141 protein-coding genes and 4 tRNA genes (2 of these 145 cut by a window edge) are annotated in these 114,505 nt (G+C 33.0%); 97 read left to right on the top strand and 48 right to left on the bottom strand.

What is annotated here, in order from left to right:
• Positions 1-276, bottom strand: partial view of a 5,6-dimethylbenzimidazole synthase gene (gene bluB, locus C5F50_RS12620; RefSeq protein ID WP_179371641.1) — the 5' portion only. It extends 435 nt beyond the left edge of the window; the window shows 276 of its 711 coding nt (coding positions 1-276); the start codon lies at positions 274-276; its stop codon lies off the left edge, out of view.
• A gap of 67 nt (positions 277-343) precedes the next feature.
• Between bluB and C5F50_RS12615 the strand changes: the two genes are divergently transcribed.
• A tRNA-Val gene (locus tag C5F50_RS12615) sits at positions 344-417 on the top strand.
• A 3-nt stretch (positions 418-420) separates the two neighbouring features.
• Here the strand turns inward: C5F50_RS12615 and C5F50_RS12610 are convergent.
• Positions 421-915: a hypothetical protein gene (locus C5F50_RS12610; RefSeq protein WP_246282075.1), complete on the bottom strand. Its 495-nt coding sequence runs from the start codon at positions 913-915 to the stop codon at positions 421-423.
• 81 nt (positions 916-996) lie between these two features.
• Between C5F50_RS12610 and C5F50_RS12605 the strand changes: the two genes are divergently transcribed.
• The gene (locus C5F50_RS12605) at positions 997-1,494 is read left to right on the top strand and encodes a CopD family protein (RefSeq protein ID WP_179371640.1); all 498 of its coding nucleotides are present in this window, start codon (positions 997-999) and stop codon (positions 1,492-1,494) included.
• Here C5F50_RS12605 and rtcA read toward each other — a convergent pair.
• Positions 1,474-2,499 carry an RNA 3'-terminal phosphate cyclase gene (gene rtcA, locus C5F50_RS12600; RefSeq protein WP_179371639.1) on the bottom strand — a complete coding sequence of 342 codons (1,026 nt, stop codon included), beginning with the start codon at positions 2,497-2,499 and terminating at the stop codon, positions 1,474-1,476. The two genes, C5F50_RS12605 and rtcA, sit on opposite strands and share 21 nt — an antisense overlap.
• A gap of 63 nt (positions 2,500-2,562) precedes the next feature.
• Here rtcA and C5F50_RS12595 point away from each other — a divergent pair, with 63 nt between their 5' ends.
• Genes C5F50_RS12595 through C5F50_RS12585 form a run of 3 tightly spaced genes read left to right on the top strand, consistent with a single transcriptional unit; the run spans position 2,563 to position 5,032 of the window.
• The gene (locus C5F50_RS12595; protein ID WP_179371638.1) at positions 2,563-3,057 is read left to right on the top strand and encodes a nicotinamide-nucleotide adenylyltransferase; all 495 of its coding nucleotides are present in this window, start codon (positions 2,563-2,565) and stop codon (positions 3,055-3,057) included.
• 41 nt (positions 3,058-3,098) lie between these two features.
• Positions 3,099-4,244, top strand: a complete 1,146-nt coding sequence (locus tag C5F50_RS12590) for a pyridoxal-phosphate-dependent aminotransferase family protein (protein ID WP_179371637.1) — start codon at positions 3,099-3,101, stop codon at positions 4,242-4,244.
• A gap of 41 nt (positions 4,245-4,285) precedes the next feature.
• Entirely contained in the window at positions 4,286-5,032 is a 747-nt protein-coding gene (locus C5F50_RS12585) for a peptidylprolyl isomerase (protein WP_179371636.1), read from the top strand.
• On the opposite strand, the gene C5F50_RS12580 is transcribed toward C5F50_RS12585, so the two are convergent.
• Entirely contained in the window at positions 5,029-6,093 is a 1,065-nt protein-coding gene (locus C5F50_RS12580; protein WP_179371635.1) for an NAD(P)-dependent glycerol-1-phosphate dehydrogenase, read from the bottom strand. The two genes, C5F50_RS12585 and C5F50_RS12580, sit on opposite strands and share 4 nt — an antisense overlap.
• Positions 6,094-6,169: 76 nt before the next feature.
• Here C5F50_RS12580 and psmB point away from each other — a divergent pair, with 76 nt between their 5' ends.
• Both psmB and C5F50_RS12570 read left to right on the top strand, forming a co-directional pair.
• Positions 6,170-6,802 carry an archaeal proteasome endopeptidase complex subunit beta gene (gene psmB, locus C5F50_RS12575; RefSeq protein ID WP_179371634.1) on the top strand — a complete coding sequence of 211 codons (633 nt, stop codon included), beginning with the start codon at positions 6,170-6,172 and terminating at the stop codon, positions 6,800-6,802.
• Positions 6,803-6,809: 7 nt separating this feature from the next.
• Positions 6,810-8,750, top strand: a complete 1,941-nt coding sequence (locus C5F50_RS12570) for a beta-CASP ribonuclease aCPSF1 (RefSeq protein ID WP_179371633.1) — start codon at positions 6,810-6,812, stop codon at positions 8,748-8,750.
• Here C5F50_RS12570 and sepF read toward each other — a convergent pair.
• Together sepF and C5F50_RS12560 are read right to left on the bottom strand one after the other, a co-directional pair.
• Positions 8,742-9,020, bottom strand: a complete 279-nt coding sequence (gene sepF / locus C5F50_RS12565; RefSeq protein WP_179371632.1) for a cell division protein SepF — start codon at positions 9,018-9,020, stop codon at positions 8,742-8,744. The two genes, C5F50_RS12570 and sepF, sit on opposite strands and share 9 nt — an antisense overlap.
• A 73-nt stretch (positions 9,021-9,093) precedes the next feature.
• Positions 9,094-10,107, bottom strand: coding sequence for a tRNA (5-methylaminomethyl-2-thiouridylate)-methyltransferase (locus tag C5F50_RS12560; protein ID WP_218843334.1), 1,014 nt, complete (start codon positions 10,105-10,107; stop codon positions 9,094-9,096).
• A 73-nt stretch (positions 10,108-10,180) separates the two neighbouring features.
• On the opposite strand from C5F50_RS12560, the gene C5F50_RS12555 reads away from it, so the two are divergent.
• Complete coding sequence (locus C5F50_RS12555; RefSeq protein ID WP_179371630.1) at positions 10,181-11,245, top strand: M24 family metallopeptidase; 1,065 nt, start codon at positions 10,181-10,183, stop codon at positions 11,243-11,245.
• Between the two features lie 2 nt (positions 11,246-11,247).
• Here the strand turns inward: C5F50_RS12555 and C5F50_RS12550 are convergent, their stop codons facing one another.
• From C5F50_RS12550 to C5F50_RS12520, 7 genes are read right to left on the bottom strand one after another with little or no spacing between them, the layout of a single operon-like run.
• On the bottom strand, positions 11,248-11,730 hold the full coding sequence (locus tag C5F50_RS12550; RefSeq protein WP_179371629.1) for a hypothetical protein: 483 nt from the start codon (positions 11,728-11,730) through the stop codon (positions 11,248-11,250).
• A gap of 16 nt (positions 11,731-11,746) precedes the next feature.
• Positions 11,747-12,592, bottom strand: a complete 846-nt coding sequence (locus C5F50_RS12545) for a methyltransferase domain-containing protein (RefSeq protein ID WP_246282074.1) — start codon at positions 12,590-12,592, stop codon at positions 11,747-11,749.
• Positions 12,593-12,594: 2 nt separating this feature from the next.
• Complete coding sequence (locus tag C5F50_RS12540; protein ID WP_179371628.1) at positions 12,595-12,762, bottom strand: hypothetical protein; 168 nt, start codon at positions 12,760-12,762, stop codon at positions 12,595-12,597.
• A complete protein-coding gene (gene coaBC / locus C5F50_RS12535; protein WP_179373032.1) occupies positions 12,759-13,997 on the bottom strand; it encodes a bifunctional phosphopantothenoylcysteine decarboxylase/phosphopantothenate--cysteine ligase CoaBC in 1,239 nt (412 codons plus the stop codon). The genes C5F50_RS12540 and coaBC overlap by 4 nt, the downstream gene beginning before the upstream one ends.
• Positions 13,987-14,826: a 3-methyl-2-oxobutanoate hydroxymethyltransferase gene (gene panB / locus C5F50_RS12530; protein ID WP_179371627.1), complete on the bottom strand. Its 840-nt coding sequence runs from the start codon at positions 14,824-14,826 to the stop codon at positions 13,987-13,989. The genes coaBC and panB overlap by 11 nt, the downstream gene beginning before the upstream one ends.
• Positions 14,819-15,583 (bottom strand): 4-phosphopantoate--beta-alanine ligase, encoded by a 765-nt coding sequence (locus C5F50_RS12525; protein WP_179371626.1) that lies wholly within the window; start codon positions 15,581-15,583, stop codon positions 14,819-14,821. The genes panB and C5F50_RS12525 overlap by 8 nt, the downstream gene beginning before the upstream one ends.
• A gap of 10 nt (positions 15,584-15,593) precedes the next feature.
• A complete protein-coding gene (locus C5F50_RS12520; protein ID WP_179371625.1) occupies positions 15,594-16,505 on the bottom strand; it encodes a pantoate kinase in 912 nt (303 codons plus the stop codon).
• Positions 16,506-16,570: 65 nt separating this feature from the next.
• Between C5F50_RS12520 and C5F50_RS12515 the strand changes: the two genes are divergently transcribed.
• Positions 16,571-17,551 (top strand): AbrB/MazE/SpoVT family DNA-binding domain-containing protein, encoded by a 981-nt coding sequence (locus C5F50_RS12515; RefSeq protein ID WP_179371624.1) that lies wholly within the window; start codon positions 16,571-16,573, stop codon positions 17,549-17,551.
• Positions 17,552-17,555: 4 nt separating this feature from the next.
• Here the strand turns inward: C5F50_RS12515 and C5F50_RS12510 are convergent, their stop codons facing one another.
• Together C5F50_RS12510 and C5F50_RS12505 are read right to left on the bottom strand one after the other, a co-directional pair.
• Positions 17,556-18,071, bottom strand: coding sequence for an NUDIX hydrolase (locus C5F50_RS12510; RefSeq protein ID WP_179371623.1), 516 nt, complete (start codon positions 18,069-18,071; stop codon positions 17,556-17,558).
• A 25-nt stretch (positions 18,072-18,096) separates the two neighbouring features.
• Positions 18,097-18,999 carry an AsnC family transcriptional regulator gene (locus C5F50_RS12505; protein ID WP_179371622.1) on the bottom strand — a complete coding sequence of 301 codons (903 nt, stop codon included), beginning with the start codon at positions 18,997-18,999 and terminating at the stop codon, positions 18,097-18,099.
• Positions 19,000-19,145: 146 nt separating this feature from the next.
• Between C5F50_RS12505 and C5F50_RS12500 the strand changes: the two genes are divergently transcribed.
• The 7 genes from C5F50_RS12500 (at position 19,146) to C5F50_RS12470 (ending at position 25,231) form a co-directional block, all read left to right on the top strand.
• The gene (locus tag C5F50_RS12500) at positions 19,146-20,303 is read left to right on the top strand and encodes an ABC transporter permease (RefSeq protein ID WP_179373031.1); all 1,158 of its coding nucleotides are present in this window, start codon (positions 19,146-19,148) and stop codon (positions 20,301-20,303) included.
• A gap of 106 nt (positions 20,304-20,409) precedes the next feature.
• A complete protein-coding gene (locus C5F50_RS12495; RefSeq protein WP_246282228.1) occupies positions 20,410-21,000 on the top strand; it encodes an ABC transporter ATP-binding protein in 591 nt (196 codons plus the stop codon).
• A complete protein-coding gene (locus C5F50_RS12490) occupies positions 21,000-22,304 on the top strand; it encodes a COG1361 S-layer family protein (protein WP_179373029.1) in 1,305 nt (434 codons plus the stop codon). The genes C5F50_RS12495 and C5F50_RS12490 overlap by 1 nt, the downstream gene beginning before the upstream one ends.
• Positions 22,305-22,348: 44 nt before the next feature.
• Positions 22,349-22,681 (top strand): hypothetical protein, encoded by a 333-nt coding sequence (locus C5F50_RS12485; RefSeq protein ID WP_179371621.1) that lies wholly within the window; start codon positions 22,349-22,351, stop codon positions 22,679-22,681.
• A 187-nt stretch (positions 22,682-22,868) separates the two neighbouring features.
• Positions 22,869-23,057: a hypothetical protein gene (locus tag C5F50_RS12480; protein ID WP_179371620.1), complete on the top strand. Its 189-nt coding sequence runs from the start codon at positions 22,869-22,871 to the stop codon at positions 23,055-23,057.
• 237 nt (positions 23,058-23,294) lie between these two features.
• On the top strand, positions 23,295-23,678 hold the full coding sequence (locus C5F50_RS12475) for a hypothetical protein (protein WP_179371619.1): 384 nt from the start codon (positions 23,295-23,297) through the stop codon (positions 23,676-23,678).
• Positions 23,678-25,231, top strand: a complete 1,554-nt coding sequence (locus tag C5F50_RS12470; RefSeq protein WP_179371618.1) for an ABC1 kinase family protein — start codon at positions 23,678-23,680, stop codon at positions 25,229-25,231. Before C5F50_RS12475 ends, C5F50_RS12470 begins: the two co-directional genes overlap by 1 nt.
• Here the strand turns inward: C5F50_RS12470 and hsp14 are convergent, their stop codons facing one another.
• Positions 25,232-25,624 (bottom strand): archaeal heat shock protein Hsp14, encoded by a 393-nt coding sequence (gene hsp14, locus C5F50_RS12465; RefSeq protein WP_179371617.1) that lies wholly within the window; start codon positions 25,622-25,624, stop codon positions 25,232-25,234. It abuts the gene before it with no gap.
• 77 nt (positions 25,625-25,701) lie between these two features.
• Between hsp14 and tmk the strand changes: the two genes are divergently transcribed.
• The 3 genes from tmk to pyrH are packed head-to-tail and all read left to right on the top strand — an operon-like array spanning position 25,702 to position 28,195.
• On the top strand, positions 25,702-26,283 hold the full coding sequence (tmk, locus tag C5F50_RS12460; RefSeq protein ID WP_179371616.1) for a dTMP kinase: 582 nt from the start codon (positions 25,702-25,704) through the stop codon (positions 26,281-26,283).
• Positions 26,280-27,515, top strand: a complete 1,236-nt coding sequence (locus C5F50_RS12455) for an HD domain-containing protein (protein ID WP_179371615.1) — start codon at positions 26,280-26,282, stop codon at positions 27,513-27,515. Before tmk ends, C5F50_RS12455 begins: the two co-directional genes overlap by 4 nt.
• Entirely contained in the window at positions 27,512-28,195 is a 684-nt protein-coding gene (gene pyrH / locus C5F50_RS12450) for a UMP kinase (RefSeq protein WP_179371614.1), read from the top strand. Before C5F50_RS12455 ends, pyrH begins: the two co-directional genes overlap by 4 nt.
• Here the strand turns inward: pyrH and C5F50_RS12445 are convergent, their stop codons facing one another.
• Positions 28,196-28,552 (bottom strand): hypothetical protein, encoded by a 357-nt coding sequence (locus tag C5F50_RS12445; RefSeq protein WP_179371613.1) that lies wholly within the window; start codon positions 28,550-28,552, stop codon positions 28,196-28,198.
• Positions 28,553-28,623: 71 nt separating this feature from the next.
• Between C5F50_RS12445 and C5F50_RS12440 the strand changes: the two genes are divergently transcribed.
• Positions 28,624-29,181: a hypothetical protein gene (locus tag C5F50_RS12440; RefSeq protein WP_179371612.1), complete on the top strand. Its 558-nt coding sequence runs from the start codon at positions 28,624-28,626 to the stop codon at positions 29,179-29,181.
• A 252-nt stretch (positions 29,182-29,433) separates the two neighbouring features.
• Here the strand turns inward: C5F50_RS12440 and C5F50_RS12435 are convergent, their stop codons facing one another.
• The 4 genes from C5F50_RS12435 to C5F50_RS12420 form a co-directional block, all read right to left on the bottom strand.
• Complete coding sequence (locus tag C5F50_RS12435; protein WP_179371611.1) at positions 29,434-30,081, bottom strand: Dna2/Cas4 domain-containing protein; 648 nt, start codon at positions 30,079-30,081, stop codon at positions 29,434-29,436.
• Between the two features lie 33 nt (positions 30,082-30,114).
• Entirely contained in the window at positions 30,115-30,351 is a 237-nt protein-coding gene (locus C5F50_RS12430; protein WP_179371610.1) for a hypothetical protein, read from the bottom strand.
• 10 nt (positions 30,352-30,361) lie between these two features.
• Positions 30,362-31,399 carry a V0D/AC39 family V-type ATPase subunit gene (locus C5F50_RS12425; RefSeq protein ID WP_179371609.1) on the bottom strand — a complete coding sequence of 346 codons (1,038 nt, stop codon included), beginning with the start codon at positions 31,397-31,399 and terminating at the stop codon, positions 30,362-30,364.
• 62 nt (positions 31,400-31,461) lie between these two features.
• The gene (locus tag C5F50_RS12420; protein ID WP_179371608.1) at positions 31,462-32,130 is read right to left on the bottom strand and encodes a hypothetical protein; all 669 of its coding nucleotides are present in this window, start codon (positions 32,128-32,130) and stop codon (positions 31,462-31,464) included.
• A 127-nt stretch (positions 32,131-32,257) separates the two neighbouring features.
• Here C5F50_RS12420 and C5F50_RS12415 point away from each other — a divergent pair, with 127 nt between their 5' ends.
• From C5F50_RS12415 to C5F50_RS12385, 7 genes are all read left to right on the top strand, one after another.
• Positions 32,258-33,820 carry an ammonium transporter gene (locus C5F50_RS12415; protein WP_179371607.1) on the top strand — a complete coding sequence of 521 codons (1,563 nt, stop codon included), beginning with the start codon at positions 32,258-32,260 and terminating at the stop codon, positions 33,818-33,820.
• Positions 33,821-33,893: 73 nt separating this feature from the next.
• Positions 33,894-34,670 (top strand): sulfurtransferase, encoded by a 777-nt coding sequence (locus C5F50_RS12410; RefSeq protein WP_179371606.1) that lies wholly within the window; start codon positions 33,894-33,896, stop codon positions 34,668-34,670.
• 616 nt (positions 34,671-35,286) lie between these two features.
• Complete coding sequence (locus tag C5F50_RS12405; protein ID WP_179371605.1) at positions 35,287-35,457, top strand: hypothetical protein; 171 nt, start codon at positions 35,287-35,289, stop codon at positions 35,455-35,457.
• Between the two features lie 92 nt (positions 35,458-35,549).
• Positions 35,550-36,854 (top strand): hypothetical protein, encoded by a 1,305-nt coding sequence (locus C5F50_RS12400; protein WP_246282072.1) that lies wholly within the window; start codon positions 35,550-35,552, stop codon positions 36,852-36,854.
• A gap of 117 nt (positions 36,855-36,971) precedes the next feature.
• On the top strand, positions 36,972-37,118 hold the full coding sequence (locus C5F50_RS12395; protein ID WP_179371604.1) for a hypothetical protein: 147 nt from the start codon (positions 36,972-36,974) through the stop codon (positions 37,116-37,118).
• Positions 37,119-37,302: 184 nt separating this feature from the next.
• A complete protein-coding gene (locus C5F50_RS12390) occupies positions 37,303-38,337 on the top strand; it encodes a hypothetical protein (protein ID WP_179371603.1) in 1,035 nt (344 codons plus the stop codon).
• A 49-nt stretch (positions 38,338-38,386) separates the two neighbouring features.
• The gene (locus tag C5F50_RS12385) at positions 38,387-39,112 is read left to right on the top strand and encodes a plastocyanin (RefSeq protein ID WP_246282071.1); all 726 of its coding nucleotides are present in this window, start codon (positions 38,387-38,389) and stop codon (positions 39,110-39,112) included.
• 40 nt (positions 39,113-39,152) lie between these two features.
• Here C5F50_RS12385 and C5F50_RS12380 read toward each other — a convergent pair whose 3' ends face one another.
• A complete protein-coding gene (locus tag C5F50_RS12380; RefSeq protein WP_179371602.1) occupies positions 39,153-41,252 on the bottom strand; it encodes a V-type ATP synthase subunit I in 2,100 nt (699 codons plus the stop codon).
• Positions 41,253-41,324: 72 nt separating this feature from the next.
• On the opposite strand from C5F50_RS12380, the gene C5F50_RS12375 reads away from it, so the two are divergent.
• The 6 genes from C5F50_RS12375 (at position 41,325) to C5F50_RS12355 (ending at position 46,229) form a co-directional block, all read left to right on the top strand.
• Positions 41,325-41,942, top strand: a complete 618-nt coding sequence (locus C5F50_RS12375; RefSeq protein ID WP_179371601.1) for a V-type ATP synthase subunit E — start codon at positions 41,325-41,327, stop codon at positions 41,940-41,942.
• Positions 41,943-43,721 (top strand): V-type ATP synthase subunit A, encoded by a 1,779-nt coding sequence (locus tag C5F50_RS12370; protein WP_179371600.1) that lies wholly within the window; start codon positions 41,943-41,945, stop codon positions 43,719-43,721.
• Entirely contained in the window at positions 43,718-45,103 is a 1,386-nt protein-coding gene (locus C5F50_RS12365) for a V-type ATP synthase subunit B (RefSeq protein WP_179371599.1), read from the top strand. Before C5F50_RS12370 ends, C5F50_RS12365 begins: the two co-directional genes overlap by 4 nt.
• 4 nt (positions 45,104-45,107) lie before the next feature.
• Complete coding sequence (locus C5F50_RS12360; protein WP_179371598.1) at positions 45,108-45,740, top strand: V-type ATP synthase subunit D; 633 nt, start codon at positions 45,108-45,110, stop codon at positions 45,738-45,740.
• Complete coding sequence (locus C5F50_RS13345) at positions 45,740-45,871, top strand: hypothetical protein (protein ID WP_280924460.1); 132 nt, start codon at positions 45,740-45,742, stop codon at positions 45,869-45,871. Before C5F50_RS12360 ends, C5F50_RS13345 begins: the two co-directional genes overlap by 1 nt.
• A 67-nt stretch (positions 45,872-45,938) precedes the next feature.
• Positions 45,939-46,229 (top strand): ATP synthase subunit C, encoded by a 291-nt coding sequence (locus tag C5F50_RS12355; protein ID WP_179373023.1) that lies wholly within the window; start codon positions 45,939-45,941, stop codon positions 46,227-46,229.
• A gap of 29 nt (positions 46,230-46,258) precedes the next feature.
• On the opposite strand, the gene pyrI is transcribed toward C5F50_RS12355, so the two are convergent.
• Complete coding sequence (gene pyrI, locus C5F50_RS12350) at positions 46,259-46,720, bottom strand: aspartate carbamoyltransferase regulatory subunit (protein ID WP_179371597.1); 462 nt, start codon at positions 46,718-46,720, stop codon at positions 46,259-46,261.
• A gap of 41 nt (positions 46,721-46,761) precedes the next feature.
• Between pyrI and pyrB the strand changes: the two genes are divergently transcribed.
• Genes pyrB through C5F50_RS12335 form a run of 3 tightly spaced genes read left to right on the top strand, consistent with a single transcriptional unit; the run spans position 46,762 to position 49,828 of the window.
• Entirely contained in the window at positions 46,762-47,691 is a 930-nt protein-coding gene (gene pyrB, locus C5F50_RS12345; protein ID WP_179371596.1) for an aspartate carbamoyltransferase, read from the top strand.
• Positions 47,692-47,742: 51 nt separating this feature from the next.
• Complete coding sequence (locus C5F50_RS12340) at positions 47,743-48,450, top strand: LON peptidase substrate-binding domain-containing protein (protein WP_179371595.1); 708 nt, start codon at positions 47,743-47,745, stop codon at positions 48,448-48,450.
• Positions 48,451-48,466: 16 nt separating this feature from the next.
• Positions 48,467-49,828, top strand: a complete 1,362-nt coding sequence (locus C5F50_RS12335; RefSeq protein WP_179371594.1) for a PEFG-CTERM sorting domain-containing protein — start codon at positions 48,467-48,469, stop codon at positions 49,826-49,828.
• Here C5F50_RS12335 and C5F50_RS12330 read toward each other — a convergent pair.
• Positions 49,825-50,208: a CopG family ribbon-helix-helix protein gene (locus C5F50_RS12330; protein WP_179371593.1), complete on the bottom strand. Its 384-nt coding sequence runs from the start codon at positions 50,206-50,208 to the stop codon at positions 49,825-49,827. The genes C5F50_RS12335 and C5F50_RS12330 overlap by 4 nt on opposite strands.
• Before the next feature lie 90 nt (positions 50,209-50,298).
• Here C5F50_RS12330 and C5F50_RS12325 point away from each other — a divergent pair, with 90 nt between their 5' ends.
• Genes C5F50_RS12325 through C5F50_RS12315 form a run of 3 tightly spaced genes read left to right on the top strand, consistent with a single transcriptional unit; the run spans position 50,299 to position 52,740 of the window.
• A complete protein-coding gene (locus C5F50_RS12325; RefSeq protein WP_179371592.1) occupies positions 50,299-51,204 on the top strand; it encodes a metal ABC transporter substrate-binding protein in 906 nt (301 codons plus the stop codon).
• Complete coding sequence (locus C5F50_RS12320) at positions 51,198-51,920, top strand: metal ABC transporter ATP-binding protein (RefSeq protein ID WP_179371591.1); 723 nt, start codon at positions 51,198-51,200, stop codon at positions 51,918-51,920. Before C5F50_RS12325 ends, C5F50_RS12320 begins: the two co-directional genes overlap by 7 nt.
• A gap of 31 nt (positions 51,921-51,951) precedes the next feature.
• On the top strand, positions 51,952-52,740 hold the full coding sequence (locus tag C5F50_RS12315; protein WP_179373026.1) for a metal ABC transporter permease: 789 nt from the start codon (positions 51,952-51,954) through the stop codon (positions 52,738-52,740).
• Here C5F50_RS12315 and C5F50_RS12310 read toward each other — a convergent pair.
• A complete protein-coding gene (locus C5F50_RS12310; RefSeq protein WP_179371590.1) occupies positions 52,730-55,510 on the bottom strand; it encodes a copper resistance CopC/CopD family protein in 2,781 nt (926 codons plus the stop codon). The genes C5F50_RS12315 and C5F50_RS12310 overlap by 11 nt on opposite strands.
• 93 nt (positions 55,511-55,603) lie before the next feature.
• Here C5F50_RS12310 and C5F50_RS12305 point away from each other — a divergent pair, with 93 nt between their 5' ends.
• On the top strand, positions 55,604-56,242 hold the full coding sequence (locus tag C5F50_RS12305) for a hypothetical protein (protein ID WP_179371589.1): 639 nt from the start codon (positions 55,604-55,606) through the stop codon (positions 56,240-56,242).
• 13 nt (positions 56,243-56,255) lie between these two features.
• On the opposite strand, the gene C5F50_RS12300 is transcribed toward C5F50_RS12305, so the two are convergent.
• Both C5F50_RS12300 and C5F50_RS12295 read right to left on the bottom strand, forming a co-directional pair.
• On the bottom strand, positions 56,256-57,128 hold the full coding sequence (locus tag C5F50_RS12300; RefSeq protein ID WP_179371588.1) for a PEFG-CTERM sorting domain-containing protein: 873 nt from the start codon (positions 57,126-57,128) through the stop codon (positions 56,256-56,258).
• Positions 57,129-57,185: 57 nt separating this feature from the next.
• Positions 57,186-58,010: a CFI-box-CTERM domain-containing protein gene (locus C5F50_RS12295; protein WP_179371587.1), complete on the bottom strand. Its 825-nt coding sequence runs from the start codon at positions 58,008-58,010 to the stop codon at positions 57,186-57,188.
• Between the two features lie 111 nt (positions 58,011-58,121).
• Here C5F50_RS12295 and C5F50_RS12290 point away from each other — a divergent pair, with 111 nt between their 5' ends.
• From C5F50_RS12290 to C5F50_RS12265, 6 genes are all read left to right on the top strand, one after another.
• On the top strand, positions 58,122-59,831 hold the full coding sequence (locus tag C5F50_RS12290) for a peptidase (protein ID WP_246282069.1): 1,710 nt from the start codon (positions 58,122-58,124) through the stop codon (positions 59,829-59,831).
• A gap of 33 nt (positions 59,832-59,864) precedes the next feature.
• A complete protein-coding gene (locus C5F50_RS12285; RefSeq protein ID WP_179371586.1) occupies positions 59,865-60,071 on the top strand; it encodes a hypothetical protein in 207 nt (68 codons plus the stop codon).
• Positions 60,072-60,102: 31 nt separating this feature from the next.
• The gene (locus C5F50_RS12280; RefSeq protein WP_246282068.1) at positions 60,103-61,635 is read left to right on the top strand and encodes a peptidase; all 1,533 of its coding nucleotides are present in this window, start codon (positions 60,103-60,105) and stop codon (positions 61,633-61,635) included.
• A 40-nt stretch (positions 61,636-61,675) separates the two neighbouring features.
• Positions 61,676-62,452, top strand: a complete 777-nt coding sequence (locus C5F50_RS12275; protein ID WP_179371584.1) for a rhomboid family intramembrane serine protease — start codon at positions 61,676-61,678, stop codon at positions 62,450-62,452.
• A 33-nt stretch (positions 62,453-62,485) separates the two neighbouring features.
• Positions 62,486-62,662, top strand: a complete 177-nt coding sequence (locus C5F50_RS12270) for a tautomerase family protein (RefSeq protein WP_008300807.1) — start codon at positions 62,486-62,488, stop codon at positions 62,660-62,662.
• A 166-nt stretch (positions 62,663-62,828) separates the two neighbouring features.
• Complete coding sequence (locus tag C5F50_RS12265; protein ID WP_179371583.1) at positions 62,829-63,635, top strand: carbon-nitrogen hydrolase family protein; 807 nt, start codon at positions 62,829-62,831, stop codon at positions 63,633-63,635.
• Here the strand turns inward: C5F50_RS12265 and C5F50_RS12260 are convergent.
• Positions 63,619-64,140, bottom strand: coding sequence for a topoisomerase DNA-binding C4 zinc finger domain-containing protein (locus C5F50_RS12260; protein WP_179371582.1), 522 nt, complete (start codon positions 64,138-64,140; stop codon positions 63,619-63,621). The two genes, C5F50_RS12265 and C5F50_RS12260, sit on opposite strands and share 17 nt — an antisense overlap.
• Here C5F50_RS12260 and C5F50_RS12255 point away from each other — a divergent pair.
• From C5F50_RS12255 to C5F50_RS12215, 9 genes are all read left to right on the top strand, one after another.
• Entirely contained in the window at positions 64,134-65,297 is a 1,164-nt protein-coding gene (locus tag C5F50_RS12255; protein ID WP_179371581.1) for a thiolase domain-containing protein, read from the top strand. The two genes, C5F50_RS12260 and C5F50_RS12255, sit on opposite strands and share 7 nt — an antisense overlap.
• Before the next feature lies 1 nt (position 65,298).
• Positions 65,299-65,667, top strand: a complete 369-nt coding sequence (locus C5F50_RS12250) for a Zn-ribbon domain-containing OB-fold protein (protein ID WP_179371580.1) — start codon at positions 65,299-65,301, stop codon at positions 65,665-65,667.
• A 70-nt stretch (positions 65,668-65,737) separates the two neighbouring features.
• A complete protein-coding gene (locus C5F50_RS12245) occupies positions 65,738-65,899 on the top strand; it encodes a hypothetical protein (RefSeq protein WP_008300812.1) in 162 nt (53 codons plus the stop codon).
• Between the two features lie 157 nt (positions 65,900-66,056).
• Positions 66,057-68,219: an anaerobic ribonucleoside-triphosphate reductase gene (gene nrdD, locus C5F50_RS12240; protein ID WP_179371579.1), complete on the top strand. Its 2,163-nt coding sequence runs from the start codon at positions 66,057-66,059 to the stop codon at positions 68,217-68,219.
• A 213-nt stretch (positions 68,220-68,432) separates the two neighbouring features.
• Positions 68,433-72,173, top strand: a complete 3,741-nt coding sequence (locus C5F50_RS12235; protein WP_179371578.1) for an adenosylcobalamin-dependent ribonucleoside-diphosphate reductase — start codon at positions 68,433-68,435, stop codon at positions 72,171-72,173.
• A gap of 46 nt (positions 72,174-72,219) precedes the next feature.
• Positions 72,220-73,335: a hypothetical protein gene (locus tag C5F50_RS12230; RefSeq protein ID WP_179371577.1), complete on the top strand. Its 1,116-nt coding sequence runs from the start codon at positions 72,220-72,222 to the stop codon at positions 73,333-73,335.
• 1 nt (position 73,336) lies between these two features.
• Entirely contained in the window at positions 73,337-74,005 is a 669-nt protein-coding gene (locus C5F50_RS12225; RefSeq protein ID WP_179371576.1) for a ribosome biogenesis protein, read from the top strand.
• 22 nt (positions 74,006-74,027) lie between these two features.
• A tRNA-Gly gene (locus C5F50_RS12220) sits at positions 74,028-74,101 on the top strand.
• 87 nt (positions 74,102-74,188) lie between these two features.
• Positions 74,189-74,455: a ribonuclease P protein component 4 gene (locus C5F50_RS12215; protein WP_218843347.1), complete on the top strand. Its 267-nt coding sequence runs from the start codon at positions 74,189-74,191 to the stop codon at positions 74,453-74,455.
• Positions 74,456-74,642: 187 nt separating this feature from the next.
• Here C5F50_RS12215 and C5F50_RS13130 read toward each other — a convergent pair whose 3' ends face one another.
• Both C5F50_RS13130 and C5F50_RS12205 read right to left on the bottom strand, forming a co-directional pair.
• Positions 74,643-74,801 (bottom strand): hypothetical protein, encoded by a 159-nt coding sequence (locus tag C5F50_RS13130; RefSeq protein ID WP_246282065.1) that lies wholly within the window; start codon positions 74,799-74,801, stop codon positions 74,643-74,645.
• Positions 74,802-74,894: 93 nt separating this feature from the next.
• On the bottom strand, positions 74,895-75,116 hold the full coding sequence (locus tag C5F50_RS12205; RefSeq protein ID WP_179371574.1) for a hypothetical protein: 222 nt from the start codon (positions 75,114-75,116) through the stop codon (positions 74,895-74,897).
• Positions 75,117-75,196: 80 nt separating this feature from the next.
• Between C5F50_RS12205 and urtA the strand changes: the two genes are divergently transcribed.
• From urtA to C5F50_RS12170, 7 genes are all read left to right on the top strand, one after another.
• Positions 75,197-76,534 carry an urea ABC transporter substrate-binding protein gene (gene urtA / locus C5F50_RS12200; protein ID WP_179371573.1) on the top strand — a complete coding sequence of 446 codons (1,338 nt, stop codon included), beginning with the start codon at positions 75,197-75,199 and terminating at the stop codon, positions 76,532-76,534.
• Positions 76,531-78,771 (top strand): ATP-binding protein, encoded by a 2,241-nt coding sequence (locus tag C5F50_RS12195; protein ID WP_179371572.1) that lies wholly within the window; start codon positions 76,531-76,533, stop codon positions 78,769-78,771. The genes urtA and C5F50_RS12195 overlap by 4 nt, the downstream gene beginning before the upstream one ends.
• Positions 78,749-79,096, top strand: coding sequence for a response regulator (locus C5F50_RS12190; RefSeq protein WP_179371571.1), 348 nt, complete (start codon positions 78,749-78,751; stop codon positions 79,094-79,096). The genes C5F50_RS12195 and C5F50_RS12190 overlap by 23 nt, the downstream gene beginning before the upstream one ends.
• An 81-nt stretch (positions 79,097-79,177) precedes the next feature.
• Entirely contained in the window at positions 79,178-79,630 is a 453-nt protein-coding gene (locus C5F50_RS12185) for a 30S ribosomal protein S19e (RefSeq protein ID WP_179371570.1), read from the top strand.
• A 7-nt stretch (positions 79,631-79,637) separates the two neighbouring features.
• The gene (locus C5F50_RS12180) at positions 79,638-79,919 is read left to right on the top strand and encodes a DNA-binding protein (RefSeq protein ID WP_179371569.1); all 282 of its coding nucleotides are present in this window, start codon (positions 79,638-79,640) and stop codon (positions 79,917-79,919) included.
• Positions 79,920-79,960: 41 nt separating this feature from the next.
• Positions 79,961-81,040, top strand: a complete 1,080-nt coding sequence (locus C5F50_RS12175) for a zinc-binding dehydrogenase (RefSeq protein ID WP_179371568.1) — start codon at positions 79,961-79,963, stop codon at positions 81,038-81,040.
• A 7-nt stretch (positions 81,041-81,047) separates the two neighbouring features.
• Complete coding sequence (locus tag C5F50_RS12170; protein WP_179371567.1) at positions 81,048-81,902, top strand: HpcH/HpaI aldolase/citrate lyase family protein; 855 nt, start codon at positions 81,048-81,050, stop codon at positions 81,900-81,902.
• Positions 81,903-81,913: 11 nt separating this feature from the next.
• On the opposite strand, the gene C5F50_RS12165 is transcribed toward C5F50_RS12170, so the two are convergent.
• Entirely contained in the window at positions 81,914-82,525 is a 612-nt protein-coding gene (locus tag C5F50_RS12165) for a transcriptional regulator (RefSeq protein WP_179371566.1), read from the bottom strand.
• Between the two features lie 55 nt (positions 82,526-82,580).
• Here C5F50_RS12165 and C5F50_RS12160 point away from each other — a divergent pair, with 55 nt between their 5' ends.
• The 7 genes from C5F50_RS12160 to C5F50_RS12130 all read left to right on the top strand — a co-directional run bounded on the left by C5F50_RS12160 (position 82,581) and on the right by C5F50_RS12130 (position 86,971).
• Entirely contained in the window at positions 82,581-82,931 is a 351-nt protein-coding gene (locus C5F50_RS12160; RefSeq protein WP_179371565.1) for a response regulator, read from the top strand.
• A 64-nt stretch (positions 82,932-82,995) separates the two neighbouring features.
• Positions 82,996-83,139 (top strand): hypothetical protein, encoded by a 144-nt coding sequence (locus tag C5F50_RS12155; protein ID WP_179360687.1) that lies wholly within the window; start codon positions 82,996-82,998, stop codon positions 83,137-83,139.
• An 80-nt stretch (positions 83,140-83,219) separates the two neighbouring features.
• Positions 83,220-83,924 carry a tetratricopeptide repeat protein gene (locus C5F50_RS12150; protein ID WP_179371564.1) on the top strand — a complete coding sequence of 235 codons (705 nt, stop codon included), beginning with the start codon at positions 83,220-83,222 and terminating at the stop codon, positions 83,922-83,924.
• Positions 83,925-84,017: 93 nt separating this feature from the next.
• Positions 84,018-85,130 (top strand): tyrosine-type recombinase/integrase, encoded by a 1,113-nt coding sequence (locus C5F50_RS12145; RefSeq protein WP_179371563.1) that lies wholly within the window; start codon positions 84,018-84,020, stop codon positions 85,128-85,130.
• 79 nt (positions 85,131-85,209) lie between these two features.
• Positions 85,210-85,665: a hypothetical protein gene (locus C5F50_RS12140; RefSeq protein WP_179371562.1), complete on the top strand. Its 456-nt coding sequence runs from the start codon at positions 85,210-85,212 to the stop codon at positions 85,663-85,665.
• Entirely contained in the window at positions 85,652-85,969 is a 318-nt protein-coding gene (locus tag C5F50_RS12135) for a hypothetical protein (RefSeq protein ID WP_179371561.1), read from the top strand. The genes C5F50_RS12140 and C5F50_RS12135 overlap by 14 nt, the downstream gene beginning before the upstream one ends.
• Before the next feature lie 237 nt (positions 85,970-86,206).
• Positions 86,207-86,971 (top strand): hypothetical protein, encoded by a 765-nt coding sequence (locus C5F50_RS12130; RefSeq protein WP_179371560.1) that lies wholly within the window; start codon positions 86,207-86,209, stop codon positions 86,969-86,971.
• A gap of 2 nt (positions 86,972-86,973) precedes the next feature.
• Here the strand turns inward: C5F50_RS12130 and C5F50_RS12125 are convergent.
• Positions 86,974-87,048: transfer RNA gene (locus C5F50_RS12125), tRNA-Arg, on the bottom strand.
• A 53-nt stretch (positions 87,049-87,101) separates the two neighbouring features.
• Positions 87,102-87,175, bottom strand: a tRNA-Val gene (locus tag C5F50_RS12120).
• Between the two features lie 110 nt (positions 87,176-87,285).
• On the opposite strand from C5F50_RS12120, the gene C5F50_RS12115 reads away from it, so the two are divergent.
• Positions 87,286-88,308, top strand: coding sequence for a DNA cytosine methyltransferase (locus C5F50_RS12115; protein WP_218843333.1), 1,023 nt, complete (start codon positions 87,286-87,288; stop codon positions 88,306-88,308).
• Here the strand turns inward: C5F50_RS12115 and C5F50_RS12110 are convergent.
• The 3 genes from C5F50_RS12110 to C5F50_RS12105 form a co-directional block, all read right to left on the bottom strand.
• Positions 88,305-88,976: an Eco47II family restriction endonuclease gene (locus tag C5F50_RS12110; protein ID WP_179371559.1), complete on the bottom strand. Its 672-nt coding sequence runs from the start codon at positions 88,974-88,976 to the stop codon at positions 88,305-88,307. The genes C5F50_RS12115 and C5F50_RS12110 overlap by 4 nt on opposite strands.
• 62 nt (positions 88,977-89,038) lie before the next feature.
• Positions 89,039-89,173 carry a hypothetical protein gene (locus tag C5F50_RS13340; protein ID WP_280924459.1) on the bottom strand — a complete coding sequence of 45 codons (135 nt, stop codon included), beginning with the start codon at positions 89,171-89,173 and terminating at the stop codon, positions 89,039-89,041.
• A 118-nt stretch (positions 89,174-89,291) separates the two neighbouring features.
• The gene (locus C5F50_RS12105; protein ID WP_179373023.1) at positions 89,292-89,582 is read right to left on the bottom strand and encodes an ATP synthase subunit C; all 291 of its coding nucleotides are present in this window, start codon (positions 89,580-89,582) and stop codon (positions 89,292-89,294) included.
• A gap of 65 nt (positions 89,583-89,647) precedes the next feature.
• Here C5F50_RS12105 and C5F50_RS12100 point away from each other — a divergent pair, with 65 nt between their 5' ends.
• The gene (locus C5F50_RS12100; RefSeq protein WP_179371558.1) at positions 89,648-90,052 is read left to right on the top strand and encodes a very short patch repair endonuclease; all 405 of its coding nucleotides are present in this window, start codon (positions 89,648-89,650) and stop codon (positions 90,050-90,052) included.
• A gap of 70 nt (positions 90,053-90,122) precedes the next feature.
• On the opposite strand, the gene C5F50_RS12095 is transcribed toward C5F50_RS12100, so the two are convergent.
• The 6 genes from C5F50_RS12095 to C5F50_RS12070 all read right to left on the bottom strand — a co-directional run bounded on the left by C5F50_RS12095 (position 90,123) and on the right by C5F50_RS12070 (position 93,255).
• A complete protein-coding gene (locus C5F50_RS12095; protein ID WP_179371557.1) occupies positions 90,123-91,364 on the bottom strand; it encodes a hypothetical protein in 1,242 nt (413 codons plus the stop codon).
• A complete protein-coding gene (locus C5F50_RS12090; protein WP_179371556.1) occupies positions 91,361-91,537 on the bottom strand; it encodes a hypothetical protein in 177 nt (58 codons plus the stop codon). Before C5F50_RS12090 ends, C5F50_RS12095 begins: the two co-directional genes overlap by 4 nt.
• The gene (locus C5F50_RS12085) at positions 91,516-91,662 is read right to left on the bottom strand and encodes a hypothetical protein (RefSeq protein ID WP_179371555.1); all 147 of its coding nucleotides are present in this window, start codon (positions 91,660-91,662) and stop codon (positions 91,516-91,518) included. The genes C5F50_RS12090 and C5F50_RS12085 overlap by 22 nt, the downstream gene beginning before the upstream one ends.
• Before the next feature lie 36 nt (positions 91,663-91,698).
• Positions 91,699-92,025 carry a hypothetical protein gene (locus tag C5F50_RS12080; RefSeq protein ID WP_179371554.1) on the bottom strand — a complete coding sequence of 109 codons (327 nt, stop codon included), beginning with the start codon at positions 92,023-92,025 and terminating at the stop codon, positions 91,699-91,701.
• 108 nt (positions 92,026-92,133) lie between these two features.
• Positions 92,134-92,280 carry a hypothetical protein gene (locus C5F50_RS12075; protein WP_179371553.1) on the bottom strand — a complete coding sequence of 49 codons (147 nt, stop codon included), beginning with the start codon at positions 92,278-92,280 and terminating at the stop codon, positions 92,134-92,136.
• A gap of 324 nt (positions 92,281-92,604) precedes the next feature.
• A complete protein-coding gene (locus C5F50_RS12070; RefSeq protein WP_179371552.1) occupies positions 92,605-93,255 on the bottom strand; it encodes a bZIP transcription factor in 651 nt (216 codons plus the stop codon).
• A gap of 78 nt (positions 93,256-93,333) precedes the next feature.
• Here C5F50_RS12070 and C5F50_RS12065 point away from each other — a divergent pair, with 78 nt between their 5' ends.
• From C5F50_RS12065 to C5F50_RS11985, 17 genes are all read left to right on the top strand, one after another.
• Positions 93,334-93,591, top strand: coding sequence for a winged helix-turn-helix domain-containing protein (locus C5F50_RS12065; RefSeq protein WP_179371551.1), 258 nt, complete (start codon positions 93,334-93,336; stop codon positions 93,589-93,591).
• 38 nt (positions 93,592-93,629) lie between these two features.
• Complete coding sequence (locus C5F50_RS12060) at positions 93,630-94,208, top strand: hypothetical protein (RefSeq protein ID WP_179371550.1); 579 nt, start codon at positions 93,630-93,632, stop codon at positions 94,206-94,208.
• Between the two features lie 132 nt (positions 94,209-94,340).
• Complete coding sequence (locus tag C5F50_RS12055; protein ID WP_179371549.1) at positions 94,341-94,520, top strand: hypothetical protein; 180 nt, start codon at positions 94,341-94,343, stop codon at positions 94,518-94,520.
• Positions 94,521-94,646: 126 nt separating this feature from the next.
• Entirely contained in the window at positions 94,647-96,140 is a 1,494-nt protein-coding gene (locus C5F50_RS12050; protein WP_179371548.1) for a Shedu anti-phage system protein SduA domain-containing protein, read from the top strand.
• A gap of 53 nt (positions 96,141-96,193) precedes the next feature.
• Positions 96,194-96,511 (top strand): hypothetical protein, encoded by a 318-nt coding sequence (locus C5F50_RS12045; protein ID WP_179371547.1) that lies wholly within the window; start codon positions 96,194-96,196, stop codon positions 96,509-96,511.
• A complete protein-coding gene (locus tag C5F50_RS12040; protein WP_179371546.1) occupies positions 96,504-96,716 on the top strand; it encodes a hypothetical protein in 213 nt (70 codons plus the stop codon). The genes C5F50_RS12045 and C5F50_RS12040 overlap by 8 nt, the downstream gene beginning before the upstream one ends.
• Positions 96,717-96,718: 2 nt before the next feature.
• Entirely contained in the window at positions 96,719-96,961 is a 243-nt protein-coding gene (locus C5F50_RS12035; RefSeq protein WP_179371545.1) for a hypothetical protein, read from the top strand.
• A 1-nt stretch (position 96,962) separates the two neighbouring features.
• Positions 96,963-97,451, top strand: a complete 489-nt coding sequence (locus C5F50_RS12030) for a hypothetical protein (RefSeq protein WP_179371544.1) — start codon at positions 96,963-96,965, stop codon at positions 97,449-97,451.
• 182 nt (positions 97,452-97,633) lie between these two features.
• A complete protein-coding gene (locus C5F50_RS12025) occupies positions 97,634-98,218 on the top strand; it encodes a riboflavin synthase (protein ID WP_179371543.1) in 585 nt (194 codons plus the stop codon).
• 78 nt (positions 98,219-98,296) lie between these two features.
• A complete protein-coding gene (gene ribB, locus C5F50_RS12020) occupies positions 98,297-98,962 on the top strand; it encodes a 3,4-dihydroxy-2-butanone-4-phosphate synthase (protein ID WP_179371542.1) in 666 nt (221 codons plus the stop codon).
• A 2-nt stretch (positions 98,963-98,964) separates the two neighbouring features.
• Positions 98,965-99,381, top strand: coding sequence for a 6,7-dimethyl-8-ribityllumazine synthase (ribH, locus tag C5F50_RS12015; RefSeq protein WP_179371541.1), 417 nt, complete (start codon positions 98,965-98,967; stop codon positions 99,379-99,381).
• Positions 99,378-100,130 (top strand): GTP cyclohydrolase IIa, encoded by a 753-nt coding sequence (locus tag C5F50_RS12010; protein WP_179371540.1) that lies wholly within the window; start codon positions 99,378-99,380, stop codon positions 100,128-100,130. Before ribH ends, C5F50_RS12010 begins: the two co-directional genes overlap by 4 nt.
• Positions 100,124-101,314 carry an amidohydrolase family protein gene (locus C5F50_RS12005; RefSeq protein ID WP_179371539.1) on the top strand — a complete coding sequence of 397 codons (1,191 nt, stop codon included), beginning with the start codon at positions 100,124-100,126 and terminating at the stop codon, positions 101,312-101,314. Before C5F50_RS12010 ends, C5F50_RS12005 begins: the two co-directional genes overlap by 7 nt.
• Positions 101,301-101,957, top strand: coding sequence for a 2,5-diamino-6-(ribosylamino)-4(3H)-pyrimidinone 5'-phosphate reductase (locus C5F50_RS12000; RefSeq protein ID WP_179371538.1), 657 nt, complete (start codon positions 101,301-101,303; stop codon positions 101,955-101,957). The genes C5F50_RS12005 and C5F50_RS12000 overlap by 14 nt, the downstream gene beginning before the upstream one ends.
• 36 nt (positions 101,958-101,993) lie before the next feature.
• Positions 101,994-102,248, top strand: a complete 255-nt coding sequence (locus tag C5F50_RS11995) for a hypothetical protein (protein WP_179371537.1) — start codon at positions 101,994-101,996, stop codon at positions 102,246-102,248.
• A 98-nt stretch (positions 102,249-102,346) separates the two neighbouring features.
• Positions 102,347-102,904, top strand: coding sequence for a hemerythrin domain-containing protein (locus C5F50_RS11990; protein WP_179371536.1), 558 nt, complete (start codon positions 102,347-102,349; stop codon positions 102,902-102,904).
• A gap of 2 nt (positions 102,905-102,906) precedes the next feature.
• Complete coding sequence (locus C5F50_RS11985) at positions 102,907-103,197, top strand: hypothetical protein (protein ID WP_179371535.1); 291 nt, start codon at positions 102,907-102,909, stop codon at positions 103,195-103,197.
• A gap of 9 nt (positions 103,198-103,206) precedes the next feature.
• Here C5F50_RS11985 and C5F50_RS11980 read toward each other — a convergent pair whose 3' ends face one another.
• The 6 genes from C5F50_RS11980 to C5F50_RS11955 are packed head-to-tail and all read right to left on the bottom strand — an operon-like array spanning position 103,207 to position 108,345.
• On the bottom strand, positions 103,207-104,598 hold the full coding sequence (locus C5F50_RS11980; protein ID WP_179373022.1) for an NAD-dependent succinate-semialdehyde dehydrogenase: 1,392 nt from the start codon (positions 104,596-104,598) through the stop codon (positions 103,207-103,209).
• 37 nt (positions 104,599-104,635) lie between these two features.
• Positions 104,636-105,040 carry a hypothetical protein gene (locus tag C5F50_RS11975; RefSeq protein WP_179371534.1) on the bottom strand — a complete coding sequence of 135 codons (405 nt, stop codon included), beginning with the start codon at positions 105,038-105,040 and terminating at the stop codon, positions 104,636-104,638.
• A gap of 40 nt (positions 105,041-105,080) precedes the next feature.
• Positions 105,081-105,596: a transcription factor gene (locus tag C5F50_RS11970; protein ID WP_179371533.1), complete on the bottom strand. Its 516-nt coding sequence runs from the start codon at positions 105,594-105,596 to the stop codon at positions 105,081-105,083.
• 26 nt (positions 105,597-105,622) lie between these two features.
• On the bottom strand, positions 105,623-106,156 hold the full coding sequence (locus C5F50_RS11965) for a tRNA (cytidine(56)-2'-O)-methyltransferase (protein WP_179371532.1): 534 nt from the start codon (positions 106,154-106,156) through the stop codon (positions 105,623-105,625).
• The gene (gene hflX, locus C5F50_RS11960; protein WP_179371531.1) at positions 106,146-107,267 is read right to left on the bottom strand and encodes a GTPase HflX; all 1,122 of its coding nucleotides are present in this window, start codon (positions 107,265-107,267) and stop codon (positions 106,146-106,148) included. The genes C5F50_RS11965 and hflX overlap by 11 nt, the downstream gene beginning before the upstream one ends.
• 31 nt (positions 107,268-107,298) lie before the next feature.
• The gene (locus C5F50_RS11955; protein WP_179371530.1) at positions 107,299-108,345 is read right to left on the bottom strand and encodes a phosphate signaling complex PhoU family protein; all 1,047 of its coding nucleotides are present in this window, start codon (positions 108,343-108,345) and stop codon (positions 107,299-107,301) included.
• 91 nt (positions 108,346-108,436) lie between these two features.
• Between C5F50_RS11955 and C5F50_RS11950 the strand changes: the two genes are divergently transcribed.
• The 9 genes from C5F50_RS11950 to C5F50_RS11910 form a co-directional block, all read left to right on the top strand.
• A complete protein-coding gene (locus C5F50_RS11950; protein ID WP_179371529.1) occupies positions 108,437-108,910 on the top strand; it encodes a PUA domain-containing protein in 474 nt (157 codons plus the stop codon).
• Positions 108,907-109,248, top strand: a complete 342-nt coding sequence (locus C5F50_RS11945; RefSeq protein WP_179371528.1) for a nascent polypeptide-associated complex protein — start codon at positions 108,907-108,909, stop codon at positions 109,246-109,248. The genes C5F50_RS11950 and C5F50_RS11945 overlap by 4 nt, the downstream gene beginning before the upstream one ends.
• A gap of 91 nt (positions 109,249-109,339) precedes the next feature.
• Positions 109,340-109,666: a hypothetical protein gene (locus tag C5F50_RS11940; protein WP_179371527.1), complete on the top strand. Its 327-nt coding sequence runs from the start codon at positions 109,340-109,342 to the stop codon at positions 109,664-109,666.
• A gap of 60 nt (positions 109,667-109,726) precedes the next feature.
• Entirely contained in the window at positions 109,727-110,350 is a 624-nt protein-coding gene (locus tag C5F50_RS11935; protein WP_218843346.1) for a hypothetical protein, read from the top strand.
• A gap of 121 nt (positions 110,351-110,471) precedes the next feature.
• Positions 110,472-111,521 carry a transposase gene (locus tag C5F50_RS11930; RefSeq protein ID WP_179371526.1) on the top strand — a complete coding sequence of 350 codons (1,050 nt, stop codon included), beginning with the start codon at positions 110,472-110,474 and terminating at the stop codon, positions 111,519-111,521.
• Between the two features lie 332 nt (positions 111,522-111,853).
• A complete protein-coding gene (locus C5F50_RS11925) occupies positions 111,854-112,324 on the top strand; it encodes a hypothetical protein (protein WP_179371525.1) in 471 nt (156 codons plus the stop codon).
• 17 nt (positions 112,325-112,341) lie between these two features.
• A complete protein-coding gene (locus C5F50_RS11920; protein ID WP_179371524.1) occupies positions 112,342-112,683 on the top strand; it encodes a hypothetical protein in 342 nt (113 codons plus the stop codon).
• Entirely contained in the window at positions 112,676-114,007 is a 1,332-nt protein-coding gene (locus tag C5F50_RS11915) for a UbiD family decarboxylase (protein ID WP_179371523.1), read from the top strand. Before C5F50_RS11920 ends, C5F50_RS11915 begins: the two co-directional genes overlap by 8 nt.
• 57 nt (positions 114,008-114,064) lie before the next feature.
• Positions 114,065-114,505 carry the 5' portion of an acyl-CoA thioesterase gene (locus tag C5F50_RS11910; RefSeq protein WP_179371522.1) on the top strand. It continues 48 nt past the right edge of the window, so only the first 441 of its 489 coding nucleotides appear in the window; its start codon is at positions 114,065-114,067; its stop codon lies beyond the right edge, outside the window.

Genomic DNA, 114,505 nt, shown 5'->3' with positions numbered 1-114,505 from the left:
CTTTGATCTTTTTGGCTCTTCAATTAGTTGTGATGAACGTTTCTTTTCTTCCTGAAAAGATTCTTTTATCTTCTTTTTTGTTTGATCATCTTTAATTAAAATAAAATTCCACGGTTGTGAAAATCCTACGGATGGAGCATGATGTGCAGCATGAAGAATTTTTGACAAAATCTCATCCTCTATGGATCTTGAGGTAAAATGAGATCTAACGTCTCTTCTTGAATAAATTGCCTTATAGAAGCCTCGTTTTTCGTCATCAGTAAAATCATCTGTCAATACATTTCTCCCTCATTCTTCTTTTGTTAAACGTTAATAATGTCAATCTTTAGTTTTGTACTTCAATGGGCCGGTAGTCTAGCTGGTTAGGATACCGCCTCGACACGGCGGTGATCGTGAGTTCGAATCTCACTCGGCCCACTTTTAATAACCAGTTTTGAATTCTTTTTGTGTTTCACTCCATGAAGATTGGGTAGTGATGCTTCCTTCAACACTAAAACTAGTGATTCTATTATCTATCATTGCTTCATAAATTTCTGAATTAACATCTCCCTTACTTAGAACAAATGTATTTTTTAAAGGAATTTCAGCACCTGCACTAAACAAAGCCCTTCCCGGTAATGCAATATCTGCTGTTGAATAGATTCCTGAACCTAATAATGTCCCATCTCCATAAATCTTGTATTCTATTACTGAAACTGTGAATGTTTTATCAGTTGGATTTTTTACAAGAAAAGTCACATCAAATTTTGCTTGATTGTTTATTGTACTTACATCTCTCAATTCTACATTTGTTAATTCTATCTCAACTTGATTAAGATCTACATTATCAAGACTAGCGTAGTAAACAATTCCTCCCATTAATGCTAAAACACCAGCTACTGCTGCATAAACTGTCATTTTGCTTTGAAGAGCCATTCCATTGTATCAGATTATGTACAACTAAAAAACGTTGTCAAGATCCAAATACATAATATTTAATCTGAAATATCATTATCTATGTCTGCACTAGAACAAGCAATTCTAACATGGATTCATCTTGTTTCAGCTGCAATATGGGTGGGTGGTTCACTTTTCATTGGAATTGTATTTTCTCCACTTCTAAAAACCATGACTAATTCAATCGAAGAAAGAATGCAAATTATGATTCGTGTTGGAAGACGATTTAACAAAATTGCTGTTCCATCATTAATTATTTTGATGGCTACAGGATTATACAGTTCACATATGTTACTTGGTAAACCTGAACTACTTGTCGCAACAAGCTATGGAACATTTCTTATTATCAAAATCATTCTTGTTATTGCATTAATTATTATATATGCAATACACGTAAGGGTAATTCGTAAAGACATTGAAGAAAAAATAATGTCAAACCAAATGCCAGAACCTCAAATTCAAAAATTAAGAAAAAAAATTATCATTCTTGGAGAAATTACAGTAATGTTGTCTGTAGCAATTTTATTTTTTGCATCTTTACTTGACGCTGGAGTTTGAAATTCCCTCAATTATTACTTCAAACCCATCAGCTAACTTTCCAATTCCATACTTACAACCTGTAATTTTTGATGTCACAAACAAATTTGTCTCTAAATGTTTTGTGATATCTTTTATCAAAAATGTTGTTTTTTCGGGACCTAAACTTGCAGGAACTACAATCATGTCTGCTAAATTCTCATCTATTCCTTGTGAATTTTTAATAAATTTCTCAAAATTCAAATCAAAACTTTGTGTTTTTCTGTCAAATAAAGAATCTACTCCAATAATAGAATTTTCATCAATGCTGTAAATTAATAACGATGCGCCAGAATCTAATGCCTCTTGATTTTCAATTTCTATTTCAACATTAAAACTCTCATCAGTTAATTTCTTTTTAATTCGTTCAATTTCTTTTTCAATTATTTCAACTGAAATCTTTGAAAATGTACAAATTAATTTTACATTATTTGTTTTTCTTTTTGAAAATGATATTGATTTTAAATGAGAAGGATAAACTTGTAATTTTACTTCTCCACCACCCTTTGGATAATAACCTCGTTTAATTAATTCAAGGGAAAATTCTATTCCCATTCTAGAGTATGCTTCTTTTAGCACATATTGTGTATAATCAATACTAGGACTCCAAAGAACATCTGTTCCACCCTTTATAGTTAAACTCAGTTTTTTTTGAGAAATTGCAACTACGGGAATTAAAACTTGTAAAATTAAAGCAATACTTCCAGCAGTTCCAACATCCTCACTTAATTCTAAACTTTCAGTATTACCTGGAATGAATTTCAAATCAGTTGAGCCTATTTCTGCCCCAATGACTTTGGCATTTGAAATTTTTTGAAGAATTGTAATAGCTGTTAGATGCTGTGGTCTTAATCCAGGAACTTTCCTATTCTTTCTTATATTTTCTAAATGGATTGATTGTTTTGTAATACATGCAAGTGCGACTGCTGATCGAATTATTTGTCCACCTCCTTCACCATATCCTCCATTAATTTTTAAAAATTCCACAATTTTTTCTCAGTAGTGTTCTTTATGATACTTTTTTTACAAAGAAATTTTCTATATTTCTATATGAATGGACTATTAATAGGAAGATTCCAACCTTTTCACTTGGGTCATCTTGAGGCATTACGCTTTGCATTATCTAAAGTGGATAAATTATGGATTGGTTTAGGCAGCTCCAACAAACCTCCAGAAAAAAATAATCCTTTTTCTGCTGAAGAACGTAAAGAAATGATTCTATCTTCAATTGATGATGCAATGAAAAATAGAATTTCAATTTATTTTATTCCTGATTTGGATAATCATGTAAAATGGATTGAAAAGATCGATACAATTGTACCAAAATTTGATATAGTTTTCTCAAATGATGAATTAACAAAACATCTGTATTCAAAAAGGACTGTTCAAGTTATTTCAATTCCATTTTTAAAAAGAGATGAATTATCTGGAACCAATATACGAGATCTGATTATTAGCGATCAAAAATGGGATCATCTTGTTCCTAAAGGCACAAAAAATTTTTTGATTAACACTAGCGCTAATGATCGTTTGAAAAATCTCTAATTATAAATAAACCCCATATTACACTGACAGATAGATAACATATGGAATATCTTTCAATGCTTCCAGGTCCTACAAATGTACCTAATAGAGTAATGAGGGCAATGCTTGCACCCATTATTAATCACAGAAGCGATGATTTTGTTGAACTATACACTGACGTAGTAGAAAAAACTCAACAAGTATTTGAAACAAAAAATGATATTGTAGCTTTATCTGCATCTGGAACTGGTGCTGTTGAAGCAGGAGTTGTAAATTTAGTTAAAAAAGGTGATAAAATCATCATTCCTGTCAATGGAGAATTTAGTAATAGATTGGCCCAACTTATTGAAGGACAAGGAGCTAATGTTGTTAAACTTCAAACCCCACCGGGAGAAAATGCAACGTTTGATCAAGTTAAAGAGGCATTTGATAACAATAAAGATGTAAAAGCATTTTATGTTGTCCACAATGAAACTTCTACTGGAACTATGGTGAATTATCTCGATAAAGTATCTGACTTGACATCTAGAAACGATGCATTCTATGTTGTAGATTCTGTTTCATTACTTGGTGGCGCTCAACTACCAGTCGATAAATGGAATATTGATGTATGTATGACTGGTGCACAAAAAGCAATAGCTGCTCCACCTGGTATTTCACCAATCTCTGTTAGTCCTAAAGCCAAAAAATACATGATAGAAAATCCACCATCTACAATGTATTTCAATTTAGCAAGATATTTCAAATATTATGATGAGGAAAAACACACTCCTTTCACACCTGCACTTCCATTACTTTATGCATACAGAGAAGCATTATCAATAATGCTGGAAGAAGGATTACAAAATGTCTTTAAACGTCATAAAGTTTGTTCAGATGCATTATACTCTGGACTAAGTGCAATGGGTCTTACTCCATTTGCAAAAGAAGAAGATCGTTCAATCTCAATTGTTGCATTAAATTACTTGGATGGACTTGAAGACAAAACATTCAGAAATACACTTGCTGACAAATTCAAAGTTTTAGTTGCTGGTGGCTTTGGTAATCTTAAAGGTAAAGTATTCAGAGTTGGATGTATGGGAGAAGTCAGTTCATATCATGTAATGAGAACTATTTCTGCAATTTCATCTACATTAGCAATGATGGGATATGATATCGATGCTCAAGCAGGACTAAAAACTGCAGAAGAAAAACTAAAAGCTCTCTAAACCCTGTTAACTTAATATAAGGAAATTCGAGACCGATCACATTGACTTTCAATAAAGGATCATTAATTCTAGTGGATTATACTGCAAAGGTAAAAGACACTGATGAAATTTTTGATACCACTATTGAAGAAGATGCAAAAAAACATTCTATCCATGAACAAAATGTAAAATATCAACCAAAATTAGTTTCAATTGGAGAAGTAAGTTATCCTGTTCTAAAAGGATTGGATGAAGCACTTGCAAAAACATCAGCTGGAGATAAACTCACAGTAGAAGTTACACCCGACAAAGGTTTCGGTGAAAGAGATTCTGGTAAAGTCAGAATGATTCCACTTAGAAAACTAGGTGAGGATGCAGAGAAAGTTTCTGTAGGTGATACAATTGAAGTTGATAATAAAAGAGGAATTATTCGTTTTATCGGTTCTGGTAGAGTGCAAATAGACTACAACCACCGATATGCTGGAAAAACTATTCTATTTGATGTAAATGTAATTAAATCTCTTGATTCTCCAAGTGACAAAATTGATGGAATTCTAAAGAATAGACTACCAGTAGAAGATACAAAAATTTCATTTGATTTGAAGGATAAAGAAGTAAGTATCACAATTCCTGAAGAAATTTTACGTGCTGATGGCTTACAAATTATGAAACATTTTATTCAATTAGATATTTTCAAGTTTGTTCCAACATTGGAAAAAGTGAATTTCATTGAAACACATGTAAATAAACAAATTCAAGAAAAGAAAGATGAAAAAATAGAAAAAACCCCTGAACAAAAAACCACTTAAATTACTTTAGTGCTCTTTGCAAGATTCATTGCTTTGTTTTCTGTCATTTCGATCTCTTTTAGAATTGTATACCTTTCAGGCCTCAACTCTTGTGCAATTACTAGTGCATCAATAATTTGTTCATTTTTCAAGCCAATTTGTTTTGCAGTTGTTGGTGCACCAAGATCTTTGAGAGTCTTGACAATTTTTTTCCAATCTTGACCTTGAAGTTTTGCAATCATAATAGAGCCTAATCCACATTTTTCACCATGTAATCCTTTTCCAGGTGCAATCTTATCTAATGCATGAGAAAAAAGATGTTCTGCACCCGAACATGGTCTACTACTACCTGCTATACATGATGCAACTCCTGCACTAATGAGAGCTTCTACAATCACTCTTGCATCAAGTCCTTTTTTGGCATATTTGCTTGAATTTTCCATTACTATATTTGCACTCATTAGTGCCAAATTTGCTGAATATCTACCATAATACTCCCCAGTTTTTTCATGACCTAATTGCCAATCCTTTACTGCGATAATGTTTGCAATTAGATCACCACATCCACTTGAAAGCAATCTAGTAGGTGCTTTTTTTATAATATCAATATCTACAAAAACTCCTAATGGGGCACTTGCAACAATAGAATGAGGCTTGTCTGTTTTTACTGAAACAAATGGACTTGCCATTCCATCATGCGATGCTGCAGTTGGTACACTGACAAATGGTATATCTAAATTAAAAGAAACCATTTTGGCAGTATCTACAGAACGACCTCCTCCAATTCCTGCTACAATATCACTATGATCTTTTTTGACGTCTTTTTCAATTTTATTTAGATTAGCAATCTGATTGTCTTTTGATAAATGCCAAACAAACTGAATTTTTTTTGATTTTAGTGATTTTTCAATTTTTTCTTTAAGAATTTTTTTTACATGAATTCCTGATATGAGGGATACTTTTTTTGATTTAGTTAGATTATAGAGAAAATCACCAAATTCAGAGATATTTTTTTCACCCACAACAATCTGTCTTGGCAATTCCATAGTATGTGATTGCATGCGATCCTGATTTTTTGTCATTATTTATGATTTCAAGTGATCAAAAAGTTATTTAAAAGGGTGAGATGCCATTCACTTTATCTTAAAAGGTGTATTTTTGTCAAACAATGTTGAAGAAAAAATTCTGCACGGGACTACCACTGTAGGTATCAAGGCTAAAGATGGTGTTGTATTATGTGCTGATATGAGAGCCAGTGCAGGCTATTTTATCGCAAATAACAACACAATGAAAATCCAGAAAATTGATTTACATGCAGGATTGACTCTGGCTGGTGGTGTTGCAGATGCCCAAAACATTGTTGATATTTTACGTTACCATGCAAATCTTCATAGAGTTGAAAAACAAGGTCCAATTTCTATTCACTCACTTTCAAGACTTTGCTCATTGATATTCCATCAAAATAGAGGTTATCCATTTATGGCTGATATCCTAGTTGGAGGTTATGATGCAAATGGTCCTGCTTTATTTAATATTGATATGTTTGGTTCAGTTGAAGAAAAATCATATGTTACAACAGGTAGCGGTTCACCAGTAGCTTATGGTTTACTTGAAGAAGAATATAGAGAAGATCTTACAGTTGAGGAAGCAAAGAAAATAGCTCTACGAGCTGTTAAAGCCGCAATTGTTAGAAACATTGGAACAGGCGATGGGATTAACATCGCAATAATGGATAAAGATGGATTCCGTCTTTTGACAGATGAGAAAAAGAAAGCAGTTATCGAACTTTAGTGATTTAATGCAAAGAAAACAACAACAAAAAGAATTACCTCCTAGTAGCCAGAATATAATGGCAACCATACTGCAAAGTATACCAAAAGAGGCAAGTGTTACAAAAATAGAATACGAAGGACCAAGAATTGCTCTTTATACAAACTCTCCTCGATATCTTATGGAAAACAATGAAACAATTTCAAATCTAGTAAATATTATCAAAAAAAGAATTGTTGTAAGAACTGACGAATCAATTAGAAAACCTGAAGATGAAGCAAGACGAATAATTGCAGAATGTGTTCCAGAAGAAGCAAAACTACAGGGAACAATATTTGATACTGCTACTGGCGAAGTCTCAGTTGAAGCAAAAAGACCTTGGTTACTACAAAGAAATGCAAAAGAATTCAATCATGCTGAAGTTACAGAAAAAATGGGCTGGAAATTACGCATTAGAAAAGCTACTACTATACCTTCACGAACAATTCAAACAATCAATGCAACTCTCAAACAATCCTCTGCTGAGAGAAGTAAACAACTCAAACAGGTAGGCGATGAAATTTTTCGTCCCCGATTATCCCAAAGAACTGAAGTTTCTCTTTATACCCTTGGTGGCTTTGGTCAAGTTGGAAGATCTTCTTTATTATTATCTACTCCTGAAAGCAAGATCTTAATTGACTGTGGAATAAATCCTGGTGCTCGCTCTCCAATGGATGCATATCCTAGGTTAGATTCTCTAAATATCACACTTGATGAACTTGATGCAATAGTTATTGGACATGCACACTTGGATCATACTGGATTTTTACCAGCTTTGTGCAAATATGGCTATAAAGGCCCAATCTATTGTACTGAACCAACTCTGCCTATGATGAATCTGATTCAATTAGATGCAATCAAAGTAGCTGCTGCTCAAGGTAGAACTCCAATTTATTCTGAAAGAGATGTAAAACAAATCATGAGACAGACTATCACATTACCTTATGGAACTGTAACTGATATTTCTCCGGATATCAAATTGGTCCTTGCAAATGCAGGTCACATACTTGGTTCTGCATTATGTCATTTTCATATTGGAAATGGTGATCATAACTTTGTTTATTCAGGAGATATTAAATTTGGAAAAAGTATTTTGTTTGAAGCAGCAAGTTGGAATTTCCCTAGAGTAGAAACATTATTGATAGAAAGTACATACGGACTAAAAGAAGACATTCAACCAACAAGACAAGAGGTAGAATCTGCTTTCATTAATGCAGTTAACAACACTTTGGCAGATGGAGGTAAAGTTTTGATTCCAATTCCAGCAGTTGGACGTGCACAAGAAATTATGATGGTAATTGATCACTATATGAAATCAGGAGAAATGATTGAAGCTCCAGTATTTACAGAAGGAATGATATCTGAGGCATCTGCAATCCATGAATCGTATCCTGAATATCTTGCAAGAGAACTAAAACAAAAAATCTTGGAGACTGATGACAATCCATTTGATTCAGAATATTTCACTAACATTGAACACGGCGACGCTAGAGAAGAACCAATGAGGGAAAACTCTCCATGTATTATCTTGGCAACATCAGGAATGTTGGAAGGTGGACCTGTTTTAGAATATTTCAAAAATATTGCTCCTGACAAAAAAAGTAAAGTACTATTTGTTTCCTATCAAGTTAATGGAACTTTAGGAAGAAGAGTTCTTGATGGTTCTAAACAAGCAACTATGTTAGGAAAAGAAGGGAAAGTTGAAGTTGTTACAATCAATTGTGGTGTTGAAAAATTAGATGGATTCAGTGGTCACAGCGATTATAATCAATTAATGTCATTTGTACAAAGATTAAGACCGAAACTTCGAAGGGTGTTAGTTAATCACGGAGAACGCAAAAAATCAGAAAATCTTGCAATGAATATTAGACGAATGTATAGAGTGCCTGCTCATTATCCTCAAATTCAAGAAGCAATTAAATTATTTTAGATCATACTCTGGTTTCCAGATTTTTATGTTAGATGGAGCAACAATAATTCTTTCTTCACCTAACCTTGCAATATCTGCATCAGCAGCTTTTGCAATAGAATACAATTCTTCAACAACTTTTCTTAATTGTTCCACATCCTTCTGAGCTAATGGTGTAACTCTTAAAATCAGAATCATCTCTTTTTTGATGTCTTCTTTAATGGAATGAACATCACTGATGTCTCTAATCGTTATAGCCTTGAGATATGTGTGGCTTTGTTGTTTTTGCATCCTTATTGAAAATGCGATCTACTCCTTCAAAAACTCTTCTTTAATTCTAACTAATTTTTTAAAAAATTCACGCCTACATTCTAAATTTAATGTAAGATTGTTCTTCTGCGCATTGAGCACTAATTTCTTCAATCGAATTATCATTTTTTACTGTAACAATCCAATCTTGATTTTTTGGCGCATCTGAATATCTCAGCGTTACAGCTGCAGCAAATTCTACATGAGATTTTGCATTCTTGCCACGTAAAATTGAAACTGGTCCTAGATGATCTCTTGCTTCAAGTAAAATATCTCCAGGCAACGCAATTGCTTTGATCATTTCATTTTCATCTTTATTTCTTCCAACAACAAATTTTGTTTCTTCATCTAATCTGAAATGTCTACCAATTTTTAACAAATCAATATCATTAATCGTCGGAGTTTCAACATGTTCAAACAAATCTTTTGCTTTAATTCCAAATTGCGGCTCTGTTAACAGACAGCCGCCACCTGCATTAGGCGGATTTTCAATCTCATATTTCTTTGCCATATCTAGTTGATTTCGTCTTGTTCTTCCTTTTATCATACCAAGATTTTCTCTTTTAATCAATCCTTCTTTTTCAGGATCTGTTTCTGGAAGTAATCCAGCTGATAATGGTCTTACAATTTTTCCAACTAGGCCTGATTCTTTTTCAATAATTCTTAATGCAGGTGCATGTTGACTCATTGGACGTTGTCCTAATACTTCACCAGATATGATAAACTCTGCACCAATTTCTTCCATGTGTTTTTTTGCAGCATCAAACATCATAGTTCTGCAATCAACACACGGATTAAAACCGGCACCAATTCCATGTTTTGGATGTTTTAACATCTCAATGTATTCGTCACCAAGATAAACAGTCTTTAAATTAACATTTAGTTCATCAGCCCTTTCTCTAATTTCAAATCCACATCCTCTTCCGCAATCAAAATCACAAAATGGCGTTTTTATTGCAACAGCTGAAACATCAAAACCTTGTTCTTGCATCATACGTACTGCAAGTTGACTATCTAGACCACCTGAAAGTAATGCAACAACTTTTTTCTTTTCTTTTTCTTCTGTCACAGCGATCAAATTTAATTTTCCATATACAAACTTTACATCATACATAAATTGAGAATAAGAGCGTTATTCTTGTATGAAACAGCGAAGAAAAAATCTTCTAAAGTTTGCTCAAAAGATCGACTGTGATACACTAGTAACATTTGAGCCTGAAAATTTGTTTTACATGACTGGATTTTGGGGTGAAGCGATTGGATTGTTAGAAAAAAACGGCAAAACTACCATTATTGCTCCAGAGTTAGAAGTAGACAGAGCACGAGAAGAATCTGAAGACTGTGATGTAATTGCAGCAGAACGTGGAATTGGTTTGATTCCATCTCTAATTCAAAAAATCAAAAAAAATCAGGTTTGTACTGATTGTCAAAACTATTCTATAATGATGTCTCTGAAAAAATCCATTCCAAAAATTAAACCATCGACAGAACCATTTTATAATTCACGTATAATCAAAGATGAAAAAGAAATCCAAATTCTCAAAAAAGCATCTAAAATAATAGATGAAATGTTCAATATTTGCTCAAAAAAGATGAAAGTAGGTCAAAAAGAATCTGAATTACAAACAATTTTGATGACATATGCAATGGAACAAGAAATGTTTGACACTGGCTACAAATCTACACTCAATCCACTAATTATTGCTGGAGGTCCAAATGGTGCACTCCCTCATGCACAAGTTACACAAAGAAAATTCAAAAAAGGTGATTTGGTTGTAATTGATCTTACATTACGATACAAAGGATATGTCTCTGATGCAACTAGAACATTTGCACTTGGGAAAATTTCACAACAAGCAAATGAAGCATATGAAATTGTTAAAGAATCACAAAAACTTGGATTAAAAGCTGTAAAACCTAATGTGGATTGTAAAGATATAGATTTTGCTTGCAGAAAATACATTGAAGAAAAAAATTATGGAAAATACTTTATTCATTCTACTGGTCACGGAATTGGATTAGAAGTACATGAACTTCCAACTATTTCTTACAGAAGTGAAACAAAATTACAAAAGAATATGGCGATTACTGTTGAACCTGGAATATATATTAAAAATAAATTTGGAATTCGCATAGAAGATTCATTGATAGTAAAAGAGAAACCTATTGTAATGCACAAATTTACTAAGAATTTGGTCCAAATTTGAGCCTAATCATAAAAATTTACTAAATCAATAATATGTTTTGAATCTTGATTGTTTGTTATAATTTTTCCTAAACTTTTATCTACATTCCAATCGTAATTCAATTCACCTTTGTATGATTTGAAATTTAATACTATGTTGTATTCTTCATCATTTAATTTCGAGACAGTTAAATCAACTACAGTTTTTTTATTATCATAAATTTTCTCATCAGGATATTCTTCACTAATTTTGTTTGAAATTGCATCCATTACAGTTAAACCAGATCCATTTGGTCCGTTATAATCCATCAAAATGTCCAGAACCTGTCTTTCTTCAGATGTAAGTTCTGGAAAACTACTTTCAAGATCTCCTTTTGTTAATTCAGGAATTACAAATATTACAAACATTGCAATTATAGCAAGATAGATCGGGGCTCTTTTCTTAAGAAATGCTTTAAAATCATTCTTTTTTGGCTTTTCCTCTTTTTTCTTGTTTTCTTTTACCATTCTTATTTCCTGAATCCTAGTATTTTGCAGTCAAAATTAAAACTTGCCAAGGAAATAGAATTTCTCCATTTTTCTTTGTATATTGAGATGTTTTATCTTTTACAACTTGTTTCAATTCTTCTCTTTTTGAATATTCTAATTCATTTAGTTTCTCTTTTAGTGGCTTTGCTATGTATTTGATATAATTTTTCCAATAATCCTCAAATTTTCCAGGACTGTAATGAAAAATAAATTCTTTAACTGAAATTTTTGAAAAACCTGCCTTGCTAATTTCTGCTTTTAATGCAGATTTTGTACCAAATCTATCAAGATTTGGAGAACCAGGTGGTACATAATCTGGAATGAATTTAATTACTGAGTCTAAAATATTGCTAAAAAATGGAACTTTTTCTCTACTACCATGAACTGATATGCCAATTTTACCTGATTTTTTAAGGCTATTTTTCATATTTTTTAGTGCTTTATTGGCATTGGGAAAGAAAAACAACGCATACTGACATGTGATAATATCAAATTTTTTTGAAAAACTAAAATTTTCTGCATCTATATTTAAAAAATCTAATTTTGATTTTTTATCATTCCATTTTTTTGCAATTTTAATTGCTGTACTAGAAGTATCAGCGCCTACAACATATCCTAAACTTCCTACTCTTTTCCTAATTTCTTTTGTAACAACACCAGTACCACATGCAACATCTAATACAAAATCTCCTTTGTTAATATCTACTAGTTCTATCAATTTGGAGGTACTTTGAAATGGTCCTTCATTAACACTTGCCCATCTTTTATGATAACGTGGTGCAACTTCATTCCATATTATCATGTTTCTTTTTTTATATTCAAGTGATTCTGGATTTAACAACTTTAGACTAATTCCTTTAAATCTGATTTTAATGTTCTTCCTGTTTCATGAAAATATCTATGTTCAATTTCTTTTAACATTTCTTCAATTTTAAAAATATCTGCATGTTTCTTTTTCTCTCTAAACTCTTTGTACTGTGATATTAATTTTTTTAACTCAGAGTTTTTCATTTTAGTTTCTGTTCAATTTCTTTTTTGATTAATTTTACAATCTTTTCTTTTTTCTTCCATCCTGATGATGTGATTTTTTTATTATCAATAATTAAGATCTGATTGTAATTAGGATTCTTTTGATATTTACTTCCAATATCATTTGCAATCATAATGTCTGCATCAACATCTTTTAGCTTTTTTTGAGCTGATTTGATTAAAGCACTTTTTGAAATGTTTGATTCTGCTTTGAATCCAACTAGTAGTGCATCTTTTTGAAATTTTCTGACCTGTTCAATGATTTTTGGTGCCTTTTTGAGCCTAATTGTCAGGGATTTTTTATCACTTTTAATTTTGGATTTAAATACATTTTCCGGTGTGTAATCTGAAGCAGCTGCTGCCATAATCACAACATCAAATTTTTTCTTTAGCTCATTTTTAGTTGCATCAAGCATTTCTTTACTTGTTTTTACATTTATTATTTTAGCACCCTTGGGAGGTTTTTCATTTCCTGGCCCATAAACAATAGTAACTTTAGCTCCTGCAGAAATTAATTGAGATGCTAAAAGCACTCCAGTTTTTCCGGAGCTAAGATTTGTTATTACTCTTATCGGATCAATGAACTCTAATGTAGGGCCTGCAGTCATTAGTACTTTTTTATTTTTCAATATTGATGTGAATCCAAATTTTTTTAATACAATATCTAAAACATCTTCCGGTTCTGGAGCTTTTGCTTTTCCTTCAACCATTTGTGGACTAAGAAATTGAATTTTATTTTTTAGAAATTCAATATTTTTTTTAACTGCTGAATTATCATACATTGATTCATGCATAGCCAAACACATTAGAATTGGAATCTTTGAACCAAATCCCACAGTAAGTACTGTTGATACAGGGGTATCATCTATTCCATTTGCAAGTTTTCCTAGTGTGTTTGCTGTTGCAGGATATACAATTACTAAATCTGATTGTTTATAATCTGCTAATTTGATATGTTCTAATTCACCAGTGAGTTTTGTTATAACTTCATTTCCAGTAGCCCATTTAAAATAATCTGGTTGTATCAATTTTGTAACTGCATTACTTGCAACACACGTGACATCAGCACCATGTCTCATCAATAATCTGGCTAATTCAATTGCTTTGTATGCTGCAACACTTCCTGCAACACAAAGAACTATTTTTTTATCTATAAGCTCCACACCTTTTGAAGAAACAATATCAAGTGACGGGTGATCTTTTTTCTTAACTACCAATTTGCTCACGTAATTTTTTCAATTCATCTTCCTCCATAGAAAACCAATTTTCTTCTGCAGGAAATGTGCCTGAAATAACATCATTTTTGTAATCTTCAAGCGATTTCACTATATCTTCAGATAAATGCATGTATCTTTTAGCAAATTTGGGTTTGATTTTATCATACATTCCAAGTAAATCTTGAACAACTAGAACTTGTCCATCACATCCTACACCTGAACCAATTCCAATAATTGGTACACTGACTGTTTGAGAAATTATTTCTGCTACTTCATGACTAACCATTTCTAGTGCAATACTAAACACTCCTGCCTTTTCAAGCTCTTTTGCATCTTCAATTAACTTCATTGCAGTATCTTTTGTTTTTCCTTGAACTTTGTATCCTTGTGAAAGCATTGTTGTTTGTGGTTGCAATCCAATATGGCCCATAACTGGAATTCCCACATCAACAATAGCACTAATTGTTTCAGCCATAATCGAACCGCCTTCAAGCTTTACTGCATCAGCTCCTGACTTGATTAGCTTTCCTGAATTACTAATCGCATCTTCTATACTAGCTTGATATGACATAAATGGTAAATCTGATACTAGTAATGCATTTTTTCTAGCTCTGCTAACTGCTTCTGTAAACATACACATTTGATCCATTGTTACAGGAATTGTATTCTCATAACCGAGCATTACCATTCCTGCGCTGTCTCCAACTAAAAGTACATCAATCCCTGCTTTATCACACAATGATGCCAAAGTGTAATCATAACTTGTAATTACTGAAATCTTTTTCTTTTCTTTTTTCATTTTTAGAATATCTAATATTGATCTATGCAATCTTTACACCTCTTGTTAGATTTTCTTTTATTTCAAGTATGTTTTCTGAAAGATTTTTTTTATTATCAAAATTATCAATTATTTTTCTAAGTAACGTATTGTTTTTTTTAGATAATTTCTTTGATTCATCTATTAGTAAATTAATTGCTCGTGTTACATTATCTACAATTGTTATATTTGCAGTTTGTGAGGTTCTTGAAAGAGGATTAAGATCAAACGTTATGACTATTTTTCCCGCTTTTCTTAGTGCTATGGTTCTATCACCGTCTTCTAATGGTACTAACACAACATCTGCTGCAAAAATTCCATTTTTATCAACTATTCTTCTTGCAGAGTCTATTCCAAGTAATTTTGTAGATGTATTGGGATTTAAACCTAAAATCTCTTTTGCACCAGATTTTTTGAGTGTCTTTGTGATTGCCTGCTTTCTCATTTTATTTGCATAAAACAAATTTACTTCAAGTTTAGCCTTGATCTGCTTTGATAGTTTAACAATTTCTTTAGGGCATAGTGCTGCAATATTTCCATTAACTGAGATGACAGGCCTTTCTGCTATAAGAAGTTGTGCTGCTGCAGCCCTAATTGCATTTTTTGCAGGTTTTCCAGTTTTCTCTCCTAATAGATAATCAAAAGCCTCACCTCTACCTTGAGCAAGTAATCCTTCTTTTGCAACTAATCCATTATCAAATCCTTTCACAAGTTTCTCTCGAATAAATAATGATTTAGCTCTTGGATGTGATTTTGGAATTAATGACATATGATTTCAATTAATTAAAAAGAACTCGTGCTCCTTGATCATCTAACTCTGATTTTATAATTGATCCTTCGGGATATTTCTGTAAAATCTCTAAAACATCATTTTCTTTTTCTTTAGGAATCATTGAAAAAACTGTTTCACCAAATAACGCAATTCCACATTTGATATCCTTTTGAGATAATTCATCAACTAATTTTTGCATTCTTGGAGTCATAACATCAACATATTTTGCAAATTCTAAAGACATATCTTGAAAATGTTCATAGTTTTTTGATTCTAGTAATTTGTTTACCATTTTTCCACCAAGACCATTGATTTGAGGTAAACGTTCTTTGATGAATTTATTGGTAGAAATTGGAGAAAAACATATCATCATAATTACAATTTTATCTGTAATTATTTTTTCAACACTTCCAATTCCAGGTGCTCCTGCCTTGACACGAATTTCAAAACCTCCATGATATGATGCTAAAACATCTCCGAGCCCTGTTTTACAATTTACTTCTGCATTATGTGCTATTTGTCCAATTTTTATTTTATCTAATTTAGTATTAAGAGCTTGATCCAATGCATAAGATAGTGATAAAGCAACAGCACTGCTAGAACCTAAACCATATCCTACTGGAATCAATATTTCATGTTCAATATCAAAAAATTTATCAGAAAATTCTCCAAGCTTTAGGAATTCATTTAACACATACTCTGACACATCTGTTTTATCTGATTGATATCCCTTTGCTATAATACAAAAATTTGATTGCTGATCATTTTTTGTATCGATTTTTACTCTAGTTGTAACGCCTTGTTTAATTGAAAAACCTGCTCCCATAGATCCTAAATTTTCTAAATTCCTTTGAGGATCCTCTAAATGGGCTTTAAAAAAACCTGTGATGTGAGCGGGACAAAATGCCTTAGCCTCCATTAATCTCAGTTTAAATTTTACACAAAATATAAGAATATGGTTTAAATTAATTAAATTAGTATAAATTGACTAAATTCATTCGACGCCTACAAAAAATAGGAAGCACCATCCTAGTATCACTTCCAAAAGAATGGATTGATGCTAATAATCTGGATAAAAGCAGTCAAGTTGAACTTGAAACTGGACATGATAGTATCTCAATATCTCTAAACAAAGAATCACGTCCAACAAAAGAACTTGTAATATCTTATCCGCTACCAAAAGAAGAAAACATAGTAGCAGACATTACAGGAGCTTATCTTTTAGGATATGATGTATTCAAGATTAATTCTAAATCCAGTATACCGGGAGAAGATAGAGAAAAAATACGTAATTCAATGAGAAGATTAGTAGGGATGGAAATTATTGAAGAAGATGCATCTCATATCAACATGCAATTTCTTTTAGATGCAACAACTCTTGATCCTGAAAAAATTCTAAAAAGAATGAGTTCAATTGCACTTGGAATGTATGATGATGCATCAAAAGGATTAACTTTAGAAGATAAATCTAATTTAGAAACATTATCAAAACGTGATGTTGAAGTAAATCGACAATATTTTTTATTGGTTCGTTTAATTCGTAGTGCACTTGTTGATAAAAAATTAGCTAATGCATTTAATTTAGAAAATATTGATGTGCTTGATTATAGAATTGCAGCAAATCTTCTTGAAAATGCAGGTGATTCTATTGTTGAACTTTCAAATTTTATTTACAATTCATCGTTATCCCAAGAACATTCAAAAAAGATTTTTGATATAGTGAAAGATTTTAGTATACTTGCAGAAAAATCTATTAATGCATTTACAAAACCTGATAGACTCTTAGCTATTGAAGCAATATCATTGCATAAAAAATATGAACAAAATCTTAGTAAATTAAGAACTACATTAGGAAATAAAAAACAAATTCCAATTGAATTTCTTGATTTAGTATATATGTATGAAAAAATTGCACAATCTTGGGCTGATGTTGCAGATCTCGTAAAACCAATTTATAATAAATAAATAATTAGTAAAGTTTCTTTTTAGCAGCATATGTCAAAACAGCACATATTGTTTTTGAATCTTGAATTTTTCCAGTTTTGATTAATTTTAACAATTTTTTCAAATCCATTTTTACAACCGATAAAATCTCATCATCATCTAGCTTCAAATCAGCAATTTTCTTCAATCCTGAGGCTATAAAACAGTGAATTACCTCTGTGTTATAACCAATTGATGGATAGTATGTAATAAGAGGAATCATCTTTTTTGCTCTATATCCAGTTTCTTCTTCCAACTCCCTGAATGCACATTTTACTGACTCTTCCCTTTTTTCTAACGTTCCTGCAGGAATTTCTAAAATATATCCATGAGGAAATCTATGTTGCTTGACAAGAATAACCTTTTTTTCTTCATCAAAGGCAAGCATTGCTGCAGCACCTCGATGTTCTATTATTTCACGTTTTACTTTTCTTCCTTCTATTTTTCCATCATAAACACTAAGACCTAAAATTTTTCCTTCATAGATCTTCCTTTTCTTCATTCTAAATCTTAGAATTTGTTATTATTTAATTTGTTTGATATGTTAGATGTAATTTAGAGGACTGCTTAAAATCTTTAATAGCTTTTTCTAACCATTTGATATAAAATGAAATTCTCTTTGGAATAAACAAATCTGCTGATTTTACATTTTTAACTGTTCTAACTTTTTGTGTTATTTCATCCATTTTGAAAATATTATTACTATACATAAACAAAACAATTTGATTTTTAGCAATAAATGGAATTTGCAAATACGATTTAGAAAATATCTTATTCATATTTTGTAATGTTTCTTTAAGATCTCCATCTATCCAAGTGAGTATTGCATGAGGAATATAATTCTCAATTTTTGTGGGGTCATAAATTATTGTAAACTGAACTCCGTCATTTTCTTGTAATTTTTCAATGCATCTGGTAATTGTTTTTGTTGACAAATTTGCATTTTTAGCAATTTTTTCAATTCTTGCTCTAGGATCTTTGATTAATTCTTCAAGAATTTCTAAATCAGTTTTTGTAAGATTTGCATTAAATCCTGGATTCTCTGCCTCAAAAATTGATAAAACTCTAACATCTTTCATCAATTTATTTGCAAGCTGAATTTTTTGCTTCATGTTCTCTTTTACTACAATACTGCAAACAGTAATTCCACCTACACATGGCACAACAAAAAATGGTTTACCTACAAGACTTATCTGATCTAAAATTTCATTAATGTTTTCACCTGACACAACAAAATACAAAACTCCATAACCCAATACTGGGGGTTCAACTTTTATGAAAAATTCTTCAATAATCTTTCTTTCTTCCATTTTTTTAATTCTAGCACGTACTGCTCCGCCAGAAATTCCTAGCTCTATTCCTATTTGCCTATCTGATTCTCTGCAATTGTTTAGCAGCCTGCTTAGAATTTTCATATCTAAATTGTCCATTATATCACCTAGACCAACTCAATAAAATATGAAATCAACTAATATGATATAAAACTGTCTATAATGTTAGCATTACACATCAAATATATTAAATATTAGACTATTTTACTGATTTTGTGGAATATAGGTTACGATTAGCAAAAAGGATGCTTTTTAACAAAAAGGGTAGTTTGATTGGTGCAGTATTAGCAGTAACCATTGGAATTTTAGTTATTCATGTAAACTTTGTAATTTTTCAGGGACTCTTTGATGCAATAGTTAGAGATATCAGTGATTATCGAAATGGTGACATTCTTGTCACTGATGATGCAGATTTTATCGATAAATCTGACTTGTCTCTTGTAAATTGGTTTGAAAGAATTCCATATGTTGAAGCTGCAACACCGCGGCTTTCATCGACGGCAGAAATGAATATGACTAAAAATGGAAAATTAATTGAGGAAACTAGAGTTCCTATTGTTGGAGTTGATCCATTTAGAGACATTCTTGCATCTACAGTAGCTCAAACTGTTAAAGAAGGATCTTATGTTTTCTCTAGAAATTCTATTGTATTAGGATCAAATGTTGCAAGAGATCTTGGAGGAGCTCAAGTTGGGGATAGCGTTAAAGTTCTAGTAGTTGATAGATATGGTCAAGATCAAATTAAAAGATTTACAGTTTCTGGAATTGCCCAATCACCTGGTGGTCAAGGATTTGATTATACTGCTGTAGTGCATATTGATACTTTACGTGATATGATGAATAGACATGGTGATTCGGGATCAGTTATAGTGAAACTCAATGATCCATCAAAGGCATTTGAAGTAAAAGAATTCTTTTTGCGATCATTTCCAAACGATGATTTTATTGCAGAAACAATTGAAGAATCAGCAGAACAACAACTAGCTGGTTTTAGATCCGGTATTGCCATGATTAACATGATTGGATATTTTGGAATGATGTCATCAGCATTTGCAATTGTTACGATTCAGATGATGCTAGTAAATGGCAAAACTAGAGAGATTGGTGTTATGAGGGCAATAGGAGCTAGAAGAAAAGATATTCTGATAATTTTTATTTTCCAAGGAATGATAATTGGAGCAATAGGAGCTGGAGTGGGGACTGCAGCAGGATTAGGCTATACATTTTATGCAAAGGAAACAAAAATGTCATTTAATAATAGTCTTCCTCTTGAAGTATCATATAATTGGGAAAAAATTATTCAAACTGCATTAACATCATTTGCCTTGGCAATTATTGCATCATTGTATCCGTCTTATAGAGCAACAAAATTGTTACCAGTGGAGGCGATGAGAACTGTCTAAGGCTCTAGAAATAAACAATCTAACCAAAATTTATGGTGAAGGAGAAAATAGAGTAAAGGCTCTTGATAATGTTTCATTTTCAATTGAAAAAGGAGAAATCGTCCTCATTGTTGGAAGCTCAGGTTCTGGAAAATCCACATTACTTAACATGATTGGATTATTAGATCGTCCTACAAATGGAAAAATTTTCATTGATGGAATTGATACTACAATACTTGATGACAATAACATTTCATCATTTAGAAATAAAAAATTAGGATTTATTTTCCAATTTTCAAATTTGCTAACTGATCTCTCAGTTTTAGAAAATATTATGTTACCAAGACAAATTGCAGGAACAAATCACGCTGCAGAAAAAGATGCAAGAGATTTACTCAAGGCTGTTGGATTAGAAGACCAAATGACTAAACGTGCAAATAAAATTTCTGGCGGACAATCTCAAAGAGTAGCTATAGCTAGAGGATTAATCAACAAACCTTCAATTGTTTTAGCTGATGAACCAACTGGAAATCTTGACTCTGTCACATCAGAAACTATAGTTCAATTAATGAAATCAATGGCAAAAAAACTCAATCAAACTTTCATTATAGTTACTCACGATAGACAACATTTTGGTGATGTTGACAAAGTAATTACTATAAAAGATGGCAGAGCATTTGAAGGTGATCAACCATCGGAAATGGAGGTTATTGCATGATGATTCTAAAGATATTGTTTGTACTATTTGTGATTGGATTGATGCCTTTTATTTTTGAAAACTCTTATGCTCAAATAAAATCTGGTGGATTTGGTGATTCCCCATTTGAGAGAGACTATGGTGATGTCAAATTTTTAGATGCTTATTTTGGTACAATTAATGAAAAAATCGAAATTGAAGGAGGAGATAGTAATGTTCCATTTACAGTAGTATTTGCAAATGTAGGAACACAAGATATTACGGGAATTCGTGGACAATTATCCTTGCCATTAGGATTCTCAGCATCTGATGGCCCAGGTTCAATTATTTTTGCTGATAGTGATTCTAATTCTTTGGCTGGTGAAAATTTCTATCTTACATTTTTTGTGAATCTAGATAAAAATGTGAAAATTCAACAGTATCCCGGAACCGTTAAAGTAGATTATTCTAGATTACGTGAGTCTGGAGTGAGAACTGCTTTTGCTGACTTTAATTTTAAAATCACAGGCGATAGTATAATTAATGTTAGAGCACTAGAACCATTTCTCACATCCCTAAAAACTAATAATGTTACAATTGAAATTTCAAATGATGGAACTGCTCCAATTTCTGGTGTAGATGTTGTTGCTACGAACACCCAAACAGAGCTTGCATCTACATCATCATCTACTACAAACGTTGAAAATGTAGTTATTTTAGAATCCAATTGGGATATTGGACAAATTAATCCTAAAACTTCAAAATATCTTACAGCAACTGTTTATGTTCCAGAAGGACTAAAAGGTGATACCTTACGAATTCCATTATCTATTTCATATTATAATCCACATGGTGATCTAAAAGTGATCTCAAAAATTGTTGATTTTTACATTAAAGGATTAATCGTTCTTACAGTTTTCAATGTAGATGTAATTGAATTATCTGGAACCCAAATGGTAGTTGGTGAAATTATTAACGAAGGAAATCAGGATGGACTGTTTGGATTTGTAACTCTTAAAGCTCGTGGTGATTCTAATATTGTTTCCAATACTCAATTTATTGATGAAATTGAAGTTGATGCGCCTGTTCCATTTAATGTTCCAATAGAATTTGATGGTGAACCAAGATATGGAGAACATGAAATTACAATTACTGTAAGATACAAAGACAGTATTAGAGATGAGATATTTTTAACACATGATGCAACCATCTTTGTAAAAGAACCAACAAATGACAATGAGGGTGGCCACGATTCAACCATGATTATCATTCCAATTGTTTTAGCAATTGGTGCTGGAATCTACATTATTCGTAGACGTAAAAAAGCCAAAATTGAGGTAAATTAGAGATTAATTTTTAATCCTATTCGAAGAATCAAGGTCAGTTCAAATTGAGATTAAGTATTGTTGTTTTAATTGCAGTTATTACAATAGGTGGCACTGTAATTATTCTAGGTTTTTTAACAAACCAAGAATATGTTGAAATTTCTGAAATCTCTGATCAATATAAAAAATTAGAAAATTACAAAACTGAATTAGAAAAAATCAATCAATACAATCAACAAATTCTAGAAGACTTGGAAGAACAGATTAAAAACTCTGATGATTCTTCTCTAGAACAGATTCGTAAAGAAATTGATGTAGTAAAGCGTGTTATTAACGAAAATAAAGCAGAACTTGAAAAGGTTATTGAAAGACTATCTCAAATAGAGTCTGCCCCATAACTATTGATTCCATTTTTAGGAAATTTACATCATAATGATATCAAATCTAAAGAAAATCCATTTGGGTATGGCAAAGGGTGTTTTTCTATTTCTAGTAGGTAATATAGTTGGATTTATCACAACGTCACTTCTTTGAATTATTTTGAAATTTTCTTAATTCATATAGTTACTAAGAATATTTTTCTTGATGGAAACTCATCAAAAACTAACAATAATTGGAGTAGTTTTACTTGTAATTACTTTTTTGATAAACAACTATCATCAAGAAGTTCATCCTGATGAGGGACTTAATTATGCATATGTTACAGGTATTGTAATGCTAGTAGCGTTCTCAATCAGTTTTATAATGTTTACAAAAGATCGATTGAAATCTTAGTACTTTTTTATTTCAATAGATGGTGTGTAAGGTCTTTTAGGGAAAAAGCCCATCCTATCTATCTGATACAAATGTATTGAATTTGAATATAAGACACTAGTAGAAATTATCTGTGAGATCTAAATACAAATTTACAAAATTTAATCTAACTGTCACCAAAATACAATTAGTTTTTGGTCTTAAATTGAAGCATTTTGAAGACCGTAAGATTATAAGCAATTACTAGATCTTGCGATTATGCCTAGGGATGAGATTGAAGTCCCAAAGGAATTGCGAGAATTCATGCTAGAAGAAGCAGAAGAAACATTCCTTGGACAAAAAAATGGGGCCAATAAACAATATCGTTATGGTAATTTACACATTAGAGAATATAATGAGAAATTTCTAGTTCATACTGACAAAATTGATCCAAGAAAAGATCCCGTTGGACATTTAGTTCATGATGCACCAGAGATCTTAATCGGTTTAGTTTGTGCAATCTTTAGTGGTTCACAAGTTATAAAAAAACTCGACAAAAATTCAAAAAAGAAATCGCTTGCATCTGGATTACTTTTATCAATAATTTGTGGATATCTAGGATATTCAACAACTAAAAAATTAAAAAATATTTGGAGTAAATAATGTCTACTGCAAGAACAATCCATATCTTAATCAAACTTTTACCATCAATATTTGCATTACGTAAAGATCGAAAAAAATGGATTCATCATGAGAATAATGAAATAGATTTAGAACAGTTTAGAAAGAATGCACGTAAAGTACTTGATACATTCATCTCATTAGGACCCGTCTATATAAAGTTGGGACAATGGCTTTCTTCTAGAGCAGATATTTTACCTCAACCATATTTGGAAGAACTATCAAAACTTCAGGACAGTGTTCCAGCTGCTCCATTTGATGAAGCAAAATTAATTATTGAAAAAGATCTTGGTCCAATTGATGAAAAATTTGATGCGATAGATCCTAATTCTATTTCAGGTGCATCGTTAGGACAAGTTTATCGAGGTTCTATTTCTGGTAAACAAATTGTAATTAAAGTAAAAAGGCCTGGAATTGAAAAAATTGTCGCAGAAGATATCAAAGTTTTAAAAAAAATTCTTCCATTAGCATTGAGATTTGTTGATCCAAATTTACGTTATTCAGCAAAGGCCATGCTTTCTCAGTTTATCGAAACAATACATGAAGAAATGGACTATACCCATGAATCAGAAAACCTCAAAAAAATTAAACATGATTTAGAAAATAATAGCAAAGTTGTTATCCCTTCAGTATATGATGATTATTCATCAAAAAATATCCTTACAATGGAATACCTTCCAGGAATCAAAGTAACTAATGTTGAAGCCCTAGATAAGAAGGGAATTGATAGGCAAAAACTCGTAATTGATGTCCACAAAGTTTTCTTTACCATGCTTCTAAAGCACTCTATATTTCACGCCGATCCTCATCCAGGCAACATTTCGGTTACTGATGATGGCAGGCTGATTCTATATGACTATGGAATGGTAGGAAGATTAGATAATGAAACTAGGTTAAGATTGATTCGACTATATCTTGCATTAGTAGAGAAAGATCCTCCAAGAACTGTAAACGCAATGAGTGATCTTGGGATGCTCACTCCTGATTTTAATCGTTCAGTTATTGAAAAAGGCATTGAACTTACTGTTCGGGCAATGCATGGAAAAAAACCAGATGAAATGGAAGTGGAAAGCTTGATGGAGCTTGCAAACAAAACTATGAGCAGATTTCCTTTTATTCTTCCAAAAAACCTGGCTTTGTATATGAGAATGGCATCAATTATTGAAGGAATTTACAAAACACACAAAGTTAATTTCAAATTTGTAAAAGTTGTAAGGGAGATTTTAGAAGAAGAGAGTCTAATTAAAGATGCATACATTGAAGAAATAAAACATTCATTTGATAGATTTGCAAAATCAATCGACGCCACAATTTCTATAGCACCAGAACTCAAAAAATTCCTAGATGAAAATAGATCCTTGAATCTCTTAAATGCAAAATCCAAGTCTAATGTTTTACTCTCTGGAAGTATTCTTTCAGCAGCAATTTTTATTGGCTCATCTGTTTTGTATGCTACAAATGAATCAATTGGAATTACAGGAATGATTGGTTCATTGATAATAATGAGTGTATTTGCAATATTTAGAAAACGATAACTATTCTATTTTGATATCTTTTCCATGTTTTTCTACAGGAACAATAATTGTCAAAACTCCTTGTTCATATTTTGCAGAATTAACAGATTCTTCTCCTTCTTTTAATTCAATTGGCAATCTAATTTTTTTGTCAATTATGTTGGGTCTTTGATTACAAATTATGTTGTGTTTGCCTTGCTCAGAAATTTCCTTACATGCCTGAATTGATAGAATATTTTTATTTATAGATAATTTAATGTCTTTTTTTCCGAATCCTGGAATATCTACTACTACTGTTAATTTGTCATCATCAAGATGCATATCTACAGGAGGTAAAACAAATTCATAAAATTCTCTTGATTTGTTTCCAATTTCCTTCATCATTTCGTTTGCCATAGATTTTACTAATCCCATTTTGAGATATATGCTCAATTTTTGGTTATAAACCTTGATAGATTTTTAATCAATTAATTTCTCAGTTTTGATAACTTATGATTATTGTAATAGAAGGTGGAGACCAAGCAGGAAAATTAACTCAATCTATACTATTAGAAAAAGCTCTAAAAAAAAGAAAGATCAAAACCAAACTATTTCATTTTCCTGATTATAAAACACCCATAGGACAAGAAATAAGAAAATATTTGGATGGAAAAAGAAAATTCCCTCCACAAGTAATTCATTGTCTTTTGGCTGCAAACAGATGGGAAAAACTCAATGAAATCTTGGCAGCGCAAGAAAAAAACTCTATTTTAATCATGAATCGATATTATCACTCTAATCTAATTTATGGAATAGCCAATGGTTTGAAGCCCAAATGGCTTGAAAATCTTGATGCTGGTCTACCAAAAGCTGATCTTGTAATTTTGCTTGATGTTACACAAAAAGAATCTTTTCACAGACAAAAAACTCACCGTGATAAATTTGAAAAAAATGAAGAATTCTTGAAAAAAATTTCTAAAATTTATCGAACTACTGCAAAGAAAAAAAATTGGAAAATAATTGATGCATCAAAATCTAAACAAGAAGTACATGAAAAAATCATGAAGACATTTTCAAAGAAAATAGGGCTATGAAAAAAAATTATTCAGACATAATTGATCCTATTCACGATTTTATTCGTGTCTACGATCATGAATTATCTATCATTGATAATCCAATTTTTCAAAGATTAAGACGAATAAGACAACTTTCAGGTGCTCATTTGACATATCCTGCAGCTCAGCACACAAGATTTGAGCACTCATTGGGAGTAATGCATATTGCAAATCAAGCAGGTAATGCATTAAATGAAAAAGGGATTTTGAAATCGGATGACATTGAAATTCTAAGATTATCTGGACTCTTGCATGATATAGGACATGGTCCCTTTTCTCATCTTTTTGAGGAAATAATTCAGAAAAGAAAGTTCTCACATGAAGATTTTGGTAGAAAAATTATTCTAAAATCTGAAATTGGCGATATATTATCAAAAAATGGTTATGACAAAAAACTTGTTACTACAATTGCATTTGGAGATTCTAAATTTCAATATCTAAATGAAATTGTTTCAGGTACACTTAGTGCAGACATGATGGATTATCTACTTAGAGATGGTTATTTTACGGGAGCTGAGCATGCAAAAATTGATCATAAAAGAATCACACAGTCCCTTGATGTACATAAGAAAAAATTAGCTTTAGAACGATCAGCATTGTATTCCTTTGAATCTATGATGCATTCGAGATATCAAATGTTCAAGGCTGTTTATTTTCATAAAACTGTAAGAGCAGCAGAAGTCATGTTACTTGAAGCACTGAGATTATCTGATGACGAATTTGGTTTTACAACTTTTAATCTAAATGAATTTGTCAAACTCACTGATGAATACGTTTTATCCACTCTAGTTTCATCAAAATCTACAAAGTTAAAACGTGCTAGACAATTTGCTCAAGACTACCAAAATAGAAAACTGCTAAAATGTGTGTTTGAGAGAATATTGACCAGTCAGACAAATCTGAAAAAACCAAGAACTGATGAACTTAGAGCAGTAATTTCTAAAAAATCCAAAGTGGACGAAAATGAAATCTTTGTGGATAGTTCAGTTACTCCATCAATTCCACTTGCACCATCCAAAAATGAATCTAAATCTATAATTTTGATTTCAAATGAGAATGGTAAATCATCTGCTAAAGAGATGCCGATTTCAGAAATTCCAGTTGTTTCTGCGATTTCTGGCTTTATGAATATTCTTAGAATTTATACTCACGAAAAGAACAGAAAGAAAGTTGAAATTGCCGCAAAATCAATTATTGGTGATCTAAAGTGAAAAAAAGAATTGTAATCAAATTATCTGGAAAGATTTTCGGTATGGATAATGCCAAAGTACTAAAAGACTATGCAGAGTTTCTAGTAAAAATTAGTAAGATTTGTCAGCCAATAGTTATTGCTGGAGGTGGAAATATTGCACGACACTATATTTCTCATGCTAGATCTTCAGGTGCAGATGAATCAACTCTTGATGAATTGGGAATTGAAATTTCAAGACTCAATGCAAAATTATTGATTTATGCTCTGAAAAATAAGGCATATTCTCATCCACCAACCACTTTACAAGAAGTTAGACATGCTGTAGATGATGGATTAATTGTAGTTACAGGAGGTTTGCATCCTGGTCAAAGCACTAATGGTACTGCTGCTTTAATTGCTGAAAAAGTACAGGCTGAACAATTTCTCAATGCAACTGATGTTGATGGTGTATATGATAAGGATCCAAATAAATTCAAAAATGCAAAAAAATTCAGACGAATCGAACTTAAGAATTTAAAAAATATGCTTGTTCATGAAGATTCCGTTGCCGGAGGATACGATTTGATGGATATTGTAGCTCTAAAAATTATAGAGCGTTCCAAAATTAAAACAAGAATTCTAAAGGCCACTCCAAAAAATATTGAAAGTGCCATTAAAGGTGATAATATAGGTACAGAAATCATTCTTAGTTCAAAATAATTATCCGGATATTTCGTTTTGAATTGTCGGTCTTGTTTCAGACCAAATCTGAATCTCTTTTTCCGGATATTCTTCAATTCCAGTATCTCGAAGTTTTTTGTAAATTGATATAGCTTCTTCTTTTTCAACAGCCTTTGATTGAGCCTTTGTAAATCCATCCTTATCTACAATTACTGCTATATATCCATCTGGAGAATTAATTACTGCTGTAAATTCTTCTTCTCCTACTGGATGAAATTTTCCATCAATTTTTTTGGTCGTTAAAGTTAGCATTGCAAATCCAGCTACATCAAACATCTTCATTTGTGATTTACTTGCTCTTAGTTTTCCTTGTTGAACTGCTTGAAAGTACTGCACTATTTTTTTCTGTCTCCAATGGTATAATAACTATCTCAACATTTAAGATATGAAGAGGAAATAGAAAGATAATGAACCCTAAAATTTTTGTTGGTATTGCCGTTGCAGCACTTGCTGTGGTATTGGGTAGTATTCTTTTGATAGGACCTACAATAGTAGTTTCGTCTTCTGAAAAATCTTCTCCTGAAACTCAAATTCTTCAGCAGGTAAAACCTCTTGAAATAGAATTGGAAGACATTTCAGTTTCAAAAATTTCAGAACGTTCAGCAACAATTGAGATTGCATTTAAAATTTCAAATCCTAATCCACGTTCTGTGATAGTTCAAACCATGGATTATCAATTATTTGAAACAGGATATTCTGAGTCTGAGCAAATTTCAGGCGGTGAAATTGGTAGTAGACCTGAGGGAATGGTAGAATTTGGATCAAATTACTATACTCTTCTAGGTGAAAACTCAATTGTACTTAGAGATAAAATAATCTTGAAAAATACTGGCAACACTCCTGAATTATGGAATGACTTTGAGGATGGGACTAATACTTGGCGAGTTTCTGGCGATGTCTTTTACAATCTTAGTTCAATGACTAGTGGTCAAGAAAATGAACTCCACTTCGAATTTACAAAGTAGACTTGTATAGTATCATAAAATTTAAAAATTATGATATTTTGTTTTTAGAGAAAAAATATTGGCAAAGTTATAAAAGCCCGTTAAGTGGGTTTTTATCAAATGGCAGAAGCAGGTATGGCCGCATTTGGCGCAGCAGCAGGAGTCGCAATTGCACTAGCAGTAGTGTGTTTCGCTCTTCGTGGTAAAGGACATCCAGAACCACTCGATTAACCAAAAGGAATTTTTCCTTTACAATATTTTTCATTTATCTAACTAATCTTTGTCGCCCATTCCTAACATCTCAGCTAGAGATATCTGTTTGGAATTCTTCTTTTTCATGAAACATCTTTCATAATATTGGCATTCAGAGCATTCAGTAGATGGCTCCAAGATTGGCAATTTTTGCTCTTTTAGAAGATCATTTAGAACTCTTACTCTTCTAATTATTTCCTCAAACATTTTTTTATTTCGAGTTAATGAGAATGTTGTCTCTTTTTTATCTCCTGAAATATACACTACAATTCCATCATCTTTATCATATATCCACATACATGCATTAAGATACAAAACATCATTTGCCAGAGGATTTTCCAACTCAGTTGCTGCTGGTCTGAATAAAAGAATGGTATCCTCCACTATCATATCGACTTGTCCTTTAAGCCTGATATCTTCTATGGCAAATTCTTTAGGCTCACTACCATACTCTAATTTCCTTAGTAATCCTGATAGAAGTTCATTGAATCCTCTCCTTTCAATCTCTTGAGGATCTACCCTGTCATAATAGGAACGTCTAAGACATTGAACTATTTCATGAAGATGAATAGTCTGTATATCCTTTGAATCAATCTGAATCTCTAACTCTTTTCCAATAGATTCAACAGCACTTTTAATGATCTTTCGAAAATCTCTATCTCCCATCATGATACTTTACCTTCTTGTATGATCCCTTTTAGTTTAGCTCATAATCTTGGTTATGATTTTTGAAATCCTTCCCGAAAAAGCTAATATCACAAAATGAACTCCAAAACCAATTACTGCTCCTATGATAAGCTCACCTGTCAAAAAGTAAATGCCCAAGAATAATGCTAATGGTGGCAATGTGAAAATCATTGCTAAAAATGAACTAACCCAAATGAATCTGATTAAAACTTCTGTAGAAACTTCGGTTTTTTTCTTTGGAAAATTAAACATGTTAGAATTCCTACTCTTCTTCTAGGATTAACTTTGACATGGTAATCTCAGTTGGTATTTTTTGTTCAACAGCAAAAGCAATAGCTGCTAGATTTCTAACTTCAAATGAAGTCAATTTGGTAATTCCAACAATTGTTGCAAAACTAAACATCTTTGTGAAAGACCTAAGTGATGAACTGTATATTGCCATCTCAAACGCTCTTTCAAATTCCGCGATAGCATCTAATTCATTTTCTACTTGTGGAACTAAATCCTTGTATTTTGTACTAGATAATTCGTTAAATGCATCTCTTACTGTAGCTACTGCCATCATTCTACCTAGCAATTCTCTTGCAGGTGGACTAGTACCAATAATTAGATCTTGGATTTGCTCTTCTTGCAATCCCCAGAACTTTCCTCTAATTACACTCAAAATATTGTAAAAGTCAATATCCATTGAAACCAGTTTTGTTGCCTCTTTATCAGAATAATTTTTCATTGCACCAGCAAGATGTTGATATAATATTTTATCAAAATATGTATCAAAGATTTGTACATTCTTTTTTTCATTGTATAATGCTGCAGCCTTTGCAATCTCTTCTCCAAATTGAACTGAATTCAAGCTTGCTACAGCTTCTTCAAGATCTTTTGAAACTAATGCTTTAATCACAATGTCTCTTTGTTTGATTAATTCTTCAGCATGAAGATTTACGTGAGTTTCAATCTCTTCTTGAGACTTGCCTAGGACTTTGCCTTTGAGAATTAATTTTAGATTTGATATGATGAATTTCATATAATATGCATCCAATATACCTGAGTTTCCTGATGTCTTTGCAATGGAATAATGAATATCTGCTAATTTACTTCTGAGTGATGATTCAATACTTTGTGAAGTATATGGTTTTTGAACATCTGCTACAGAATCAGCATATACAGTGTTTTTGATTCTAGTCATTAATTCTTCTAAATCTCTTGATTCTGCTAGTGTTTGAAAATCAGCCTTTGTCAGTAATTTGCCTCTTTTACTGTATGCTTTAACGGAGGCATAGACATTCTTTGAACCGCCCATTTCGTTCAATCTCAATAGGCAACTGATTTTAATGTTTGGCGATCTATTCCTTGGAATGAATCCTAGGTTATTTTATCTAAAAATATTATGGCCTCATCTTTTTCTTGTTTTGATAGTTTTGAAAAGGCTAAAAGAATCTCTTTTTGAATTACTAGCGATTGATCTGAAATACTCCTTAATTTTGAGAGGTCAAATGGGAGCAATTCATCAATTCTATTATCACAAAATGCCTTGACATATTTTTGAAAAATTGAGTAAGTAAAATTTGGACTAGTCTGTACAAGATTACTCAAAATCTTCTCAAACTCCTTTTCCGAAGATTCGGACTTTGAAAAAAACTGTTTTAGTAAATCCTCTCTATTCTTTATTTCACTAATTGACAGTGCTATCAAAATTCCTTTTTTTGTTAAATGATAATATGGAATTCCTTTTTCTTGGAGTGCCTTTGGGCCTCTTTTTAGAGGCAATCTGCCATCTTCTTCTGCAATATCCATCGGAAGCAAAATTTCATCCAGATCTCGAAATATTCCTGAATAGATATTCTTCCAAGCTATTCCGTGTTTTTTTGCTATTCTTTGAGAAATTCCTGTACGTGTTCTTTCGGCAGGATTTACATTGCTTCCAAGTATTGTGATGATCGCTCTCTGTCTATTTGCTTCTCCTGTTAAATCGTCACCCTTTGTCTTGAATGTGTCAAAAATTGCTAGTTTTGTGTTCGATTTTATCTTCATTTACTTCCACTTAACATAATTTTCATATTTTATGTTACTATCAGAATATACTAAAATATAATAATTTACTTTTTTGCAGGCTTTCGAGTCTCCAACGCTTAAATAATTTTCAATTTCGATAAATTTAATGAATTCTAGGAACTACAAGTATGCTCTATTACTTGTAGCCGCAGTATCCATCACAGCAACTGGCGCTATGTCACAGGCATATGCACAAAGTGTTGAGGATGGTATGGACGGATATGTAAAGGGAACCAGTGGAATTTACACTGGTAACCTAAACGAATGTTGGTATGATGATGGCGAAGGCAACATGCTACCTTGTAAAATCGATACAGGTGATACAGCATGGATGCTAACTGCAACTTCATTAGTACTCTTCATGTCCCCAGGTGTCGGTTTCTTTTATGGCGGATTAGCCAGATCAAAGAACATCGTCAATGTACTTGGTATGACCATAATTGTAATGGGTCTAATGTCAGTACAATGGGTTCTATGGGGATACTCACTAGCATTTGGCGGAATTGATTCAGATGCAAACATGTTCATGGGAAATCTTGATTATGCCGGATTTAACATGGTTTCACCATACGCACCATTAGGAGAAGCAGGTCCATGTGCAGATACGTGGTCAGCAGCTTACCAGATGAATGCAATGGTTGAAGGAGATGTTTGTAGTCAAGGTTGGCCTGGTACTGTACCTCACCAACTATTTGCAATGTTCCAAGCAACATTTGCAATAATTACACCAGTTCTAATTATTGGTGGATTGATTGACAGAATCAAATTCAGCGCATTAGTCATATTCGTACTCTTATGGGGAACCTTCGTTTATGATCCAATAGCACACTGGGTCTGGGGAGGCGGTTACATAGGAGGAGGTGCAATAGACCTTGATCCGGACTTGTCTCCATCGTTTGCATTAGACTTTGCTGGTGGTACTGTAGTACACATATCTTCAGGATTCTCTGCATTGGCAGGTGCCTTAGTCCTTGGTAGACGACTTGGATATGGCAAAGTTCCAATGGAGCCACACAACATCCCAATGGTAGTCCTCGGCGCAGGAATTCTATGGTTTGGATGGTTTGGCTTCAACGCAGGAAGTGAAGTTATGGTAGACGGCATTACCGTCAGCGCATGGACTGTTACAAATACAGCAACTGGTATGGCTGCAGTCACTTGGGTGCTCATGTCTTGGGCACATACAGGAAAACCAAGTGTCGTAGGAGCTGCATCAGGAGCAGTAGCAGGATTGGTAGCAATCACACCAGCCTCTGGTTGGGTAGGTCCAATGGCTGCGATTATAATCGGTATTGCAGCTGGTACAGTTTGTTATGCAGCAATTGCATTCAAGAGTGCACGCAAATGGGACGACGCATTAGATGTATGGGGAGTACACGGAATAGGTGGTCTTACAGGTGCAATTTTGACTGGTACATTGGCTAGTCCACACATCTGGGATACTGGAGACGGTATTGGTGCATGGACTGGAACTGCAGAAGGAATGGAACAGCAAGCAATCAGCATCATTGGTGCTGCAATATCAGTAGGCTATGCCTTTGGTGTTACTATTGTGATCCTCAAAGTAATGGATGCCGTATGGCCTGGCGGAATCAGAGTCACTCCAAAAGAAGAGGAGATTGGTCTCGATTTAGCACAGCACGGAGAAAGAGCATACGTAAACGAATAAGAAAAACCCTTTTCTTTTCTTCTTTTTATTATTCAACCCAAATCAATTTAGATTTGATCATTTTATCCAAATCATGTTAATTTCTACATCTGATCTAAATTCACTTCTCAATAATTCTAATGTCATTATAGCTGATACTCGTTCTTTCAAAGAATATTCCGAAGGTCATATTCCAGGAGCTGTTCATTTGGATTTATTTGCATTTCATTGGATTGATACAACAAAACAAGGAATAGAAAATTTCAACAATCAAACCCAAAATCTTCTTTCATTTTTAGGAGTAACAGCAGAAAAAAAAGTCGTCTTTTATGATATTATTTCTGGAATGCTTGCAGCAAGAGGTGTTTGGATGCTGATGTATTTTTCTCATGACAATACATCGATGTTAGATGGCGGAATAACAAAATGGAAAAAAGAAAATCTTCCACTTGAAACAAAACCTAATGGATTCAAACCATCAAAGTTTAAAGGAAAAATTAATCCAGAGATAATTTCTGGATTTGAGTACATTAAAGATAATCTTGATAAAATCACCATTCTTGATGTCCGCTCAACTGGGGAATACAACGGAAGTACTATTCGAGCTGCTAAATCTGGGCACATCCCAAATGCAATCAATATTGATTGGAATCAAAATATCAATAAAGATGGAACCTTCAAAAATAATGAAGAAATATCCAAAATGTATGATTATCCAAAAGACTCTGAGATTGTCACTTATTGTCAGGGAGCATATAGAGCCGCTAATTCCTTTCTGGTTTTGAAAAAACTGGGATTCAAAAATGTCCGAGTATATCTTGGTTCTTGGGGAGAATGGGGAAACAAGCTTGAATTACCTGTAGAAAAGTAAACTTCCTAAAAATGGTTCAGGCATCTAAGAAATATAATTTTAATTAATTAAAAACGACTTAAAAAAGTAATAATGGCAGAAAGTACGTTCTATTATTAATTATTTAGATTTTTCAAATGATACCTTTGGCCAATAACCATATCTTGTCTTTAACAGATTACTCTTCACTTTCAAATACACCTCCTTTTAGTTTGATGATTATATTTTCTCATAGAATCATTAATGATTCCAGAAAAATCATAGACGTCATACCGACTTTGTTGTTCTCTAGTAGGAAGAGAAGATTTAGTACCTCTTCGAACTATGGTTGATAAATCATTTTGGGCAGATTTGTGATGAGCGGCAGTTTGCACGATATGTCATAGTGATTAAATTATTTGATTATGTCTAAGATTTTGTGGCATGCCTAATTGATTCTAACAATTCACAAAAGATGAATTATTGGACAAATTTAAATTAAAAAATTAAAACCCAATTTTGCCGTTAGCAAGGTTTGTAGACAAAACCTAATTGGATGAATCCATACGGAAAGAAAAATCTTCAATCAAACTTTGAAAAAAGGCATACCACAATTTGTCGGGCATAATCAAATAATGATAATCTTTAATTCGATATCATGCAAAGTTTAACTTTAAAACAAAGGCAACCTGAGCCTACAAAAATTCTGGTAGGAACACCAGTAAAAGAAAGGGAAAAAATTCGCCCTGAAATAGTATCTAGACAAAATACTTGTGCAATGGATGTAATGGGATTATCTTGGATATTTGTAGGTGATAATTTCTCTTGATTCAGAATATGTTGAAAAAATAAAGATATGATCAACTAAGGAATAATCAAAACTAACCAACTTGTAAAATGAACATTATAAGAAGAACCTATATGCAATTAGAAAAAACGATGATTATGAATAAACCCATTTTACTCTTATTTTCATTATCCATACTATTTCTGACAGTAATTATATCTCCTGTCAGTGCTGATGTTTTACCTCCAAAAAAACAAATCAATTTTGGTATATCTGGCGATGATGTTGTTTGTGAAAGTGGAATGTTCAAAGTTATCAAAGACAGAACAAATTCTGTATCTTGTGTAAATGTCAAAACTGTTTCAAAACTAGTTTCACTTGGATGGGCAAAACCTGTAGATGAAACTAAATTAAACGATGCCATTGCAAAACTGACTCTATCTACAGGAACAATTAACCAATTAATCCTAATTCCAATATCATCTGATTTTGGTAAACAAATTTCTAAAGTGTCTGTTGGCAGTTATGATTTTGTATTTGATGTATGTGCTTCTACTCAAACAATTGTCTCTCCATCCATACTCATTCGTTCTGATAGTGAAACAAAACATTATGAGTTATCTGAAACAGTATCTCCAAATTCATGTGTAACTAGTGCGGTTATCATAAAAGCTTCAAATCCTGATTCTATTAATGCAATCTTACAAAATAAGGGTGACATCTCTCAAACTATTTTATCACTTTCAGAAAAAGTAGAATCTCTTAAACTACAACTCCAAGACGCCAAAAAATCATTTGGAAAAGAAAATACTGAAGAAAATAAAATGATTGGAACAAAAATTATTGATTTGAGAAAACAGCTTAATGATACAAGAGAAGATCTTCAAAGAATATATTTTGCCCTTTACACACCTGATAAAGCAAAATTTGTTCCTCAAAAACTATCTTTCTTGGGAACTCCAATAGAGGGTGAATCTGCAGTTAAAATATCTGTAAGCCCATCTGTGGCTTCTCTTAATTCCTACAATGTATTTTTTGAGGCATGTGCAGGAATGAAACAAGTTAGATTGCCTGTAATATCTATCTCATCTGATTTTGAAAGTATTGATGTCAAGATGGGTGAAAAAATATCTCCAAATACCTGTCAAATGAGCTCAGCAAAAATTATTGCAACTGATCCTGAAAGCATATCTGTAAATCCTGCAGGTAATGCTGATTCTTCCATTCAGGTAGATGAACTAGAAGTGAAGATAAATGATCTTCAAAAACAATTAACATCTGAGAAAGAACTTTTAAAGATACTCATCCATAATCCTAATCGACCTGAGAACTTTGAAGAACAATTAACCTTACATGTAGAGAAAATTACTACATTAAGAAATGATGTAATTTCTGCAAAATCTGAATTAAGTAAAATTCTGTATTTGACTTATAGATAATTTTATCATCAACAATTATCGCTTGGTTCTTAAGATTAAAATTATTGATTTGAATCAAAAAATGGCATGCCACAAATCAACGGGTATTAAGATATACTTCTCAACATAATGTATGTCATGTCAACTGTAATTCAATACAAATATGACCAGACCCCAAGCAAGTCAGTTTCCCTGGTTGAACGTGAGGCCAAAAACCCGGTTTCAATCAGTGTTTCTGCATTGGATATGATGGGGTTAACTTGGATTTTTCAAGATGATGAATGATGTTTGAAATTATTGAACCAGTATTAACTACTTTGGAATACAGATTATATCCATACATGTCAAAACTAAGTCGTATTAGAAAAAAGAAGACTGCAGCTTTTGATCAACAAGAGTTACAGGGTATAAACAAATAATGACCAATTCATTGAGATCTCTTAAGTATCATAATTACAGGAAAATAATAATGCCAAACAAAACAATTTTTACAGCATTTTTCATTGTCTCTATATTATTACTGAGTGCAATGGCAGGACCATTGAACATAATTCAATCTGTTGATGCGTTAAAGGGTCAAGGAGTGCCAACGACACAATACGGATCAGGTACAAAGGGAATTGTATGTGGAGACAAACTATGTTCTGAAATAAAAACAGAAGTAAAGAAGAAAGAAGAAACTAAAGAAGAAAAGAAAGAACAAGTTAAGATAGAAAAAAAAGAGTCTGAAAAAAAGAAAATAAAAGATAAAGCAATTTCTGAAAAATCAAGATATGATGAATTATCATTACCTCCACGAACAATAAAGACTGGAACCATTACTTCCACCCAAGATCCAGGATTAGGACATGAAAATCATCAATTAGCTATAATTCTCCCACCCTCTGAGAAAATATATCGTGGAATGTTGACATTTACATCATCAGAAAAAGTTCAGTTAGTGGCTCTTCATGGACCTTTAAAGTCAGGAGAAGATAAAGGACAAGTTATTTGGTCGCCTGATGGAAAAACAAAATATGCTTTGACTTTTGTTCCGCTAAATACTACTGCAGGAACTTGGCATTTTGCTGGAAATGCATTGGCAGTACATACAATGAACGAAGATCCATTCACAGTATCGTATTCAGTTGCATATAGAGAGAGAACGCTTTCTGATATTGTAAAAAGTCAAACCATTACTTCCACCCAAGATCCAGGATTAGGACATGAAAATCATCAATTAGTTATGATATTGCCTCCACGAATTCCAGCATATTTTGGAACTTTGGGATTCTCGGCATCTGAAAATGTACAATTAGTAGCATTACATGGTCCGTTACAACCAGGACAAGTACAACGTGGACTAGATACATGGTCTCCTGATGGAAAAACAGTGTATGCATTAAGCTTAATGAATCTAGAGAGTTCAATGGGTACTTGGCAGGTTACTGCAAATGCAATAGCTCTTCACACCATGAATGACACTCCATTTACAGTAAGTTATTCTGTGGCAGTAGGACAATGACTTTGATTTCTGGATTATGTTTATTTAATTAAGATTCTTTACCATGGCGATGAATAAATTATTTTTTGCAATCCCTTTATTGTTTCTCTTAACGTTAGGTGTGTCTTTCATATATGCTGAATCACTAATTCCAGATTGGATAAAAAACACTGCTTTATGGTACGGTCAAAACAAAATTTCCGAACAAGAATATCTAGAGTCTCTTCGATATTTAATTAACAACAAAATCATATTTTTAGATGAACAAGAAAAAAACAAAATTCTTGATCCTACAATTACAACAAATGATGTAAGTGTAACAAAACCTCGAATTAATCAATGTTCAATATTATACCAATCATACAAAAATATTGGAAAACCTCAATTTCTCTCAAAATTCCAGCATGTCAATTACATCAATACATGTATCAAACTTTACCAAGATCCAGTATGGAATTATCAAGGTGATGACAGAATAGAAAAGTTAAATGAAAAGTTCCTTGAATTTGAACAGAAAATTAAAGAGACAAAGCCAAAATTATCTTATGAACCAAGTGTAAAGATACTATCTACGACAAAGATTGGCGAGGGAAAGTTTGATGTAAAATTTAATGTATGTGCTGGAGATAAAAAAATTGACAAGGCAAAAGTTCTAGTAAAATCTGCAATAGAGTCAATCCAAATAGGTACTAACAAAGACATTCCTGAAAATGTATGTAGAACGTATGTAACCCAAATTCATGCAAACAATATTGCAAATATACAAATTACAATATTGGAGCAAATTTTAGAATAGTCAAAACATTAAATTGAAATTAGAATTTTTGTTAAATATCTTATTTTCTTTTCCAGATAAATTGATTGTAAATCAACTCTGGTCTAATCTGTCTAAATGGTTGTGAACCGCCAACATACCATTTTGTAAAGAATTCATACAAGTGCAATCTGAGAGACTGGATATACACAATCAATCCTTCAATCATCATAATTCCCAAGTTACCTCCAATGATCATTGCCATTGCTCCACCTGACGCAGCACCACCCAAAGATGAAAATGCATTATTTACTGTCAACAACAAAGCCGCATGTACCAATAACATAATTCCAAGTCGAGCATAACTAATTGTATGAGCTAAACTCTCAACTGTTTTTCCTAAGAGTACTTCCATGATGACACTTGCAGGATCTGCTCCATCTTCTGGATGCTTCTTTGCATGCATTACGCCTCCAACCATCATGATGACCATTGATGCAATTACAATGACTACTGCAATTCTTGTAATAATCCAAACTTCTGCCCAATCACCAAGGAACATTGTTACCCAAGGAACTGCTTCTGTGTGTACTTTGGAGTACATGTTCATTACATCGTACTGTGAACCAATCGCACACATCATAACAACTACAATTCCTCCATAGAGTGTTATGTTTGGAATTGCTTCAGTAAACACTACTAGTTTGTGTCCTTCTTTCATTAATCTGATAACACGTAATGTCATTGCCCAAACTAAATGGACAATTCCGATGAATAATGAAACTTTGAGAATATTGATTACTTGTTCAAATGTTAATTCAGCAACACTGAGAATACCCACTATCCAACTAACAGAATGTAATGCCCCTCCTCCTTCTAATAATCCTTCAAATGGACCCATATGATCAAGGTGATATCCAAACGCCTCTCCTGCACCAACACCCGCTATGGCAGCTGAAGCACCAGAAATTGCAATAAGCATTCCCCATCTAGAAAGTTCTCCTTGTCCCTTGAACTTGAATAATAAACCAAGTGCCATAAGTAGCAATCCGTGACCCATATCTGCAAACATCAGTCCATAGAAAATTGGCCACATTAGAGCAATCATTGGTGTTGGATCTGGCTCTCCAGCCTTTGGAATGCCCTGACTTTTTGTAATTACTTCAAAAGTTTTAACGAATTTTTTATTATCAAATAGTGTGGGAATTTCTTCTCTTAGTTTAGGATCGGAAATATCTTCTACAACTGACATCCACTGTTTTGTTGACTCTGTGAATTTTGCTTCCATTCTCTTTGGAATAAAGCCTTGAATTACTGCAAAGTGTTTTGTTCCACCTGGTTTTCTCAAAGTCTCAAGTACATCTTTTGCAACTAGTGCTTTTTCATGAAGGGATAGAATGTCGCGTCGTACTTTCTTTGTTAATCCGGCTAATTGTTTTTTGATTGATGCTTGTTTTGCCGTTAATTCCTTAATCTTTGATTCTGCAAGTTCGTATGCCTCACTAGGGATCTGAGGAAAACCCTCTGGAATTTTAAAAGTATTGGAATTGAAACTTCTTAATACCTTTAGGACTTTCTCAGAATCTGCAGTATCTGAAATTACTAAAATGGCAGATTTTTCTTTGCTTTCCAAGTCATACTTGTAAATTGTAATTCCCTCAAGTGAGCGACTAATCTCATCAAAATCAGCAGAATTTATGACAAACAAATTTGTGAAAAAGTATTTCATTAAACCAAATCCTGAAAGATCCATCTTCATCTTTCTGATTACTTCTAAGGTATCTTTGAGTGACTTGTACTCTTCAATTGAAAGTCTAGTGTTTGCAGCATCTTCTAACAACTTTGCTGGTTCATCAATTATGGATGGTGCCTCTTTGCTCAATTCCTCTACCATCTCTTCAATTTCATTAATCTCATAGTCTTTTTTCTTGATAACAGTACCCTTGAACAATATCTCCATAATTCCTACAGTTAGAGGAATTCCCATTCCTTTGATAACATCGTCAATTGATTGGTAAGTTTGTTGAGCCTTTAGTAGGAGATCATCAATTTCAGGAGTTACCAAATCACTAGCAGAATCAATTTTGTGATACCACTCAAACTCCGTTAATCTTGAAATCGCTTTAGGAGATTCACTTCTTGGCAAAATTACTGTTCCTAGTTTTAGATCGGCTGTTCCCAAGACAAATTTTGGGTATTTTCATTGAGTTTAATATCTTTCTGATTGCTTCCCTCCCAAACATTAAAATCCATTATGGGTCAACGGCACCCATTGACATCTAATTCGGCATTAGAAACTACGATTGACAAAATTCTAAATAATACTGAAAAAGATATTCTTTCCAACATTAAATTAGCACTTGGTGAATCTCAACAAAAACTAGAAGATTCTATCCCAAAATTAGAAAGTGAATACGATAAAATTATTTCAGACGGCAAAAAAGAGGCAGATAAGATCGAAAAACAGATAATTGGAAGCTCAGACATTGAGGCCAGAAATAAACAACTTATGATCTTAGAAGAGGCAGTTAATAGGGTCTTTACAAAAGCACTCGATCAAATTGCAAATGCTGATAAAAGTGGTGACTATTCAAATTTGATTAAGACCTTGTTAGATGAATCTACTCAAATCTTAGATACTTCTGAAATTACGGTTTTTACAAATGCTAAAGATAGAGATGTAGTACAATCTGCATTATCTCAATTCTCAGGAGCTGAATTATCCCCTGACACAATTGATTGTCTTGGTGGAATTATAGTAAAATCAAAAGATGGTGCAATGACATTTGATAATACAATTGATGCCAGAATTGAACGCCTGAAGCCTTTAATAAGGAAGGACATTGCATCAAAATTCGGAGTAGGAAATTAGATGGCAGCTCAAGGTAGAATTGTTTGGGTAAGTGGCCCAGCTGTCAGAGCAGACGGTATGTCGGATGCAAAAATGTATGAGACTGTAACTGTTGGTAATTCAAAATTAGTAGGTGAAGTAATTCGTTTAACCGGAGATGTAGCATTTATTCAAGTTTATGAGTCAACAAGTGGATTAAAACCAGGTGAGCCTGTTATTGGTACTGGAAACCCACTCAGTGTATTATTAGGTCCTGGAATTATTGGACAACTTTATGATGGAATTCAAAGACCGCTAAGAGAATTATCAAAAGCTTCTGGTTCATTCATTGGCAGAGGTATTACAACTACCGCAGTTGACATGACAAAAAAATATCACTTTGTTCCAACTGTTTCTAATGGCGATGTAATTCATCCAGGATTTATTATTGGTACTGTTCAAGAAACTGATCTTATTGAACACTCTATTATGGTTCCACCAGATCATCCAGGTGGTGTTATCTCAAACTTAGTATCAGAAGGAGATTATGATTTAGAAACTGAATTAGCTTCTGCTGAGAAAGATGGTCAAAATGTTCCAATCAAGATGTATCACAGATGGCCTGTAAGAAAACCACGTCCATATCAAAAGAGATACGATCCTACAGTTCCATTACTTACTGGACAACGTGTTATTGATACATTCTTCCCAATTGCAAAAGGAGGAACTGGTTCAATTCCAGGTGCATTTGGAACAGGAAAGACTGTCACATTACACCAAATTGCAAAATGGGCTGATTCTCAAGTTGTAGTCTACATTGGTTGTGGTGAAAGAGGAAATGAAATGACTGAAGTGTTAGTAGAATTCCCACACCTCAAAGATCCACGTAGTGGAAAACCACTTATGGACAGAACTGTTCTTGTTGCAAATACAAGTAACATGCCAGTAGCAGCAAGAGAGGCAAGTATCTACACTGGCGTAACAATTGCAGAATATTACAGAGATATGGGTAAAGACGTTGTACTTGTAGCAGATTCAACAAGTAGATGGGCTGAATCACTCAGAGAAATGAGTGGTAGATTAGAAGAGATGCCAGCAGAAGAAGGTTATCCTTCATATCTTGCATCAAGATTAGCAGAATTTTATGAAAGAGCAGGTCGTGTTAGAGCTTCTGGAAGTCCAGACCGTGATGGTTCAGTTACTTTGATTGGCGCTGTATCTCCATCTGGTGGTGACTTTACAGAACCAGTTACAACTCACACAATGAGATTTATCAAAACTTTTTGGGCTTTGGATGCAAAACTTGCATACTCTAGACATTATCCATCAATTAACTGGATGAACAGCTATTCTGGTTATCTTGCAGATATTGCAAAGTGGTGGGGTGAAAACATCAATGAAGATTGGCTAAGTCTTAGAAGTGAAGCATATGGAATTTTACAAAGAGAAGATACACTAAAAGAAATTGTTAGACTCTTAGGTCCTGAAGCATTACCTGATGAAGAAAAACTAATTCTTGAAGTTGCAAGAATGGTAAAGATTGGTCTCTTACAACAAAACTCATTTGATGATGTCGACACTTATTGTAGTCCAGAAAAACAATATCAATTATTGAAATTACTAGTTGACTTTTACAAGAGGGGCCAACAAGCACTCAAAGAAGGTGCAGCATTAGCTGACATACGTGGATTATCTATAGTAAGCAGTTTACTCAAAGCACGAATGGATGTTAAAGATGACGAGATGCCAAAACTTAATCAATTAGAGAAAGACATGCAAGAACAATTCAAATCAATTACAGGAGTAAAGGTATCAAATTGACAACAGAAGGAGGAGTTCAATATAGTAAGATTGCAGAAATCAAAGGTCCTCTAGTTGTAGTAGATGATGTTGAAAATGCAGCATTTGATGAACTAGTTGAAATTGAAACTACCGAAGGTGAAAGAAGACTAGGTAAAGTTCTCGAAGTAGGAAACGGTAAAGCAATTGTCCAAGTCTTTGAGGGAACAACTGGATTATCAATTTCTGGAACTAAAGCAAAATTTGTAGGTAAAGTTATGGAAATGCCAGTATCAAAAGAGGTGCTTGGTAGAGTATTTGATGGATTAGGAAGACCAAAAGATGGACTACCAGATCCAATTGCTGATAAATTTATTGACATTAATGGTGAACCAATGAATCCAGAACAACGTGAATATCCAAAGGATTTCATTCAAACTGGTGTATCTGTAATTGATGGATTGATGACTCTAGTTAGAGGACAAAAACTTCCAATTTTTTCAGGTTCTGGCATGTCTCATAATCTTTTGGCAGCACAAATTGCAAGACAAGCAAGTGTTGTTGGAACCCAAGATGACTTTGCCGTAGTATTTGCAGCAATTGGTGTGCAATATAGCGAAGCAGAATATTTTAGACGAAGTCTTGAAGAATCTGGTGCATTAAAGAGAAGTGTTCTATTTCTAAATACAGCAGATGATCCTGCAATTGAAAGAATTATCACTCCTCGTGTAGCATTAACTGTGGCTGAATATTTGGCATTTGATTTAGGAATGCATGTTCTAGTTGTAATGACTGACATGACAAACTATGCAGAGGCATTAAGAGAAATTAGTGCAGCAAGAGAAGAGGTTCCTGGAAGAAAAGGATACCCTGGTTATCTTTACACTGACCTTTCAACAATTTATGAAAGAGCAGGCAAACTTAATGGAAGAAAAGGAAGTGTTACACAAGTTCCAATTCTATCAATGCCATCTGATGATATTACTCACCCAATACCTGACCTTACTGGTTACATTACTGAGGGACAAATAGTAGTTGGAAGAGATTTGTTTAGACAAGGAATTTACCCTCCAATCAATATTTTGATGAGTCTTAGTAGATTGATGAAAGACGGAATTGGTGAAGGAAGTACTAGAGATGATCATAGTGAAGTTGCTAATCAAGTTTATGATGCATATTCCAGATCACAAGAAGTAAGAGCATTGGCAGGTATTGTAGGTAAAGCAGGACTAACTGAAATTGACCTCAAATACATGGATGTTGGTGATACATTTGAAAAAGAATTTCTTACACAGGCAACTGATGAGAATAGAACCATTGAAGAAACACTTGGTCTTCTATGGAAGATTGTATCAAAATTACCAAAGAATGAGATTACTAAAATCAAAGATAAATTCGTTGATCAATATTACAAGGAAGAGTAACTAAATGTCATTTGGACAAAACGTTGCAGCAACAAAAATTGAGCTTTTAAAATATAAAAAATCTACACAAGTTGCCGTAATGGTTCAGCAAATTTTAGATGATAAACGTAAAGTCCTTTTAAAAAATATTGAAGAGATGATTCAAGAAGCATCTAAAGCAAGAGGGGGAATTTGGGAACCATTACAAGATATCTACAAATCAGTTAATGAAGCATACTTGGCCTTGGGTACTAACACTGTTGACTCTGTTGCAGAATCTACGCCACCGGTAATGGAAGTTGAAGTTCACGTACGTAGAGTTGTAGATGTAAAAATTCCAGCATTATCAGTTACAGAAAAAGATACAAAATCAATGCCTTATGGATTTGCAGATACAAACTCATCTATTGATAGGGCAGCCAAACAAATCAAAGAACTATTACCAAAAATTTGCAAAGCTGCAGAATATGAGAATTCTATCTTTAGTCTTGCAAAAGCATTAGAAAAGACACAAAAATTGCTAAATGCGCTTGAAAATGTAATTATTCCACAATATCAACAAAAAATTAGATTTATTCTCTCTACTCTTGAGGAAAGAGAAAGAGAAGAATTCGCAAAGTTAAAAAAAGTCAAGGCAAAGATGGAAAGTAGAAAATAATGACAAAAGAAGAAATAAAAAAATTACTTGAAAATTCGAAAAAGGAATTAGATGCAGATTATGATAAATTTGTAACATCTATCAAAGACGACCTGAACTCTTTCAAAAAGAAAACACTAGATCGAATTTGAGTCAAATATCCCATCATGATTTAAATATGGACCTAAAGGAGCCACAACATAAATGAAAACTATCGTCATGTTACTTTTGGCAGCATCAGCAATTTCAATTCTAGGATCAACTGGAGTTGCATTTGCTCAAGAAGATGGTGCATCCAGTGGCGACTCTATGAAACTCCTTGGTGCTGGTTTAGCATTTGGTATTGCAGCAGGTGGAGCAGGAATAGGTCTTGGCCAAGTAGGTGCAGCAGGTCTTGCAGTCATTAGTGAGAACCCAGCTTTACAATCTAAGGTGTTCATCTTCGTAGGTATGGTCGAATCAATCGCAATCTACGGTATAGTTATGATGTTTATCATCTTAGGACAATAGTCCTACAACATCTTTTTCAAATTTTTAAATTAATTGTATTTTAGCTTATTTACATCTAAAACTCTTGCACAGTATCTGCATTTGAGTACCATTCCTTCTTTGTCAATTACATCCATTATAGATTCAATGTGTTCTGTACTGTTTGTAATGCAGTCAGGATTTGAGCAACGAAATATCCTATCAATCTCATTTGGAAGTGAGACTCTTCTTTTCTCTACAAGCTTGAAATCCTTTATCATGTTGATAGTAGCTTTTGGAGCAATTACTGCAAGCTTGTTTGTATCATCATCCTTTAGGAACTTATTTTCAATTTTTATGATGTCTTTTTTCTTAAATTTACCACTCGGAACATTTAGTGCTATAGTAATTAATTCGCCATCTCTACCATCAATTCTTAATGCACTGAGCACCTGAAGGCCCTTACCTCCATCAATATGGTCAATTACAGTGCCTTCTTTGATTCGTCGAACCATAAGTTCGGACTGTTCCATCAGAATACTTTGTATAGTCACCTGTATATATTATTGAAAGAATGAACCAGTTCTACCAAAAAGATATCATCTCAATTAAGGACTATGATAAAGATAAACTTGAAAAAATCTTCACCTCAACTGACAAAATAATGCAACTAGATCCTTCTGATAGAAGGGAAATCTGCAAAGGAAAAACATTGGGATATTTGTTTTATGAACCTAGTACTAGAACCCGACTCAGTTTTGATGCTGCTATGGCATCTATTGGTGGAAATTCGTTGGGAATCTCAAATGTGTCCTCGTCTTCCACTCAAAAAGGTGAAAGTCTTGCTGATACTGTACGAATAATGTCGATTTATTCTGATGTTCTAGTGTTGAGACATACTCTGGATGGCTCAAGCAGATTTGCAGCTGAAGTTTCTGATAAGCCTGTAATCAACGCAGGTAGTGGTACAGAAGAGCATCCAACTCAAGCAATTCAAGATTTGTTTACAATCAAAAAAGAAAAGAAAAAGATTGATGGTCTAACGATTGGAATTGTAGGTGATCTAAAATATGGACGAACAGTTTACTCTTTGCTGTATGGACTTGGAAATTATGATGTAGACGTGCGCTTAATTTCTCCTGAATCATTAAAAATTAGATCTGATTCCGTCTATGAAATTAAAAAGAGATTAGATTTTACTGAATCAACTGACATTACAGAAACAATAGACGAACTTGATGTTCTTTATGTTACAAGAATTCAAAAGGAGAGATTTCCTGATGAAGAAGAATATCTCAAGGTCAAAGGAAGCTATGTTGTAGGATTAGATTTGATTAAACAGATGAAAAATGATTCAATAGTTTTACATCCTCTTCCAAGAATAGATGAAATTTCATCTGATGTTGATAAGACAAAAAATGCAAAATACTTTGAGCAGGCTGAATATGGAAAATATACACGTGCTGCCATTTTGGGCCTGATACTTAACGAAAATGGATTTTAATTTATTTTAAAATCCGTATTCCATATATCTAGAGACATTTCAATAGAACTATTGACACAAAAAATAATTCCTATCTTTCCATTAGATTTAGTTCTGTTTCCAAGACAAGAACTTCCTCTTCGAATTTTTGAGCCACGATACAAGCAATTAGTTGATGATTGTATGATAGGTGATGGTCAGTTTGGAGTTTGTTTACTTGATGAAAATAATACTGTAAATGGTTGGAATTCCCCTAAATTAGTTGGGACAATTGCTAAAATTACTAAATGTGAAGACGTTGAGCTTGATGGATTGCAACTCCACATTGAAACTATAGGAAGAAATTCATTTGAAATCAAAAAAATTATTCCTCCATCAATTTCCCAACCTGCAAATTATGATCCACTTTCAGTTGAAGGCCATCAAGAAATATCTGACATGCATGAAAAAATTGGAACAGAAGAAAAAATGTACATTCAAGCAGAAGTTGAAATGATTCCAGAAATTGATGAAAACATTTCACTAGAAAAATGGGAGCGATTAGTTGAATTGTGGAAAAAGAAAATTATGACACAGGCATTGCCTCAAGTTGTTGAACCACATGCTTTAGATCATGTATTGGAGCAATACTATCTGACTACTGATACGCCAACAGTTGATTACATCTACTCATTATCTGCACTTGGTGCAAAAGATCCAAATGAACTTCAACCAATTTTAGAGGCCACAACAATGGATGATTTAATTCAAAGAGTAGAAGAATTACTGACAGTAAAATAACCCTTGATGAACTAAAATGATATTGTCTCTGAAAAAATATGGTATCTTTGCTCTTGTTGCATGCTTGTTATTTCCAGCAAGCAATGTTTATGGACATGGTTTTGGAATTGATACAATATCTTCAATCGATATCCAAGGAAAAGAGTTATCAATTTCAGTAGAGATGCCGATGTATTTTGAAAATGCTCAAGAGCAAATCACAATTACTGCAACTGAAGATGAAACAAAAGAAAATGCAAAAAATGTGACATTTCTCATTGGATTATTTCATGAAAATGAAATGATTTTTAGAAATTATTTTTTTGCTGAGGATGGAGTTTTACAAATTAAGGTAACACCAACACAAGAAGAAAAAATAACAATTCATGGTGAACAAGACTCACTACTTGGAGCATGGCATGGAACAGAATCAAGTCCTATAGAAATTACAGGTCCATTGTTTACTTCATCTGGTTTGTATAATTTTGAGATTGAGATAAGAACTATTGATGAACCCACAAACATCATAGAGAATTCTGGTGTCTATAATGCTGATTTGAGCTTAATTGAGACTGTCTCTTTCATACAAAAGGATTCTGAAAATAATGATGTAGAATTTCGTTCAAAATCTTATTTTGATTCAATTTCTAATTTCAAGTATGATTTTGAGGCTAAACAGGTTGCATTTGAAATGCCATTTGATTGGAGTGAAAAACAATTATCTCATGTATCAGTTGTTCATGTAGAAACTCATTTGCCAAAAGATTTTGTAGAATTCTTGTCTCCGAGCTATTCTGCATATGTAAATGGTATTGAATTATTCAAATCCTCAATTTCTGTTGATGATTATACAGAAGATGATGAAAGAATAATTCATCTTGTTTTATTACAAGATCATTTACGATATTTGAAAAACGAAATGAAAAAATCCGATGAACCATTACCAGAAAATATGTTATTTACAATATCTACTAGTAATGATAAAGCATTTCCCTTAGAAGCGTATACAAAAAGTGATGACTTTAAAGTAAATCTTTCATGGGATCCACTAGAAGTTGAACCTGGAATTGATACCAATTTTATTTTTACAATTAGAGATGGAAGAACTAATGATCCTTTAAGAAATTCTGATTATACATTTGTACTTATCCAAAATGGAAAAGAAATTCATCGTGTATCCGGTATTGCACAAGTTGGTGGAGAATTTGAGAAATTTACATTTGCTGAAGATCAAACGGGTCCAACAATTATCAAATTTGAAAATATTAGAAATACAGGACAAGAAACTGAATTTGCACTAGTTGTTGTACCAGAATTTGGAACTATTGCATTGTTAATTTTAGTAATTTCAATTACGAGTATTATTTTTGTAACTAAAAGAAATCCACTAAATACCTAAAGAGCAACTAGCTTTACAGTGTCCATGTTTTTGTTTGTCTGAAAATCTTTTGTAATTGTTGATACTTTTTCTGCATCACCATTAATCAAAAATAGCTCCATACATTTTTCCTTCTCAATTTTGCTATGAAGATGTGTTGTGATTAGATCCTCAAAATTATGTGTGATTCCTGAAACCACATGATCAAATTCATCATTATGTACAACCAAAAGAATTGCGTGAATATTTCCAGATAAATCTGCCTTTTGTTTTTCTTCAGAAATAAATGATCTGATTCCTGCTCTGATTGCCTCAGACCTTCCTGAAAATCCCATAGTTGTTTGCAACTTGTCTAATTCTGAGAGAATTTCATCATTTAACGAAATTGAGACTATTGGCATATGTCTAATGTTATTAATTATCTTATAAGTTTAGCAATTAATCTTATTAAGATTTTATAGATTTATTAATAATCTGTAAAGAACTTTTGTGTGAATATTCAGATAAAGATGGCAATAATTGCAATTACAATAGTAATTCCATTAAGCTCAATTGCTGTTTATGGAACTAATATGAATCAGCAATTCACAAGTAGTGATAATTCAAAACTGCAAGTCATTTCATCATTTAATCCATTACATGAATTTTCACAAAATATAGGACAAGAAAAAATAGATGTTGTCTTACTTGTTCCTGTTGGAGTTGAACCTCATGATTGGGAACCAACTGTTAAAGATGTACAAATAATGCAAAAGGCAGATCTAATCATTATCAATGGAATTGGTTTTGAAAACTGGGTTGATAATTTAGAAGAGACTGGTTACTCTGGTAAGATAATTGATACAAGTTATGGAATTTTAACTAAGAATTCTAATGATGAAATTTCTAAGGACTATGGAGATCCACACATTTGGCTAAATCCTGTTTATGCAAAAATTCAAGTACAAAATATTGCAAATGCATTTTCAAATTCTGATCCTGTCAATGAGAAGTATTATCAATCAAATACTGCAGCATATATTAAACAATTAGATCTCCTTGATTCAAAAATTCGAAATGATCTCTCTAATTGTAGTAATGATTTTGTGGCTTTTCATGATACATTTTCATATTTTGCAAAAGAATACAATCTAAATCAACATACAATAATTTTGTCAAATGATTCCCATGGAGAAGTTACTGCAAAAACATTAGAAAATATTATTTCTACTGCTAAAAAATTAAACATTAAAGTAATTTTTGCTGAAGAAAGTGACAGTACTAGAACATCTGAAATAATTGCAAACGAGATGGGTGGTAAAGTCTTAGTTTTGTCTCCATTAGAAGTAGCATCTGATGGTACTTACATTTCTAAGATGAATCAAAATCTTGAAAATCTAAAGGAGGCATTATGTTGAAAATAGTTGAGATTGAAAATCTAACTGTTCAATATCCTGATGTTAAAGCACTAGATGATGTTAGTTTTGAGATTAATCAGGGTGATTTTCTAGGCATAATTGGTCCTAACGGCGCAGGCAAATCTACTCTTTTTGACTCGATGCTTGGGCTAAACACAAAGTACAAAGGAACTATCAAATTTTTTGGTGAGGATATCAGAAAATCAAAAAACTATCTTAAGGAAATCGGATATGTTCCACAAAAACCAATCTTTGAAAAAAATTTCCCGGTTACCGTAACTGATGTTATAAGAATGGGACTAAGAAATGAATCCAATGAAAATAAAATTGATGAAATTTTACAGCAATTATGGATACATGAATTAAGAAATAGAAGAATTGGTGAATTATCTGGAGGTCAACAACAACGTGTTTTTATTGCAAAAGCTCTGATTACAAATCCAAAAATTCTGATACTAGACGAACCTGTAACCGGAATTGATCAACAAAGCATAGATTTGTTTTACAGTATTTTACGTGAATTAAATTCTAAACAAAAAATTACTATAATCTGGTCATCTCATGATTTGGATGCAGTAAACCAATTAGCAAATCATGTGGCATGTCTAAACAGAACACTATTTTTCCATGGCGAATCTGAAAAATTCTTTTCAAATGATGAACTAGTAAAACAATATTCTGAAGCCTCAATGCAGGAACACATGCATCATCACTGACATGTCTCTAGAAATTCTAACCTTCAGTTTTATGCATAGAGCATTAATCTCTGGCATTGCAATAGCTATCCTTTGTTCTGTTGTTGGATTATTCCTAGTTTTGAGGCGTTATTCATTGTTTGGTGATGCAATTGCACATTCATCATTTGGTGGAATTGCATTAGGTTTGTTAGCTGGAGTTTATCCATTGTGGACAGCATATGGTGTTTCAATTGCAAGTGCATTAATTATTACAAAAATTAAAGACAAATACAATATCTCTGGTGATGCATCAATTGCAGTGCTATTATCCTCAGGCATTGCAGTTGGGCTCGTAATTATTGGATTATCAGGTGGTTTTACGATTGATATCTTTAGTTTTCTGTTTGGAAGTATTCTTCTTGTTAGTGTAGATGACACTGTTCTAATTTTGTCATTAACTGGTGGAATTCTAATTGTAATTTTATTACTATATCGTCAAATTCTTTATTCAACATTTAATGAAGAGCAGGCCAAAGTAAGTGGAATTCCTGTTGAGAAAATAAATTATTTGATTGTGTTTATGGCAGGAATTACTGTAGTTACATCAATACAACTTGTAGGTGTATTGTTAATTTCTGCCTTGTTTGTAATTCCTAATGTTACTGCAATAATGTATGGCAAGGGATTCAAGCAAACTGCAATAATCTCTATGAGTTTTTCTATATTTTCTGTAGTTGTAGGAATTTTAATCTCTTACATATTTGATATTACTCCTGCAGGAACTATTGTTTTATTGGCAATTATCTTACTTGCGGGAACTATGGGAATAAAATCATCTGGATTATTATCTAAGAATTAATCAAAGAATTTAATCTTCTTTTATCTTGTATGCTTTTTACATAAAATAGAGATGTTGCAATAATTCCTAGTGCAATGAGTGGTGATACAATTTCTGTATATTTTAATTCAAATCCATTTGTTTGTATTTGTGATGGAATGATAGGAATTTCTGTAATTTTTATTGTTCCAATTTTGTTTGATTGTTGTTCGACAAACCACACATTATCATTTCCATCTGATGTCATGAATTGAACAAATGATGTTTCAGTTGGAATTGGAACTTCAATCAAGTTATTGTTATCTGGATCATATACTCCAATGTTGTCTACTGTATGCTGTGCAAACCACACATTTCCATATTTGTCAAATGTCATTCCAAATGGTAATGCCTCATCATCTAAAATAGAAATTCTGTCAAATGTTTCTAAAACTGGATTAAATCTGGCAATTCCCAAGCCTGTATGCTCTGCAATCCAAAGATTTCCATCATCATCAAAGAGTAGAGCCTCAGGACCCTGTAATGGAGGCTCAGCTGAGAATTCTCTCATTTTGTTATCTTCAGAATCAATGTAACCAATTTTTCCTGCACCAGTTGTTGAATACCATATTTTTCCATCATCATCAATTGCTAGAGCAAATGGCAATGATTCTTTTTGCGATAAGACAATCTCTTCAAACTTATCTATCTCTGGTGAATATTTTACAATTCTGTCTTTGTTGACTATTGTAATCCAAATATTACCATCAAAGTCTGACTGAATTACAAGTGGAGTGTTTTCTGAAATTACCGGATCTAATTTAGGAATAGATTTTGTTGTGATTTTTTTTGTATTAGGATCTAGAAATCCAATTTGATTTCTTGGAGTATCTGTAAACCAAATATTTCCTTTGTTGTCTTGTGTTAGAAATGTTGTAGTTAACCCATCAAAGGAATATGATGTAAATTCTTGAGTTTCAAGTGAAAATTGCCACAATCTTGGAGCTGATGCATCACTAATCCAAATAGAATTACTTCCGTCATACAATGGATAGAGTGGTTTTGCATCTTCTGGTAATTCGTACTCTATTACTTGCGTTTGAATGTCTCCCAATCTTGGTTTTACAAGTAAATTCAAAAGCTTGGATTCATTTGCATTCTCTGTTCTCTGAGCTTCAATCTCTACTAGCCATTCTCCTGAAAATCCAAATGTTAATTCTCCTTGGAATTCTATGGGTCTATCTTCATCTTGTTTAGTTAATTCCATAGAGACTTCAATTGGTGAAATATTCTTTGATGGATTTGATATCTTTACTTTGACTTGATTTGAGTCATGTATCTGGTTTCCTTCAAAGTCACTAACTTTAACTAGAATTGTATTTGTTCCACTAGAAAATGGCGAAATATTAATATCGAATTTTGCATTCTCTGTAAATTCTATTGTTTTAAACCCATAAATTATTTCTTGAGCATCAACTTTTTGAATTTCGCCAGCAGGTAATGTTCCATTAGTTAAAAGGGCAACTACTCCAAGAAGAACAATTCCTAATGCAGCATCCACTTTGAGTGATCTCTTTAGTTTTTTGTGAACTGAAATCTTTCCTGATAGGAAATCCTTTTCAGCATTTTTTTGAACTTTAAACTGGAAAAATCCACCAAATCCGATTATAATTGCGGCAATAACAATTTTCAGAATAATTAATTGACCATAAACTGATTGAGTGATTAATCCTACATCACTTTCTAAGAACCACATAAGAGTTGGTCCTGTAATTATTACAACTCCTAAAGCAATAATGAAGGCAATTGAAAATCTAGGAATTAATAACAAACTCATCTTCTCTCGTTTTGGTTCTTTTAATTGTGAAAATGTTGGAAGTAAAACAAAAACAAAATAGAATATTCCACCTATCCATATTGCTGAAACAAGATTATGGATGTAATCTAAAACTAGAGCAGGAGTTTCTCCACTAGCTGCACCGTGTCCAATTAAACTTGAAGTAGAAATTAATGCCAACATAGATGCAAGTAATGGAATCTGATTTTTCTTTGATAGAATTTTCCTTCTATCCATACTAAACCAAATTCCTAATGAAATTATAGTAATGATCATTCTGATAACCCATGTAGAACCAAAATCAGTCTGAATCGCATCTATTGGTGACACTTCCAATCTAACACTTTGTACTGCAATCATCAAAATATTTGAGATAAAAATTAGTACCAATCCAATCCCAGTAATTGACATGAATTTTCCATGATGGAAATTTTCAATCTTTTCAAATTCTTCTTTGATTAGTTGTTTGTTTTGTGTTCCCCAAATTATTAGTGATGCAATAACTGCACCTAAAACAATAGTTTGTCCTAGAATTCCTGGAAATCTTGCACCAGCTTCGGGCAAAAATACAATCTCTGATGGTCTTTCTTGATTAAACAAAGAAGGATCAATTACAACATTTCCAACTGCAAACAAGAATGCACTTGGAACTAGATGTCCGTCAACTTTGGATAGAACTTTGGTAGATGCTGTAAAGATTCCATCTTCTAATGGTGGGGTTGTGACGATAAGTGATGTTTCTCCTTCATAGTAAGTAGTATCTTTTTTGTCAATTTGATTCCCATCACTATCAAACACTTTGATTTCACTAAAATCAATATCAACTGGTTCTGAATAAAATACAATTACTTCTGTAATTCCTGTAGGCGCATTTGATGTCAAGCTAGGAATAGTTTCTTCTGTAAATGGATGTGCTGATACAAATGGAATGGATGCAGATGACAAAATTAGTAAAAGGATTAGAAATTTTTTCATTTAATCCTAAAAACATTGTTGATAATTTAAACAGTTTTCATGTGTTCGTCCTTTGTACCAATTCACGTAAAGATAATAATGTGTAATAGTCATATGATATCTGTGAACTTAGCAATTTTTGGATTTATTGCATTATTGATTAGCATTGGAATGATTTCCCCTTCTTTTGCACATACTACTGTAGAAGTTGATCAATACAAAATAGAAGTAGGATGGGGAATTGAACCTCCTGTTGTAGGGATCAGAAATGATATTGTCTTTAAAATAACTGAGCCTGGAGAAACTGAAGGTTCATTCAAGGGAGTAACTAACGTCTTCAAGAATGTTGAAGCTACAGCCATGTATGGTGGAGCAACCAAAAAAATTGATATAAATTCTGATCCTAGACCCGGATACTATTTTTCACCAATAATTCCAACTAAAACTGGCAGTTACATTATGAATTTGAAAGGAGACGTCCGTGGTACTATAATTGATATTAAAATTCCAGTTGAAGACGTAGAACCTACTGCAGTTTTAGATTTTCCTCCTTCAAATAGTGAGGGAACTGCTGACATTGCTGCACTAAAAAATGCAATCTCATCTCTTCAACAAGATGTTTCTAAACTAAAGTCTGGTGAAACGTCTGTATCCTCTGATGGTGGAGCATCTTATGACTTTGCAATATTTGGGTTGTCAATTGCAGCAGCAGCTATTATCCTGGCAATTATTGCTTTAATAAAAAGAAAATAGAAAAAGAGGATTCCTAAAATCTTGGAATGACTCTAGATTTTGCAGTTACTGCAACGATGCTTATGATTGCAACAGCTAGTACCATCATTGCGATTGTACCAAATTCTGGTACAACGTTTGAGAATACTACTTGTTCACCAATTGGTCCAGTCTTTGGATCATCTACCCCATAACCTTGGAAGGTGATGGTAATGTTTACTGGATCAGATGTGCTAAGAGCTTTTGTTGTATGTGCTCCTTTTCCATCGTGGTGATGTGCTCCTTTATCATCTAGCACTGTATTGCCATTTTGTGTAACTTTGAGGTCATGATTAACATGTTCGGCATCATCGAATTCAACATTGATCTCCATCATTTCACCTTTTGTTGGTGTAGTAGTCCAAATTGAAACCATTGTACCATCTGATAACATGCCGGTTGCAGTTGCTGCACCTTCCATGTCCATCATCTCGCCATCATGCTCATCCATAGCTTCTTCAGCTTCTGCTTCTTGTACTACAATCAATCCTTGCATCCAAGGATGGACCATACAGAAGTAAGGAACATCACCTGCTTCAGTTGGAGACCATTCATATGTATTTCCTGCCATTACTAGGCTGGAATCAAATAGTACCTGAACTGTTTCTGGAATTGTTGGATCTCCTGATGTGAATGTATGTGCTGCGGTATCCGTATTTGAAAATATTACTTTACCACCGACATCAATAGTTGCAGTATTTGGAATATAACATCCCTCTGCAGTGTCTTCACATCCTGGAGCTCCAGAACCTGATGCTGTCTCAATTGTGACTTCTGAGTGATCTGCAAATGCAGCTGGTGTTGTTGCAATGATTCCAGCTACAATAGCAAATAGTACGAAGAAAGAGCAAATTGCTTTAGTCTTCATTAGATTGAATACTTGTTCGGATACATAAAAACCTCACTGGAATTTCCAAAAGTAGTATTAGTCTTTTTTAAACTGGTACAACTTTAGAATTCCAAATACTGGAACTCCTACGTACATTCCAATATTTAGTAAAACTATAGAGATCCCATAACCTAACATTTCTTCTTCTGAATCAATATTCACATGATTCAACAATGATAATGATGTTAGCATTGGGGTCAGTGTGATTTTCATAATTCCTTTGAAAATTGGCTGATCTCGCTCAAAGTCTGCAACTGTTGGTGAAAATGAATAATAAAATTGATTGAATATACTCATAAATGCTGTTCCAGAATTTGTTGGCAAAATAGTGTTATCTCTAAGTTCTCTTAGTTGTTGAACTTGTGGTGCAAGTTCAGAACCATATGTTGCAGTTGCAATTAGACAACCGCCGTTTTCACCATTAACAGTTACTTCGTTCTCAGGTGTTATTGTTGGTTGAGCTTGAGCCTCTCCTACTGAAATATCAAAAGATACTGTTTCTGGTGGAATTGGTTGAAACAAAATTCCTTCTACTTTAAAGCCCATAGAATATACTCCTTCACCAAGATTGAATTCAATTGGAATCTTTACAGAACCTACTGATGTATGAGTTAATGGAATTGGTCCAAATACCGTTTCCCCATCTTTAGAAACTGATACTGTATAATCAATATGCTCTTGGATTTTTTGTGTTTGAGGGTTGATAAAATCAATATTTATTTTAGTTTGAATGTTTGGAATTATTTCATCATATGTTAATTTGACATCAAGCGTTCCTTTCTCAGTTGGAAGTGTTTGAGATTCTGCAAATGCTGGAATAACTAACAAAGGAATTAAAAATAATGCAAATAGAATTTTCATATTTATCTTCTAATAATCATGAATAAAAGTTGTACTAAATTTATCTATAAAAATTCTCACGCATAGAAATCCTGTACCATCTTTAAATATGGAATTAACACAATTTTTGTATTGTATAAGTTTGCATTATTAATCACAATCATTGGTATTTTTACAATTCCTGTTGTTCTTCCTGATGCCTTTGCACATGGACTTGGAGGAGATCAAGCACCACCACTTAGTTTTGGTGATATGCAAGTTACTGTCCGTACACAACTAAGTCCATCTGATATTACAGTTGGGGAAGTTGATTCTGCAAATATGCAAGTACGCTTTTTTGATACATTAACTGATAAGAATCTTGACAAAGTAACATACAGGGTAGAAGTTTGGCAGAGCGGTGAACTATTAGCTAGAAATCTGTTTTATGATGTAGACGGAAGATTAGATGTTAAAATTAAACCAGAACCTAATTGTAATAAAAATACTCTCGAAGAATGTTCAATTTATGGCGGTTCTGAACATGCTAGTGCTCCTGGTGCATTATTTGTTCAAGGTGCACCATGTACAGATGAGAATTTAGATATTTGTGGAAGACCCTCAATTACAGGTCCAATTTTTGTAAAAGGTGGATTATACAAAATTAGGGTTGATATTGAGGCTGCTACCAGTCCAAGAACTGTACTAGCTAATTTACTAAGTTATGAAACATTTGTTAGTGTTGCTCAAGAACAAGACTTTTTCATCAAGACTGCAAATGCTGAAGAAATTCCAGTAATTGTAAAAACATACTATGATGATGTTGACAACTTTAAATTTGATACATCTAATAAATCAATTTCATTTGATATGCCATTTAATTGGAATCCATCATATGTTGATTTAGTTCAAGTAGTACATGAAGAAGTACGAGTTCCAAAAACATTTGCTCCTTATGCAGAAGGAAAACAATTCAAAGGATTTGTTAATGGTGTAGAAATTGATCAGAGAGCATTACTAAATGATCCCTATTCATATGAAGATACCAACATTGTCCATTTTCTAATTACAAAAAATGAGTTGCAAAAAATTAACGAAAAACTAGGAGCAGATAATTATGACAATCCTAAGATGGATTTGAAACTTGTTCCATTATCTGAAGCTTCAAAAAGTTCTACAGAATTTTATCTTGTAGATACTAAAAACTATGAAAAAGTTCCAACCACTGTAAATATTTCGTGGGATGGAAAATACGGTTCTAATCAGGAAATTCCATTTGAGTTTACATTCTTTAATGAAAACAGAGAACTTATCAAAGATGTCAAGTATGCATACTTTGTTTTTGATGAATTTGATAAAGAAATAGCTAGCAATGTTGGTGATAGCTCTGCTAGTCTTGGAATTACTTCTTCTGAAGGAATTGATGTTCAAAGAATTTTTGTTCCATCTCAAGGACAAATTAGAGTTGATGTCAAAGTTTTAGGAACTGGATTAGATTATAATCCAAAATATGCAGGAATTGGTTCGGCAATAATTGAAATAGGTCCTGGCGCTCTTGTATCTACAACATCATCTGTACCTGAGAAAGCAGCAATACCTGATTGGATTAAAAACAATGCAGAATGGTGGGCAGCAGGACAAATAGATGATGATTCTTTCATTCAAGGAATTCAATTTTTAATTAAAGAGAATGTTCTAAAAATTCCCCCAACAACACAAGGTACTGATTCTGATTCAAATGAAATTCCGGCATGGATTAAAAACAATGCAGAATGGTGGGCAGCAGGACAAATAGATGATGATTCTTTCATTCAAGGAATTCAATTTTTAATTAAAGAAGGAATTATGAGAATTCAATCATAGGTTTTTAAATAAATTCTGTTAAGTGATATTACTATGAAAGACATCAATGATATAATGCCCAAAATTCCAAACATGAAATGGGGAGCTTTGATGAACACACCACCAACAAATGACAAAGTTGAAGAGATGAACAAAATTTTCCCACGTAATGGTAAATGGCATACTGTCTTTGAAGAAAACGATCTAATTACAATTGACGGAAAAGAAATTCGTAAAAAAGATCCAAACAAGTGGACATAGTTTGAAAAATTTATTATTAATTTTAATTCTAATGTTTCCAGCTCTGCTTTCATTAACATTTGATAATGTGTACGGTCATGGAGTTGGAAGTGAAACTTTTCCTCCTGTAGAACTAGATGGTCGACTTGTTACTTTGGAGATTTCATCTTCAAAAAGTGATCCCAATACAAATGGTGATCAACAAATATCAATTTCACTAATTGACTTTGATTCAAAAATCACACTTAGAGATGTTACTTTTTTGATAAAATCGCAACGTGGTGAACAATTTCTGTTTGAACAAGAATTCAAAGCTGATAATGGATTCTTAGTTTTTAATTTTGTATCAGAAGAACGTGATTCTATAATAATTGAAGAAGATAACGGAGGAAATCTGTTTGGTTCATTATTGGGTCTTGAAAGTAGAATGGTTCATGTTAAAGGACCAAAACTTAGTGAAGGTGGCCTATACAAATTTGATATTACAATACTTACCACCGATGGGTATTCTAAAAAATTAGCAGAACCTCTAGTTTTCAATGCAGGAATCTCCATTGCACAAACGACTCAATTTGATTTTGTTGATCAAAACTTTGGTGAGCAATTCATCCAGGTAATTTCATATTATGATGAAATTTCAAATTTTCAATATGATTCCAATTCAAGGGAAATTAGATTCTCTATGCCTTTTGAATGGAGCCAATCTAACATTAATCAAACATCTGTAGTCCATGAGGAGCTTGTAATTCCAAAAAACTTTGGTGATTTACTAGTATCAGGATTTGAAATGTACATTAATGATGTTAAGATTTCTGAGGATGTTGTAAACATTGATGATTTTTTTTCTGATGGACGTGTAGTACACTTTATCATATATCAGAGAGAACTACTGAATGTATTTGCAAATAATCCAAATCAAAATGGAATGGATTTTACAATAAAACCAGACCGTAATTACACTCATTTAAGCTCAGTTACTGAAAATGGACAGTTTAGAGTTTTAGTTTCTTGGGAGCCGGAGAATCTAAAATCCAACTCTAATGCAAAAATAATTTTTGATATTACTGATATTTTCTTAAAGAATAGACCTGTTGCAACACACTATGAATTTTCAATGACTCAAAATGACAAAATTATTTTTGAGCAAAGTGGAATTAGTAGTGATTCAAAGGAAAAACACAATGTTGCAGAATTTAAGATTCCTCAAGATGTTACAGAAATTGCATATTTGAATTTCAAAAATTTAGATAATAACAATCTAGCAAAATCAACAATTCCAATAATAATTGATAGAATAACTAATGAAGATGAAATTTCAATTCCTGATTGGATTAGAAATAATGCATTATGGTGGTCTGAACAACAAATAGATGATAATACTTTCATTCAAGGAATTCAATATTTAATAAAAAATAAAATTATTGTCATTCCACAAACACAACAAGAATCATCAACATCTCAGGAAATTCCTCCATGGATTAGAAATAATGCTGCATGGTGGTCCGATGGTATTATTGATGATGATTCCTTTATCCAGGGTATTCAATTTCTCATAAAAGAAGGTATTTTACAAATTTCAAGCTGAATAATGTTATTATACAAATTTTTATCAAACAAAATTACAAATGCTTCCATTAAGAGATGAGAATCCTACAGCTCCTGGATTTAGACCAACAGTAACATATGGATTAATCATAATCAATGTTATTGTATTTTTTATCGAAGTTGCCTACACTGGCCAATTCTTTGACTTTACAAATCAAAATGCATTTAATTTATTTTATAATTGGGGAGCTGTTCCTAACTGTGTCACTGGCGCAAGTGTACTAAACATCGATTTTGGTTCAGGACCACTAAGAATTTCTTGTCCTCAAGAACCATATTTCTCTTTGCTCAGTTCTACCTTCTTGCACGGTGGTTTGATGCATCTTGGAGGAAACATGTTGTTTCTATGGATATTCGGCGATAACATCGAATACAAATTTGGAAAAATAAAATATCTAGGAATTTATCTAATGTGGGGAGTTGCTGCCGGATTAATCCATATTGCAGGTGACACTAGCAGTGTAATTCCTGCAGTTGGCGCATCAGGTGCAATCTCTGGGGTACTAGGAGCATACTTGGTAATTTTCCCAAAAGCTAGAATCCAGACATTCCTAATGATGGGTTTCTTTTGGAGAATGATGCACATAAAGGCAAAATGGTTCTTACCTTTTTGGCTAATTTTTCAAAATCTTCTTCCATTTTTCATTGGGGGCTTTGGTATTGCAGGTGATAGCGTAGCATATCTTGCTCACATAGGTGGATTTGTAGTGGGACTAGCAACTGGATATCTCTACAAAAAAACTCACAGTTCAGAGTTTACATATGGCACAAGATACGGTTACAGACCAGATTATTGAACGAATAAATCTCCGAATCAATAAAGAATTTTCATGCCGTTGATTACAGTATCAATGTATCCTGGTAGAACACAGGAACAAAAAGATGAGTATGCAAAAGCAATAACAAAATCTGCAGTAGAGATTCTAAAAACAAAAGAAAATCACGTAATTGTTGTTTTTGAAGACAATCCTAAAGAAAATTGGTTTTTAGCAGGAAACCAACTTTAATTATTTTTAAAAATAGTAGACTGGAAAATTTCTCTCAGTCAAGGATTGACATACGCACTATAATCGGTTCAATTTGTATTAATCAAATTAGCATAATAAGAAAATGGTGCATTTTGCGTTTGTATCAAGAGTTTATCCTTTTATTGTGATTCAATTAATCAATTCCATGAAAGCTGCAATTGTTCAATTTAAAGCATCAACTAAAAAAGAAGATAATTTAAAAAAAATTATTTCATTCATTTCAAAGGCAGCTGTAAAAAATGCAACACTATGCGCATTTCCAGAATTTATGATGTTTTACACAAACTCTTCTCAAACTCCAAAACAACTTGCAAGTTTATCTGAGACAATTGCTGGAGATTTTGTAACAACTATTGCAAAATCTGCAAAAGAGAATCACATCCAAGTTGTAGGCTCATTTTATGAAAAAAGCAGAAAGAAAGACCGTGTATACGATACTTCGTTTGTAATTGACAAATCAGGCAAAGTAATCTCCACATATAGAAAAATTCATCTCTATGATGCATTAGGATTTAGAGAATCAGATAAAATGGCCTCAGGATCTAAAATTGCAAAGCCTGTAAAAACATCTATTGGAAAAATTGGCATGATGATATGTTATGATTTACGGTTTCCAGAGATGTCAAGATCTTTGGCAGTTGCAGGCTCTGAAGTGTTAGTTGTACCTTCTGCTTGGGTAAAAGGAAACATGAAAGAGGAACATTGGATTACAATTAACAAAACCCGCGCAATTGAAAATGGATGTTATGTCATTGCACCTGATCAAGTTGGAAATATTTACTGTGGAAGAAGTTTAGTCGTTGATCCGTACGGAAAAATTCTACTTGACATGAAAAAGAAACAAGGAATAGGTTTTGTAAATATTGACTTGAATAAAGTTAAACAAACACGAAAAGTTTTACCATTACTCAAAAACAGAAGAACTGATGTTTATCCTACTTTGAAGGCTTGATTTCTCTGCTTTCACAATTAAAGTTTGAACACTGTTTAGTCCATTTTTGATTTCTTGAATAACGAAAAATTATCATTGGCCATCTACAAACATCACATGGATTTTTTGTTGCGCGAAGTCTTGCTTTTTGTAATAATGGCGAAGAGGCTTTGCATCCACCATAAAAGTTTGAGCAACCCATGAATCGTTTTCTTGTAGTTCTTGATCTAATTATCATTAATTCCCCTAGCTTACACTGTGGACATTCTACTAGTCCATTTTTTGGAGAATTTGTTCCAAGAATGATGTATTTTTTCTCTTTTGATGACCAAGAAAGATACCCGTTTGAATCCAAGTATTGAATAATCTCTTTTTTGAAGATGCTAGTTTTTGACTTTGTAGTTTTTGCTATGTGTCTTACAATAGGCTTTTTGACCTGAACAGTTTGAAGTGATGATCTCTTTGATGGCTTCTTCAATGATGAATTTACTAAAACAATTTTTATAGGGACTTGGGTCAGTGACATTTGTGGAAAAGGTTTGCGTTCTTGGTGCTGGTAGTACCAAATATGGAAAATTAAGTGAAAGTATTGCTGATATCACCACCCAGGCATCAGTTGCAGCCATAGAAAGTGCAGGTATTTCTCCAAAAGACATCAAGGCATCTTACATTTCAAACGTCTTTGGTGTTGCTGATAAACAGGTCCATATCGGTCCTGTCTTAATGAGCAGATTGGGAATTCCAGATAAACCATCATTAACAATAGAGTCTGCATGTGGAAGTGGCTCTGTATCTTTTAGAGAAGCATATGCAAATGTTGCAGCTGGATTTTATGATTGCCTACTAGTTACTGGAGTTGAAAAAGTAACTCATACAGGAACTGAATGGACAACAACTTACTTTGCATATTGTTCTGACTTTTTCTATGAAGGTCAAGCTGGTGCATCATTTCCTGGATTGTTTGCGTCTATGGCAAGAGCTTACTTGAATGAGTTTGATGCAACTGAAGAAGACTTTGCAAGAGTCGCAGTAAAGAATCATGACAATGGTTTCCTTAATCCAAAAGCTCACATGCAAAAGAAAATTACAATTGATGATGTAATGAACTCTGCAGTAGTTGCAAGTCCTCTAAAACTTTATGATTGCTGTCCATTCTCTGATGGTGCAAGTTCTGTTATTCTTTGTTCTGAAAAGTTTGCAAAAGAACATGGTGGTGACTATATTGAAGTAATTGGTTCTGGCAGAGGTGGCTCACCTGCTGCATTGCAAGGACGTGAACACATGACAACAATTCCTAGTACAAAGATTGCAGCAGCAGATGCATACAAAATGGCAGGAATAACTGCAAAAGATATTGACTTTGCAGAAGTACATGATTGTTTTACCATTGCAGAAGTAGTTGACACTGAAGACTTGGGATTCTTTGAGAAAGGAAAGGGTGTTCAAGCTGTTCGTGAAGGCAGAACAAAATTAAATTCTGACATTTCTATTAATCCATCAGGTGGTCTTAAATCAAAGGGACATCCAATCGGAGCAACAGGTGTTGGGCAAGTAGTAGAAGTATTTGATCAACTCACTGGAAAAGCTGGTGAAAGAACTGTTAAAGATGCAAAAATTGGTTTAACTCATAACTTTGGTGCAACTGGCGCAAGTTGTGCTGTTCACGTATTCCAAAGTGTATAAAATGACTATTGAAGAACAACTAATTGAATATGCCAAACAAGGCAAGCTCCTAACTCACAAATGCACTAAATGTGGTTATCTTCATTTGTCTACTGCATATTATTGCCTAAAATGTGGCAGTCAGGGATTTGAGGATGTTGTTTTAGATGGTGTAGGCTCAGTTGCCACATATACCATAATTACTGTCGCCCCTGCAGGCTTTGAAAAATATACCCCGTATGCCTTTGTTGTACTTCAACTAGACAATACTAATTTGAGAATTTCTGGATTTATGGCAGGAATTGCTACCCCCGAAGATCTTCCAGTTGGAACTAGAGCCAAAATAACTGGTTTTGAAGACGGTTGTGGAATCATCATCAAAAAGCAGTAAAATAATTTGTTTGAATTATTAAAAAAAATCAAAATCGATTCTTAATAATTTTGTATAGCTGATATTCTTCATGTCTGTAGAAATTACATGTGGTAAATGTGGAGAGAAGATCACAAATATGAAAATGCTAAAATCTCTAAAAGATGTTATGAATCCAACTAATGGGAAATGTCCTTCATGTGGACAGAAACTTTCAACATCAGAATTTTCGCTTGATGTTCAAGAAAACTGATCAAAAAAGATCTCAAAGCGGATCATTTTTTAGATTTCTTTAAGAAAACAATCATTAGAGTTTCAAATTTTTTATTGGTAAACTACAAATCTGATCAAAATTGTTCAGAAATGATCTAGTCACAAGTCTTATTTACTCCTTAGTCAAGAAAAAAAACATGAAAATGAGTGATGAAGATTTAGAATTAGATATGGATGCTAACTTAGATGATGACGATTTAGATTTAGAATCTGACCTGGACTCTGATTCATCACCAAAGAGAAGTGGAATTTTACAATCTACATCAAAACGTGTAAGGATGATCTTCTCTGTAATGGCAAGTCCGAACAGAATCGATATTCTTAGAATCTTAAATTCTAAAGGACCTTTGACCTATTCTGAGTTAAAATCTCTGGCAGGATTCAAGTCAAAAAAGGAAAGTGGAAAATTTGCATATCACTTGAGAAAATTACTCAGACAATCACTTGTTGCACTAAACAAATCTGAAAGACGATACACAATTACAAATCTTGGAAAACTAGTTTTAAGTTTGGCAAGACAAATCGAGGAAAGATCAATTATTGAAAGTGGAAAAATGTATGTTAGAACATCTCATCAATCAATTGAGGAATTTAATTCACATAAAATTATTCAATCATTAGTTCGTGAAGGAAGTCTTCCATTGGAGCTTGCACAAAAAATCACTGAAGAGGTTGAAAATAGAATTTACAAATATCAGACTACCTATCTTACTGGCTCACTTATCAGAGAAATGGTAAATTCTGTTCTCCTTGAGCATGGCCATGAGGAATACAGGAACAAACTTGCACGCCTAGGCCTGCCTGTTTATGACGTTCAAGAGATGATTTCTAATTTAGATAATGTCGATAATGGTGCTGAAGGCCTCCTCTTTAACACAGGACAAAGAGTGTTTGCTGAACACCTACTTACAAATATCTTGCCAAAAGATGTAGCAGATTCTCATCTTTCTGGAGACTTGCATATCACTAATCCTGGAATTTGGTCTATGATTCCTGATACAATATTTGTAAATGTCAAAGAATTAATCGAGGATGGAATTAATCTTGGTGGAAAATATCTTGATGTATCAAGAATTCCTGCATCAAAACAACTTGATGACATTACAAGTTCATTATCTATTGTTATTGCTCTTCTTTCAAAAGAAGCTTCACAAGAAGTTGTAATTGATGGACTGGTACAATTATTTACAAAGCATTCAAAGTCTCTTACAGAACTTGAACAAAAACTCACAGATGCATTTGCAACTGCATCTACAACTGCAAAATACAACAAAACAAGTACAAAGGTATCAATTAGATTACAATTAGGAACTGATACAAAAATAATTAATTCAATTATCAATGCATACAAAAATTACACAAAAATTACACCAATTCCAAAAATTGGCCTGATAGTAGATGTTGACAAAGGAAAAATTACTGATGTTTCAGAATCAATAGCTGAAATAATTTCCATTGGTGGACATGTAATGTTTGCTAAAGGTCAAACTTCTAGCTCTGGTGTTACAAATGGATCTACAAAGATCACAACTCCACTTTCGATAAACTTGGAATCTGTTTCAATAAATCTTCCAAGACTTGCATTTGAATCAAACAAAGATGAAACTTACTTTAGGGCAAGACTTGCATTACTAATGAAACCTGCACTATCATCTATGGCATTAAGAAAGAAAGAGATCTCAGATCTTACAAGAAGAGGACTAAACCCAATTCTTGCAAAGAATACACAATATATGCAAAGAAGTTCTGTTTCACTTGTTGTAAATTTGGTAGGACTCAAAGAGTCTGTGTTTAACATCCTTGGATTCCAAGATAATAAAGAAGGACGTGATATTCTTCATAAGGTAATTGAAACTGCAGTTGATGTTGGAGTCAAAAAAGGCAAAGAATTAGGTGATACTGTTGCAATTTGTATGACTGAAACTGAAGCATCTGCTCGTTTTGCTACTCTGGATGGCGAAAAATATGGCAAAAATTCTTCCTTAAATTCAATGGAGGGTGACTCTTATTCTCAGGGAATAGTCATCAATGCCTCTGAAATTTCCAATTATACTAACAAAAGCGAGTCTATAGTAGAGGCTAACAAGCTCTCAAAAATTCTAAGTGGAGGATTACTCGTGACTTTGCAAATTGATAATGATGCAAAAATTGCAGATATCAAAAAATCATTAGAGAAAGCATCAGAACTTACAACTTCTTTCAAGCCTGTAAGAAAAATTGCGATATGTGGCGAATGTGGATTTAAGGATGAACCATTTGAGGATAAATGTCCAAAGTGCAAGTCTCCATATGTTGTCTGATATTCGTAAATGAAAAACTAGTTACGATCATTTTTCAAAAATTTTTGATCAGAATCAGATGAGGCGATCTTCCTTACTATCGTCAAAGTTATGCCAGTATGAAATTCATAGTAGCGGTGTTAAAAAAATTGACTCATTGACGGGACAAGATCAAAACTTTTCGAGCACATAAGTTATATCCACATTGGTTCTAAGCATGGAGGGGAGATTATAATGGACAATACACAAATTGAAAATACGATCAGTGAGATCCGTAAGCGCAGTGGCGCAGTCACGGCTTTCAATAAAAATAAAATTTCAAATGCCATATTTCGGGCATTGGCCGCCACCTCCAAAGCCGATCGTGGCCTGGCCGATCAACTAGCAGAGAATGTAGTAAACAAACTAGTTGAGCAAGGATTTACCAGCAGTAGAACGCCTACTGTTGAAGATATCCAGGATATTGTAGAATCTACTTTAATTGATAGTGGAAATAGCGATATTGCAAAAGCATACATCGTTTACAGACATGAGAGAAGAAAACTAAGAGAAGAGAAAATGAAGGTCTTGAATCTAAAGACCCTTGACCCAGTTTCCAAAAAGTTTGATCTGAATTGTCTTAGGGTTCTAGCATCAAGATATCTTTTCAGAAATGCAAAAAATGAGATTATTGAATCTCCAACTCAAATGTTTGAGCGTGTTGCAATTCTGGTAGGAATTGGTGATATTCTATATGATTCACAAGTCTTTGACAAATCAGGAAATATCAAACAAGACGTAGAAGAAGCAAAATCTTATCTTGAAAAGCTAGATGCCTTTGATTATAAATTCAAAGTAGGAGATTATTTCTTCAATAAATGGCATTTTAGATCTTTAATCAACCACTACGTGACTCTTGCAAACAAAGGTCAAATGAAAGTAAGCTTCAAAGATCTCTTGACATTACTTGCAGGAAAGAAACTTGATAGTTATGCAGACAAAATCGCTGAATACTTTGAGCTGATGACTGCACAAGACTTTCTACCAAATTCACCAACTATGATGAACGCAGGTGGAAGATTAGGACAACTATCTGCATGCTTTGTACTTGGAATGGAAGATGGCATGGAGCAAATCATGAAATCTACCTCTGATGCAGCATTAATCTTCAAGTCTGGTGGTGGTGTTGGAATCAACTATTCTAATCTTCGTGAGGAAGGCGACATTGTAGCATCCACTTCAGGTGTTGCATCTGGACCAGTATCTTTCATGAATATCATCAATACCGTGACTGAAGTAGTCAAACAAGGAGGAAAAAGACGTGGTGCAAACATGGGAATTATTGAAGCATGGCATCCTGATGTTGAAAAATTCATTACAAACAAAACAGAACCAGGCGTTTTAGAAAACTTTAACGTAAGTGTTGGTATCTGGGAAGACTTTTGGCATGCACTAGTAAATACTACTGATGGTAACTATGTCTTACGTAGTCCACGTGACAAAAAACCAGTTAAAGAAATCAATGCACATCAACTAATTGATCTGATTGCACTTTCTGCATGGAAGAGTGCAGAACCTGGATTGATCTTCTTTGATCAAATTAACAAATACAATGTATTTGCAAAAGCCCGAAAAGCACCCCTAAGAGCCACAAATCCATGCGTAACTGCAGATACATGGGTAGCAACAGCAGATGGTCCAAGAAAGGTCAGGGAACTTGTAGGAGTTCCATTCAAGTCTTATCTGAATGGGAAGACATGGAATACAAAAGGCTTCTTTTCTACCGGCACCAAGAAGATATTCAAACTAAAAACAAAAGAGGGCTACGAACTACATCTAACAGAAGATCATAAAATTCTGGCTGTTAAACACATGAATAGATACACACTAAAGTCAGAATGGAAACAAGCAAGAGATCTAAAACAAGGTGAACATATTGTTCTTGATGACTGTAGATACTATGAATGGGATGGAAGGTTTGGTGAAGATGAAGGATATATGTTGGGGCTAACGGTAGGCGATGGTCACATTAAAAAAGACAATGTGGTTATTTCTTCATGGGGGGAAAGTACTGGAAACGTTGCTGTAAGAAACCAGATACTACAATATGCCCAACAAATGCCACATAGATCTGACTTTAGAGGTTGGACAAAGATCAAAGGACGTGATGAATACCGACTATCACTGGCATCAATAAGGGATCTTGCCAAATCATTAGGATTAGGATACAAGAACAAAACAATAACTGAAAGTATGGAGAAAACATCATCAGCATTCTACAAAGGATTTCTGAGAGGTTTATTTGATGCAGATGGAACTGTAATAGGTAGCCAACAAAAAGGCGTATCTGTACGTCTAGCACAAAGTGATCTAAAAGTACTACAAGCTGTCCAACGTATGCTACTGCGACTCGGTATTGCATCAAAGATATATACAAACAGAAGGAGAGAGCAAGAGAAACTGCTGCCAGACGGTAAGGGCGGAATGAAGGCATATCATATCAAATCTCAACATGAACTTGTCATATCTGAAGAGAACCTCTTACGTTTCCACAATGTAATCGGCTTTGCAGATTCTTCAAAAATGGAAAAACTAGGTGTGTTACTTGGAGATTACAAGAGAAATCTCAACAGAGAGAGGTTTGTAGCAACGGTTGTAAGCCTTGTGGATGAAGGGATTGAAGAGGTATATGATGTTCAAGTACCTCAAGTGAATGCCTTTGATGCAAACGGTATCATTGCCCACAACTGTGGTGAACAAAGTCTCTATCCATACGAATCATGTAATCTAGGTTCTATCAACTTGGTGAATCTCGTCAAGAGACAAGCAGATGGAACTTACGAGTTTGATTGGCAAAGATATGAAGAAACAATCAGAAAGACAACAAGATTCTTGGATAACATCATTGATGTCAATACATATCCAGTACCAGAAATTAGTGTAGCATCAAAAGAATCTAGACGTATTGGACTTGGAGTGATGGGAGTAGCTGATCTCTTATACAAACTAAAAATCCCATACAATTCTCAAGAAGGATATGAACTACAATCAAAACTGTCTGAAGCCCTATCATACTATTCAATGGAAGAAAGTGTAGCACTTGCTAAATCTCGTGGTGAGTTTCCACTCTGTTCTAACACAGAATACCCAGAAGGTAAGATTCCAATTTCAGGATACTATGAGAAACCAAAAAAATCTCATTCTTATGAATGGGATCCACTCATTGATAAAATCAAAAAACATGGTATCAGAAATGTCTTAACTACTACGGTAGCTCCAACTGGTACACTCTCAATGATTGCAGACTGTTCAAATGGAATGGAACCTGCATTTGCTCTTGTATTTGAGAAGAGAGTAACTGTTGGAAGATTCTTCTATACAAACAAGATTCTAGAAGAAGCTCTCAAAGAAGAAGGTCTTTACACTGATAAAATTCTTGAAAAGATTGCAGACAATTATGGTTCATTGAAAGGATTAGACGAAATTCCTCAATGGATGCAAGATGTATTTGTTACTGCAATGGATATTCACTGGGCTGATCATCTTATGGCTCAAGGTGTATGGCAAGACTGGATTGGAAATGCAATTGCAAAAACAATCAACATGCCATATGATGTAACAGTAGAAGATGTGAAATCTGCATATCTGCTTGCACATGAAATAGGACTAAAAGGAATGACTGTTTATCGTGACGGTTCTAGACACAAACAAGTCCTTCATATGACCAGTGAAAATGCAACAAAGATATTTGAAGTATCGCCAAGTCAGTACATGACTGCTTTTGTCACTGAAAACATCACAAATCCTTACATCAAATCCCAAGTCAATGCTTCACTTGCATTAAAAGTTCATGACGAAGAAATCAAAATAGAATCCCAAAAACATGAAGAGGTTTCAGAAGATCGTCTATGTCCAACATGCAAAAACAATCTAATCTTTGTAGAAGGTTGTAGTATTTGCATTGAATGCGGTTACAGTGGTTGTACTTCTGGTTAAATAACAGAATCACAACTTTTTTACTTCCTTTTCATTTTGAATCTATGTGGACAAAAAAATCCTAGGCATAATTACAGGCATAGCAGTAATAATTGCAATAGCATCAGTAGTTTTAGCCATACCAAATTCAGAAATTATTACTCAAAAAACTAATGAAAAAATTGGCCTTGTAATTAATTCCCCAAGTCAATCTGTTACTCTACAAAACTTGGATCAAATTTACTCCGAAGCTGCAAGCTCTGGAATTGGAAGAAGTAACGTGTATCTTTTTTGGAATTTAGTTGAACCAGTACGTGGAGAATTTGATTGGCAACAATCTGATCCATTAATGAGTTTTAATAAAAAAAATAATCTCAAAGTAACTCTTTACTTTTCTGTTATTAATGGTGAAACACTTGGACCTTTCCCAAATTGGATTGGAAAACCATCAATAATTTCAATTGGGGAAGATCGAGTTGTTAGTGTACTTGATGCAATATTATCAAGATATGACATTATTGATACTGTAATTCTTTCAGGAGAAACAGAATCTCAATTTAGATTTAATGAACAGAATATTCCTGTATACAAGGATCTATTCAATGGAGTTTATGAAAAAACTAAAGAAAAACATCCTGATGTTAAGATTGGTAATGCATTTGCATTACATCAAGTACTAAACAAAAATCTGCGGTATGTTGTGACTGATTTAGCGATTGGTGATTTTGTTGCATTTTCTTATTCTCCAGTTGATACTCTAAATGATATTGTTAAAACACCCCAGCAAGCAAAAGAAGATTTGCAGCAGGTATTTGATTTAGTAGGAGATAAAAAAGTTGGAATTTTTGAACTTAGCTGGAGTACTTCTGATTTTGTTGGGGGGAGTGACTCTGCACAAACAGAGTTTTTAGAAAAATCCTTTGAATTTTACACTGAAAATGAATCTAACTTGGAATTTTTTACATGGTACAGGCAATATGATAAACCTGCAGGAACATGCGTATTTGAAGAACAGGAAATTGGTGAGGATACATTAACAGTTGGAGGTTCTGGTTTTGGAAGCAGTGAACACGTGATTGAGAGATTAAATCAGTATGTTTGCAGTGCAGGATTGATCAATAGTGATGGTACTCCAAAATCTGGTTGGAATGAATTTAAAAAACAAATTGAAATGACTAACTAAAATGATTTCTTTAGTTTTATCTGAATCCTCGTTAGAACTTGTACCATATGAACTACAAGATCATCCATCAGTAATTTCTCATGCAAGAAAACTTGGAAAACATCCATCAGAAATTTTACTAGATAATTCATGGCATTTTGCAGCTATGAAAGGAATTGAAAATGAAATGAAAAGAGGAAGACCAGATTTAGTACACTTTTCAATACTTGAAGCTACTACAATTCCATTATATCTTCAAAATAAAATAAAAATTTACATTCACACAATTGATGATAAAGTAATTTACTTTGGTCAAAATGTTCTCATTCCGAAATCTTATCATAGATTTGAAGGAGTAATTGAAAAACTCTACTGCGAAAAAAAAATTATAGCAAATAATAAAGTATTATTAGAGATTAAAGAAAAAACATTTTCAGAACTTCTTGACGAAATTAACCCATCCAAAGTAATTGGTTTTTCTACAAAAGGTAAATCTAGTTCATATGAAAAAATTGCAGCTGAGATTTCAGATAATACATGTATTGCAATCGGTGGATTTCAAAAGGGGCATTTTTCAGATTTTATTGAAAACAAAATTACTAATTTGTATTCTATTGGCGATGAATCATTTGAGGGTCATGTTGTAGTTGCCAGATTACTCTATGAATGCGAAAAAACCATTTTTATGTAGGAACTGAAATTTGCATTCTGTTGCAGTCATAGTATAGCCTGGTTAGTATTCGGGGTTTCCAACCCTGTGACGCGGGTTCGAATCCCGCTGACTGCATTTTTACATTATAATGAGAACTAATTTTTAGGTGCAATTTAAGAAAATAATGTGAAAACTGCAGTAAGAAAAATTGCAATGGAGCGAATGCAAATTCTTATTGAAAATGCAATAACTAATGCAAAAACAAATCCTGAACTTTCTCAACGTCAGGCTTATCTTGCTAGAAGAATTAGTACAAGACACAAAATCCGAATGCCTTATGATCTTAGGATGGTTTTCTGCAAAAAATGCAAGTCATTTATTGCTCCTGGAATAAATTCTAGAATTCGTCTAGGCAGAGCATCTATCAAGTCGATCAGAATTTCTTGTAACTTGTGTGGGCATACTTATCGCAAAATAATACCTCCATGATGTTACAACTTATCTAATATGTGATTTCAATAAGACAAATCTATGAGTCTATGTGGAAGTACATTTCATATTCATTTGAGTAATAATAGAAATCATTGTCCAGTTTGTGGTCGCGGTCTTAATTACGCACAAAAACTTGAATGGGCAATATTATGATATGAAAATAATTATGAACAAAATAAAGATATTAGTTTTGAGTTAACAGATCAACTTTCTTCAAAAATAACTCTATTTTGAGAGGCTTTTCTTCAACATCAATATTTTTCCCATCTACATCAAATGAATCCAAAATAGTGTATTTGTCAGCAATTACAAAAAAGAATTTTTGATTAGGTAAGAGTAACAAAGACCTTGTGTCCTTTTTCTTCTAAAACATATTTGTAGTGTTCTGCCAATGCCTCAGAATCTTCAACAACAAGAATCTTCAAAAAACCATTACTCATAATTTCATAGATACATCAGAACATAGATAGATCTGTATGTAACCATTGATCAGACATTGGGATTGAACACTAGCGTCTAAATCAGAGTTTTCCATTTGTCTTTTCTTTGTCTCAATCCCACAAGCCTCAGCAGGAGTCTTTCCATCTAGTCCCATGTAAAGTCGAACATAATTATGGTAAATTTTTACAGCTAAAGTACTAATAATATTATATTTCATTAACAAAATATTATGTTCAATATGACATTTTTTAATATAAACGGACAATCTTTTAGATAGAAAAAAATTGGATCGTGTATATGAATAAAATTCTCATTTTTTCTGTTATTGGAATAATTTCCGTTATGGTAATTGGATTTACAATCCACAATCTACAAAATGACTATACCAACCATGTTTCAAATAACAATGATTTAGTTTTTGAACGTCCTGTTATTCCTCTAGATAGAAATAATCCCATCAAAATAGGTATTCTTCATTCCCTTTCTGGAACTATGGCAATTAGTGAGATTGCTGTTGTTGATTCAACCCTGATGGCTATTGAAGAAATTAATGAAAAAGGAGGAATACTTGGTAGAGAAGTAGTACCTATAGTAAAAGATGGTAGTTCAAATTGGGATACTTTTGCAGAAGAGGCTGAAAATCTGATAGTAGATGAAAATGTAAGCGTTGTCTTTGGAGGATGGACATCTGCTAGTAGAAAAACTATGAAACCAATTTTTGAAAAATATGATCATTTATTATTTTATCCAGTTCAATACGAAGGATTAGAAAAATCTCCAAACATAATTTACACGGGAGCGTCTCCTAACCAACAAGTTTTGCCTGCAGTAAAGTGGGCATATGATAACTTGGGAACAAAATTTTTCTTAATTGGTTCTGATTATGTTTTTCCAAGAAGTGCAAATGAAATCATTAAAGACAAAATTAATGAGCTAGGAGGAACTATAATGGGAGAAGAATATAGGCTACTTGGAGATACAAATTTTGATGATGTTGTAGATAAAATTTCTGAATCTAAACCCGATGTGATACTAAATACTGTTAATGGAGATAGCAATCTTGCATTTTTCAAACAATTAAGGGAAAAAGGAATTTCTTCAGAACAAATTCCTACCATCTCATTTAGTATTGCAGAAGATGAAATTAGACACTTTGGTGTAAATTACATGCAAGGAGATTATGCTTCTTGGAATTACTTTCAAAGTCTTACAAATGAAAAAAATAGACAATTTGTAAATAATTTTCAGAAAAAATATGGTCTAGATCGTGTCGTTGATGATCCTATGGAAGCAGGATATATCGGAGTCTATCTGTATGCAAAAGCAGTAGAATCTGTAGGAACAGATGATATCCCAGTTGTAAGAGAAGCATTGAGAGGAATGACATTTCATGCACCTGAAGGCCCAGTTGGCATAGATCCTCATAACCAACACCTCTCAAAAGTTGTAAGAATAGGCAAAATTCTTCCTGATGGTCAATTCAAAATAGTTTCAAGTTCAGAAAAACCAATCAAGCCAGAGCCTTTCCCTGAATACAAAACAGAAGAACAATGGAATTCATTTCTTGAAGACCTCTATGTAGGATGGGATGAAAATTGGGCTAATCCTAAAATTTCTCAAGGAGTTCAAAAATGACAAACATACGACTAAATTATTCCAAAAAACTACTTTTCTTATTATTAGTTGTAAGCTTGGTTCCTCTAGTTTCATTGAGTACAATTCTTTATGTTGATAAAACTGAAACAGAATCAAATATTTTAAAAAATCAATTAAATTCTATTTCAGAAACTGGCTCAGAAACAATCTCTGAGCGTATACTAAAACAAAAAAGTAATGTTATGTCTATGGCACAAATTGACACTATAGTAACAGCTACTAAGATATTATCAAATTCAGATATTGGAAAAGATGAATATTTTAAAAATCGATATGAATTAGAGAATCAATTTAGTGTTTTTTTTAATACTTTTCCAGAATTACAATGTTTCATTATTAGCAATGCAAAAACAGGAGAAATCTTATTTTATTCAGATATATTCCCACCAAAAGAAGATCTAAAAAACCAAAGACATTTTCAAGAAGCAATTAAAGGAAATGTGGAACTTGGTGAGATATTTTTATCTTCTACACCACTACCAAATGAATTTGGGGATTTTGAAATAAATGTCCCAACTTTTTTTATCTCTGCTCCAATTCAAGGTGAAGTAGGAATAGAAGGAATACTTACAGTTGGAATTAATCTTTTTGAAATTAATTCTATAGAGCAACCAGATAATTTTTACACTGCAGATTCATACCTAGTAAATTCTGAAGGCTATTTTCTTTCAAAACCAAAATTTATTGGTGATGTATTAAAATCTAATTTGATTAAAACAAGACCTGAATTAGATCTTCAAATAATTAATCCAGATTCAAATCAGTTTACAGAAATTTTCAAGTCATCAAATAGTGAAAACACTGTACTAAACTTGAATGGTTATACTAGTTATCTAGGAAATGTCGTGGTTGGTTCCATTTCTCCAGTAAAAGGAACTAATTGGAGTTATATCACTGAAATTGAAAAGAATGAGGCATTTTCTGAAATTACATCAATTCAAATTCTGATATTCTCAATTATTGGTATTGTTTTGATATGCATGATTGGATTGGCATTTTATTTTACATCAAGTTTTACAGCACCTATCAAAAATCTCCAAAAAGCAACTGAACAAATCATCAAGGGAAATTTAGATATCAAGACTGCTGTAGATTCTAAAGATGATATCGGTGAATTATCTCGAAATTTTGAGTTTATGATTGAAAATCTAAAGGAAATGACTGACATCAAAGAACAACTCTCAATACAACAAAATTTAAGAAAAGCACTTGACGAATCATCCATAGTAAGCATAATTGATAAAAATGGAAAAATCACATATGCTAACGATAAATTCTGTAAAGTTTCAAAATATTCAAAAGAAGAACTTATTGGTAATCGACAAGATATTCTAAGATCTAATAAAATTCATCCTCCTAGTTTCTATGCAGATTTGTGGAGAGTAATCTCAAAAGGGAAAATTTGGCATGGTGAAATTTGTAACACAGCAAAAGATGGAACTTTGTTTTGGAATGATACAACTGTCATTCCATTTTTAGACAAAGATGGAAAAATATCTGAATATGTTTCAGTTAGAAATGATATAACTGAACAAAAAAATCTCACTCAAAAATTGATTCATGCTGAAAGATTTAGTGCCATAGGAGAATTATCTTCTAGAATGTCTCATGATATTAGAAATCCTCTTTCAATAATACAAAGTGAATTCGAACTTTTAAAACGCAAAAATATTCTTGATGAAAAGCAAGTAGAACGAGTTACTAGTGCAGTAAGCAGAATAACTCATCAACTCAATGATGTATTGGATTATCTAAGGGACACTCCCCTAGAATCAAAAAGATTCAATCTTTCTGATCTTTTAAGTAGAGTTTTAACTTCACTGTATGTACCTTCTGGAGTAAAAATTAACACTTCAGGTGATGAAATTTTTATGATTGGTGATGAAAGTAAAATGAATATTGTTATGATCAATCTGATTTTTAATGCTATTCAAGCTGTTGAAGAAGGTGGCGAAATAGATGTTTCTTTATCAAAAACTAACAAGGAAGTAATAATTCAAGTCAAAGACTCTGGGACAGGAATTTTTATTAAGCCACTTGAAAAAATATTTGATCCTTTAATGACATCAAAGCAAAAAGGGACAGGATTAGGACTTGCAAGTGTGAAAAATATCATAACTCAGCATAATGGAATCATTTCTGTAAAAAACAATCCTACTACATTTATAATAAAAATTCCACAAAAAGAAGAACATGATAACAGTAGCAATAGTTGATGATGAAATTGCATTAACTGAATTGTTCACTGATCTGTTTGAAATGGAAAAAATTGATGTAGTTGGAGTAGGATATGATGGAAAACAGGCAGTGGAATTGTGTTCAAAGTATAACCCCGATTATCTTCTATTAGATTTGTCAATGCCTGAATTTGATGGATTTTATGCCCTTGAAAAATTACAAAATACATCTACAAAGATAATTATCACAACTGGATTAATTGAAGAAAACATTTTGAATCAATTAAACAAATTTCCAATATTGTCAGTACAATACAAGCCTGTAGATTTTAATGAAGTTTTGAAAGTTATGGTGCCGATCTGAGAATTTTGTGCTAAATTATGTTTAACAAACTAGACACAATACCTCAATGATTTATAAGACGATTATCAATTTTTTCACTTTATGGCAAAGGTATATGATGTACCAGCAGATGTGTTAATAAAAAGACTCGCAGATATTCTAAAGAATGAAGATATTCCTGCACCTTCTTGGATTCCATTTGTAAAAACTGGAGCTCATGCGGATAAACCCCCACAAGAACGAGACTGGTGGTATACTAGATGCGCATCAATTATGAGAAAAATTTACTTTCATGGTCCAATTGGAATTAATGAATTAAGAAAAGATTATGGTGGTGGCAAACCATCTGGATATGGAGCTGCTCATCACAAAGATGCTGGCGGTGCAATTATTCGACATGCTATTCAAGGATTAGAAAAACTTGGTTATTTAGAAAAAGTTGAGAAGAAAGGTAGAATCATCTCTAAACATGGAATGCAAAAACTAGATAGATTAGCTACTGAAATTCTCAAAGAACTAATTGTTGAAAATCCTCAATTGAAAGTTTACACATAGATTCAAAATGAGTTTTCCAGAATCCAATGAACCTCCTTACGATAATAAGAACAATGAATTATCTGCACAAAAAGAACAGATTCTAAAACAAATTCTTTCACCAGAAGCCAGACTGAGACTAAACAATATCAAAATGGTAAAATCCGAATTATCTGAACTAGTTGAGCAATATTTGATCGGAATGGCAACTCAAGGGAAACTTCCTGGCCAAATATCTGATGATCAACTCAAGCAAATACTGCTCTCCATTCAGCAACCAAAACGTGATTTTAAGATAAATCGAGTCTAATCCCGAAAAAATATAATTATGGGTAGCAAGTCGATTAATTCATGAAAGCAGTTGTATACAATGAATATGCACCAGATGATAATTTTGCTAAAATCCTCAAAGTCCAGGATATAGATGATCCAAAACCAAAAGCAGATGAAGTAGTCTTCAAAGTCAAATCTGCAGCTCTTAATTATAATGATATTTGGGGAATGCGTGGACAACCAGTTCCTGTCCCATTGCCACACGTATCGGGCTCTGATGCAGCTGGAGATGTAATCGCAGTTGGAGAGGATGTTAAAAATATCAAAGTTGGAGATAGAGTAGTATCTCACTCAAACATGTCTTGCAGAGTTTGTAAAGCATGTACTGATGGACGAGAATTTGATTGTACTCAGAGAATCATTTGGGGATTCCAAACTGGTCCAACATGGGGCGCATTCTCTGAAATAACACATCTTCCAGAAGTTAATATTTCAGTTATTCCAGAAGGCGTATCATATGATGAAGCAGCAGCTGCATCAATGACCTTACTTACATCATGGCACATGTTAGTTGGTAGGGCAAAAATTGTGCCAGGCCAAACTATCTTGATTATGGGTGGTGGTTCTGGAGTAGGAAGCTTTGGAATTCAGATTGCAAAATTATACAATTGTGATGTGATTGCAACTGCAAGTCCTGATAAATTAGACAAATGTCTGGAACTTGGAGCAGATTATGCAGTTGATCATAGAAAAGAAGACTGGCATAAAGAAGTAAGAGCAATCTCAAAAGAACTTGCAAAGAAAAAAGGTGAAGCACCAGGAATTGATGTTTCCTTTGATCATATTGGTGAAACACACTGGAACAAGCAACTTACTTTGCTAAAGTATGGTGCAACTCTGGTTTCATGTGGCGCAACAACAGGATATGATGCAAAAACTGATCTAAGACATGTTTTCTTTAAAGGAACTAACATCTTAGGTTCAACACAAGGAACCAAAGCTGAGTTAGATCAAGGTCTTTACTGGATGGGTCAAGGCAAAATTAAAGCAGCAATTGATTCAACATATTCCTTTGAGCAAGCAGCAGAGGCTCACACAAAGATGTTAACTGGAAAAGGTCTCTTTGGCAAAATCTTAATGAAGCCAGAGAGCGCTTAATCATTTAATGACACAGCTTTTCAGAAGCCTCATTTTTGTTCCAGGGAATAATCCTAGATTTCTTGAAAAAGCAAAAAAACTACAAGCTGATATTGTATGCTTTGATCTTGAAGATTCAGTTCCAGATAATGAAAAAACTAATGCAAGAAATCTTATTAAATCTGCACTAAAATCTAGAAAATCATACAACTCTTCAATTTTTGTACGTACAAATTCTCCCACCTCAGGAAAAGTTCCATCTGACCTCAAAAAAGTGGTTCAAAAAGGAATTGATGGAATTGTAATTCCTAAGGTAAATAATGTAAAAGAGATGCAAAAAATTGAAAAAATACTATCCAAATTGGAAAAATCCCGAAAACTAAAACCAATTCAAATAATCCCTTCTATTGAATCTGCAGAAGGTGTAGTTAACACGTATAACATTGCATCTTTTGGAAAAAGAGTTTCTGCTATAGTCTTTGGAGTTTTTGATCTTCTAAATGATCTAGGAGTTGAATATACAAAAGAATCTGAAGGAACTACATATTCTAGAACAAAGATTCCAGTAGATGCACATGCATCAGGAGTTGCAGCAATAGATGCGATTTGGCAAGACCTAAAAGATTCTAAAGGATTTGAAAAAGATTGCAAACTTGGCAAAAGCTTGGGTTATTCAGGAAAAAGTATCATACATCCAGATCAAATTTCTGTGGTGCACAAATTATTTCATCCAAATAAAAGTGAAATTTTATGGGCTGAAAAAGTCTGTAAAGTCTATCTTGAATCAACGAAGAAAGGTAAAGGGGCTACCACTGTTGATGGAAAAATGATAGATGAGGTTCATTTCAAACAAGCAAAATCTATTCTTGAATTAGTAAAGTAATTACTTTCAATCTATCTTAATGTTTCAAGTATTGACTTCATACTAGTACTTTTTTCCATCATTTTCTGGGATACAATTCCATTAACGATAGTTTTCCCTTTTTTAATCTCTAGATTGATTTCTTGAAAAACACATTGGAGTTTGGATATTTTTTTACTTTCACTAAGTATTTTTCCAGTTTCAATTATTAATCCATTAATTATCATATTTTCAATCTTTCTGTATCCTGAAGTTTTAGGCGCTTTAGATTCCTTAAGGATTTGAGGAATTGTATATTCTTTTTCTAAAAGGGTTGTAATAATACATCTCGAATCATTTTCTCCAAAAAATCCTAAGATTAAATCTGATAGATTTGAATCAACTATGGTTACAAAATACTTTCCATCTGTTTTTTTTATTTTGAGAATTTTGTTAAGACAATTTCTTTGAAATTTACAAACATCAAGATTAGAATTTTTCTTGAGAATACTTGTAAATTTTTGAAAATGTTCAATTGAAAGCTTTATTGACATTCCATGTTCTAAAAATAACTCACGTTCTACTTTGTTTAGAAGATCCAAATCTATCTCTTTCTTAATTTTAGATGTTAATGCATTAGAAATTAATCTGTCAATTCCACCCATACATGAATTCTACATTATGGAAAATATTAAAGCACTCCTTTTTTTACTATCATAGATGTCAAAATCAGTGATTGTAATTGATGATGATGAAGATACTGTTAGACTATTCAGTGAATTTCTTGAAGAAAATGGTATTGATGTAATTGGAAATGGATTTAATGGAAGTACAGCCGTTAAACTATTCAAAGAAACTAAACCCGATGTTGTTCTAATCGATCTTAACATGCCTAATGGCAGTGGGTTCTATGCAATAAAAAAAATTCAAGATATTGACCCCAAGGTACGGATTATTGCGGTTTCTGCAGATAGTGATTATTCTACTGAGGAAAAACTAGGAAAGCTCAACATACCTCTTATTCAGAAACCATTCAAAATGGATAAAATAATTTCTATAATCCAAGGCTGATCCCACTTTTGGAACATTTCATATAGTCTTATATTATAAAACTCATAAAAAATATTCGATACAAATGAGTAAACGAGTAACAATAATGATTGATGAAGATCTTGATAAAAAATTACGACTTCGTCAAGCAAAATTGATTCAACAGGAACAATCATCTTACAGTTATTCCAAAGTATTGAATGAAACACTACGTAAAGTTCTAAAATAATTCAAGTCTAACTTTACTAGATTCAATTTTACTTGTGAGAATAGGTTAAAGATAATGAATCTTCATTATATTATAGTAATATGATTGATCTTCTAGATCCTACAAATGTGATTACTAGGATGTTTAATGCCGGAAAATATGAGGAAATGTACAATTATTGTAAAAATTTATTAGAAAAAATCCCTAATGACATGGTCGCACTTCAGAATATTTCATTATCTTTGATTTATCTAAAAAAATACGAGAAAGCAATAGTGTATTGCGATAAAGTTTTACAAATAAAAAATTCAGATACTTATGCATTAAAAAATAAGATCTATGCTCTTGAAAATTTAAAACAATATGAACAAGTTTTAGAATTATGCAAACAACTTCTTTCTACAAATTCCAAGGATATATGGGCCCTTAACAGCATGGGATTATCCTTCAATGAACTAAATCGTCATCAAAACGCACTTGAATGTTATGAAACCTCACTTTTAATAGATCCAAATGACGTGACAGCCTTGATGAATAAAGCTATTTCCCTTAGTCATCTTGGTAACTACAAAGATGCAATTGAATATTATGATAAAGCTCAAACAATTGATTCAAGCCTTAAAGAAATTCCTCATGCTAAATCAAGATTATTTGAAAAATTAGGAATGGAAGATGATGCATTTTTAGCTGCACAAGGAGTTTTGAACAAAGATATGGAAAAAATCAAAAATGATGCTAAAGAAAATAGATCTACTGTATTTCATCAATTTTGTGAAAATGAATTTAAAGAATACAATTCTAAATAATTTCTATAATTGTTATCTAAATCATTATATATCCTGTATATGAAATATATAAACTATATAACTTTAAATAACAGTTTACACATTCTAATTCTCGTGACAACACAACTTACACCACAACAAGTAGCAACTGAATTCCTAGACTCTGTATATCTTATTTCACACAGCGAGAAGACAAGAATCACTTATCGTACTGCATTGAATCACTTCAGAAAGTTTTCACAATCTTACTATGACACAGATGAGGCACAAGTCGTATCAAAGATAAAATCAGAAGAACTTGATCTCTATCAGGTAATACGAAACTTTGTAATCTATCTTGACAAGAAAAACATCAAAGCGCAAGGTCTCAGAACATACCTTAGTGGTCTGAAAGGGTATCTACGTCATTGGGGAATCCGGATAAACTCTGATGACTACAAGCAACTAATCAAAGTTCCAAAGATTGTCCGTACAAGAGAAGTTGCATTAACAAAAGAAATGATTCTTAGAATTCTGCGCAATTCTTCTTCAAAACTGCAGACAACAATCCTAATCTCATGTTCAAGTGGCTTGAGAATTGGTGAGATTACCCAACTAAAACTGTCTGATGTTGACTTTGATTCCAAACCCGTAAAGATCAATGTAAGGGCAGAAATTGCAAAAGGAGGCTCATCTCGTGAGACCTTCATTACAACTGAAACCGCAAATACCCTCAAAGATTATCTCAAGAAGAACTTTGGATGGCACGAAGGGAAACAAAACTGGGATCTGCAGGAAATCATGATCTTTGGCAGGCTGTCTCTGAACAACATCAACTCCAAGGCAAAGAATCCCGCACAATCAGCCAAGCAAGGACTTCAGGCAGGACTGAGAAGAGAAATAGCAAAGATTCCAGAATTATCTGTGAGAAATGAGAATGGCAGAAGAGCAATCCACTTTCACGCATTTCGGAAATACTTTCGAACCATTTTGGGCAATGTCTGCGGACGTGACTATGCAGAAGCATTAATGGGTCATGGATTTTACATGGATACGTACTATCAGTTACCTGAAGAGAAGAAAAAACAGATGTATCTTGATGCTGAACCACAGCTTACAATTTCTGACTTTGAGACAGTTGAGAAAAATATCAAGATGTTATCTGCGAAGAATACTCAGATGGAAGAAAAATTCAATGATTTGTTACAATATTTGAGAACAAACAAGATTGAAGTTCCAAATCTTTAATTTTTTTAATATGAACTAATAATACTGGTAGCAATTTTCTTTCATCATATCTTTATTACTTATCCCTCAAAGTAATATTGTGAAAATTTTAGAATTCCAAAATAATGCATTCAAAGCACAACAAAAGATCTATTCAGAATACGGAAAAATAAACGGAATGGAAGAAAGATTTCAAATTATTGAACTCTCATTCGAAATACTTGAAGATTTTTTAAAAATACCTTTTAATAAAAATGAAATTACTGTTAATGCTTTTCGTGAACTTGTAATTAGATCTCATAAAACTTTACAATCTGTCACATTGATTGCAACCTCTGGCCTTGAAATTCAAACTTTATCATTTTTACGTGATTTAGTTGAAATTGAATTTCTTTTACTGTTTTTTACGATTTATCCTGAAAAAATAACAACATGGTGGAAAGCTGATAAAAAAACAAGAATCCAAAACTTTTCCCCAGTCCATCTTAGAAATGGAATTGCAAAAAAATACCCTGAAATGAAAAAGTCTATGGAAGATGATTATGCAGGACACTGAAATTGCATCCCATCCAACACCATTATCGTTAAACATTCAGAGTGATTTTGAAGAAAATACGTTGACATTGCCTTCAAAAGACCTGACATTTGTCTGGATTAGTCTCATAGAATTATCTTTTCATGCTGGAAGACTGGGAAAAATCATTTCTGATTTAGGAACGCTGATTTATCCTGCATCCAATATTAGTATAAAATTAGATAAGATTCAAAAACTTTCTCTAAATTTAACTACGGAACGAAAATTTGCTGTTCATTTGTTACGTGAAAAATTAGGAAGAGCAGAAGATAATCGTAAAAAATAATTATATGGAAATGATATATCTCATCCTACTTTATAATTGGTTTTTAGAATTATGAGACACATAACATACAATCTAATTGTTTTGGGAAAGTTCTTTTGATGAAGAAAGAGATGGGAATAATAAATTACTGACAACACAACATGAAAAATTAGAACAGGATCTCCGTGTATTTAAGGAAATATTTGAAAATTGTAATAATGTGAAAAAGATTTGAAATAGCTGTGGAGAAATCTAAATATGTTGAAAAAAAATCAAGTGTATTCTATCAAAATAGGTTTGGCAATAGTGATGTTTGCAGTTGCGTTAATCTTTGCAACAGAAGCGGCAAAACAAGTAGAATTATCAAATATCTTTCGTGAAGCTTATGAAATACAGGAACCTTTTGAAATACATAACGAAATAGATTTCCGTGACTCAGAACCATGGGTTGAATGGATGGAATCAATTGAAATTTCACAAACTAATTCTAAACCACTTGAAATCGGTGAAACAATAGGAATTCAAGCATTGATTGAAGTCAAAGAATTACCTACTGAAATCGTGGTACATATTTTCCATGAAGATATGACTGATTTTTTTGTAAGTGATGAAAAATCCAGCTTCAAACAATTATCTAATGATCTTGATAGAGTACCTGGTTTACAATATGGTGATATGTTCAATATACATTTCTTGGAAAATGATATCGGTGAAGGTCAAGAAACATCTTCACTAAATGGTTTTGAATCTATAGAATTTAAAAAACCTGGAACCTATTTTGCAAGTGTTTCTGTTAAAACAAATAAAAATATAATTGATCATTATAAAAGTAAAACATCAGTTTTAGAAATCACTGATCCAAATGAGATTTGGATGAAATCAACTCTTGAAAATCTCATTGATGTGGCAGAAGAACAAAAAGCAGATACTATTTTATCAATTGGAGTGGCATATTATGGAATTGCAATAAGTATATTTTTTTCAGGTATTACCTTGTTAATCGGTGGATTCAAAAAAGATTAATCTGAGCCCAAAGGGCTTCGATCCCTTGACCATTGGATTAGAAGTCCAACACTCTATCCATGCTGAGCTATAGGCCCAGAAAATATAGATGTGTCTGTAGTAAATACTCATCAGATTTTTATTTTAAAAGTGGGCCGAGAGAGATTCGAACTCACGATCACCGCCGTGTCGAGGCGGTATCCTAACCAGCTAGACTACCGGCCCACACAAATTTAAACTTCATGCAATATTTACAGTTTAGAAAAACAGACTACCTTTAGTCCAAACTTTTTGCAGACAAAAATTAAATGGAATAGGATCCTGATCAAGATAGATTGAAGGGAAAAAAGCCAACAGTCATTGAACTTTTTGCAGGAGCCGGCGGAATGGCACTTGGACTTGAAAAGGCAGGGTTTGAGACAAAGATGCTTGTGGAATATGACAAGGACTGCGTTGCAACACTCCGCAAGAACAGGCCAAAATGGGATGTGATCCATGATGACATTCAACAAGTAGACTTCAAGGGAATGAACGTAGATGTTGTTACAGGCGGTTTCCCATGCCAGGCATTCAGCCATGCAGGAAACAAACTTGGATTTGAAGATACAAGGGGAACACTGTTTTACGAGTTTGCAAGAGCCGTAAAGGAAATAAGGCCAAAAATATTCCTTGCAGAAAACGTTGAGGCCATCCTGCGCAACCAAGATGGCAAGACAATCCAAACTATAATGGAAGTACTGTCATCTTTTGGCTATGATGTAAGATATGATATCCTAAATGCAGTAAACTATGGCGTAGCACAGAAAAGAAAACGTGTGATCTTTATCGGGACAAAGAAGGGGATAAAGTTCCAGTATCCAAAACCAAACAAGAACCCAATTACACTTGGCGATGCTCTCAAAAACGTACCTGAATCTATCGGACAAAAATATTCTGATGAAAAAATAAAACTGTTAAAACATGTGCCTCCTGGCGGCTCTTGGGTGAACATGCCTATTGAAGTTCAGAAAAAATACATGGGAAAGAGCTTCTATTCCACTGGAGGCAGGCGTGGGATGGGCAGAAGAATTGCATGGGACGAACCTTGTCTTACACTGACATGCTCACCAGGTCAGAAGATGACTGAACGATGCCATCCAGAAGAAGTGAGGCCTTTTACTGTTAGAGAGTATGCAAGAATACAGTCGTTTCCTGATTCCTGGAAATTTGTTGGAAGTCTTTCATCACAATACAAACAGATCGGAAATGCAGTACCAGTAAAACTTGCAACGGCTGTTGCAAAGGAAGTTTACAAATCATTAGTTCATCCTGAACTTGTTGCAAAGATACCTGTCCAATTGAAAATCAAAAATTTCTAGTACCCAGTTTGGAACCATGCAATAAGATTGTCTTTGTCTCCTTGATCAACTGTGGTTGTCTTTTGCAACACTTTGTCCAGAACTTTTGGAAGTGCGGCCCACACTTCTTCCAATGCTGCATCTTTCCCTGTTATCATTTTGTAAATACTCTTCCCCCAAATCTTTTTCACATTGGGATGTGTTTTTCCTTGAATTGTCCACGCACTTTCGCCACTGCTGCCATTTTTTGCGTTAATGAATCCCCAATACGCTGTAGATCCTCTGTGTGAGTTAGTAACTATGTCATGAAGATCTTTCCACATGTCAATCATATTTGATCCCTTTACAGTATTCCATCTATTCTTTAACTCTACAAAAATTGTTTCAGCATCATTGCAAATATCTGCAACATCCCCTGTCTGAAGATCTCTCCAACCATCAACACTGCCAAGAAGTTTTTGGTGGAATTCCCCTACCTTGTTGTTTACCGTCTTGTCATTTTGCCTAACCTCTTCCGCCTTCTTCCAAGATGCAAATGACATATCCTTATTGTACATGTCAAACACAGTTTTGAATGGATCGATTCCATTTCTCTCGCTGTTGCCGTTTTGTTGATACCCACTTACTACCCAGCTGACGCAGGACTCAAAATCGTCATCTGAAACAAAATCGACATAATTGTTTGGCATGAAATCTATGTACCAATAAAGCCTAAAAGTAATTCGGCTGTTTTTCTAATTAACTATCTGAGTTAACATGTCTTTGACATTACAGAATATGTGCCTCTTCCCATCTTTTTGAGCAGCCCTTTTTTCGTGTATTCCGAAAGTATTTGCCGCATTCTGTGCCCCAAACCCTCCTTGTCATAAGCGGTATACAATGGCATCAGAAACTCCAGCAGTTCTGAGTTATCCCACTGATCCTTTGTCTTAAGAACACCAAATAATTTTTCAGATGAAAGCGACTCACTGCTCCCCTTTGGAGGTTTTCTCATGGATTAACTGCTACTGTCCTAGAATAATAAACATCATGACAATGCCGTAGATTGCGATTGATTCGACCATACCTACGAAGATGAACACCTTAGATTGTAAAGCTGGGTTCTCACTGATTACTGCAAGACCTGCTGCACCTACTTGGCCAAGACCTATTCCTGCCCCGCCTGCTGCAATACCAAATGCCAAGCCCGCACCGAGTAGTTTCATAGAGTCACCACTAGATGCACCATCTTCTTGAGCAAATGCAACCCCAGTCGAACCTAGAATTGAAATTGCTGATGCTGCCAAAAGTAACATGACGATAGTTTTCATCTGATCTCGAAGATTTTTTACACTATTTAACTCAACTTCATTAGAAAACCATGACTGACATCTTTACTCCTGAAAAGAGATCATGGGTAATGTCCCGGATCAGGGGAACCAACACAAAGATAGACTTGCAGATGAACGAGATTCTCAAAGGACTGGGCTTTTCATACAAGATGTATCCAAAGATGTTTGGGAATCCTGACTTTGTCCTAGAAGAAGAAAGGATCATAATCTTCTGCGACGGAGATTTCTGGCACGGATACAATTATCACAAGAAGAAAAAACCTAGGCAGAAGTTCTGGATAGATAAGATTGAACGAAATATGAGACGTGATGCCAAGATTGCTAGAAAACTCAGAAGAGACGGATGGTCGGTTCTCCGATTCTGGGAGCACGATATTGAGAAAAGAACAGGAATATGCATTGATAGGATCATAAGAAAAGTTTTAGAAAAATAAAAAATATCACACAGGGGGTAATTTTCTATATTTTTAAAAAATATAAAAAAATAGGGCCTGAGAGAGGCGCCTATTGTATCCCTTCTTCAACCAGCCACATGAAGTGCTCTTTCAATCGTATCGCAGTGCATGGCTTTGTCACAGTTGAAATCTTTACTTCGTCTACAAGGTCAAGTATCTCCAACTGCTTCATGGTCTTTAGTGCAGTCATTCTTGTTACCTTCTTCACTTCCATGAATTTGGTTGAGGTCAGTTCACCATTGTTCTCAACTAAAAGTTTGAGTAATTCCACTCTTTCTTTTGGAGCACTAGACAATACTACTTTCTTTACAGTTGGTAAATCATCTTCTGTAATGTAGTTGCGAGCACAGTTAACTGCTTGACCTTTTGCCAAATTGTAAAGTGCAACAGTTGCCCTGTTTGCATCTTCAATTATGGGTGGAAGAAATCCATAGTTTGCACCACCCTGACCTTTGGTATATTCTACTGGCACATGGCCTCTTAGTCTTGCTAACAACTGAGAATACTGTACCAGTCTTACCATGATACGTTTGTCTTCTTTGGATTTGTTCCAAGGGATCTTCCCATTCTCCATTCCTGGAAATTCCTTTAAGACATCAAGATATTCCTTTACTGCTTGCTTGATCTCAGTTACTTTTTGCTCGTAACTGATTCCTTCCAAGTTCTCAAGAATCTTTTCTTGTTCTTCCTCAAAAGAAATCTCTGTATCTATTCTCAAAAAGTAGATCTTCGGACCAAGAGACGCAATGATTGGCCATACCTTTCTTGGGACTTCAACTACAGCACCAATCCATACAAAGAAGACATCATCGTATTTTCTTTGTGAGTGTGCACCGGAATCTTTCTTGTATCCTTTGCCATCTAAGATACGAGTCAGCATTCCAATAATTTCCAAGAGATTGTCCTCTCTTACAGAAAATATCGGGGCAAGATCTGATGTCAAAAAGACTTTGTCTGCAATTTTGCTTAGCATGTCGATCTGTGCCAATTGATCCTCAGTCTTGTTGGCCATGTGTGACACCATTGCCTTTGGAGTGAACGAATCCACCGAGTAGCAATCTTCAGGAAAATCCACAAAGGATATCATTGTAGACTTGCCTGCTGATGGCTGACCCAGCAAAACCAGCATGAAAGGCAAGGAAATATCCTCTATCTGGAGTATGTTTCGTACTGCCAGACACGAATCCAACACCCAAAACTTTCCTGGGAAATACTTCTCATGTACTAACCTGAGTCTCTGCCTTTTCTCCAAGACTAGTTTTACGTAGTCTGGATTAATTTCTGAACTCATTGTATTATTGGCTGACTTCTGGCGTGTAATCTGTTCTTAGAGATGTACACATCAAAATTATCGTTTTCTAATTTATTACCCCATGCAATATCAAAGGCAAGCAGAAACCACTTGCCCTCAAATCTATGCAATTTTACAGTTGCAATCTTTTTCATTGCTCTCTGTTCCACCATAGATCACATACATCTGCATGATCCATCAATTCATTCAGAATAGAATCGTATGTTGATCCCATTATTCCAAACTCTCTTAATCTGTCAATTGTTTTTTGACTGATCAGTATTTTACAATATTTCATTTTTTACCCTCTTTTCAATTTATTGAACTATTCGTTCTATTGTTTTGTAGAATTACTAACTATGAAATTTTTGCATAACCTTGCACTGTCATAATCAGTTATACAATGCTTGTTTGGTTTATCTTTGCAACACAAATTAATTTCATCTGTCTTGTCTTTACTTTTAACATTGTATTTGTTTTCTACAATACTTTCTGCGTTATTATATTTATTACATTTAAGATTTGAATACTTTATGTCTTTCAACACTTTGTAATTCAAATTAGTTTTGTTGTCTTGATTACTTTGCAACACTTTTTTGATTTGATTACTTTGTAATCCTATCATGTTTCCAATTCCCAAAAAATTATTTTGAACAATCATGACACGTCATATAACGTGAACACATGATATAATGTTTTCTACAAACACCTATTTCTGGAAATCTAATTAGAAAAAACAAAACATGTTGATGAAAAAATTATTTTTTTACTAAACTTTTCTACCTGCTTTTCTCAAAAGAAAACTTACTACATCATCCATGGTCTTTGTCTCGCCCTCCTTTGCCTGAAGTTCACCCTGTACCTTGAGCAGTTCCTTGTAGAATTTTTCTGTCTTGATTCGAATAGTTCTAACCACAATATATAAAATAATTTAATATATTTATCAATTATGGTATATGAATTTTGAGGCTGATTTATGCCTAAATCCGATAGTTTTTGATCTGTCTTCTGTTATGAATTATGCAGATCAGAATTACACAATCGTGTTCAGAAATAGTTTTTGATCTCTATATGAATAAGGCTGGAAAAAATATCGCTCAATTTTGAAACAAAAATGTGCAACAGTGAATCTTGAAGGATTAATGACAAGAAGGTTTTTTGATTTTCCTTTAAACTAAATAATTTAATTTTACTAAAAAAGGCCTGCTCAACCAATATGTATTTCCATTATGAAATAAAATTACTTATACACACCCAACAAAACATAAAATCCAAATTGTTCTCCCCAATACAGAAGAAAATCCTTAGCAAGATTTTGTTCTTCGGTTAATTGATCAGAACAATTCACTCTGAATCTTTCCAAATCTTCATCATTGAATCCGTTAAATGACGCTATCTTAGATAGTTCCTTGGCGGCCTTTAGTGCATCTTCGTTGTCATTTGTATGTCCATAAGATTCTGCTGACTCGGCAATTCTTCCATACAATGCATCAACAATACTGAAATGCATGACATCATAGTAAAACTCATCACAAGTAACATCACTGTTCATCTTTTCATTATTCCCTGATTGTAATTTTGAATTTTTATTTTTTAGATCATTAATTCCATTCAGTAATTCTGAATTTTCAAATTCTAATTGTGAGATTTTCTTTTCTAATTCTGCATTGTTATTTTGTTGTGGCATATTCACTTTGATAATTTCCTGTTCAATCAGAAATGATATGGCCTCTCCAAATTCATTATCCTCAATATTTCCTTTTACCCAAAAGTCTGCAACACCCTTTACCCATGAAGGAATCTCTGTTGTTTGTGCTGAAACAGTAATTGGAATTAATAATGTCATGAAAACAATGCCAAAGCCTATGCTGATTTTCTTTACCCTTCCCATTATTGTGTTTATTTCGTGTGTAAACCGCATTTAAAGCGTGCTAATTGCCATATTACCATTTACGTACAGATTAAGCACTTGACAAAATCTGATATTCTGCTCGGTTACATCAAGGCAAGTTCCTACAGGACCAAAATAATCAAAGCCTTAGAGGGAAAGAAACTGACTCCGGCAGAAATGGCAAAGGAAACTAACATCTCTCTCTCACATGTAAGTAATACCTTAGCAGAGTTGGTAGAAAAGAATCTAATAGTTTGTCTTAATCCTGAATTTAAGAAAGGACGACTGTATGAATTGACATCTAATGGAAAGAAAATTTTAAAAAATTTGGTATAAATTAATTTTTTAGAATATGTTATAAATAAATAATTTCTATGTTAGATATGGATCCAACTTTTACTCCAGATATTTATGATGAAATAACTACTATGATTCAATATATTCCAATTATTAATGATGAAATTCAAGATGGAGATATTGATACACAATTTGGAATACCTTTAGATGAAATAGAGATGGCAAAAAAAATCGGACATAACAAAGATTGGATTTCCGTAAGAGACATAATTAATTTAATGATAAAACTTCTTCAAGATGAAAGAAGAACAGAACTTATTGATCTACAACAATATGCAATTCTAATGAGTGGTATAAGTTATCCGCCACAATACCTTTTATTTGATTATTGTTTAGCAGCATTAGACAAAGATATTACTGATGCATTATTGTATTTGGATCATTCATATAAAATCCTTAATTTGAGTTCTTCATTTCATATTATGTTGGCTTGTATTACAAGAAATAAATTCCTTGATGATAAAGACGTACGTAAATTTTTAGCAATTTTAGCAAACACTATTCAACCAATAAGTGCCCCATCCCATAAAGATCGTTATGGTCAAGAATATAGAAATCGTTTTGATACATATGATAAAGAATTAGAAAGAAAATAATTTCTAATTACATCATCTGCTCAATGGATAAATTAATTGTCTTTTCTGAACTCAAATTAGGCACAAATTTGAATCTGTTTTTACATGGGAAGAGTAAGAAAATCCTATTAGTTTCTTTACTCATCTAAAAGCATGGGTGGATTAGGAAAATGTCCTTGCTGTAAAATATGGAAAGATCTTACCGAACATCATGATAAACAACTAAAAGTCAAAGTAATGATTTGCAGAGACTGTCATAATATTATTGAGGAATATATCAAAGTTCAAGCCAAATGTGGCAAGAAAACAAGAACAAAGCGATCATCAAAATGATCTCTTTTGTTCCTAATTGTTTAAAATTAATCACAATAAAATGATCTAACAAAAAATTTGTATTCACTATAAGGTAAACTTCACTCAGTGAGTTATTTTTAACCTAATCAGATCATAGAAAATTAATTGGAAGAAATTAAAAAATCAGTGAAATTAAAGAAAGAAGATTTTGATAACAAACCAATTAACGCAGATGATCTAAAAGAAGCAGTGGCAGATATTAGAGGAAACAAGAATTCTGAATATGATATTCCAACAGATATTCAGGAAATAAAAGACAAGTTTCTGACAGGCAGGGATTACTGGGAACAAAGTCCTACATTAAAATCTAAAATAATTCAGTTTTCATTCACGCCGTCAGGTAGAGAAAGACAAGCATGGATGAAGTTTGGCATTACACGATTAAGAACATTGCTTAATTTCTTGGTAAAAGAATATGGTGATTTAGATAACTTTGAGTTAATTTTCTACAGACGCCAGTCAACCAAACCCTTCCATCTAAAAACTGTCAAAGGAATAACTAAAGTGTACGTTGATTTTGATGCATTTCAACAATACACAGAAGAAATATCACTAGCAATCAAAAATTTGAAAGTTAGCAAATATTATTGGAAAGTTAGATGGTATTTCCAAAAAAAAGTGTTAACATCATTTTTTGAAAATGAACCATCTTCATCATTAATTGAGGAACTGAAAAACTCCTACCATGGAGTAATCGAGGAAATACTAAGCGAATATGAAAGCATGCCTGAAAGTGAAGAAAAAAAGGACTTGAGATCTATTGTGATGCAGTCTGCACTCGCTCGTGATACTGTTAAAGAAATATCCCAACTGACTCCTGAATCTCCAAAAAAACAATTAATGATGTTTTTACCTGTAATCAAAGATTTACCCACAAAAGAATTTGAAATATTACTAAAGAATTTATTTAAATCAAACAAGTCCTCTGAATTTTTGAAATATATTGCAAGTCTTCCCGCAGATCAATTACAAAAAATTATCAAGAAATTACCTGCAATGGACACAATGTTTAATCGATATGAAAAATTATCTAAAAGTCTTAAAGAATTTGAAAAATTAATTGATAAACATAACAAATCAGAGACTAATGATGAAGCAGAAATTCACAAATTTCTAACAAAACATTATTGGTTAATGAGTATAGAATATTTTGATAAAGAAAGGCTATCTGATTTTGATTCTAACGAAAATAGAACAAATGAAACAAGATTAGAAGGTAGTGGAAAGCATCCTGATTTTATAATCAAAAAACTAGATGGATTTGACAAATGTGTTGTAATTGAATTAGAAGATGCAAACGATCCTATTTTCAAAAACAATGGAGAATTTTCAAAAAAAGTATATGATGGTATTCTTCAAGCCGCAGATTATAATATAGAACAGAAGTTTCGAGGCTTGCACTCTAAAGGTATTGCAGTGATAGGTTCCACCAAAGGAATGCATTTGGATAAAGAAAAAAAGGAACGTTTCAAATTACTAGTACAAGAATTTCCTAATATTGAGATTTTAACATATGATGATATCATAGCAAAGGCCAGATCAACATTAGACTTTTGGAAAAAACATGACATTAAAGAGAAACTTGAAATAGAAATTTAATTTATTTTACATGGGAACTTGGACTACACTAAAAAAATAAAGAAGGAACCAAATTGACAGAACTCACCTTTGAGTTATCATCATTAGTACAAATTATTGGAGCAATTGTTGGTGGAACAGTAGCCATCGCATTTTTTGTTGGAAAATGGTATGCAGGATCACATAATGAAAATACCAAACTAAAAAATGAAAATAAAAAATTAAAAGAACAACGTAAAGCAGTTGCCACTGTTTTACAAAAAGGAGACATATTGACAGATTGGGAAGATCTTGTTAAAAATAAACCTCAATTAGCTGAATTTCTTCGTCAAAACCCAGACTTAGTTGAGGTTTTTGATGATATGATAAAGGGGGATAAGAATAATGGTTAATCTAACCCCAGAAGAAATTAGAAGAAAAAATGAACTTCAAGAAAAATTACGTACTAGAGTTTTATCTGTAAAAGAAGCTGATGAACTAAGAGTTATTTTAGAAAAAGAAAGACAACAAGCAAACATTACTGGTAACGCTATTGCTGCTGTAGGAGCTGCATTACTACTTGGATTGTTAATCGCTTATCTGGCTGACAGAGATTAACAATGGCCGACCAAGTTACTCTTCAGCATTTTTATCTTATTTTTGGTATTATTGGATATGTTGTAGGTGTAATAGGAACAATATATGGAATAAAAAAGAAACGAGAAATAGTAAAACTCCAACGAAAAACAGAACGAACTAAACAGAGTGCTTATCGAGCAAAAAAGAAAACAGAAGAAATGAAACAGGCCGAATCTTTTTCTGGATTTTTAAAGAACATTGGAGATTTGTTTAGAGGGAAATAACATGCCTATTGAATTTAAGCGAGAAAGTAATGCTTGTGAAAAATGCAAAAAATTAGATACTGAAGTAGGAAAAATCACACATTACACAAAACATGGTACTAATCTATTACTTTGTGCTGAATGTATTAAGAAGAGAGAAAAACCATACACTGAGATATGCCCAAAGTGTAAGAGACTTGCACACAAACATGGTGGACTGACATTTTATTCAGATTCAGATTCTGATGCTGATGCTGATGCTGATGAGCCTGATGATATTATTATTTCTGATAGTGATAGTTTTGATGATTTTTATGATTTATCTAAAGAGAAATCTCCATTATTTTCTGAGTTGATATGTCTAGAATGTCATGAAAAGAAAGTGTCTAAAGTAAAGAAAAACCGTAAAATCAAACGAGAAATTAAAAACTTTGCAAAAGATCATTGGAAATTTTGGATTGGAACAACTATAACAATAATACTTGGTATCATAGGACTTTCAAGATTATAGGATTTGAGCCTAGAATTTTGTGTTTATACGGTAAAAAACTACCATAGAAACCACTTTGTATTTTTTCAAATATTTTTATTCTACAAAGTTCTATAATGTAAGGTAGCAAACAACAAACGAGTTTATACAAACTATATCATTCATCTAAATCATTTTATACGTATGCTTCATAATTAATTTTGATGTTTACTGGAATTGTTGAAGGCGTTGGTAAAGTTGAAAAGATTTCGAAAAATACCAAAAATCGAAGCGCCATTGAAATGACTGTAAATCTAGGAAAACATTCCAAGGGATTAAAAATTGGCCAAAGTGTTGCTCTAAATGGTGTTTGTCTTACTGCAACAAAATTATCCAAATCTAGTTGCATTTTTGAAATGATTGATGAAACTACCAAAAAAACAGATCTTGGTAATCTAAAAGTGGGTGGAGTTGTAAATATTGAACGAAGCTTAAAGGCAGGTGATAGACTCGAAGGTCATTTTGTTTTAGGTCATGTGGATGGTGTTGGAATAATTAAAAAAATTCTAAAAAAGCCAAAAGAAGTCCAAGTTTGGTTTGAAGTCCCAAAGAAATTATCAAAATATGTTGTGAAAAAAGGTTCTATTGCAATAGATGGAATCAGTTTAACAGTTGTTGATATCAAAAATACTCTTGCATCGGTTTCATTAATTCCTCATACCATTGAGGTTACAAACTTTCATACAAAAAAAATAGGCGATAAAGTTAATATTGAAACTGATATCCTTGGAAAATACATTCTAAAATAAATTCAATTATCTACAAATTTAGTGGTAATTACCAATTTTTTAGTAAACTTTATAATTAGATCACCGACAATTTTTGTCATGTCCCTTGAATCAGCACTACAATCTCTAAAGCGTGGAGAATTTGTGCTATTATTTGATTCAGCTGGACGAGAAAATGAGATTGATATGGTAGTAGCCGCTGAATTTGTTACTCCTGAGCATGTAGCAAGAATGCGTCAACATGCTGGTGGGTTATTGTGTATTGCAATTGATAATAATTTTGCAAAATCTCTTGAATTAAAATACATGCATGAAATTCTTGCTGATTCTTCAATCTCAAACAAAGAAATGATTATGGGTTTGGCACCCTATGGTGATCATCCGACTTTTTCATTGTCTATCAATCATTATCAAACTTATACTGGAATTACTGATAAAGATAGGTCATTAACAATTAGAGAAATGGCAAATATCTTTAATGTTGAAAATAAACAGAAAAAATTTGCATCATCATTTAAAACTCCAGGACATGTTCCTTTGTTGATTGCATCTAAAGGATTATTAGCTGCACGACAAGGACATACTGAAATGTCTGTTTATTTAGCTCAAGTTGCAGGTTTGATACCTGTTACAGCAATTTGCGAAATGATGGATGCTGAAACATATTCTGCATTATCTGTAGATAAAGCAGAGAAATTTGCCAAACAAAATGGAATTCCATTAATTGATGGAAAAGAACTTTTAGAATACGCCAAGGTGCATTAGTCTTGAATATTGCAATAGTGGTTTCAGAATTCAATGAGGAAGTGACATCTAGGATGCTTGCAGTAGCTCAAGAAAAAGCAAATACTTTGAAATTGAGAATATTACATACATGTACAGTTCCTGGTGCTTACGACATGCCTATAATTGTAGATTCATTATTACAAAAAAATGATGTTGACGCAGTAGTTACTTTGGGTGCTATAATTAAAGGACAAACAAAACATGATGAAGTAATATCACATTCTACTGCTCATGCATTAACAGCATTATCTATTAAATATCGAAAACCAGTCTCTTTAGGTATATCTGGTCCTGGAATGCAAGAAAGACATGCCTATGCTAGGATAAGACCCGTTGCAGAACGAGCAGTAGAAGCTGTTGTAAAAATTTCTGATGAATTGAAGAGGATTCAAAAATGATTCAACTCAGTATATTAAAAATTACTGGATATGGTCCTTGGACATTAACATTAGGAAGTGATAGAGAACATGAACTACAAATGCTTCAGGCATCACTGTACAAAGAAGTACAAAAACTATTTTCTGAAAAAAACTGTCTAGTCTTTCTTAATCGAGCCGATGAATTTTTTGTAGTTTCCAATGGACTTGGATTGGAGGAACATCTTGAAATCCAAAAAATACTTGAAAAATCATTTGATATTCGTTTAGCAATTTCAATTGGTTTTGGAGACTCCCCTTTTGATGCAAATTTGAATGCATATGATGGAAAAAAAAATAAAATTATTTTAAATGAAGAGCATAACATTTTTGGATTTGTTAATAATACATCTGATTCAAAAGTTACAATAATGCATTTAGATGTAGATAATCTTACTTCACGAAGAAAAAGTAATTCACCATATGAAATAACATCAATAATTTTTGGATTATATTCAAAAATGTCAAAATATTTTCTTGAAAAAAGTTCTCTTACATTTTTCATGGGAGGTGATAATTTTTTAGTAGTTGCAAGTGAAGATGGAAAAAATTCGATACAGAATTTCATTGATATGATAAAAGATAATGATGAAATTTCTTTGAATTGTGGAATAGGAACTGCACATACTAGCAGAGAAGCCGTAAGATTGGCCACAAAATCTCTTGACACTATACGAGAAATTCGAGATTCAGGAAAAGAAAAACCTGAAGTTTATGAATTATCATGTTAATAAAAAATATTAGTGTATTACAAGGTTCAGAATTAGATTTTATTTTAAGAACCAATGTAAAAATCGAAAATAACACATTCAAAAAAATTCAATCCAAAATTCAACCACATATCAATGAAGAATCTATAGATTGCGAAGGTCTTTTATTGATTCCTGGTTTTATTAATGCACATACACACATAGGAGATTCTATTGGAAAAGATGTCACACTCAATAGTACGGTAAATGAAAAAATCCATCCAATGTTTGGAGCTAAATCAAAAATTTTAAAAAATACATCACAAGAAAATTTATCAATTTTTATGAAAAACACCTGCCACTCAATGCTTCGAAAAGGAATCACTACATTTGTTGATTTTAGAGAAGGTGGATTAGATGGAGTAATTTTACTCAAAAAAGTGCTTTCTGACATACCCATACGTTCAATAATTTTAGGAAGACTAGAATTTTATCAAAAATCCACAGAAATTCGAAAAAACCAGCCTTTTCCAACAAACAAAATTAGTGATCTTGATGCCCTTCTCGAAAAATGTGATGGAATTGGTATTAGTGGTGCAAATGAAAATAGTGCTTCAGTTTTAAATCACTACTCAAAAACAACAAAACTTAGAGCCATTCATTCATCAGAAACTAAACAAAGTATTTCTACATCAAAGAAAGTTACTGGCAAATCTGAAACAATAAGGGCATTATCAATGAATCCTCATTTTTTAGTTCACATGACTTTTGCCTCAAAAAATGATCTAATTACTGCAGCAAAAAAAACTCAGGGAATTGTAATTTGTCCCAGAGCCAACTCTTCACTTGCTGAAGGTATTCCAGACATAGAAATGATGCAAAAAGCAGGATGTATCCTGGCATTAGGCACAGATAACGTGATGATAAATTCACCTGATATGTTTAGAGAAATGGATTTTCTTTGGAAAGCAACTATGGGAATTCATAAAAAAAGAATTGATCCAAAAGAAATTCTTAAAATGGCTACAATAAATGGTGGAAAAGTTTTGAAAAAAGATATCGGAATAATTGAAAATGGGAAAATTGCAGATTGCATTTTTCTTGATAAGCATGCTTTAGATTTAGAACCAATGCACAATCCACATGCATCAATTGTTCATAGAGCATCAGAATCAGCAATTAGAGCAGTAATGATCGGAGGAAAAATAGTACATGGAAAAATCTAGACCATATGTAATTTTGAGTGCTGCAACATCTATTGATGGAAAGATTGCAACTGTTACAGGTGATTCAAAATTATCTTCAAAACAAGATAGTATTAGATTACACAATCTAAGATCTAAAGTAGATGCAATAATTGTAGGAAAAAATACTGTTTTAATTGACGATCCTATGTTAACTGTACGTTATACTAGAGGTAAAAATCCTATCAGAATTATTTTAGATTCTAAAGGTACTATATCTAAAAATTCAAAAATAATTCAAACAAGCAACAAAGTCCCAACAATAATAGCTGTATCAAATCAAATTAGTAAATCAAATCTTGATAAACTCAAAAAATTTCCTATAGAAATAATTGTCGCGGGAAAAAATTCAATTAATATCAAACTATTACTAAGAAAACTTTCAGATAAAAAAATTAAATCAATTCTAGTTGAAGGAGGAGGAACTATTAATTGGGGATTTATAAAATATGATCTTTTTGATGAGTTGATTATCACCATATCCCCATTTCTAATTGGAGGAAAAAATGCTGTATCCCTAATTGAAGGAAATGGATTTAGAAAAATCTCAAATTCACCTAATCTTCGTCTCAAATCTATCAAGAGGCTCAAAAATCACCTTGTTTTGAATTATGCAAAAGTGTAAGTTATTATACTTTCTTTGAAATAAAATTACAAGAAATTGGCAGTAAAAAAGAAAGCTACAACAAACAGAAAAACTACACCAAAAAAGAAGGTTGCACCAAAAAAGAAGGTTGCACCAAAAAAGAAGGCTAAATCAAAAACAAAAAAACCAGCATTTGGCGGATATGCAATCAGTTTTGCAGGTCGTAAAGAAACTGTAGAACAAGTATTTGGCAATAAACCAATTGCTCCAAGTGAAATGACCAAAAAGATTTGGGCATTTGTAAAATCAAAGAGCCTCTCTAATCGTTAAAATGATTTGTTAACGATTCATCGTTAACTAATTTCTATCTTTTAATTATTTTTTTGAAATAAATAAGATATAGATATTGGATTTTATTTAAAATTATTATGTCTACAGCATCATTAAGACGTGATCATGACCTGATAGAAAAAGTCATCAAAGCAATGGAATCTACAATTCAATTACTAAATGACGGTAAACAAATTCCTGAATCAATTTTACTTCCTGTAATTGATTTTTCAAAAAACTTTACTGATGTTTGTCATCACACTAAAGAAGAAAAATCTCTATTCCCTGCATTGGAACAAGCTGGAATGCCTAGTAATATGGGTCCTATCGCAATGATGCTAATTGATCATCAGCGTTCACGAGAAATTGGAACGGCAATGGAAGAGTCTGCTAAAGAATATCTTTCATCAGGAGATTCTAAAAAATTGATTAGTGATATGCAACAATATGTTGAACATGTGACAGAGCATCTTTGGAAAGAAAATAATAGATTATTCATGATGGCAGAAGCACGATTACAATATGTTTCCAAAAAAGTAGATGATGAACTTAACAAAATTGAGAAAACTCAACTAAGTGATTTGGGAAAATCTAGAGAACATTATGAGAAATTGGCTGAAAATCTTTCAAATGATGTTTCAGAACAAGGTAATTAGATTTGTCTAATAGTATATTTGGCCAAGTAATGGGAGTTAGAAAATTTGTCAATGGTGATATTGAATTAGATTTCTACCATGAAGATGAAATTACTGAGTATCGATATTCCTCAGATCCTAGCAGGTTGGGAAATTTCCCAAAGGAATTAGCTGAAACTTTGGCCAGTACACTAGCATCAGATATTTGTGTTGAGATTTACTTTGGGGAAGATGGCAATCCCTCTTATGTTGAATTAGAAGAATGTGATGATGAAGACGATTTAGAAGATGAAGACGAATCTGAAACAGCATAAATGAATAATCTACTCTACGTAATGATGATGTGTCAGATTATCGTAAAATCTAACTGATTTTAGATTAACAAATTCAAGCATTCCATATCTTGATAGTTCTCTTCCAAATCCACTATGTTTTATTCCTCCAAATGGAATTCTAGGATCTGAGATTACTACATTATTTACACTTACAATTCCTGAATCGATTCTTCTTGACATTTTATCTGCTTTAGCAAGATCTTTTGTCCAGATACTTGCACCTAAACCAAATTCACTCTCATTAGCTAATCTGATTGCCTCACTTTCATTTTCAACTACTGTAATTGGTGCTACTGGTCCAAATGTTTCTTCAGTTGCAATTCTCATATCTGATTTTATATTTTTAAGAATTGTTGGTTTATAGAAGAATCCTTTTCCACCCATCTCTGAACCCCCTAAAAGAACTTCGGCACCTTTTTGTTTTGCATCTTCTACAATTCCAGAAATTGTTTCCAAACCTTCTTTATTTGAAATTGGTCCAACATCTGTTTCAATGGACATTGGATCTCCTACTTTGAGTTGAGAGGCTTTTTTGATAAATAATTCAGTAAATTCATCTGCAATATTTTTTCCAACAAAAAATCTTTTTGAGGCTACACAACTTTGGCCACAATTGATGAATCTTCCTTTAACAGCACCTTCAGCTGCTTTTTCAATAATTGCATCATCCAATACTATGAAAGGATCACTTCCTCCTAATTCTAATACACATTTTTTCAAATTTTTTGCAGCCCTTTCTCCAACTTTTGCACCGGCATTTGTACTTCCAGTAAAAGTTACAGCATTAACATCTGAGTCAATTAGGTGATTTGCAGATTCTACACTTCCTACTACTGTTTGATAAATTCCATCAGGCATTCCTGATTCAGTGAATGCTTTTTCAATTTCAATTCCTGATTGCATAGTTACTCTGGATGGTTTCATTACGATTACATTTCCTGCCATTAAACATGGAGCTGCAAATCGCAATGCTTGCCAGTAAGGAAAATTCCAAGGCATTATAGAACCAATTACCCCCAATGGTTCAAAAGTTAGAAAACTTTTCCTTGCATCTGAGCTTAAAACCTCATCGGCAAGAAAACTGTCACCATGATCTGCATAAAATTCTAATGCCCAAGCACATTTTTCAACTTCACTAATTGATTCTTTGAGGGCTTTGCCCATTTCAACTGTTGCAACTTTTGCAAGTTCTATTTTGTGTTTCTTTAGATATTCTACTAAATTGTAAACATAACTTCTACGTCTCTCATAATCTTTTTTCCATTCTGGGAAAGCTCTTTTTGCTTTTCCAACTAACTCAAATACCTGATTTTTATCCATTGCAGTAAAAGTCTTAATTTCCTCACCTGTTGCAGGATTGACCGTAGTAATTTGGCTCAAGGATTTTTCCAAGAATTTCTCCTATTTAATCTCTAACTTATTTTTTCATATTTTTTGATAAATTAGAAAGTGTTTTTGAATAGGAGTCCATCATTGTATGTATGAATTCTTCATATGATTTCAAGCCTGAAATTCTCATTTGAGAATACCATTTAAGATAATTATCATAATTTTCTATTTGATTAATCCAAATACCACTAAGAAAATTTGAATACATTCCGAGATTTTTCATAAAATTCGGATCAATGTTCAATTTATCAAAAAATTCCTTTTCTGACAAAACACATGTTCCAAAAATATCATCTATGGATCGAAGATATTCTTTGTACATATCTGAATAGATTTGAAAATGTGAAGGTATTTGCAACTCCAATTTATTGATAATTTTAGATGTATTTCCTTTCCAAACATTACAGATAGATGGTGAATCGTCTGTTGACATAATCACAATATTTTGTATTTATCCTTGTTGCCGCAACAAATCAGAATGTTTGTTGCATATCTTTTTTTATCTCATCAATTTTCTTTGAATATGCTTTTTTAGATTTATCATTTTTCTTTAAGTTTAAAACACTTCCACATGATGGACATTTGAACATGCCATCAAGCGCACTCTCAAATGTTACTCTTGGACAGTCTTCATTACCACAATGATAAAAGTCAGAAGCATTTTCATAATCTAATCTTTGTTGTAATCTTTCTTCAATTTTCTTTTTTTGGTTTTCGATGAAATGTTCAACTTCCTCTCTTCTGGTTCTCCATCTATAGACAAACCAACCTTTTCTCTCATCTTTAACTCTGATTCCAGTAATTAGAGATTTTCCAAACAAATCATACAATACTTTTCTTACCATGTTAATTCTTAGACCTGTAGAACTTGCAATTTCTTCATCCGTTGCATCTTCGGCTTTAAGTAATGATCTTGCCACTTTGAGATATTCGTCTCCTCCGATCATAGAGGCGATTCTAACAAAAGGATCTTCGTATTTGTCTACCAACTCTAATGACTCCTGATTTTCTACTATTAATCCCTTGTTTCTTTTACTTGTACATTTTTACCATTTTTTGTGGGTATGATCTTTCTTTTTGCATCTGGAAAGTCTTTCTCAAATTGTTTGCCTTTTTGAATACGATCTAAGAGAATTGCCAGGGCACTAATCTCAGAATGAGGTTGACTGCCAACTCCTACATTATAGTCTGCTAATTCATAAATCTCTCTAGGAACTTTTTCAGCCCCCACAACAATTAACAAATTTTCTTCTTTCCGCAGTTCCTCTTGAATAATGTTGATGTTTTGACCATACATTGAAAGATGAATGATTTTGAAGTTCTCTTCTTTTTTCTTTTTTACAACAGATTTCCATTTATCAATGAAATCTATCTCAAATTTTCCTCCCCAAGTTTTATTGATTTTTTCTACAGTATCCTTGATTTCTGGATTAACTTCACTCATGAAAATTCGTTCTGCACCAAATGCTCTTGAAACAAGTGCAACATGTGTTGTGACTCGATCATCTCTTACTAGGCGTTGCCCAATTCTTATCACTTCAATTACCAAATGTCTCTTTAACTCCTTCAGGTAAATTTTTATTGAAATTGAATGAATTATGACTTTCTGAAATATTTTTGATTAATTTTTTTAACTCCTTAACGTTTTTGCCTGTTTTTGCAGAAACTGAAATTACTTTTTTATTTTCAGATAAATTAAGTATGTCAATTTTTCGATTAATCTCGTCTTGTTTTAATAAATCGTCTTTGTTTAATACATAAACTATCTTATCTTTTTCAACACCCAATTCACTCAAAGTTCGCATGCAACTAGAAATTTTCTTTTTTAATTCAAATACAGAATCACTAATGTCAATCACTAGAATAATGATATCTGTGTATGTTAGTTCTTCTAAAGTTGATTTGAATGCATCTATCATGTATGCAGGTAATTTACTGATGAATCCAACCGTATCTGCAATTAAGAATGGTTCTTGATCAATTGTTACTCTTCGTGTTGTTGTAGTAAGTGTTGTGAACAGTTCTTTACTTTGAGCTCTTGATTCACCTGTTACTTTGTTAAACAATGTTGTTTTTCCTGCAGACGTATATCCTGCTAGAGAAATTGTTTTGAACCCCATTCTCTTTCGTCCCTGTCTATGGAGTTCTCTTTGTTTTCCTGCTTTTTCAAGTTTAGATCTTAATGTTTGCATTCTATGTTTGATATCATTATAGTAAACATCTACCTCAAATTTTCCAATTCCCATAAATCCTGGTTGCTCCCCCATATTTGCAAGACGAACTTTTTCTTTTGCTCTGGCCATCTCGTATCGTAATTGAGCTAATTTGACTTGTAACTTTGATTCAGCACTTGATGCTCTACTTTCAAAAATCTCAAGAATTAACCCTTCTCTATCTAAAACCTCTCGATGTAATGCAGAAGCTAGATTGTAATTTTGACTTGGCTTTAAAATTTCATCAAATATGATTACATCTGGTCTGAGTTTCTCAGATATCTCCTCTAGTCTTTCTAAAACTCCTCCACTAATTCCATACTTTGGTTTTTTTAGATAATCTTGTTGGATTGTGTGAACTACCTCATATCCTGCAGCATCACACAGCCCCTTAGCTTCGTTTATCGAATCTTCCTGATCATATGTGATTAAAATTGCTGATTTCATTTCTTCTCAATCTTTAGCCTATTTTTGATAATTATTCCGTTTTTTTCAATGTTTTTTCAATATTCATATTCAATACAATTTCTGCTATGTCACTAGCATATTCCGAAACTCTTCTAATGTTCTCAGACATTCTTCTAATTCTATAAATTTCCTCATCATCTTTTAATGATTTTGAAGCATCTCTAACTTTTTTCTCAAATTTGGTAATTTCAGCTGTTTTTTCAATAGTTTTTTCTGCTTGTATATAATCTTCTTTGAATAAAGCCAAACATGAATCATCCAATACTGATAAACAAAATTCATTCATATCCTGAAGTTTCTCTAGAATCTCTTTTTTGACTGGTTTTTTAAACTCTAAAAGATCTTTTGCAATAAATGATGCATGATCTCCTGCCCTTTCTATATTTTTTACAACAAGTCTGTATCCAAGACAATTTCTAGCATTTCTAAAACCCATCTCTTTTAGCATATGTTCATTTTGTATTGCTATCTTTAATTGACGAATAATGTAAAATCCAAATCTATCTACCTCGTCATCTGTGTTGATTACTTCTTGTGCCAATTCAAGATTGTTTTCTTTTACTGCTAAAATTGCATCGCTAGACATTGATTTTGCTAAATGGATCATTCGCTTAAATGCTCCATCAACGGATAGTTCCAACAGATTTACAAGAACCTGTACTGTTATTCCCCCACTAGAGTCAGAAATTATTTCAGAACCCATTAACATTCGCTTTACAGCTTCTTTTACGGTGTTCCTTTGGTTAGGGCTTAATCTACCGTTTTTTGGTTTAACATTAATCGTCTTAAACCCCAGAAAATACAACGAAATTAATTTTCTAATTATCGAAGATGCCTTTTCTTCACCATCAATTTCAATTATAGCATCTTCCTTTTTTTGGATACGAGATTCAAATTTTGGTGGATACAGTTCTAGCGTTGATGATCCTTTTCGAACCATTCTGATTTGATCTCCCTGTTTTAGACCCAATTCCATAATCCATTGTTTTGGAAGTGAAACTATGTAAGATGATTTTCCTGTAAATTGAATTTTCCTTGTTTCCTCTCTTTCTTCCATAATCTAAAGAGATAAAACCCATCTATATAGTTTAAAAGTTGTAATATGGTCTAACATTGAACTAATATTTAGAATGGAATATATCACGTGCATGGATCAAATTCTCAAACTCCAATATTCCCTTGATGCATTATTTGGTAATGGTGTTTCAAAATGCCTCCCAAAAAATATCGAAATGACATTTTCACGAAAGACTGGAAGAATACGAACTATTTCACATGAAGGAAAATTATTGTGCACTTTGAGAATTGATGGTGGTTTAGCAATTAGTCCTTATTTTGCACAAATTTTACTGAAAAGTAAAACATTCAAAGAAAACTGCGTTGAGATAAACCAAGATGCTGCACCTTTTGTAATGGAAGGTAAATCCGTATTTTGTAAACATATAGTATGGTGTGGAAATAAAGTAAGGATTTCTGCTGATACACCAGTATTGTTCAAAGATAGAGTAATTGCAGTTGGTAAGGCTGTTTTATCACATGAAATGATACCTGATTTTAATCGAGGTGTAGCAATAAAGGTCAGAGATAGTTTAAAAAGTCCTAAGGGGGAAATAGAACCATGATGCGAGGAGGAAATCGCGAAATGCGAAGAATGATGGATAAGATGGGTCTGGATATGAATGAACTATCAAATGTTCAAGAAGTAATAATTAAGACCGATAAAAAAGAGATCATTATCACAAAACCCTCCGTTACTGAAATGAAAGCAAAAGACAACTCAATTTTTACAGTAACTGCAGACAGTTATGATGAAAGAGAATTGGAGGTTCCAATTTTCTCAGAAGAGGACATTCAACTTGTTAGCCAGCAAGCTGGAGTTGATGAAGAAAAGGCTAAAAATGCTTTAGAGGAGGCCAAAGGCGAACTAGCTAGAGCAATCTTACTTTTAACAACCGGATAATTCCAGTTTAATGAGATTTTGTGCCTGAAAATCAACTAAAAATGAATGATTTAAGTAATGGATTTATCAAATTTTGAGTATAATGAGCAGTATGGCAGAATCCAAAGTTACTGGAATTATCAAATCTCTAAATGCCTTAGAAGATGATTTAGATTCTTTAAACAGCAAAGTTGGCGATATGAAAAAACAACTGAATCTAAAGGCTCAGACTGAAATTGACTCATTATTAGAAAAAACTAGGGAAATGGCTACAAAAGAAGCTGAAGTAATAATTAATGCATCTAAAGAAAAGGCAACTTCTGAATCTTCAAGAATTACCCAAGAAGGAGATGCTAAATTATCTGAAATCCAATCTACAATTGATACCAATTTTGATGAAGCAGTGAAGCATGTGGTGTCAACTGTTTTGAAGGCATAAACCTAAATTGCATATTTCATTTTGTCACATATCGATCCCTTGCTGAATACACGTATTGGAATTGCTACTACGTATGGTAAACACTACTACAGATTTTCAACCTATCTTAAGACCCTAGAATTATCTTTTGATTCTATTCTTCCTGAAGAAATTATTGGTTACTCTGGCCATCTTATTTTTACTACTAGGGAAGAATCGCCCAAAAAATGTGAAAAACTCTTACTCCATGAGGATATCTTTGAACATCATTCAACTGTGATTAGAGGTATAATTATGCAAAAACTAAGTCTGGATTTTGAAGAAGAAATTTTAATTTTAGGTATTGATCCAGGTCAACGAATTGGCTTGTCCGTTTTTTATTATGGACAAGAAATTGAGGGATCATTTCATTTATCTGTAGAAAATTTTGTTTATCATATAATTCAAATTTTAGGAGGTCTTAGAGCTAAACGAAAAATTATCAAAATTGGAAATGGGAATATGGAGATTGCAAAACAAATAGTTTCTATGTTGAATCTAAAATTTTGTTCATCTTTTGAATTAGAATTTGTTGATGAACATAAAACTAGTTTGAAAATTAAAAATTTCAATCAACGTGGAAAACGTGATATGCTTTCTGCAAAATATATCTCTCAACGTGATGGTTTTAGATATTCAATATTGCCTCTATCAATTACAGGTTGAAAAATCAAAAAAAAACTAATTGAATTTTTTTAAAATTTATTCAATTTCTTGCTTCATTATTACTTAACTGAGGCCTGGGCATAATTATTTCTAATTTTGATCACATTCTAAAATTAATTTAATGAAAAGAGCTAAGGATCACTTTATCTCTAGATTCACTGTTCAGATGAAAACAAAGAAGGCAATCCCCAGCAAAATAAGATACGAGTCATTCCTTATTGGTGTTTTGTATTTGGTTGGAACACTGTCTCTGTATGAAGATGTCCTGAGACGTGGACGACCATATGTTTATCCAACTATTCTAATGTTGCAACTGCTCATAATCAAAACGTGGATGAGAATCCCAAGCAATAACTTACTGCATTATTTTTTGTCACTTGACACAACACAGAACAAGAAGATACTAGGTGTGTGTGGTTTGTGTAATCTTCCAGACAGAAGAACATTTGACAGACGATTCAAGATACTGCCACTCAAAGAAATGATTGGTACAATGGGTGGTGTGTTCATATCAGAAAGACTAGTTGATAACACAACTGGTTCAGTTGACAGCTCGCTGATAAAGGCAAAGGGTCCAGTCTGGCACAAATCCGATATGAAGAATAACTGCATACCAATCTCTGGAATCGATGTTGATGCAAGATGGGGATTCTCAAAATCCAAGGGTTGGGTGTGGGGATACAAGCTGCACATGTCATGTTCCACAGGAAGATTGATTGTTCCACTATCAGCTGATTTTAGTACGGCAAACATTGCAGACAACCAGACGTACAAATTTCTTGTACATCCACTTGCAGGTCTGTTACAGAACATAATTGCAGATCCGGCATACGATGATGGTAAACTATACAGGTACAGCAAAGAAAATAATCTGAGACTAGTCTGTCCGATAAAAAAGTACGACAGCACGTCACCAGAGAGACTGGAGCTAGTCGAATTTTATGAATCAGTTGAGGGACAGGAAATATACTCGGATAGAAAAATATCCATAGAACCGCTCTTTGAGATAGTCAAAAGTACGTTTGGTATTCGAGTATCACCTGTAAGGAGATTTGGAAATGTAAAATCATTTGTGCTTGTTTGTGTTTTGGTGTATCAATTAATGATGTATTACAATTGTGTGACTGGTATGGAAAATCCAAGAACTGTAAAGCGTATGCTGTGCAATTAAATTCAGTAATCAGTTTTTTTTGAAATGGATTATGCCCAACCCTCACTTAACTGGTGTATGATGAAAGTATGATGATTTTTTTCAATTTTTTTTATTTTTTACGACATTTAATGAAATTTTTTGTTAAACAACTATATGTCCACATATTATTTTTTCAAAAAATATGGCCTTGAAATAATCTATACATATTTATTGGAGATTTCTTGTTTTTTCTTGAAACTAATACGATTGATCGTTACATAATTTAGAATATTTACAACTTTTTCAATTTTTCTTATAATTTTTATCGATCCATCCTTATATAGTTATGAATTCTATATTAAATTACCAAGATGACTTGTAAAGGAATTTGTGTTAGATATAAGGCTCAAAAGCCTGTTGGAACCGGAAGATATGCTTCTGGACAACGTCGATGCCAAATTTGTGAAATATTCATCAAATGGGAAGGACTTTGGTGTCCATGTTGTGGATATAGATTAAGAACTAAACCACGTAATCTAAAATACAAAGCAAAATTACGGGCTAGAGTTGAGGCTGATTCTATAGAAGCTAAAGCAGTTGCAGATACCCAACCAGAAGAAATTGAAGTTGAAGTAAAAGCAAAAACCAAATCAAAAGCTAAAACTGCAAAAGCTAAAGCAGCAAAATCCAAAGTTGCAACAAAAACTAAAGAAAAAACTCCATGCAAACACTGTGAAAAACTATTTGTTTATCCAGATAAACATGAAAAGAACTGCAAGAAGAATCCTGATGTTGAAGTTGTGTCTGCTCATGTGAATGAATCAATAGCAATAAAAGCATAAGACTTGTTCATAGCTTATTGAACTCTCCAAATGGATTTTTCCAGAAAACGGTAAATTTGGAGAGCCGTAACTTCTTTTTACAAATTCAAAAATTTGAAAATGGATATTTTATTTCAGTAACTGAAGGAGCAAAAAAAATTGGTTCGATCGTTGCCTCTTTAGCCACAGGACCTACTCCTATCACCACAACTGTTATTCCCGCAAGAACAGATTCTCTTTTTTTGAAACTTGTCGCTGAACGGATAAGTACTAGGATGCGAGGAATTGCTTTAGTTTCAGTATTTATTCAAAAAGAACTAGAAACTGATACAGCCAAAGCCTTAATGTCTGAGATTATGGAAATGATTGAGAATGAGTGATTTAAGAAATTATATCTCTCAAATTAAAAAGATCAATGATCTTAAAACTGTTAAAACAAAGGTTTCAACAAAATTTGAGATTGCAGGTATTACTGCTAAAGTTGATGGTTCACATGCTGTTTTGTTTGAAAATATTAAAGAAAGTAATTTTCATTTAGTTGCCAATTTAGTAGGAACTAGGAAAAGATTTGCTTTGGCAGTTGGAGGAACTGAAAATAATATCCATGAAAAAATTATTTCTGCAATCAAAAAAGCCAAACGTCCAAAAATTATCCCCTCAGGAAAATTCATGGAAAACAAGTCAAAAAATCTGTTTTCTATGCCTATTGTAACTCATTTTGAAAAAGAATCTGGTCCTTTTATCACATCTTCTGTAGCATATGCTAGAAATCCTGAAACCGGAAAACAAAATTCTTCATTTCATAGATTAATGCCAATTGATAAAACTCATTTTACTATCCGAATGGTAGAAGGACGTCATCTTCACAGATGTTTTGTTGATGCTAAAGAACATGGAGAAGATCTTAAAATCGCAATTACTGTAGGTGTCCATCCCGCAATTTCCATTGCAGGTGCATATCAAGCTAAATGGGGAAAAGATGAGATTGATATTGCAAATTCACTTTTAGGTGGAAAACTAACTTTGGCAAAACTTCCTTTTTCAGGATTGAATGTACCATCAGGTTCAGAAATTGTAATGGAAGGAAAAATCCTTCGTGATAAAACTCACCCTGAATGGATGGTTGAAATGCTTCAAACTTATGATCATAAAAGATCTCAACCTGTTTTTGAACTTGAAAATCTGTTCTTTAGAAACAATCCTATTTTTCACGATGTTCTTTCTGGATATTCCGAACATAGATTACTAATGGGAATGCCAATTGAATCTAAACTAAATGGTGAACTGAAAAAGGTATTTCCTCAAACACAACAAGTTTCTATGACTAATGGTGGATGTAATTGGTTACATGCAGTTGTACAAATTAAAAAGAAAAGTGATTCTGACCCTAAAAAAATAATTAAAAAAACATTTGACTCACATCGTTCATTAAAACAAGTAACTGTAGTTGATGAAGATATTGATCCCAATAGTGCAGAATCAGTAGAATATGCAATGGCTACAAGATTCCAAGCTGACAAAGATCTAGTAATTCTTAAGAATGTTCGTGGCTCCAGTCTTGATCCTTCAAGTGATCAAAAGAAACTACAAACTGCTAAAATGGGAATTGATGCAACACGTTCTCTTTCTAAACGTCCAGAAGGCTTTGAATTAGCGAAAATCCCAAAAATTGATAAAATCAATCTACAAAAATATCTCAAATAATCAAATCAACTGATTAAATTAAATTGGATGAAGAAAAAACCATGGTGAATTAAAAATATGTCCTCAGAAAACTCCCAAATTCGTGAAAAAAGTCCTTCAGAATCTCATGCCGAAGTAATTGTTAGGATGTTTCCTTCTGACGCAAATCCTGCAGGAAATGTCTTTGGTGGTGAAATTTTAAAGCATATTGATATGGTTGCAGGAATTGTTGCTCAGCGACATTCTCAATCAAACGCGGTTACTGTTTCTATGGATAGTGTTAATTTCCTAAAACCAGTATTTGTTGGAAACGTTCTCACATTAAATGCTAGAATAAACTATGTTCATAACTCTTCAATGGAAATTGAAGTAAAGGCAGAAGCTGAGGATATCGTAACTGGAATAAGGACCCTTACAGGAACTGCATTTGTAACATTTGTGGCACTTGATAAAAATGGAAAACCAACGCATGTTCCAAAATTAGCCCTTAAAACAGATGAGGATAGAACCAAATTTGAG

Origin of the sequence: Nitrosopumilus ureiphilus, from assembly GCF_013407185.1 — an archaeon.
Classification (GTDB): domain Archaea; phylum Thermoproteota; class Nitrososphaeria; order Nitrososphaerales; family Nitrosopumilaceae; genus Nitrosopumilus; species Nitrosopumilus ureiphilus.
The sequence above is the reverse complement of the archived record's forward strand: the minus strand, read 5'-3'. Positions and strand labels throughout refer to the sequence as shown.

Bases quoted from the DNA above. Each gene is read 5' to 3' on its own strand.
- C5F50_RS12610 (WP_246282075.1), bottom strand. From the start codon at position 915: ATGGCTCTTCAAAGCAAAATGACAGTTTATGCAGCAGTAGCTGGTGTT.
- C5F50_RS12605 (WP_179371640.1), top strand. From the start codon at position 997: ATGTCTGCACTAGAACAAGCAATTCTAACATGGATTCATCTTGTTTCA.
- C5F50_RS12595 (WP_179371638.1), top strand. From the start codon at position 2,563: ATGAATGGACTATTAATAGGAAGATTCCAACCTTTTCACTTGGGTCAT.
- C5F50_RS12590 (WP_179371637.1), top strand. From the start codon at position 3,099: ATGGAATATCTTTCAATGCTTCCAGGTCCTACAAATGTACCTAATAGA.
- C5F50_RS12580 (WP_179371635.1), bottom strand. From the start codon at position 6,093: ATGACAAAAAATCAGGATCGCATGCAATCACATACTATGGAATTGCCA.
- C5F50_RS12570 (WP_179371633.1), top strand. From the start codon at position 6,810: ATGCAAAGAAAACAACAACAAAAAGAATTACCTCCTAGTAGCCAGAAT.
- sepF (WP_179371632.1), bottom strand. From the start codon at position 9,020: ATGCAAAAACAACAAAGCCACACATATCTCAAGGCTATAACGATTAGA.
- C5F50_RS12555 (WP_179371630.1), top strand. From the start codon at position 10,181: ATGAAACAGCGAAGAAAAAATCTTCTAAAGTTTGCTCAAAAGATCGAC.
- C5F50_RS12550 (WP_179371629.1), bottom strand. From the start codon at position 11,730: ATGGTAAAAGAAAACAAGAAAAAAGAGGAAAAGCCAAAAAAGAATGAT.
- C5F50_RS12540 (WP_179371628.1), bottom strand. From the start codon at position 12,762: ATGAAAAACTCTGAGTTAAAAAAATTAATATCACAGTACAAAGAGTTT.
- C5F50_RS12525 (WP_179371626.1), bottom strand. From the start codon at position 15,583: ATGTCATTAATTCCAAAATCACATCCAAGAGCTAAATCATTATTTATT.
- C5F50_RS12520 (WP_179371625.1), bottom strand. From the start codon at position 16,505: ATGGAGGCTAAGGCATTTTGTCCCGCTCACATCACAGGTTTTTTTAAA.
- C5F50_RS12510 (WP_179371623.1), bottom strand. From the start codon at position 18,071: ATGAAGAAAAGGAAGATCTATGAAGGAAAAATTTTAGGTCTTAGTGTT.
- C5F50_RS12505 (WP_179371622.1), bottom strand. From the start codon at position 18,999: ATGGACAATTTAGATATGAAAATTCTAAGCAGGCTGCTAAACAATTGC.
- C5F50_RS12500 (WP_179373031.1), top strand. From the start codon at position 19,146: ATGCTTTTTAACAAAAAGGGTAGTTTGATTGGTGCAGTATTAGCAGTA.
- C5F50_RS12490 (WP_179373029.1), top strand. From the start codon at position 21,000: ATGATTCTAAAGATATTGTTTGTACTATTTGTGATTGGATTGATGCCT.
- C5F50_RS12480 (WP_179371620.1), top strand. From the start codon at position 22,869: ATGGAAACTCATCAAAAACTAACAATAATTGGAGTAGTTTTACTTGTA.
- C5F50_RS12475 (WP_179371619.1), top strand. From the start codon at position 23,295: ATGCCTAGGGATGAGATTGAAGTCCCAAAGGAATTGCGAGAATTCATG.
- C5F50_RS12470 (WP_179371618.1), top strand. From the start codon at position 23,678: ATGTCTACTGCAAGAACAATCCATATCTTAATCAAACTTTTACCATCA.
- hsp14 (WP_179371617.1), bottom strand. From the start codon at position 25,624: ATGGGATTAGTAAAATCTATGGCAAACGAAATGATGAAGGAAATTGGA.
- tmk (WP_179371616.1), top strand. From the start codon at position 25,702: ATGATTATTGTAATAGAAGGTGGAGACCAAGCAGGAAAATTAACTCAA.
- C5F50_RS12455 (WP_179371615.1), top strand. From the start codon at position 26,280: ATGAAAAAAAATTATTCAGACATAATTGATCCTATTCACGATTTTATT.
- C5F50_RS12440 (WP_179371612.1), top strand. From the start codon at position 28,624: ATGAACCCTAAAATTTTTGTTGGTATTGCCGTTGCAGCACTTGCTGTG.
- C5F50_RS12435 (WP_179371611.1), bottom strand. From the start codon at position 30,081: ATGATGGGAGATAGAGATTTTCGAAAGATCATTAAAAGTGCTGTTGAA.
- C5F50_RS12430 (WP_179371610.1), bottom strand. From the start codon at position 30,351: ATGTTTAATTTTCCAAAGAAAAAAACCGAAGTTTCTACAGAAGTTTTA.
- C5F50_RS12425 (WP_179371609.1), bottom strand. From the start codon at position 31,399: ATGGGCGGTTCAAAGAATGTCTATGCCTCCGTTAAAGCATACAGTAAA.
- C5F50_RS12420 (WP_179371608.1), bottom strand. From the start codon at position 32,130: ATGAAGATAAAATCGAACACAAAACTAGCAATTTTTGACACATTCAAG.
- C5F50_RS12415 (WP_179371607.1), top strand. From the start codon at position 32,258: ATGAATTCTAGGAACTACAAGTATGCTCTATTACTTGTAGCCGCAGTA.
- C5F50_RS12410 (WP_179371606.1), top strand. From the start codon at position 33,894: ATGTTAATTTCTACATCTGATCTAAATTCACTTCTCAATAATTCTAAT.
- C5F50_RS12405 (WP_179371605.1), top strand. From the start codon at position 35,287: ATGCAAAGTTTAACTTTAAAACAAAGGCAACCTGAGCCTACAAAAATT.
- C5F50_RS12400 (WP_246282072.1), top strand. From the start codon at position 35,550: ATGCAATTAGAAAAAACGATGATTATGAATAAACCCATTTTACTCTTA.
- C5F50_RS12395 (WP_179371604.1), top strand. From the start codon at position 36,972: ATGTCAACTGTAATTCAATACAAATATGACCAGACCCCAAGCAAGTCA.
- C5F50_RS12390 (WP_179371603.1), top strand. From the start codon at position 37,303: ATGCCAAACAAAACAATTTTTACAGCATTTTTCATTGTCTCTATATTA.
- C5F50_RS12385 (WP_246282071.1), top strand. From the start codon at position 38,387: ATGAATAAATTATTTTTTGCAATCCCTTTATTGTTTCTCTTAACGTTA.
- C5F50_RS12375 (WP_179371601.1), top strand. From the start codon at position 41,325: ATGGGTCAACGGCACCCATTGACATCTAATTCGGCATTAGAAACTACG.
- C5F50_RS12370 (WP_179371600.1), top strand. From the start codon at position 41,943: ATGGCAGCTCAAGGTAGAATTGTTTGGGTAAGTGGCCCAGCTGTCAGA.
- C5F50_RS12360 (WP_179371598.1), top strand. From the start codon at position 45,108: ATGTCATTTGGACAAAACGTTGCAGCAACAAAAATTGAGCTTTTAAAA.
- C5F50_RS13345 (WP_280924460.1), top strand. From the start codon at position 45,740: ATGACAAAAGAAGAAATAAAAAAATTACTTGAAAATTCGAAAAAGGAA.
- C5F50_RS12355 (WP_179373023.1), top strand. From the start codon at position 45,939: ATGTTACTTTTGGCAGCATCAGCAATTTCAATTCTAGGATCAACTGGA.
- pyrI (WP_179371597.1), bottom strand. From the start codon at position 46,720: ATGGAACAGTCCGAACTTATGGTTCGACGAATCAAAGAAGGCACTGTA.
- pyrB (WP_179371596.1), top strand. From the start codon at position 46,762: ATGAACCAGTTCTACCAAAAAGATATCATCTCAATTAAGGACTATGAT.
- C5F50_RS12335 (WP_179371594.1), top strand. From the start codon at position 48,467: ATGATATTGTCTCTGAAAAAATATGGTATCTTTGCTCTTGTTGCATGC.
- C5F50_RS12330 (WP_179371593.1), bottom strand. From the start codon at position 50,208: ATGCCAATAGTCTCAATTTCGTTAAATGATGAAATTCTCTCAGAATTA.
- C5F50_RS12320 (WP_179371591.1), top strand. From the start codon at position 51,198: ATGTTGAAAATAGTTGAGATTGAAAATCTAACTGTTCAATATCCTGAT.
- C5F50_RS12315 (WP_179373026.1), top strand. From the start codon at position 51,952: ATGCATAGAGCATTAATCTCTGGCATTGCAATAGCTATCCTTTGTTCT.
- C5F50_RS12310 (WP_179371590.1), bottom strand. From the start codon at position 55,510: ATGAAAAAATTTCTAATCCTTTTACTAATTTTGTCATCTGCATCCATT.
- C5F50_RS12305 (WP_179371589.1), top strand. From the start codon at position 55,604: ATGATATCTGTGAACTTAGCAATTTTTGGATTTATTGCATTATTGATT.
- C5F50_RS12300 (WP_179371588.1), bottom strand. From the start codon at position 57,128: ATGAAGACTAAAGCAATTTGCTCTTTCTTCGTACTATTTGCTATTGTA.
- C5F50_RS12295 (WP_179371587.1), bottom strand. From the start codon at position 58,010: ATGAAAATTCTATTTGCATTATTTTTAATTCCTTTGTTAGTTATTCCA.
- C5F50_RS12285 (WP_179371586.1), top strand. From the start codon at position 59,865: ATGAAAGACATCAATGATATAATGCCCAAAATTCCAAACATGAAATGG.
- C5F50_RS12280 (WP_246282068.1), top strand. From the start codon at position 60,103: ATGTTTCCAGCTCTGCTTTCATTAACATTTGATAATGTGTACGGTCAT.
- C5F50_RS12275 (WP_179371584.1), top strand. From the start codon at position 61,676: ATGCTTCCATTAAGAGATGAGAATCCTACAGCTCCTGGATTTAGACCA.
- C5F50_RS12270 (WP_008300807.1), top strand. From the start codon at position 62,486: ATGCCGTTGATTACAGTATCAATGTATCCTGGTAGAACACAGGAACAA.
- C5F50_RS12265 (WP_179371583.1), top strand. From the start codon at position 62,829: ATGAAAGCTGCAATTGTTCAATTTAAAGCATCAACTAAAAAAGAAGAT.
- C5F50_RS12260 (WP_179371582.1), bottom strand. From the start codon at position 64,140: ATGTCACTGACCCAAGTCCCTATAAAAATTGTTTTAGTAAATTCATCA.
- C5F50_RS12250 (WP_179371580.1), top strand. From the start codon at position 65,299: ATGACTATTGAAGAACAACTAATTGAATATGCCAAACAAGGCAAGCTC.
- C5F50_RS12245 (WP_008300812.1), top strand. From the start codon at position 65,738: ATGTCTGTAGAAATTACATGTGGTAAATGTGGAGAGAAGATCACAAAT.
- nrdD (WP_179371579.1), top strand. From the start codon at position 66,057: ATGAAAATGAGTGATGAAGATTTAGAATTAGATATGGATGCTAACTTA.
- C5F50_RS12235 (WP_179371578.1), top strand. From the start codon at position 68,433: ATGGACAATACACAAATTGAAAATACGATCAGTGAGATCCGTAAGCGC.
- C5F50_RS12225 (WP_179371576.1), top strand. From the start codon at position 73,337: ATGATTTCTTTAGTTTTATCTGAATCCTCGTTAGAACTTGTACCATAT.
- C5F50_RS12215 (WP_218843347.1), top strand. From the start codon at position 74,189: ATGCAAATTCTTATTGAAAATGCAATAACTAATGCAAAAACAAATCCT.
- C5F50_RS12205 (WP_179371574.1), bottom strand. From the start codon at position 75,116: ATGAAATATAATATTATTAGTACTTTAGCTGTAAAAATTTACCATAAT.
- urtA (WP_179371573.1), top strand. From the start codon at position 75,197: ATGAATAAAATTCTCATTTTTTCTGTTATTGGAATAATTTCCGTTATG.
- C5F50_RS12195 (WP_179371572.1), top strand. From the start codon at position 76,531: ATGACAAACATACGACTAAATTATTCCAAAAAACTACTTTTCTTATTA.
- C5F50_RS12190 (WP_179371571.1), top strand. From the start codon at position 78,749: ATGATAACAGTAGCAATAGTTGATGATGAAATTGCATTAACTGAATTG.
- C5F50_RS12185 (WP_179371570.1), top strand. From the start codon at position 79,178: ATGGCAAAGGTATATGATGTACCAGCAGATGTGTTAATAAAAAGACTC.
- C5F50_RS12180 (WP_179371569.1), top strand. From the start codon at position 79,638: ATGAGTTTTCCAGAATCCAATGAACCTCCTTACGATAATAAGAACAAT.
- C5F50_RS12175 (WP_179371568.1), top strand. From the start codon at position 79,961: ATGAAAGCAGTTGTATACAATGAATATGCACCAGATGATAATTTTGCT.
- C5F50_RS12170 (WP_179371567.1), top strand. From the start codon at position 81,048: ATGACACAGCTTTTCAGAAGCCTCATTTTTGTTCCAGGGAATAATCCT.
- C5F50_RS12165 (WP_179371566.1), bottom strand. From the start codon at position 82,525: ATGGGTGGAATTGACAGATTAATTTCTAATGCATTAACATCTAAAATT.
- C5F50_RS12160 (WP_179371565.1), top strand. From the start codon at position 82,581: ATGTCAAAATCAGTGATTGTAATTGATGATGATGAAGATACTGTTAGA.
- C5F50_RS12155 (WP_179360687.1), top strand. From the start codon at position 82,996: ATGAGTAAACGAGTAACAATAATGATTGATGAAGATCTTGATAAAAAA.
- C5F50_RS12150 (WP_179371564.1), top strand. From the start codon at position 83,220: ATGATTGATCTTCTAGATCCTACAAATGTGATTACTAGGATGTTTAAT.
- C5F50_RS12135 (WP_179371561.1), top strand. From the start codon at position 85,652: ATGCAGGACACTGAAATTGCATCCCATCCAACACCATTATCGTTAAAC.
- C5F50_RS12130 (WP_179371560.1), top strand. From the start codon at position 86,207: ATGTTGAAAAAAAATCAAGTGTATTCTATCAAAATAGGTTTGGCAATA.
- C5F50_RS12110 (WP_179371559.1), bottom strand. From the start codon at position 88,976: ATGCCAAACAATTATGTCGATTTTGTTTCAGATGACGATTTTGAGTCC.
- C5F50_RS13340 (WP_280924459.1), bottom strand. From the start codon at position 89,173: ATGCCATTGTATACCGCTTATGACAAGGAGGGTTTGGGGCACAGAATG.
- C5F50_RS12105 (WP_179373023.1), bottom strand. From the start codon at position 89,582: ATGTTACTTTTGGCAGCATCAGCAATTTCAATTCTAGGTTCGACTGGG.
- C5F50_RS12100 (WP_179371558.1), top strand. From the start codon at position 89,648: ATGACTGACATCTTTACTCCTGAAAAGAGATCATGGGTAATGTCCCGG.
- C5F50_RS12095 (WP_179371557.1), bottom strand. From the start codon at position 91,364: ATGAGTTCAGAAATTAATCCAGACTACGTAAAACTAGTCTTGGAGAAA.
- C5F50_RS12090 (WP_179371556.1), bottom strand. From the start codon at position 91,537: ATGGTGGAACAGAGAGCAATGAAAAAGATTGCAACTGTAAAATTGCAT.
- C5F50_RS12085 (WP_179371555.1), bottom strand. From the start codon at position 91,662: ATGAAATATTGTAAAATACTGATCAGTCAAAAAACAATTGACAGATTA.
- C5F50_RS12080 (WP_179371554.1), bottom strand. From the start codon at position 92,025: ATGATTGTTCAAAATAATTTTTTGGGAATTGGAAACATGATAGGATTA.
- C5F50_RS12070 (WP_179371552.1), bottom strand. From the start codon at position 93,255: ATGGGAAGGGTAAAGAAAATCAGCATAGGCTTTGGCATTGTTTTCATG.
- C5F50_RS12060 (WP_179371550.1), top strand. From the start codon at position 93,630: ATGTTAGATATGGATCCAACTTTTACTCCAGATATTTATGATGAAATA.
- C5F50_RS12055 (WP_179371549.1), top strand. From the start codon at position 94,341: ATGGGTGGATTAGGAAAATGTCCTTGCTGTAAAATATGGAAAGATCTT.
- C5F50_RS12040 (WP_179371546.1), top strand. From the start codon at position 96,504: ATGGTTAATCTAACCCCAGAAGAAATTAGAAGAAAAAATGAACTTCAA.
- C5F50_RS12035 (WP_179371545.1), top strand. From the start codon at position 96,719: ATGGCCGACCAAGTTACTCTTCAGCATTTTTATCTTATTTTTGGTATT.
- C5F50_RS12030 (WP_179371544.1), top strand. From the start codon at position 96,963: ATGCCTATTGAATTTAAGCGAGAAAGTAATGCTTGTGAAAAATGCAAA.
- C5F50_RS12025 (WP_179371543.1), top strand. From the start codon at position 97,634: ATGTTTACTGGAATTGTTGAAGGCGTTGGTAAAGTTGAAAAGATTTCG.
- ribB (WP_179371542.1), top strand. From the start codon at position 98,297: ATGTCCCTTGAATCAGCACTACAATCTCTAAAGCGTGGAGAATTTGTG.
- C5F50_RS12010 (WP_179371540.1), top strand. From the start codon at position 99,378: ATGATTCAACTCAGTATATTAAAAATTACTGGATATGGTCCTTGGACA.
- C5F50_RS12005 (WP_179371539.1), top strand. From the start codon at position 100,124: ATGTTAATAAAAAATATTAGTGTATTACAAGGTTCAGAATTAGATTTT.
- C5F50_RS12000 (WP_179371538.1), top strand. From the start codon at position 101,301: ATGGAAAAATCTAGACCATATGTAATTTTGAGTGCTGCAACATCTATT.
- C5F50_RS11990 (WP_179371536.1), top strand. From the start codon at position 102,347: ATGTCTACAGCATCATTAAGACGTGATCATGACCTGATAGAAAAAGTC.
- C5F50_RS11975 (WP_179371534.1), bottom strand. From the start codon at position 105,040: ATGTCAACAGACGATTCACCATCTATCTGTAATGTTTGGAAAGGAAAT.
- hflX (WP_179371531.1), bottom strand. From the start codon at position 107,267: ATGAAATCAGCAATTTTAATCACATATGATCAGGAAGATTCGATAAAC.
- C5F50_RS11955 (WP_179371530.1), bottom strand. From the start codon at position 108,345: ATGGAAGAAAGAGAGGAAACAAGGAAAATTCAATTTACAGGAAAATCA.
- C5F50_RS11950 (WP_179371529.1), top strand. From the start codon at position 108,437: ATGGATCAAATTCTCAAACTCCAATATTCCCTTGATGCATTATTTGGT.
- C5F50_RS11945 (WP_179371528.1), top strand. From the start codon at position 108,907: ATGATGCGAGGAGGAAATCGCGAAATGCGAAGAATGATGGATAAGATG.
- C5F50_RS11940 (WP_179371527.1), top strand. From the start codon at position 109,340: ATGGCAGAATCCAAAGTTACTGGAATTATCAAATCTCTAAATGCCTTA.
- C5F50_RS11930 (WP_179371526.1), top strand. From the start codon at position 110,472: ATGAAAAGAGCTAAGGATCACTTTATCTCTAGATTCACTGTTCAGATG.
- C5F50_RS11925 (WP_179371525.1), top strand. From the start codon at position 111,854: ATGACTTGTAAAGGAATTTGTGTTAGATATAAGGCTCAAAAGCCTGTT.
- C5F50_RS11915 (WP_179371523.1), top strand. From the start codon at position 112,676: ATGAGTGATTTAAGAAATTATATCTCTCAAATTAAAAAGATCAATGAT.